Source organism: Gilliamella sp. M0320 (assembly GCF_016101635.1).
GTDB classification, from domain to species: Bacteria; Pseudomonadota; Gammaproteobacteria; order Enterobacterales; family Orbaceae; genus Gilliamella; species Gilliamella apis.
Window position 1 is genome coordinate 57,672 of sequence record NZ_JACFQD010000006.1, and the last position, 115,343, is coordinate 173,014.

The 115,343-nt window shown below is 34.8% G+C and carries 106 protein-coding genes, 4 tRNA genes and 1 other RNA gene (2 of these 111 cut by a window edge); 57 read left to right on the forward strand and 54 right to left on the reverse strand.

Annotation, left to right across the window (positions count from 1 at the left end; all coding sequences use genetic code 11):
• The 4 genes from flgM to flhA form a co-directional block, all read left to right on the forward strand.
• Positions 1–36: the end of a flagellar biosynthesis anti-sigma factor FlgM gene (flgM, locus tag H3T83_RS08530; RefSeq protein ID WP_065579058.1), read on the forward strand. The gene continues 264 nt to the left of window position 1, outside the view; the window shows 36 of its 300 coding nt (coding positions 265–300); its start codon lies beyond the left edge, outside the window; its stop codon occupies positions 34–36.
• A 23-nt stretch (positions 37–59) separates the two neighbouring features.
• Positions 60–494, forward strand: a complete 435-nt coding sequence (locus tag H3T83_RS08535; RefSeq protein ID WP_034901007.1) for a flagella synthesis protein FlgN — start codon at positions 60–62, stop codon at positions 492–494.
• 143 nt (positions 495–637) lie between these two features.
• On the forward strand, positions 638–1,768 hold the full coding sequence (gene flhB / locus H3T83_RS08540; protein WP_198215543.1) for a flagellar biosynthesis protein FlhB: 1,131 nt from the start codon (positions 638–640) through the stop codon (positions 1,766–1,768).
• 20 nt (positions 1,769–1,788) lie between these two features.
• Positions 1,789–3,873 (forward strand): flagellar biosynthesis protein FlhA, encoded by a 2,085-nt coding sequence (gene flhA, locus H3T83_RS08545; RefSeq protein WP_198215599.1) that lies wholly within the window; start codon positions 1,789–1,791, stop codon positions 3,871–3,873.
• Between the two features lie 59 nt (positions 3,874–3,932).
• Here the strand turns inward: flhA and H3T83_RS08550 are convergent, their stop codons facing one another.
• Entirely contained in the window at positions 3,933–4,562 is a 630-nt protein-coding gene (locus tag H3T83_RS08550; RefSeq protein ID WP_034901014.1) for an NAD(P)-dependent oxidoreductase, read from the reverse strand.
• A 134-nt stretch (positions 4,563–4,696) separates the two neighbouring features.
• On the opposite strand from H3T83_RS08550, the gene H3T83_RS08555 reads away from it, so the two are divergent.
• From H3T83_RS08555 to treC, 6 genes are all read left to right on the forward strand, one after another.
• Positions 4,697–5,035, forward strand: coding sequence for a helix-turn-helix domain-containing protein (locus H3T83_RS08555; RefSeq protein WP_086321098.1), 339 nt, complete (start codon positions 4,697–4,699; stop codon positions 5,033–5,035).
• A gap of 152 nt (positions 5,036–5,187) precedes the next feature.
• Positions 5,188–6,606, forward strand: coding sequence for an McrB family protein (locus tag H3T83_RS08560; protein ID WP_086321097.1), 1,419 nt, complete (start codon positions 5,188–5,190; stop codon positions 6,604–6,606).
• A gap of 5 nt (positions 6,607–6,611) precedes the next feature.
• Complete coding sequence (locus tag H3T83_RS08565) at positions 6,612–7,700, forward strand: 5-methylcytosine-specific restriction endonuclease system specificity protein McrC (RefSeq protein WP_198215544.1); 1,089 nt, start codon at positions 6,612–6,614, stop codon at positions 7,698–7,700.
• Between the two features lie 586 nt (positions 7,701–8,286).
• Positions 8,287–9,249: a trehalose operon repressor TreR gene (treR, locus tag H3T83_RS08570; protein WP_198215545.1), complete on the forward strand. Its 963-nt coding sequence runs from the start codon at positions 8,287–8,289 to the stop codon at positions 9,247–9,249.
• A gap of 182 nt (positions 9,250–9,431) precedes the next feature.
• Positions 9,432–10,859 (forward strand): PTS trehalose transporter subunit IIBC, encoded by a 1,428-nt coding sequence (gene treB, locus H3T83_RS08575; RefSeq protein ID WP_198215546.1) that lies wholly within the window; start codon positions 9,432–9,434, stop codon positions 10,857–10,859.
• A gap of 78 nt (positions 10,860–10,937) precedes the next feature.
• Positions 10,938–12,614 (forward strand): alpha,alpha-phosphotrehalase, encoded by a 1,677-nt coding sequence (gene treC / locus H3T83_RS08580; protein ID WP_198215547.1) that lies wholly within the window; start codon positions 10,938–10,940, stop codon positions 12,612–12,614.
• Positions 12,615–13,099: 485 nt separating this feature from the next.
• Here treC and H3T83_RS08585 read toward each other — a convergent pair whose 3' ends face one another.
• From H3T83_RS08585 to H3T83_RS08620, 8 genes are all read right to left on the reverse strand, one after another.
• A complete protein-coding gene (locus H3T83_RS08585) occupies positions 13,100–16,480 on the reverse strand; it encodes a lipopolysaccharide assembly protein LapB (RefSeq protein WP_198215548.1) in 3,381 nt (1,126 codons plus the stop codon).
• A complete protein-coding gene (locus tag H3T83_RS08590) occupies positions 16,480–16,809 on the reverse strand; it encodes a hypothetical protein (RefSeq protein WP_144190112.1) in 330 nt (109 codons plus the stop codon). The genes H3T83_RS08585 and H3T83_RS08590 overlap by 1 nt, the downstream gene beginning before the upstream one ends.
• A gap of 341 nt (positions 16,810–17,150) precedes the next feature.
• A complete protein-coding gene (locus H3T83_RS08595; RefSeq protein WP_198215549.1) occupies positions 17,151–17,873 on the reverse strand; it encodes an IS1 family transposase in 723 nt (240 codons plus the stop codon).
• 232 nt (positions 17,874–18,105) lie between these two features.
• The gene (locus tag H3T83_RS08600) at positions 18,106–18,702 is read right to left on the reverse strand and encodes a hypothetical protein (RefSeq protein ID WP_086356998.1); all 597 of its coding nucleotides are present in this window, start codon (positions 18,700–18,702) and stop codon (positions 18,106–18,108) included.
• A 12-nt stretch (positions 18,703–18,714) separates the two neighbouring features.
• A complete protein-coding gene (locus H3T83_RS08605) occupies positions 18,715–19,482 on the reverse strand; it encodes a PD-(D/E)XK nuclease family protein (protein ID WP_198215550.1) in 768 nt (255 codons plus the stop codon).
• 111 nt (positions 19,483–19,593) lie between these two features.
• Positions 19,594–20,061, reverse strand: coding sequence for an STY0301 family protein (locus H3T83_RS08610; RefSeq protein WP_198215551.1), 468 nt, complete (start codon positions 20,059–20,061; stop codon positions 19,594–19,596).
• A gap of 97 nt (positions 20,062–20,158) precedes the next feature.
• On the reverse strand, positions 20,159–21,022 hold the full coding sequence (pdxY, locus tag H3T83_RS08615; protein WP_086356995.1) for a pyridoxal kinase PdxY: 864 nt from the start codon (positions 21,020–21,022) through the stop codon (positions 20,159–20,161).
• Positions 21,023–21,036: 14 nt separating this feature from the next.
• On the reverse strand, positions 21,037–22,317 hold the full coding sequence (locus H3T83_RS08620) for an MFS transporter (RefSeq protein WP_198215552.1): 1,281 nt from the start codon (positions 22,315–22,317) through the stop codon (positions 21,037–21,039).
• Positions 22,318–22,815: 498 nt separating this feature from the next.
• Between H3T83_RS08620 and H3T83_RS08625 the strand changes: the two genes are divergently transcribed.
• From H3T83_RS08625 to H3T83_RS08635, 3 genes are read left to right on the forward strand one after another with little or no spacing between them, the layout of a single operon-like run.
• Positions 22,816–24,720, forward strand: coding sequence for a beta-glucoside-specific PTS transporter subunit IIABC (locus H3T83_RS08625; protein ID WP_198215553.1), 1,905 nt, complete (start codon positions 22,816–22,818; stop codon positions 24,718–24,720).
• Complete coding sequence (locus H3T83_RS08630; protein ID WP_198215554.1) at positions 24,710–26,131, forward strand: glycoside hydrolase family 1 protein; 1,422 nt, start codon at positions 24,710–24,712, stop codon at positions 26,129–26,131. The genes H3T83_RS08625 and H3T83_RS08630 overlap by 11 nt, the downstream gene beginning before the upstream one ends.
• A gap of 5 nt (positions 26,132–26,136) precedes the next feature.
• On the forward strand, positions 26,137–26,976 hold the full coding sequence (locus H3T83_RS08635) for a PRD domain-containing protein (protein ID WP_034901038.1): 840 nt from the start codon (positions 26,137–26,139) through the stop codon (positions 26,974–26,976).
• A 99-nt stretch (positions 26,977–27,075) separates the two neighbouring features.
• Here the strand turns inward: H3T83_RS08635 and H3T83_RS08640 are convergent, their stop codons facing one another.
• From H3T83_RS08640 to H3T83_RS08655, 4 genes are all read right to left on the reverse strand, one after another.
• Positions 27,076–27,501, reverse strand: a complete 426-nt coding sequence (locus H3T83_RS08640) for a (deoxy)nucleoside triphosphate pyrophosphohydrolase (protein ID WP_198215555.1) — start codon at positions 27,499–27,501, stop codon at positions 27,076–27,078.
• Positions 27,494–28,333 (reverse strand): HNH endonuclease signature motif containing protein, encoded by an 840-nt coding sequence (locus tag H3T83_RS08645; RefSeq protein WP_065613605.1) that lies wholly within the window; start codon positions 28,331–28,333, stop codon positions 27,494–27,496. The genes H3T83_RS08640 and H3T83_RS08645 overlap by 8 nt, the downstream gene beginning before the upstream one ends.
• 14 nt (positions 28,334–28,347) lie before the next feature.
• Positions 28,348–29,220: a phosphorothioated DNA-binding restriction endonuclease gene (locus H3T83_RS08650; RefSeq protein ID WP_198215556.1), complete on the reverse strand. Its 873-nt coding sequence runs from the start codon at positions 29,218–29,220 to the stop codon at positions 28,348–28,350.
• 341 nt (positions 29,221–29,561) lie between these two features.
• Positions 29,562–29,637: transfer RNA gene (locus H3T83_RS08655), tRNA-Phe, on the reverse strand.
• A gap of 159 nt (positions 29,638–29,796) precedes the next feature.
• Between H3T83_RS08655 and H3T83_RS08660 the strand changes: the two genes are divergently transcribed.
• The 3 genes from H3T83_RS08660 (at position 29,797) to groL (ending at position 32,371) form a co-directional block, all read left to right on the forward strand.
• Positions 29,797–30,237, forward strand: coding sequence for an FxsA family protein (locus H3T83_RS08660; protein WP_034901046.1), 441 nt, complete (start codon positions 29,797–29,799; stop codon positions 30,235–30,237).
• A gap of 146 nt (positions 30,238–30,383) precedes the next feature.
• Complete coding sequence (locus H3T83_RS08665; RefSeq protein ID WP_034901049.1) at positions 30,384–30,677, forward strand: co-chaperone GroES; 294 nt, start codon at positions 30,384–30,386, stop codon at positions 30,675–30,677.
• Positions 30,678–30,724: 47 nt separating this feature from the next.
• Positions 30,725–32,371, forward strand: a complete 1,647-nt coding sequence (gene groL, locus H3T83_RS08670) for a chaperonin GroEL (RefSeq protein ID WP_065613631.1) — start codon at positions 30,725–30,727, stop codon at positions 32,369–32,371.
• A gap of 87 nt (positions 32,372–32,458) precedes the next feature.
• On the opposite strand, the gene H3T83_RS08675 is transcribed toward groL, so the two are convergent.
• From H3T83_RS08675 to H3T83_RS08685, 3 genes are read right to left on the reverse strand one after another with little or no spacing between them, the layout of a single operon-like run.
• Positions 32,459–33,037, reverse strand: a complete 579-nt coding sequence (locus H3T83_RS08675) for a manganese efflux pump MntP family protein (RefSeq protein ID WP_198215557.1) — start codon at positions 33,035–33,037, stop codon at positions 32,459–32,461.
• A gap of 51 nt (positions 33,038–33,088) precedes the next feature.
• Positions 33,089–33,703: a hypothetical protein gene (locus H3T83_RS08680; protein WP_198215558.1), complete on the reverse strand. Its 615-nt coding sequence runs from the start codon at positions 33,701–33,703 to the stop codon at positions 33,089–33,091.
• A gap of 19 nt (positions 33,704–33,722) precedes the next feature.
• Positions 33,723–34,913, reverse strand: a complete 1,191-nt coding sequence (locus H3T83_RS08685) for a bifunctional tRNA (adenosine(37)-C2)-methyltransferase TrmG/ribosomal RNA large subunit methyltransferase RlmN (RefSeq protein ID WP_065652017.1) — start codon at positions 34,911–34,913, stop codon at positions 33,723–33,725.
• Positions 34,914–35,016: 103 nt separating this feature from the next.
• Here H3T83_RS08685 and H3T83_RS08690 point away from each other — a divergent pair, with 103 nt between their 5' ends.
• A complete protein-coding gene (locus H3T83_RS08690; RefSeq protein ID WP_065613636.1) occupies positions 35,017–35,766 on the forward strand; it encodes a M15 family metallopeptidase in 750 nt (249 codons plus the stop codon).
• Here H3T83_RS08690 and H3T83_RS08695 read toward each other — a convergent pair.
• Together H3T83_RS08695 and H3T83_RS08700 are read right to left on the reverse strand one after the other, a co-directional pair.
• Entirely contained in the window at positions 35,763–37,067 is a 1,305-nt protein-coding gene (locus H3T83_RS08695) for an ATP-binding protein (protein WP_198215559.1), read from the reverse strand. The two genes, H3T83_RS08690 and H3T83_RS08695, sit on opposite strands and share 4 nt — an antisense overlap.
• Positions 37,068–37,085: 18 nt before the next feature.
• A complete protein-coding gene (locus H3T83_RS08700) occupies positions 37,086–37,766 on the reverse strand; it encodes a response regulator transcription factor (protein ID WP_034901087.1) in 681 nt (226 codons plus the stop codon).
• Between the two features lie 381 nt (positions 37,767–38,147).
• On the opposite strand from H3T83_RS08700, the gene H3T83_RS08705 reads away from it, so the two are divergent.
• From H3T83_RS08705 to asd, 14 genes are all read left to right on the forward strand, one after another.
• The gene (locus H3T83_RS08705) at positions 38,148–39,443 is read left to right on the forward strand and encodes a serine dehydratase subunit alpha family protein (protein WP_198215560.1); all 1,296 of its coding nucleotides are present in this window, start codon (positions 38,148–38,150) and stop codon (positions 39,441–39,443) included.
• 124 nt (positions 39,444–39,567) lie between these two features.
• A tRNA-His gene (locus H3T83_RS08710) sits at positions 39,568–39,643 on the forward strand.
• 31 nt (positions 39,644–39,674) lie between these two features.
• A tRNA-Pro gene (locus H3T83_RS08715) sits at positions 39,675–39,751 on the forward strand.
• A gap of 34 nt (positions 39,752–39,785) precedes the next feature.
• Positions 39,786–39,916: non-coding RNA, RtT sRNA (locus H3T83_RS08720), on the forward strand.
• A gap of 474 nt (positions 39,917–40,390) precedes the next feature.
• Positions 40,391–41,113 (forward strand): GntR family transcriptional regulator, encoded by a 723-nt coding sequence (locus H3T83_RS08725; RefSeq protein WP_198215561.1) that lies wholly within the window; start codon positions 40,391–40,393, stop codon positions 41,111–41,113.
• Positions 41,110–41,793: a GntR family transcriptional regulator gene (locus tag H3T83_RS08730; RefSeq protein WP_065613640.1), complete on the forward strand. Its 684-nt coding sequence runs from the start codon at positions 41,110–41,112 to the stop codon at positions 41,791–41,793. Before H3T83_RS08725 ends, H3T83_RS08730 begins: the two co-directional genes overlap by 4 nt.
• A 14-nt stretch (positions 41,794–41,807) precedes the next feature.
• On the forward strand, positions 41,808–42,275 hold the full coding sequence (locus tag H3T83_RS08735; protein ID WP_065613642.1) for a PTS sugar transporter subunit IIB: 468 nt from the start codon (positions 41,808–41,810) through the stop codon (positions 42,273–42,275).
• A 17-nt stretch (positions 42,276–42,292) separates the two neighbouring features.
• A complete protein-coding gene (locus tag H3T83_RS08740) occupies positions 42,293–43,126 on the forward strand; it encodes a PTS sugar transporter subunit IIC (RefSeq protein ID WP_034903231.1) in 834 nt (277 codons plus the stop codon).
• Positions 43,107–43,928 carry a PTS system mannose/fructose/sorbose family transporter subunit IID gene (locus H3T83_RS08745; protein ID WP_034903235.1) on the forward strand — a complete coding sequence of 274 codons (822 nt, stop codon included), beginning with the start codon at positions 43,107–43,109 and terminating at the stop codon, positions 43,926–43,928. The genes H3T83_RS08740 and H3T83_RS08745 overlap by 20 nt, the downstream gene beginning before the upstream one ends.
• A gap of 16 nt (positions 43,929–43,944) precedes the next feature.
• Positions 43,945–45,024 (forward strand): SIS domain-containing protein, encoded by a 1,080-nt coding sequence (locus tag H3T83_RS08750; RefSeq protein WP_065579088.1) that lies wholly within the window; start codon positions 43,945–43,947, stop codon positions 45,022–45,024.
• Between the two features lie 2 nt (positions 45,025–45,026).
• A complete protein-coding gene (locus tag H3T83_RS08755) occupies positions 45,027–46,025 on the forward strand; it encodes an SIS domain-containing protein (RefSeq protein ID WP_065579089.1) in 999 nt (332 codons plus the stop codon).
• A 17-nt stretch (positions 46,026–46,042) separates the two neighbouring features.
• A complete protein-coding gene (locus H3T83_RS08760) occupies positions 46,043–46,474 on the forward strand; it encodes a PTS sugar transporter subunit IIA (RefSeq protein ID WP_065579090.1) in 432 nt (143 codons plus the stop codon).
• A 215-nt stretch (positions 46,475–46,689) separates the two neighbouring features.
• Positions 46,690–48,753: a prolyl oligopeptidase family serine peptidase gene (locus tag H3T83_RS08765; RefSeq protein ID WP_198215562.1), complete on the forward strand. Its 2,064-nt coding sequence runs from the start codon at positions 46,690–46,692 to the stop codon at positions 48,751–48,753.
• Between the two features lie 178 nt (positions 48,754–48,931).
• Positions 48,932–50,035, forward strand: a complete 1,104-nt coding sequence (gene asd / locus H3T83_RS08770; RefSeq protein WP_065652024.1) for an aspartate-semialdehyde dehydrogenase — start codon at positions 48,932–48,934, stop codon at positions 50,033–50,035.
• A gap of 56 nt (positions 50,036–50,091) precedes the next feature.
• Here the strand turns inward: asd and H3T83_RS08775 are convergent, their stop codons facing one another.
• Genes H3T83_RS08775 through nagB form a run of 3 tightly spaced genes read right to left on the reverse strand, consistent with a single transcriptional unit; the run spans position 50,092 to position 53,312 of the window.
• A complete protein-coding gene (locus tag H3T83_RS08775; protein ID WP_086353963.1) occupies positions 50,092–51,315 on the reverse strand; it encodes an ROK family protein in 1,224 nt (407 codons plus the stop codon).
• Between the two features lie 36 nt (positions 51,316–51,351).
• The gene (gene nagA / locus H3T83_RS08780) at positions 51,352–52,494 is read right to left on the reverse strand and encodes an N-acetylglucosamine-6-phosphate deacetylase (protein ID WP_110453896.1); all 1,143 of its coding nucleotides are present in this window, start codon (positions 52,492–52,494) and stop codon (positions 51,352–51,354) included.
• Between the two features lie 11 nt (positions 52,495–52,505).
• Positions 52,506–53,312, reverse strand: coding sequence for a glucosamine-6-phosphate deaminase (gene nagB, locus H3T83_RS08785; RefSeq protein WP_065579093.1), 807 nt, complete (start codon positions 53,310–53,312; stop codon positions 52,506–52,508).
• 246 nt (positions 53,313–53,558) lie between these two features.
• Here nagB and nagE point away from each other — a divergent pair, with 246 nt between their 5' ends.
• Positions 53,559–55,064, forward strand: coding sequence for an N-acetylglucosamine-specific PTS transporter subunit IIBC (gene nagE / locus H3T83_RS08790; protein WP_086321074.1), 1,506 nt, complete (start codon positions 53,559–53,561; stop codon positions 55,062–55,064).
• 172 nt (positions 55,065–55,236) lie between these two features.
• Here nagE and tusC read toward each other — a convergent pair whose 3' ends face one another.
• From tusC to fkpA, 3 genes are read right to left on the reverse strand one after another with little or no spacing between them, the layout of a single operon-like run.
• On the reverse strand, positions 55,237–55,590 hold the full coding sequence (tusC, locus tag H3T83_RS08795; protein WP_198215563.1) for a sulfurtransferase complex subunit TusC: 354 nt from the start codon (positions 55,588–55,590) through the stop codon (positions 55,237–55,239).
• Positions 55,591–55,605: 15 nt separating this feature from the next.
• Positions 55,606–55,971, reverse strand: a complete 366-nt coding sequence (gene tusD, locus H3T83_RS08800; protein ID WP_065579096.1) for a sulfurtransferase complex subunit TusD — start codon at positions 55,969–55,971, stop codon at positions 55,606–55,608.
• Positions 55,972–55,975: 4 nt separating this feature from the next.
• On the reverse strand, positions 55,976–56,902 hold the full coding sequence (gene fkpA, locus H3T83_RS08805; RefSeq protein ID WP_198215564.1) for an FKBP-type peptidyl-prolyl cis-trans isomerase: 927 nt from the start codon (positions 56,900–56,902) through the stop codon (positions 55,976–55,978).
• A 231-nt stretch (positions 56,903–57,133) separates the two neighbouring features.
• Here fkpA and fabZ point away from each other — a divergent pair, with 231 nt between their 5' ends.
• From fabZ to rnhB, 4 genes are read left to right on the forward strand one after another with little or no spacing between them, the layout of a single operon-like run.
• A complete protein-coding gene (gene fabZ / locus H3T83_RS08810; protein WP_034903732.1) occupies positions 57,134–57,580 on the forward strand; it encodes a 3-hydroxyacyl-ACP dehydratase FabZ in 447 nt (148 codons plus the stop codon).
• Between the two features lie 40 nt (positions 57,581–57,620).
• Positions 57,621–58,400, forward strand: a complete 780-nt coding sequence (gene lpxA, locus H3T83_RS08815; protein WP_198215565.1) for an acyl-ACP--UDP-N-acetylglucosamine O-acyltransferase — start codon at positions 57,621–57,623, stop codon at positions 58,398–58,400.
• Positions 58,400–59,554 (forward strand): lipid-A-disaccharide synthase, encoded by a 1,155-nt coding sequence (gene lpxB, locus H3T83_RS08820; RefSeq protein WP_198215566.1) that lies wholly within the window; start codon positions 58,400–58,402, stop codon positions 59,552–59,554. Before lpxA ends, lpxB begins: the two co-directional genes overlap by 1 nt.
• A complete protein-coding gene (gene rnhB, locus H3T83_RS08825) occupies positions 59,545–60,138 on the forward strand; it encodes a ribonuclease HII (protein WP_065613672.1) in 594 nt (197 codons plus the stop codon). The genes lpxB and rnhB overlap by 10 nt, the downstream gene beginning before the upstream one ends.
• Here the strand turns inward: rnhB and H3T83_RS08830 are convergent.
• Both H3T83_RS08830 and H3T83_RS08835 read right to left on the reverse strand, forming a co-directional pair.
• Positions 60,135–60,734 (reverse strand): YiiX family permuted papain-like enzyme, encoded by a 600-nt coding sequence (locus H3T83_RS08830; protein ID WP_370528028.1) that lies wholly within the window; start codon positions 60,732–60,734, stop codon positions 60,135–60,137. The genes rnhB and H3T83_RS08830 overlap by 4 nt on opposite strands.
• Before the next feature lie 95 nt (positions 60,735–60,829).
• Positions 60,830–62,119: an NAD(P)/FAD-dependent oxidoreductase gene (locus H3T83_RS08835; RefSeq protein WP_198215567.1), complete on the reverse strand. Its 1,290-nt coding sequence runs from the start codon at positions 62,117–62,119 to the stop codon at positions 60,830–60,832.
• Positions 62,120–62,454: 335 nt separating this feature from the next.
• Between H3T83_RS08835 and H3T83_RS08840 the strand changes: the two genes are divergently transcribed.
• The 5 genes from H3T83_RS08840 (at position 62,455) to rraA (ending at position 67,304) form a co-directional block, all read left to right on the forward strand.
• Positions 62,455–63,426 carry an HlyD family secretion protein gene (locus tag H3T83_RS08840; RefSeq protein WP_198215568.1) on the forward strand — a complete coding sequence of 324 codons (972 nt, stop codon included), beginning with the start codon at positions 62,455–62,457 and terminating at the stop codon, positions 63,424–63,426.
• A complete protein-coding gene (locus H3T83_RS08845) occupies positions 63,408–64,547 on the forward strand; it encodes an ABC transporter permease (protein ID WP_198215569.1) in 1,140 nt (379 codons plus the stop codon). Before H3T83_RS08840 ends, H3T83_RS08845 begins: the two co-directional genes overlap by 19 nt.
• Positions 64,548–64,561: 14 nt before the next feature.
• A complete protein-coding gene (locus H3T83_RS08850; protein ID WP_065579103.1) occupies positions 64,562–65,749 on the forward strand; it encodes an ABC transporter permease in 1,188 nt (395 codons plus the stop codon).
• A 71-nt stretch (positions 65,750–65,820) separates the two neighbouring features.
• Positions 65,821–66,723, forward strand: coding sequence for a 1,4-dihydroxy-2-naphthoate polyprenyltransferase (locus tag H3T83_RS08855; protein WP_086321070.1), 903 nt, complete (start codon positions 65,821–65,823; stop codon positions 66,721–66,723).
• An 89-nt stretch (positions 66,724–66,812) separates the two neighbouring features.
• Positions 66,813–67,304, forward strand: coding sequence for a ribonuclease E activity regulator RraA (gene rraA, locus H3T83_RS08860; protein ID WP_065652039.1), 492 nt, complete (start codon positions 66,813–66,815; stop codon positions 67,302–67,304).
• A gap of 100 nt (positions 67,305–67,404) precedes the next feature.
• On the opposite strand, the gene dprA is transcribed toward rraA, so the two are convergent.
• Positions 67,405–68,505 carry a DNA-processing protein DprA gene (dprA, locus tag H3T83_RS08865; protein ID WP_165601699.1) on the reverse strand — a complete coding sequence of 367 codons (1,101 nt, stop codon included), beginning with the start codon at positions 68,503–68,505 and terminating at the stop codon, positions 67,405–67,407.
• Between the two features lie 158 nt (positions 68,506–68,663).
• On the opposite strand from dprA, the gene def reads away from it, so the two are divergent.
• Positions 68,664–69,176, forward strand: a complete 513-nt coding sequence (def, locus tag H3T83_RS08870; RefSeq protein ID WP_065613687.1) for a peptide deformylase — start codon at positions 68,664–68,666, stop codon at positions 69,174–69,176.
• Positions 69,177–69,221: 45 nt separating this feature from the next.
• Here def and grpE read toward each other — a convergent pair whose 3' ends face one another.
• On the reverse strand, positions 69,222–69,806 hold the full coding sequence (grpE, locus tag H3T83_RS08875) for a nucleotide exchange factor GrpE (protein WP_198215570.1): 585 nt from the start codon (positions 69,804–69,806) through the stop codon (positions 69,222–69,224).
• Positions 69,807–69,961: 155 nt separating this feature from the next.
• Between grpE and nadK the strand changes: the two genes are divergently transcribed.
• Positions 69,962–70,840 (forward strand): NAD(+) kinase, encoded by an 879-nt coding sequence (gene nadK, locus H3T83_RS08880; protein ID WP_065579107.1) that lies wholly within the window; start codon positions 69,962–69,964, stop codon positions 70,838–70,840.
• Between the two features lie 64 nt (positions 70,841–70,904).
• Here the strand turns inward: nadK and H3T83_RS08885 are convergent, their stop codons facing one another.
• Both H3T83_RS08885 and argF read right to left on the reverse strand, forming a co-directional pair.
• A complete protein-coding gene (locus H3T83_RS08885) occupies positions 70,905–71,402 on the reverse strand; it encodes a phosphatidylglycerophosphatase A (RefSeq protein WP_086361481.1) in 498 nt (165 codons plus the stop codon).
• A gap of 93 nt (positions 71,403–71,495) precedes the next feature.
• Complete coding sequence (gene argF / locus H3T83_RS08890) at positions 71,496–72,503, reverse strand: ornithine carbamoyltransferase (protein ID WP_086361218.1); 1,008 nt, start codon at positions 72,501–72,503, stop codon at positions 71,496–71,498.
• A 269-nt stretch (positions 72,504–72,772) separates the two neighbouring features.
• Between argF and carA the strand changes: the two genes are divergently transcribed.
• Together carA and carB are read left to right on the forward strand one after the other, a co-directional pair.
• A complete protein-coding gene (carA, locus tag H3T83_RS08895) occupies positions 72,773–73,933 on the forward strand; it encodes a glutamine-hydrolyzing carbamoyl-phosphate synthase small subunit (RefSeq protein ID WP_198215571.1) in 1,161 nt (386 codons plus the stop codon).
• Position 73,934: 1 nt separating this feature from the next.
• Positions 73,935–77,150, forward strand: coding sequence for a carbamoyl-phosphate synthase large subunit (carB, locus tag H3T83_RS08900; protein ID WP_198215572.1), 3,216 nt, complete (start codon positions 73,935–73,937; stop codon positions 77,148–77,150).
• A gap of 60 nt (positions 77,151–77,210) precedes the next feature.
• Here the strand turns inward: carB and H3T83_RS08905 are convergent, their stop codons facing one another.
• Positions 77,211–77,630 (reverse strand): GFA family protein, encoded by a 420-nt coding sequence (locus H3T83_RS08905; protein ID WP_025316813.1) that lies wholly within the window; start codon positions 77,628–77,630, stop codon positions 77,211–77,213.
• Positions 77,631–77,849: 219 nt separating this feature from the next.
• On the opposite strand from H3T83_RS08905, the gene H3T83_RS08910 reads away from it, so the two are divergent.
• A tRNA-Met gene (locus tag H3T83_RS08910) sits at positions 77,850–77,926 on the forward strand.
• A gap of 43 nt (positions 77,927–77,969) precedes the next feature.
• Here the strand turns inward: H3T83_RS08910 and metF are convergent.
• The 3 genes from metF to H3T83_RS08925 form a co-directional block, all read right to left on the reverse strand.
• Entirely contained in the window at positions 77,970–78,845 is an 876-nt protein-coding gene (gene metF, locus H3T83_RS08915) for a methylenetetrahydrofolate reductase [NAD(P)H] (protein WP_198198708.1), read from the reverse strand.
• Between the two features lie 109 nt (positions 78,846–78,954).
• Positions 78,955–81,228, reverse strand: coding sequence for a 5-methyltetrahydropteroyltriglutamate--homocysteine S-methyltransferase (gene metE, locus H3T83_RS08920; protein ID WP_086357115.1), 2,274 nt, complete (start codon positions 81,226–81,228; stop codon positions 78,955–78,957).
• 646 nt (positions 81,229–81,874) lie between these two features.
• Complete coding sequence (locus tag H3T83_RS08925) at positions 81,875–82,426, reverse strand: DUF1440 domain-containing protein (RefSeq protein WP_086321061.1); 552 nt, start codon at positions 82,424–82,426, stop codon at positions 81,875–81,877.
• Positions 82,427–82,792: 366 nt separating this feature from the next.
• On the opposite strand from H3T83_RS08925, the gene H3T83_RS08930 reads away from it, so the two are divergent.
• The 6 genes from H3T83_RS08930 (at position 82,793) to H3T83_RS08955 (ending at position 89,298) form a co-directional block, all read left to right on the forward strand.
• A complete protein-coding gene (locus H3T83_RS08930; protein WP_065579116.1) occupies positions 82,793–84,145 on the forward strand; it encodes an Nramp family divalent metal transporter in 1,353 nt (450 codons plus the stop codon).
• A 282-nt stretch (positions 84,146–84,427) separates the two neighbouring features.
• Positions 84,428–86,089, forward strand: coding sequence for a DNA repair protein RecN (gene recN / locus H3T83_RS08935; RefSeq protein WP_198215573.1), 1,662 nt, complete (start codon positions 84,428–84,430; stop codon positions 86,087–86,089).
• A 50-nt stretch (positions 86,090–86,139) separates the two neighbouring features.
• Complete coding sequence (coaBC, locus tag H3T83_RS08940; protein WP_174565008.1) at positions 86,140–87,369, forward strand: bifunctional phosphopantothenoylcysteine decarboxylase/phosphopantothenate--cysteine ligase CoaBC; 1,230 nt, start codon at positions 86,140–86,142, stop codon at positions 87,367–87,369.
• Positions 87,353–87,811, forward strand: a complete 459-nt coding sequence (gene dut, locus H3T83_RS08945; RefSeq protein ID WP_065579119.1) for a dUTP diphosphatase — start codon at positions 87,353–87,355, stop codon at positions 87,809–87,811. The genes coaBC and dut overlap by 17 nt, the downstream gene beginning before the upstream one ends.
• A gap of 2 nt (positions 87,812–87,813) precedes the next feature.
• Positions 87,814–88,401 (forward strand): nucleoid occlusion factor SlmA, encoded by a 588-nt coding sequence (gene slmA / locus H3T83_RS08950; protein WP_242650638.1) that lies wholly within the window; start codon positions 87,814–87,816, stop codon positions 88,399–88,401.
• Positions 88,402–88,461: 60 nt separating this feature from the next.
• Positions 88,462–89,298, forward strand: coding sequence for a mechanosensitive ion channel domain-containing protein (locus H3T83_RS08955; protein WP_065652052.1), 837 nt, complete (start codon positions 88,462–88,464; stop codon positions 89,296–89,298).
• 59 nt (positions 89,299–89,357) lie between these two features.
• Here H3T83_RS08955 and cysE read toward each other — a convergent pair whose 3' ends face one another.
• Positions 89,358–90,119 (reverse strand): serine O-acetyltransferase, encoded by a 762-nt coding sequence (cysE, locus tag H3T83_RS08960; protein ID WP_065579143.1) that lies wholly within the window; start codon positions 90,117–90,119, stop codon positions 89,358–89,360.
• 181 nt (positions 90,120–90,300) lie between these two features.
• Positions 90,301–91,533 (reverse strand): oligosaccharide MFS transporter, encoded by a 1,233-nt coding sequence (locus tag H3T83_RS08965; RefSeq protein WP_165755218.1) that lies wholly within the window; start codon positions 91,531–91,533, stop codon positions 90,301–90,303.
• A 204-nt stretch (positions 91,534–91,737) separates the two neighbouring features.
• Between H3T83_RS08965 and H3T83_RS08970 the strand changes: the two genes are divergently transcribed.
• Positions 91,738–92,742 (forward strand): LacI family DNA-binding transcriptional regulator, encoded by a 1,005-nt coding sequence (locus tag H3T83_RS08970; protein WP_086360769.1) that lies wholly within the window; start codon positions 91,738–91,740, stop codon positions 92,740–92,742.
• A 40-nt stretch (positions 92,743–92,782) separates the two neighbouring features.
• On the opposite strand, the gene H3T83_RS08975 is transcribed toward H3T83_RS08970, so the two are convergent.
• The gene (locus tag H3T83_RS08975) at positions 92,783–94,252 is read right to left on the reverse strand and encodes a glycoside hydrolase family 32 protein (protein WP_065652055.1); all 1,470 of its coding nucleotides are present in this window, start codon (positions 94,250–94,252) and stop codon (positions 92,783–92,785) included.
• Between the two features lie 291 nt (positions 94,253–94,543).
• Here H3T83_RS08975 and H3T83_RS08980 point away from each other — a divergent pair, with 291 nt between their 5' ends.
• Both H3T83_RS08980 and H3T83_RS08985 read left to right on the forward strand, forming a co-directional pair.
• Positions 94,544–95,503 carry an aminoimidazole riboside kinase gene (locus tag H3T83_RS08980; protein WP_065613721.1) on the forward strand — a complete coding sequence of 320 codons (960 nt, stop codon included), beginning with the start codon at positions 94,544–94,546 and terminating at the stop codon, positions 95,501–95,503.
• Positions 95,504–96,073, forward strand: coding sequence for a sugar O-acetyltransferase (locus H3T83_RS08985; protein WP_370528029.1), 570 nt, complete (start codon positions 95,504–95,506; stop codon positions 96,071–96,073). It begins immediately after the preceding gene.
• A 15-nt stretch (positions 96,074–96,088) separates the two neighbouring features.
• Here H3T83_RS08985 and ispC read toward each other — a convergent pair whose 3' ends face one another.
• The 10 genes from ispC to H3T83_RS09035 all read right to left on the reverse strand — a co-directional run bounded on the left by ispC (position 96,089) and on the right by H3T83_RS09035 (position 104,038).
• On the reverse strand, positions 96,089–97,267 hold the full coding sequence (gene ispC, locus H3T83_RS08990; protein WP_198215575.1) for a 1-deoxy-D-xylulose-5-phosphate reductoisomerase: 1,179 nt from the start codon (positions 97,265–97,267) through the stop codon (positions 96,089–96,091).
• Between the two features lies 1 nt (position 97,268).
• Positions 97,269–98,030, reverse strand: a complete 762-nt coding sequence (gene deoR / locus H3T83_RS08995) for a DNA-binding transcriptional repressor DeoR (protein WP_198215576.1) — start codon at positions 98,028–98,030, stop codon at positions 97,269–97,271.
• A 59-nt stretch (positions 98,031–98,089) separates the two neighbouring features.
• On the reverse strand, positions 98,090–98,755 hold the full coding sequence (gene deoC / locus H3T83_RS09000; protein ID WP_198215577.1) for a deoxyribose-phosphate aldolase: 666 nt from the start codon (positions 98,753–98,755) through the stop codon (positions 98,090–98,092).
• Positions 98,756–98,993: 238 nt separating this feature from the next.
• Complete coding sequence (gene frr / locus H3T83_RS09005) at positions 98,994–99,551, reverse strand: ribosome recycling factor (RefSeq protein ID WP_198215578.1); 558 nt, start codon at positions 99,549–99,551, stop codon at positions 98,994–98,996.
• Between the two features lie 30 nt (positions 99,552–99,581).
• Complete coding sequence (gene pyrH, locus H3T83_RS09010) at positions 99,582–100,316, reverse strand: UMP kinase (protein ID WP_065579131.1); 735 nt, start codon at positions 100,314–100,316, stop codon at positions 99,582–99,584.
• Positions 100,317–100,435: 119 nt separating this feature from the next.
• Positions 100,436–101,296: a translation elongation factor Ts gene (tsf, locus tag H3T83_RS09015; RefSeq protein ID WP_065579132.1), complete on the reverse strand. Its 861-nt coding sequence runs from the start codon at positions 101,294–101,296 to the stop codon at positions 100,436–100,438.
• Between the two features lie 84 nt (positions 101,297–101,380).
• Positions 101,381–102,118, reverse strand: coding sequence for a 30S ribosomal protein S2 (gene rpsB, locus H3T83_RS09020; RefSeq protein ID WP_065579133.1), 738 nt, complete (start codon positions 102,116–102,118; stop codon positions 101,381–101,383).
• A gap of 356 nt (positions 102,119–102,474) precedes the next feature.
• Positions 102,475–102,810: a zinc ribbon domain-containing protein YjdM gene (locus H3T83_RS09025; protein WP_198215579.1), complete on the reverse strand. Its 336-nt coding sequence runs from the start codon at positions 102,808–102,810 to the stop codon at positions 102,475–102,477.
• Positions 102,811–102,905: 95 nt separating this feature from the next.
• A complete protein-coding gene (locus tag H3T83_RS09030) occupies positions 102,906–103,676 on the reverse strand; it encodes a class I SAM-dependent methyltransferase (protein WP_065613727.1) in 771 nt (256 codons plus the stop codon).
• A 14-nt stretch (positions 103,677–103,690) separates the two neighbouring features.
• The gene (locus H3T83_RS09035; RefSeq protein WP_065579136.1) at positions 103,691–104,038 is read right to left on the reverse strand and encodes a cupin domain-containing protein; all 348 of its coding nucleotides are present in this window, start codon (positions 104,036–104,038) and stop codon (positions 103,691–103,693) included.
• A gap of 215 nt (positions 104,039–104,253) precedes the next feature.
• Here H3T83_RS09035 and H3T83_RS09040 point away from each other — a divergent pair, with 215 nt between their 5' ends.
• On the forward strand, positions 104,254–104,967 hold the full coding sequence (locus H3T83_RS09040; protein ID WP_198215580.1) for a Crp/Fnr family transcriptional regulator: 714 nt from the start codon (positions 104,254–104,256) through the stop codon (positions 104,965–104,967).
• A gap of 39 nt (positions 104,968–105,006) precedes the next feature.
• On the opposite strand, the gene H3T83_RS09045 is transcribed toward H3T83_RS09040, so the two are convergent.
• From H3T83_RS09045 to rpsL, 5 genes are all read right to left on the reverse strand, one after another.
• The gene (locus H3T83_RS09045; protein ID WP_198215581.1) at positions 105,007–107,073 is read right to left on the reverse strand and encodes a TonB-dependent receptor domain-containing protein; all 2,067 of its coding nucleotides are present in this window, start codon (positions 107,071–107,073) and stop codon (positions 105,007–105,009) included.
• A 381-nt stretch (positions 107,074–107,454) separates the two neighbouring features.
• A complete protein-coding gene (tuf, locus tag H3T83_RS09050; protein WP_034900851.1) occupies positions 107,455–108,639 on the reverse strand; it encodes an elongation factor Tu in 1,185 nt (394 codons plus the stop codon).
• A gap of 65 nt (positions 108,640–108,704) precedes the next feature.
• Positions 108,705–110,807, reverse strand: a complete 2,103-nt coding sequence (gene fusA / locus H3T83_RS09055) for an elongation factor G (protein WP_065614139.1) — start codon at positions 110,805–110,807, stop codon at positions 108,705–108,707.
• A 106-nt stretch (positions 110,808–110,913) separates the two neighbouring features.
• Positions 110,914–111,384: a 30S ribosomal protein S7 gene (gene rpsG / locus H3T83_RS09060; protein ID WP_065578189.1), complete on the reverse strand. Its 471-nt coding sequence runs from the start codon at positions 111,382–111,384 to the stop codon at positions 110,914–110,916.
• A 100-nt stretch (positions 111,385–111,484) separates the two neighbouring features.
• Positions 111,485–111,859, reverse strand: a complete 375-nt coding sequence (rpsL, locus tag H3T83_RS09065) for a 30S ribosomal protein S12 (protein WP_034883792.1) — start codon at positions 111,857–111,859, stop codon at positions 111,485–111,487.
• 289 nt (positions 111,860–112,148) lie between these two features.
• Here rpsL and H3T83_RS09070 point away from each other — a divergent pair, with 289 nt between their 5' ends.
• Entirely contained in the window at positions 112,149–113,339 is a 1,191-nt protein-coding gene (locus H3T83_RS09070; protein ID WP_198215582.1) for a DNA-binding transcriptional regulator, read from the forward strand.
• 85 nt (positions 113,340–113,424) lie between these two features.
• On the opposite strand, the gene xylB is transcribed toward H3T83_RS09070, so the two are convergent.
• Together xylB and xylA are read right to left on the reverse strand one after the other, a co-directional pair.
• Positions 113,425–114,882 carry a xylulokinase gene (gene xylB / locus H3T83_RS09075; protein WP_198215583.1) on the reverse strand — a complete coding sequence of 486 codons (1,458 nt, stop codon included), beginning with the start codon at positions 114,880–114,882 and terminating at the stop codon, positions 113,425–113,427.
• 71 nt (positions 114,883–114,953) lie between these two features.
• Positions 114,954–115,343: the 3' portion of a xylose isomerase gene (gene xylA, locus H3T83_RS09080; protein WP_065578186.1), read on the reverse strand. The gene runs 930 nt beyond the window's last position; only the last 390 of its 1,320 coding nucleotides appear in the window; its start codon lies beyond the right edge, outside the window; its stop codon occupies positions 114,954–114,956.

Sequence of the window (115,343 nt, forward strand, 5' to 3'; positions counted from 1 at the left end):
ATTATTAAGCAAACTCTTGAAGAGATTGAAAGCTAATTAATTTTTGAAGGAATATCATAATGTTAGAGTTAGATAACATTTTTAATAATGTAACAGTCATGTTGCAATCACTTTCAGATATTCTAGAGTCTGAACAGCAAATCCTAATTGGAACTAATACAATTAGCCAATTAAATGACGTTATAAATCAAAAAAGCCAATTACTTATCGAGTTAAAGTTACTCGATGAAAAACGGCTAAAAGTAAGTGCACGCTATAATATCCAATCACCTTATAGTGAAAACCCAGAGCTAGCGTTGAAATGGCAAGCCATCACTAATACCACTCAACGATTAGCTCAAATCAATCGGGATAACGGTATACTTATTCAAAATCGTATGAATATGACACAACAATCGATTGATTATTTGAAAAGTATTAATAACCCCGCGGTTTATACTTATCACGGTTATCAACAGCCTGAAACTATTTCATCTAAACGTGCTAAAGTTTAATCATTTTAATACTATTTAAAGCTAAACGAGCTAAATAACCAGTAATTTAGGGTCTTATTAAGCCAATAACTTTAATAAGTTACGTTCATACTGTGCTATCAAAGTAAAGTGTAATTAGACAGTAAAATTGGTTTAACTGATATATGGCTGATGATAGTGATCTAGATAAAAGTGAACAACCCACCGATAGTAAATTAAAAAAAGCTAAGGAAAAGGGTCAAATTCCTCGATCTCGTGAGTTAACATCGCTAATTATATTATTAGTTGGCATTATGTTGTTTTGGATAATGGGAACACATTTTGTTAGCAAATTAAAAGCAATTATTCAACAAGCCATGTTAGTTGCCCACCGAACCGATGATGATAAACAGATTATTTTCAATTTAATTAATTTATTAACCGCTGGATTTTGGGCGATTTTACCTATTTTTGTGGGATTAGTTATTGTCGCTATCATTGCTCCGCTTAGTGTTGGTGGTTTGCTGTTTAGTCTACAATCGATTAAGCCTAATTTAGGCAAATTGAATCCTATTAGTGGATTTAAACGGTTATTTAGTCTGCGAATTTTTTCCGAATTGTTTAAAAGTATTCTTAAAGTGGTTTTAATCGCTTTTGCAGCTGCCCTATTTTTGATACATCAATTTCCCAATATGCTGGCACTACCCAGCATGTATTTAAATAATGCGTTATCTCAGGTAATGCAATTGCTGATTTATGCTAGTTTATTGATTGTATTAGCCTTAATACCAATGGTAGGTTTTGATATTTTTTACCAAATATGGAGCAATTTGAAAAAGTTAAAAATGTCGAAGCAAGAAGTGAAAGATGAGTTTAAAGAGCAAGAAGGTAATCCGCAAATTAAAGGGCGTATTCGACAAATGCAGCAGGCAATGGCAAGGCGTAGGATGATGAAAGATGTCCCTAAAGCTAATGTTATTGTTACTAACCCAACCCATTATGCGATTGCTCTGCAATATGATGAAAAAACCATGAGTGCGCCCAAGATATTGGCTAAAGGTACCGATAATATAGCGAGCAAAATTAAACAAATTGCTCAAGAGCATCAGATCCCACAATTAGAAGCGCCACCTTTAGCTCGAGCATTATATCGCCATGGTGAGATAGGTAAATCAATACCAGCAGAGCTCTATGCTGCGGTAGCACAAATTCTCGCCTGGGTTTATCAATTAAAAAGATGGCATAGATATGGTGGTGAAAAACCACTCAAACCAACCAATTTATCAATCCCAGAATCTTTATCTGTGAATAAATAAAGGTAATTGCAATTGTTATGATGAAATCAAAATTAACTAATCTATTATCAATAAATACCTTAAAAAATGGTCATTATCGAATTTTAACTGGACCAATGCTGATTTTATTGATTCTTTCGATGATGGTATTACCTTTACCAGCATTTATTTTAGATCTCTTTTTTACTTTTAATATTGCCTTATCTATTATCATTTTGATTGTGGCACTGTTTACTAAGCGAGTTCTCGATTTTGCCGCTTTTCCCACCGTTTTATTGTTTGCAACTTTATTGCGCTTATCCCTTAATGTTGCCTCAACTAGAGTGGTGTTACTAAAAGGCCATACTGGTAGTGATGCGGCTGGTCGAGTAATTGAAGCTTTTGGCCACTTTTTAGTTGGTGGTAATTTTGCCATTGGTATTGTTGTGTTTATCATTTTAGTTATTATTAACTTTATGGTAATCACTAAAGGTGCTGGTAGGATAGCTGAAGTAGGTGCTCGCTTCGCATTAGATGGTATGCCAGGTAAGCAAATGGCTATTGATGCCGATCTTAATGCTGGATTAATCGGTGAGGATGAAGCTAAAGCTCGGCGAGCAGAAGTTACTCAAGAAGCCGATTTTTATGGCTCTATGGACGGGGCAAGTAAATTTGTGCGTGGTGACGCTATTGCTGGTTTATTGATTATGGCGATTACCATTGTCGGTGGCTTATTAGTTGGCGTGATGCAGCATGGTATGACATTATCCGATGCCAGTACAACCTATGTGCTATTAACTATTGGTGATGGATTAGTTGCGCAAATTCCTTCCCTAATTATTTCCACTGCTGCTGGTGTTATTGTGACGCGGGTCACTTCACAAGAAAACATCAGTGACCAAATGTTAAAGCAGTTATTTAATAATCCACAAGTATTAATTTTAACTGCGGTTGTAATTGGGTTACTTGGTCTTATTCCGGGTATGCCAAATTTAGTATTTTTAATGTTTACGGCTATTTTATCGCTCATTTCGTGGTGGTTAAGCAAACAAAAGAAACTTGAAAAGTCAGTCTCTACTCCGCAACAAAATGTAGCAGCAACTAAACCGACAAATGTTGAAGCTTCATGGGCTGATGTCAATATTGAAGATATTTTAGCGATGGAAGTCGGATATGGCTTAATCCCTATGGTTGATCAAAATCAAAATGGTGAATTACTAGGCCGAATTCGCAGTTTACGCAAAAAGTTTGCCCAAACATTAGGTTTTTTACCACCGCAAGTACATATTCGCGATAACCTCTCATTATCTCCTTATCAATATAAAATTTTTATAAAAGGTGGCGAAATAGGTCAAGGTGAAATTATGAATAACAAGTGGTTAGCGATTAATCCTGGCACAGTGACCGAAAAAATTGATGGTATTGCAACAACTGAACCAGCATTTGGTTTACCTGCGGTTTGGATAGATGCCAATAATAAAGAAGCTGCCCAAATATTAGGTTATACCGTGGTTGATACCAGTACCATGATTGCTACTCACTTTAATCACTTATTGCATCAATTTGCCAGTGATCTATTAGGGCGTTTAGAAACGCAAGAATTACTGGATCGCATCAAACAAGATATTCCTAAATTAGTCGAGGATTTTATTCCTGGTGTCGTACCATTAACCACGTTTCATAAAATTTTACAAAACTTGTTGGCCGAAAAAGTCTCTATTCGAGATATGCGCACGATTATTGAGACAATTTGTGAACAAGCAGCTAACCAAAATGATGCTTACCAGTTACTTAGTATTGTTAGAATAGCATTGGGTAGAGTGATTACTCAGCAGTGGTTTCCGGGAACAGAGCCGGTAAAAGTGATTGGATTAAGTATCAGTTTAGAGCGAATATTACTGCAAGCGTTACAAAATACCAGTAATGTTGAGCCAGGTTTGGCGGAACATATACTCCAACAGCTTCAGCAAGCCCTTAATCAACAAGATGCAATTGGTGCACCGCCAGTTTTATTAGTTAATCATACCTTGCGGGCTATGTTGGCGCAGTTTTTAAGACCTAACTTTCCACAATTAGCGGTATTATCAAATTTAGAAATTAGTGATAATCGTGAAATCAAAGTGACCTGTCAAATTGGTAGTGAATAGATAAGAGATAAACCAAAAAGTCTTACCTATTAAATTGGCAAGACTTTTGGATAATTTGATTATTCAGCGACAACAGTGAAACGTTGTTTGATATGTTGGGCTTTTTCTGCTTCATCAATCATAGCCACCGCATAGTCAGCGTAGCTGATTTGACTTTTACCTTGGCTGTTAACTAAGAATTGCTCACCACCAACAATATAATTACCAGTTCTTGCACCATCAGCAATAAACTCAATTGCTGGGCTTAAATAGGTCCATTGCACATCATCACAGGTTCTTAGTTGATCTAAAGCTTTCGCCATATTGTTGGCTAAAGGTTTAAATTCATCAGGGAAATCTGGTGAATCGACTAGACGAACAGTATGCTCTGGGTTGACATATAAACTGCCGGCACCACCAACAACTAATAAACGGTTAGGTTTACCGCTTAAAATATCGGTTAAATGTTTTAGGCTAGTTTGATGTAATGGTAGTGATTCAGGTGTCCAAGTACCAAATGCATCAATAATCACATCAAATGGTTTTAAATCGTCATAAGTTAATTGAAATAGATCTTTAACTAATACTTTTGCGTCGCTATTTGAACTTGGTTTACGTACGATAGCTGTGACATCATGTCCTCGTGATAATGCTTCTTTAACCAATAGCTGTCCTGATTTACCATTTGCACCAATTACTGCAATTTTCATCTTGTTCTCCTTATTACAACTTAGATAAATTAATTTTTTTAGCTTAATAGCCAAAGTTTCTATTGTAAAGTAGGTACCAAGTAGTAATATAGTTACCGTTTAGATACTATTGTTGAAATTAAAGGAATTTTATTATGCAGGCAATTGAAAATTTACCGCCATGTCCTGTTGAAACCACCCTATTATTAATGGGTGACAAATGGAAAGTGCTAATTGTTCGAGACTTACTTTCTGGCACCAAACGTTTTGGTGAACTAAAAAAATCACTCAACGGCATCTCACAAAAAGTTCTCACTTCGCATTTAAGAACGATGGAAAAAAATGGCTTAATTACCCGCAAAGTGTATGCCCAAGTGCCACCTAAAGTGGAATATACCTTAACTGAAGTCGGAGAAAGTTTAAAGCAAGTACACGATGCTATGTTAGATTGGGGGAAAAATTACCAACATCAATGTAATACTACAATAAATTAAGTGATAAAAAGTTCATTAGAGATATTCTAAATTTAGAGTTTAGTCACAAATAAAAAAATAACTTAATTTATTATTTAAAGATAGGATAAAATTTTCCAAAAGAATAATTTTTCACTATTAAAGTATCAAATAATTGGATATAAGGACTCAAATTGGAAGGAATAAAAACTTATTGGTTTTTAAGCGCTAAATTTAGTGGTGGTTTGGATCAAACAGAACGTTTTATAAAAGATGGAATTTGGGAAAACGGCTATGAAAACAAATTTCTTAATATAGTTCGTTCTATTGCTGTTGGTGAAAAAGTTGCTATTAAATCTACTTATAATTTAAAAAATAATTTGCCTTTTAATAATAAAGGTCAACCAGTCTCTGTCATGGAAATTAAAGCTATTGGCACAGTAACTAAAAATCATCAAGATGGTAAATTATTAGAAATTGATTGGCAAAAAACTAATTTAAATAAGAAATGGTATTTTTATACTAATTTATCCTCTATTTGGAGTGTTAAAGATGATTTTCCGTTGTCGAAACAGTTAATTGACTTTACTTTTTATGATAAACCACAAGACCTAGATTATTTTCGTAATGCCCCCTATTGGAAATCACGTTATGGTGATGAAGACGATTATTTCCAATATGATGACAATATAGATAATGATGATGTTAATCAACAATTAATAGATAAACAAAGTTATAACTTAGTTGACTTAATTAAAGAAGGTTGTTTTGTTGACGAACAGCTAATATCTAAGATGATTTCAAGTCTAAATCGTAGAAAAAATATTATTTTACAAGGTCCACCAGGGACCGGTAAAACATGGCTTGCTAAACGTTTAGCTAATATTATCGTTGGTTATAAAAATTCAAATAATATCAAATCAATACAATTTCATCCAGGTATGTCTTATGAAGATTTTATTCGCGGTTATCGACCTTCGAGTGAGGGTAAATTAGTTCTTATTGATGGGCCATTTTTGGAAATGGTTAATAAGGCAAGAAATGATTCGCAATCTAATTATGTAATAGTAATTGAAGAAATTAACCGTGGTAATCCAGCTCAAATCTTAGGGGAAATGTTGACACTGCTTGAAGCTGATAAACGAACACCATCAGAAGCTTTAGAACTGACTTATCGACGAGAACATGAAAATGGTATTTTTATACCTAATAATTTATATGTCATAGGAACTATGAATCTTGCAGATAGATCGTTAGCTATGGTTGATTTTGCCTTACGTCGTCGTTTTGCCTTTTTTAATTTATCACCGAACTTTGATGAAGGTTGGTTAAATTATATGATTGAAAAAACAAAACTTTCTCGACAAACATTAGAGAAAATTAAAAATGCTTTGAATGATTTAAATCAATATGTTACCGACGAAAGAATGTTAGGTAGTGCTTTTACAATAGGTCATAGTTATTTAACGCATGATAATGTTATACCTGATGCTTTGTCATGGTATACCGATATTATTGATTCAGAAATTAAGCCTTTATTAGAAGAATATTGGTTTGATGATAAAAATAAACTTGAAACTGCTTTGAATAAGTTAGTACTTAATGATTTATAAATGATATGACCCTTAATCATTTACCTTCATCAAATAATACTCTCAATAAGATACCAATAAGAAATATATGGTTACTTTTGTTATATGCTTCAGATTTATATAGAGACATCAATGAACAACAGAGAGTTAAATTTGAGAAAAACCCTGAAAAAATTATTGATCTTATTGCAGAACTTTATTTTAAAGTAGTTAATGATCGATTACGCAAATCGTTATCAAACGGTTACCAATCTAGGATACAAACTTTAACAAGAGTTAGGGGAAAAATAGATTATTTTGGTACAGCAAGGAAATTTTTGTTAGAGAAAGGTAAGGTTCAGTGTTCATATGATGAATTGACCTGTAACACTCCTAAAAATCAATATATTCATGGTGCCGCACATGTTTTATTAAATCAATTAACTAATCATGATTTACGTGATGAATGTAAAAAAATAATAAATAGATTTAATATGTTAAATGTTGGGCAATTAAAAAGTTATAATTATAAAGCTGATTATTTTGATAAATATAATCGACAAGACATCCTATTGCTGTCTATAGCAAAGCTTATTTTTGAATTATCAATTCCAACTGAATTTGTAGGAAATCACTCGGTTAATATATTGAATAAAACTGATGAATGGCTAAGATTTCTATTTGAAAAAGCAATTATAGGATTTTGTCATATTCACCTTGATCGTAATAAATATTCAATATCATCAGGCAAAAAGTTTAAATGGCAATATACTCAATCTACAAATAATATTGAAAAATTTATGCCTAATATGAAAACTGATTTAATTATTGAAAATATTACGGCAAATAATCGATTAATTATTGATACTAAATGTACTTCAATTTTTTCTCAGAACAGCTACTCTTTTAAGACTCCTCATCTTTATCAGCTTTATGCTTATGTAAGAAGCCAAGAACACGATAATGATCCATTATCTTTATCATCATCGGGAATGTTATTATATCCAACGGTAAATAAATCAATATATGAACATGTGATAATTCAAGGGCATAAATTAATTTTCTGTACTATTGATTTAACTCAAGATGCACAATCAATTAAAACTAGTTTATTAACTTTATTCTCTGATATATAGGTGAAACTTCAAATCAAAATATAGCACTAAAACTAGTAGAGTTTAAGCTTATTCAGAAAAGGGGCTATTCTGCCCTTTTTTAATAAGTATGCTTGGCGCTTAGCCATCAAATTCTTCCCAATCAAAATAAAATTCATCTCGGTTTAGATTTTTATTACGAGCAATAATTATCGTCTTTGGATAAGAGTTTTGTTCAGTTTTCGATGTAGCATATTTACAGTGATCGCCAATACCATCTCAGCGTAGGATTTGTTAAACACAATAAAGAGCTAATGCTGTGGTTGATAAATTCAATGCAATCAACGTAATGATTAAAAATCATTTATTGAGTCAATTTAAATGCTTAAATGATGGCAGTCATGAGAATAATTGACTTTGCTATCAAGATTTCGCAGTCGATAACAATAAATCGATTACTAGCAATATAAGCTGATTATTATAATAAAAACAAATTAAAACAATACACTAATATTATTTTTCAATAACAGATTAAGTTGTTTTGCCACCGTATAATAAGCGTCAATATCGCTATTTTCTTTAATCTGTATTACTATGATTTAATTGATATTCATTCAACAAATCGATTATGAGTAAATCATCAACTAATTTAACCATTAAAGATATAGCTAAATTAAGTGGCGTCAGTAAATCGACGGTTTCACGAGTGATTAATCACGATCCTATGGTGAAGGAATCAACTCGCAATAAAGTGATGGCAATTGTTGAACAATATCAATTCACGCCTTCAAAATCAGCAAGAGCAATGCGTGGTTATGGTAATAAAGTGATTGGTATTATTGTCACACGCCTTGATTCAATATCTGAAAATCATGCAGTGCAAAGTATGTTGCCGATTTTTTATGCTAATGGCTATGATCCTATAATTATCGAGAGTCAATTTAGTGCCGCAAAAGTCGCCGAACATCTAACGATGTTAAGAGAAAAACAAGCTGATGGTATTATTGTGTTTGCTTTTACGGGATTAGACAGTTCATTGTTAACGGTTTGGCAACATAAATGTGTGGTGATTGCTAGGCCATTTCCGGCTTACTCTTGTATTTGTTATGATGATATTGGTGCAGTAAACAAAGCACTAACTTACTTATATCAATCAGAAAAACATAAAAAAATAGGTTTTATTGGTGTTGATAAACAAGATCAAACTACCGGTGGTTTACGTTATCAGGCCTATATTGATTTTTGTACTACCTATAAAATTCAAGCCAATGTCGTACTTGGTAATTTAAGTTATTATTCTGGTTATGAACTTGCCGAATCGGTGTTAGTTCATTCACCAACAGCGATAGTTTGTGCTACTGATTCGATTGCTTTAGGCTTAAATAAATTTTTATCGGAAAAAAATATTAATAATATTGTTGTTATTAGTATCGGTAGTAGTGAGTTACTAAATTTCTTATTTTCTCAAACGATAACTGTTGATCTTGGTTTTGATAAAGCGGGCATCTATGCTGCAAACGAGCTATTACTGATGTTAGAAAAACAAGTAAACGCTAAAATTATTACTGTTCCATCCCAATTACTGAAATAACTCACTGTGTATCGCATTTAGCTGTGATTATCTGAAATTTGTGAGGTTTATCACAAAAAGGGAACGTTCCCATTTATTTAAATAGTAATTCCATTTATGCTTAATCTCTATCAAATTAGGATCGAAATGATTTAACTAAAAACTAAAATATTGGCTTAAATTGAAAATAAGGAGATTTAACAATGGCGAAAGCACCTAAAGTTTCAACCGCATCAATTATGCAACTAATTGAGCTGGTTGGCGGAAAAGAAAATATTGCCAGTGTCACCCATTGTTTAACCAGATTAAGATTTGCGCTTGCTGATCCGAAAATAGCCAATGTTGACGCTATTGAAGAATTACCTTTTGTCAAAGGTTGCTTTAATAACGCCGGGCAATTCCAAGTTATTATTGGCACAGATGTTGACCGTTATTACAAATTACTCACTGAACAGTTAAATATTGATGAAGCAACCAAAGAACAAACCAAAGCCGCAGCTAAACAAAATATGTCCTGGTTTGAACGGTTAATCTCGAATTTAGCGGAAATCTTCGTGCCATTATTACCCGCACTCATTGCGGGTGGTTTACTACTTGGCTTACGTAATGTGATTGGTGAAATGCCAACCATTGACAATAAACCGCTAATACACACTTTTAGTTGGCTGATACCAATTAACGATTTCCTATGGTTACCGTGTGAAGCTATCTTTCACTTCTTACCAGTAGCTATTTGCTGGTCTACAGTGAAAAAAATGGGCGGATCACCGGTTTTAGGTATTGTTTTAGGCATTACATTAGTTTCACCGCAACTGATGAATGCTTATGATTTGGGTAAGGCCATTCCCAAGGTATGGGATTTTGGTTGGTTTACCATTGCTAAAGTTGGCTATCAAGCACAAGTTATCCCGTCAATTTTTGCCGGTTTAGCGTTAGGATGGATTGAAACACGGCTTCGTAAAATTATTCCTGATTACTTAAATTTAGTTATCGTGCCAATTGTTGCCTTAATGGTATCAGTCGTCTTAGCTCACTTCGTTTTAGGACCAATTGGGCGCATGCTTGGCGATGGTATTGCTTATGTGGTTAAGTATTTAATGACCGGTGATTATGCCTTTATTGGCTCTGCTATTTTTGGCTTCTTCTATGCACCTTTGGTTATTACTGGTATTCATCACACCACATTAGCTATCGATATGCAGATGACCGAAAGTATGGGCGGCACACCTATTTGGCCAATTATCGCCTTATCCAATATCGCCCAAGCATCAGCGGTGGTTGGTATCATCTTAATAAGTAAAAAACATAATGAACGTGAAGTATCCATTCCTGCAGCAATATCTGGCTATCTCGGTGTGACAGAGCCAGCGATGTATGGTATCAATTTACGCTATAAATTCCCGATGTTTTGCGCCATGATTGGTGCTGCTTGTGCCGGATTAATTTGTGGCTTATATGGGGTGTTATCCAATGGTATCGGCGTCGGTGGATTACCCGGTATCCTATCGATAAAACCTGTCTTCTGGGCGATTTATGCCTTGGCTATGTTGGTGGCGATTGTGGTGCCAATCGTATTAACCGCCATTGTTTACAAAATAAAACAGAAAAAAGGCACGCTCAATGTCCAATAAAGAATAGCGAGGGTGATTCACCCAACTTTACAGAAGGGTGAATATTACAATTTACTGATTAAAAATCAAGAGCAAGCGATGAATAAAATTGATATCCCTTGGTGGCAAAACGGCACCATTTACCAAATTTACCCAAAAAGCTTTCAAGCAAGTCAAGACAGTTCCACTGGTGATCTATTAGGTATCATCAGCCGATTAGATTACCTAAAAAAACTTGGTATTAGTGCAATTTGGTTAACGCCGATTTACCCATCACCACAAATTGATAACGGTTATGATGTTTCCGATTATTACGATATTGACCCCGCTTATGGTTCAATGGCTGATTTTGAGTTACTAGTGAAACAGGCGCATGAACGTGGGATCCGCATTATGATGGATATGGTGTTTAACCATACCTCAACCGAGCATCCATGGTTTAAATCAGCCTTAGATAAATCTAGCCCTTATCGCTCATTTTATATCTGGAAAGATGCTAAAACCGACGGCAGTGAACCCAATAACTGGCGATCCAAATTCGGCGGTAAAGCGTGGCAATGGCATGAACAGTCAGGGCAGTATTATTTACACTTATTTGCCAAAGAGCAGGCGGACCTTAATTGGGAAAATCCGCAAGTTCGCTTTGAAATTAAAAAAGTGTGTCAGTTTTGGTCAGACAAAGGCGTGTATGCCTTAAGGCTAGATGTGATTAATTTAGTCTCCAAACAACAAGATTTTGCCGATGATAAAAACGGGGATGGTCGCTGCTTTTACACGGATGGACCTAAAATCCACGAGTTTTTACAAGAAATGAGCCGAGATGCCTTTCAACCCAATGATCTAAAAACGGTGGGGGAAATGTCTTCGACCTCGTTAGCTAACTGCTTAAAATATGCCTCGTTAGACGGAAAAGAGCTAACTATGACATTTAATTTCCACCATTTAAAAGTCGATTATCCAAATGGCTATAAATGGGCATTAGCCAAACCGGATCTACTCCAGTTAAAAAATATCATCGGTGAGTGGCAAACCGGGATGCATAATAAAGCTTGGAATGCTATTTTCTGGTGTAATCACGATCAACCGCGAATTGTGTCACGCTTAGGCAATGAAAGCCAATATCACACAGAATCCGCCAAAATGCTTGCCATGTTGCTATATGGATTACAGGGTACGCCATACCTTTATCAAGGCGAAGAGATCGGCATGACCAATCCCCATTTTGATAATATTAATCAGTATCGTGATGTTGAAAGCCTAAATATCTACCACGAAAAAATAGCCGAAGGTATGGATAAAGCGGAAATCTTAGCCATATTAGCGAGTAAATCACGTGACAACAGTCGTACGCCTATGCAATGGGATGATAGCTTAAATGCTGGTTTCACAACGGGGCAACCATGGATTGAGGTAGCAAATAATTACTCACAAATTAATGTCAAAGCCGCATTGGCTGATCAGAATTCGATCTTTTACTGCTATCAAACATTAATTAAGTTACGTAAAGAGTATCCAATCTTTATTTTTGGTGATTATCAAGATTTAACCGCCAATATTGCTGATTATTGGTGTTACTTGCGCCGTTATAATAACCAACAACTATTAGTGATAACCAATCTTACTGAACAACCCGTTAACTGGCAGTTACCAAAAACCTTACAAGGTACTAATTGGCAAATATTATTGAGTAATTATCAGCAAGCAACAGCATTCGACGCTGAAATCCAATTAAGACCATACGAAGCATTATATTTATTGGCTGGTGATGATAAATAATAAGCTTTAGTAAAATTGAATGTAAAAAGCGCCGTTATTAAAATGAGCGCTCTTTTTATTAATCATCATGATTGATATAAGTGATTACGTCAGTCATTCAAGCACAAGAAAATGCCGGTTTAATTCAAACCTTATCTTGAGGATGGACTTTTTCATAACTATATGATTATAAAAAGTAACTAAAAATTCTCAACATGGAATTATTGTGTTTTATAGCATCTATTTTCTTATTAAGAAAAATTAAGACGGTATAGACTCTTCAATATTTTTTACAAAAGTTTGGGGAAAGGTAAAGGGTTGGTAGTTTTTTATTAAAATATATTTTGCTATTGGAACACTAAATAGAAAAGATGTATTAACTAAAATTGTTATTAAATTTTAATAATTATAGAGCTTTGAACAAGCAAGAAAAAGTATAATGACTTAATCATTAAACTAAAATTATAGCAATTTGATTATTCGGTAATAATTAATAATGTTTTAAATTATTTTTCTAAATTATCAAAGTTAGATATTAGCCTATTAATTTCATCAAAACTCATAAAATGGCCCAAAATAAAAGAACTTCCAGCTATTGATAACCATTCAAAAAGTGATTCAATGTTTTTATGAGCTTTAACAAGAAGCCATAAATAAAATGCTATTTTTTCTTCACTTTTTAAATCGCTTGGATATTTTAATATATTATTACAACATGCATAAAAAACATCATCAGCACCAAAGCTAAATGGACTATTAATTTTAAAATTTTGCTTAGAATTACCTAATACAAATTTGCCCTGTCTTATACCATTAGATATAAAGGTGGATAAAATTAATGCAAGGAATTTTGCATACCCTTTAAAATTATTACTTATTGCTTGAGGATATTTATTTATCATTTTTACAAGCCAGATATCCGCAAAATTATCTTGTGATTCTGCTAATAAATAAAAATCATCTAAAGTTGATACATAAGGAATATACTCTGAGACATGTAGATAAAGGCCTAACTTTTTAGATTGAAAATCTAATAAATTTCCTAATTTAGCGAATAAATTTATTGGGTTATAAATTTTTATATTAGAACTTTGTAGAGCTTCAATAAATGCTTGGTCAATACATAATAAGTGGATATCAAGGCTAATGGCTGACAGTATTGTTAAATATGTCCCTTTATCCATAAAATTTTTAAAGAATAATAATAAAGGATTAACATCAATAAGTTTAGGATAAACAATATCAGCTATCTTGATAATATGTTTCATTTCTATGAGCATATCACTAAAATTTTTTATTATATCTTCCGAAGTTGTTCTTGTAAGTTTTCCATTCTTATCAACCCCTGCAGTCAAATATTTTCCTGATTCAATTTTCGCAATCCAATTTTCTAAATATAATTTAGTTTCAATTGTTATTTTTAAATTTAGTCCAGCTTGTTCTATATTTTTTGATAACTGAGTTAAAGTTAAATAACAAATAGTATAAATATCTAAAACTATATCTTTTGCTAACTCATCTCCAACATTAATTAAATTGTGTTTTACATATTTATTATCTGTAAATTGTTCTAAAGCAGCTTGAAAAGGATCTTGAACTTTACCCATAAAATAGGATTTAATGATCATTGGATAGAATGGATTTTTAAAGATTTCAGTTTGTTGGTCATTCTTATCTAACGTTAATTTTTCTTTAAAAAATTCAATCATTTCATTTGGATCATCAGGTACAGTAAAATAATAAAAACAATCACTTCCATCGTTTAATTTATTTCTTAGTTCATGGGCTATCCTTATTGCAGTTTCATACGGAGTCATTCTTTCAAGGATTTCAATGACATTCATAGAATATTTACGACTTTCTCCAATTGATAATTTGTTTAAGAATTTTGCTATTGGCGATGAGGCATCTAGAATCATTTCGTGATTTAAAGCTGGATTTTCTACAATTAATCTAGTGATGGTTTCATTGTCTAATTTATAAGTTATTCCACATAAACAATTATTGATCTTGTTTGAAACTAATAGTTTATTATCGGGTTCTGAGCTAAGTTCATTATCATTAATACCTAAACTAAGATGAAAATTACTAAGATAAAAAGCTGCTTTATTGGGATCTTGGAGAAACCATGAAACAATAATTTTTTCAGCTTTATTGAAAAGGTTATTTTTAGCCATCAATATTAATAAATTATTGCCTACTTCACTTGGTTCATTAAATAGCTCTAGCGGGATATCGTTCAATATGTTTTCGATTTTTTCTGTTCTTAACCTTATGTTTAAATGGACTAAATATTCCCAAGATTTTAAACATGATTTATTATAACTTAATGCCTCTTTAATTATGTTTACTGCTTCAACAAGATTTCCTTCAAATGAGGTAATTGCTGCTTTAATGATAAAAATATCGTTATTCCATGTCTTTTTTTCAACTTTATTTAGGAACCGGGATAGTTGTGAATATTGTTGTCCTTCATATAAACTATTTATATAAATATAGATTAATTGAGAATTCCAAAAACTATCCTGAATTGGGATTAACAAGTTAAGTAAACGACTTGATTCATAAGCTAAACCTATATGAAATAATTCTTTAGCAATCTCTAAAATATATTCAGGGTTGAATTCTTTTATTATTTCCGAATATTTATTTATTAATAAATTAAAATCACATCGAATTTCATTAATGTATTGCAAGTCTTTATTATTTGTCACAGATAATGTTTTTAAATAAAAAGAATTGAAATGTGACTCTGTTATATCTTTGGTAGAAAACTCTCCATATTCTTCAAGCCAATTTCTTATTTGTTGTGAAGATGCAAATCGACTTATCAGGAAAACTTCTTTCGGCGAAATCTGATTTCTTCTTAATACTTTTTCTAATTGTTCATTTTTATAACTTTTGTCATCAAATACTTTTTTGAAGTCTATATCTGATATATCAACCTTTTTAATCACAATATTTTGATCAATACAATGAGCTACAAAATTATCTATTTTTTCAACTTTATTTATATGTTTGCTACATAATGAAAGTAAGTCCTTGTGATCACCTCTTAAATAATGAATCATTGGTGTTGCAATATTAAAAATACGATAATTTCTATTTTTGGATATCTCAAACAAGTGTATTAATTGATTACAAATATCCATTAGTTCACTTCGTACCTCTGCCGAACAGAGCCAATAATGAGTATTACTTATAATCGGATTTAATTTTACTGCTCTTGAGTATAATATTAAAAATTCGCTATTATAAGATTTAAAATTGTGATCTAAAAATTGCGCAACTTGATATGCAAATTCGCCTTCATTATGGCACAATGCTCCATCAATAATACCTTCTAATTCATTTTCTGTTAGAGAAAATTTTTTTGAATTAAAGACTTCTATTAATTCATCTACATCAGCTAAAAAGTGGTAATAGGATTTTTTAGCATATTCACCAGGATCCTCTTCATTCAGATAACGTTCTTTTGCTGCTGTATCATTATTTTGATGACAACTTAATTTAATGAAAGCTGACAAACAAAGATCTCTAATTAATAAGTTTTTATATTTTGACAGATATCTATTAATTACTGATAAGGCATTATCTATATTTTCTTTTGCAATGAGATCCGCATGTATAGAAAGTGTTTCAATTATTGCAGAACTTTCCTCATCTAGGCAACCAAGTGACTGTAAAGTGGTAAGCTTTATTTTTGCTTCATCAATTTTATAATCCCTTAAATCATTGAGAATTTGTGTGACATTTTTTTGGATACTTTTAGGAGCAATTTCTTGATAAATATTTAAATTTTCAATAGAAATATTTTTATTCCCGCTAATATTATCACCAGTACCTTTATGAATCTGAATTGAATGATTGAATTCATTTTTATCCATTATCTGTTACCATTGATAATCTTATTGCCAATGATATTGTCTCCTGTGCCAGAGTGAATTTGAATATCGATATCAACATTATGGGCTGAAATTTTGCTGAGTAATTCTTTTATTCCATTTGAAGAATTTATCTCTCTTTCTATTGCTTTTTCGCTCATTTCATCATTTAAATTTAATTCTTGCAGCTTGACTGTTAATTTTTCTAAAGTAGTATCATCCATTAACCATTTTTTTAAATTGTTTGCTAATACATCTTTTGTTATTAACATCCCTTTTTTAAATATATCGTAAATAACACCAGATAGTATTGTTGTTGTTATAAATTCCATCTTCAAACCTTTCAATAAATTAAGTTATATTTATATAAAATACTGTATAATTATACAATAAATTTGTCTTTAACAATATGTATAATTCTGTTCTATAGAATTATTAAAAATGATCCTATGAATTTTCTGATAAGAAGAAATAATTTATTTATATCTCCATTAGATATAATTAATTAACAATTTTGAGCTAATGGCTTTTTGTATCATAAAAAATACTAACATCTAAACTATCCCACTAAAATTGCAGATAAATCGATACTCTTCTAAAGAGCCTTAATAAACCACCAACGATATTATAAGACGGTATAGACTCCTCAATATTTTTTACAAATATAATAATATTATTTTGCTTTAATATGTGGACTATTCGCATTAATATCTAACCAGGTTTGACGATAACGCTGGCGTCGCTTTGTTCGGCAGTAGTTAACTAAAAGTGTAAATCCTTGTTCTTCCATCAATGTAAAAAAATAGCGCTGCCATTTAGCTGCGGTATTGGTATTAATGTCTAATTGTTGCTGAATGGTTTTATATGTTTCACCTTGCAGCAATAAATCAATAAACGGCAACCATCGTTCATGGTGAGATAACTTATTAAGTTGATATTTTTTCAGTGGATTAAAGGTTCGCCGACAGGTTTTACAACGGAAATTAAGCCGATGGCCAATGCGAATAGTATTCAAAGAGTGGCAATAATCGCAAGGCATGACAGACGTCTTAAGTAGCCCAGTAAGCCACGATTTAAAAGCCTTAGCTTGCTGAAAAACTTCTGTTGGTTTTGCTTGAGCAAGGTTAAGAATCGCTTGATAAAGATCTAGTTCATATTGTGCTAACAACTGACGAATAACATTATCCCACCGCCGCGCTGCTCGCGCTGAAAGGTTAAATTTATCTGCAATAAAGCTATGTGGTTGATTGCTTAATGTCATTGGCGCAATATTTATGAATAATGAAGCTGGTTTAAAACGTCGACATAAAGGCGTTGTCGCCACCAAATCCGGCAATGCTAGCAAAAAACGCTCAGCGGCAAGATGTTGCTTAATCGGTAATAGAGAATGATACATGATCGTTGACCTTATGATGGCATAGACTCCTTAATTATTTTTACAAATAATATGGTTGAAGGTAATGCAAAGTCTAAAAGATTTTATTTAAAAATAAGAATCATCACTGAAGCGATTATACCAATTGTACTTTATTCCTATTTAATCTACACACTAAACTAATACATATTATATAGCCTTGTATATTAATATATCGTTAGAGTTTTTAATTATATGGATAACTTGAATTAAATCAGTTTATTAGTTCTTTGTATATTTGATCTATAACTGGAAAAATATTATTTAAACAATTTAATGCCTCATTAACGGGATCTCCAAGTACAGTATCTATACCATTAGGATAATTTTCTATTAATTCGCTTATATCTTGCGTTATGGGTATAAATAAATTTCGACAATTATAAACAAGTTTCACATTATTTTTTTCAAATAAACTTCGATTATTGTCATAATATTTTTTAAGTTCTCTTTGCCATTCTTGCTGTTTATATTTATTGCCCCAAGAAAAATACCAGCAAAGTCCGAATTTTGTATGTTCAGTACCATTTAAATAAGATAACCAACTAATACTTTCATTCTTTATATCATCATCTAAATCAAACGAAAAATAGGAAAGAGCTTTATCCCAATGTGTTGGATAAAATATTTGAGATTTTGTACTCCAAAAGTTACCGCCGCACACCCAATGCTTTTCTTGTGTCCACAAATAAATATAACTATCTATATGGTTAAATATGTTTTTTTGGATTTCCTCTAATATATGGTTTGTCTGCTCAATCATTTTTAAATTTTCAATGATTAATTGATAAACTCCATTATTTTCTGACATTATTGCCTCCGTTTATTGAAACATTCTTTTTATATAAATATAGTATTGATTGAGAACTTTTTGTAAAAATGGGCGTGAGCTTTGGATGGTTGAAAATCGCCTTAGTAACACTGCAATTTCTTGCCAGGATAAACAAATCACTTTATTTAACATTGAGTTATAATCATCATCTTGTTGATCCTTAGGTTGTCTACCATCTTTGGTTAGAAAGATTAACTCCCAAGGTTTATTTTTATTCTGCGCAGATTCTTTTTTGCCTAATCTATAATATCTAATTAATTGGTTATTGGTTTCGGATGCTTGCACTTTTGCTTCTATAAAAATCAGAAAGCGTTCATTTGCTATCTTAATATCAACGCGACTACTTTTTTCATCTTCATCACTTTCATAATGTACTTCAGTAGAGGTGTAGTAAGGAATATTGATGTCGTCTTTCGTTATAGTGAATTGAAAGTTTGAGCGATTATATAAATAATCGATAAAGTAGTGGAAAAATTCATTACCAAAACCGTGTGATCCTTTATCATCTAATAACCATGATAGAACATTGCAGTGTTTTACTTCATCAAAGCCAATACAACAAATATCCCAAATATTAATTGCATGACCTTCATTTAAATAGGTTTTATAATGTGATTCAAATTGCTCGGTAAACGCAATAAACTCATTGCTATTAATAGTAGGTTTTATTGTTACATTAGGATGATATTTTAGTTTCTTCCATTCGTTAAAATAGTTAACTAAATGATTGTATAACTGTTTATTTGATGCAGTATTCAACTACTATTCCTTCCATTTCTATCCAATTTTCTTTTTTAGCTAAAATTAGTATTATTTTTTGCTACAATTGTATTTAAATAAGTTAAAGCGCTTAATATTAAACAGTGAAATTTATTCCACTGTTTGCAATTTGCTGGTACTACAGATAAGTTTGGCTTTTATGGCTTGGTTTTTATCATTTGAATAATCCGCCCAGCAACTTTTCATCGATGGATCGATTTTTTTTACTAATTGGACTTCATCGCCATTATAGCTACAACTAACGTAGTTTCCATTTTCATCATAGGCTGAATTGATTTGCCAAGTAAGGTCATGTTTTTTGCCATCAATAATGCCAGTTTCAGGTTTTAATTGAAATAATTTAACTGGCTCATCGGAATAAACACCAATACCACTGAGTAGTAAACTACGGTTTTTTTTCATTGAAACTTGCCAACCCTCAGGAGTTGCTTCAAGTTCGGGATGATCGGATTTAATATTGATTCGGGTTGGGCAATCAAGTTCATAAGCAGTAGCTACTCCAATAGTTGCCAACCACGCTATTACAATCAAACTAATATTTATTCGGTAACCTTTCATATCATACATCCTGTTTATATGGCATATTAATCTATTATTAGCGCTTTTAATTAATTATGCCAATAATCTAAATCAAATTATTTTTAAAATGCTGTTTTTATAATAATGGTGTTGCTCGATACTGTAAATCAGGTTTTTTTAGCCAATCTTGTGAATCAATAATCGCTAGTTCTCTAGCCTCTTTTTGTTTGGTAACAGCTAATACGTGATTCGCTGCATTGGCGGCTAGTTCAAATGCATTTAATTGTGATTTGCCATTAATTAAATGAGCAGTGAACAAACTACAGATTAAATCGCCAACGCCCAATGGACGATAAGGAAAATCATATAATGGACGGGCAAGGTGATAACTTTGCGATGGTGTGGCTAATATCATTTCAAACAATTCTGTGGTTTTACCGGCATGGACTAAATTTTTAACTAAAATTGCCTGGATAGGTTGATTTTGCAGTTTTTTAATTGCCGTTTGTACATCGCTAAAGGTTTTAATTTCGATATTCGATAATATCTGTAATTCTAATAAATTCGGCGTAATATAGTCTGCATGTTTAATCGCTTGTTTAGTGAAAAAATCAATAATATTTTGCGGTAGCGAACTGCCTTTATTAATATCTCCGCCCATAACCGGATCGCACACATAAATGGCATTAGGGTTATAATATTTTATCTTTTTTACTGCTTCGATAATTTCTTCACCTTGTTCGGCAAGGCCAATGTAACCTGATATGACGGCATCAATTGATTTTAAAACGCCAATTTTTTCGAGACTATTTACGATCCGTGTAATTTGCTGAGCTCCTAATACAATACCATCATAATCGGGGTAAACCGTATTACTCGATAGTTGTACTGTGTGGATCGGCATGACTTCAACGCCTTGTAATTGCATGGCTAATGTGGCAACTTTGTTGCCTGCATAGCCATAAACAACATTAGATTGAATTGATAAAACGGTTTTCATAAGTAGTTGCCTTTTTATTCATCATAATAGTGATAATGGCTTAAAAGATAGATGCTGATAATGGATAGCATTGCTAATCCGCAATAAAATAGTGCTAATGGTAACCAATAAGTTTGGTAGGTAAAGATAATATAACCCCCGATCAATGGAATGAGGCTACCAAAAATAGCTGCGCAACCTTGATAACTCATGGATAGTCCAGTATAACGAATTCTAGTAGGAAAAATTCGGCTTAAATAACCCGCTATCACGCCATAGAAACCACTGTAACAGATCACATTTAATGAAATACCAATAATAAAGCTAGTTTTTGTTCCTGCTTGAATAATTGGGAATAACAAAAATACAGATGCCATAGCCAATATTGCTGAAATAATTAAAAAGCGTGTTGCTGAAAACTTTTCTGAAAAATAAGAGATAAATGGTTGCGCAATAAAGTGTACCATTGCAATCCAAAATAGTGCATCAACGATGATCTTCTTCTCAACACCTAGTGCCATTGTGGTATAACCAATCATTAGCGTATTAGAAAAAATACCACTAAATGATAGTACATTGGCGCATATGGCTAATACCAGTATTGGCGTTGCCCGTTTAAACACTTCAATAATTGGCACAGACTCTTTTTGTTTCAGGCTAGCTTGCTTTTTAGCTGATTCGATAAATACGGGTGACTCAGTTAAGGTAATTCTGGCAATAATTCCAACAATTAATAAAACAAAACTGACTAAAAATGGGATGCGCCAATAACCGCTATCTATAAGTTTATCGGTAGGCAAGCTAATGATGTAAGAAAAAACCAATAATGCGAGGATATTACCAGCCGGACTACCCCACTGAGCAAACGATGAGAAGAAGTTTTTTAAGCCTTTGGGAGCATGTTCATTAGCCATTAATACTGCGCCACCCCATTCACCACCGACAGCAATACCTTGTAAAATACGTAATCCAACTAACAGTATCGGTGCGATGATTCCTGCTTGTTGATAAGAGGGTAACAAACCAACACACGTTGTAGCAATGCCCATTAATAGCAAGGTAATAATTAGTGATTTTTTCCGCCCTAATCGATCGCCAATATGACCAAAAATTATTGCACCTAATGGTCGAGATAAAAAACCAACTGCAAATGAGGCAAACGCCCCTAAAACTTGCACAAATTGATTATCAGAAGGAAAGAAAAGCTGACCAAAAATTAAGACTGATGCTAACGCATAGATATAAAAATCATACCATTCAATGGTAGTACCAATAAAAGCAGCAAAAGCGACTTTTTTAGCAGATGAATTGGGCATAGTTAGACCTTGGCAAAGCCAATAATGAATGTAGTTAGTTGAGACAAAGAAACTAACACAAAACCATTAATATCACAATTTGTTATCTGATAAGAGAAGAAAAATTATGTAAAAAGATGATTGTTCTAATTTTAATTATAATATTGTCATTTTAAGATAATTAGTGATTATTCACAGTGGATTGTTTGGGTTATTTTATTAAATAAAGAGTTCAATTGATTGCACAAAACTGAAATTGAAAGCACCTTAAAAATTAGTAAAAATATTAAAGTTCGCGCTTAATTAACGCATAGCAATATAATTATCTAAGTTATATAAAATAAGATATAGATCACATTTATTGAATTTTAATTTGAAATCAATATTAGTTATATATACTATCGGATCCATTAAGGCATGTTACTGATTTAATTCAGGCAGGACCAAAACAAAAACTTATCTAGAAGGTGAGTTTTTGTTTTGGTCTTTTTTTTTGGATCTTTTAGAGTGAGTGTATATATGGATTATCAACAGTTAGGAATACAAATTTTGCGGTTAGTTGGGGGAAAAGGTAATGTTAATTCCTTGACTCATTGTGCAACTCGTTTACGGTTTGATCTTTTTGATAAAAATATCGTTGATTGTGATGCAATCATGAAATTGGCTGGTGTTATTAGTATTGTAGATAGTGGAGGGCAGTTCCAAGTAGTGATCGGTAACGAAGTCCAACAAGTGTATCAAGCTATTAGTCAAAATTTATCTAACCAAGAACATGGCAAGGTAAGAAGCAAAAAGAAAGAAGGAATACTTTCATATATTATTGGTATTATATCCACTTCATTTACGCCTGTAATTCCTGCATTAACTGGTGCGGGGATGATTAAAGCGTTATTAGCTATATGTAAATTAATGGGGGTGTTATCGCCAGATAGCCATACCTATTATTTGTTGGATATGTTGGCCGATGCGGCATTTTTCTTTATGCCTATTTTGTTAGCCTATGGTGCTGCAAGTAAATTTTCGTGTAATCCTATTTTAGCTATGACTATTGCAGGTGCAATGTTACACCCCAATTTAGGAAAATTAATGGCGTTGGGTCAAGATGTTTCTTTTATTGGTATCCCAGTTAAATTAGCCGATTATGCAGGTTCTGTATTACCTATCATTATTACCGTATGGGCAATGTCTTATATTGAGCGCTTTGCTGAAAAAGTGACTCCATCAATGATAAAATTTTTTATCAAACCAATGATTATTCTATTGATAGCTGGGCCATTAGCATTAGTGATTATTGGTCCATTTGGCATCTTACTAAATGATTTAGTTGCACAAGGGGCGGGTTATATAAATAGTAAAGCTAGTTGGTTAATTCCAATGTTAATGGGCGGATTACAGCCATTTTTAATTATTACCGGTACAGCTTGGGCAATGACACCAATTGCAACAGGACAATTAAGCCGTAATGGTTCTGAAATGATTAATGGCCCTGGTATGCTAGCCTCAAATATAGCACAAGGTGCAGCTACATTATGTGTAGCAATCAAAACTAAAAATAAAAATCTAAAACAACTTGGGTATTCTGCTGGTTTCACCGCATTATTAGGTATTACTGAACCATCATTGTATGGCGTAACCTTAAAGTTAAAACGCCCATTAATTGCTTCAATGATAGGTGGTGGAGTTGCTGGCGTTTATGCAGGGGTATCTGGATTATTACGTTATGCTTTTGTATCACCAGGATTAGCTGGTTTACCTGCTTTTATAGGCGATAACCCGATGAATATTGTTCATGCTCTGGTGACATGTTGTATTGCGATAGTCGTAACATTTGTATTGACATGGTTTATGGGATTTGATGATCCAATTGATGAGGATGATTTGATTAAAACTATTGATACAGAATCAACATTATCTTCAACAAATAACTCTGTCGCTGCTGATTTGAGTAATGTTATCTTAAGCAGTCCTTTAACAGGAAAAGTAATACCACTATCAGAAGTAAAAGATGATGTTTTTTCAAAAAATTTGATAGGTGATGGTATAGCCATTGAGCCTAATCAAGGTAAAGTTGTTGCACCAATTAGTGGTAAGGTTGTCAGTTTACTTGAATCAAAACATGCGATCGGTATAAAAAGTGATCAGGGTATTGAAATTTTGATCCATATAGGACTAGATACCGTTAAGTTAGGTGGCCAATTTTTTACAGCTAAAGTTGAACAAGGTCAGCGGGTTAATATTGGTGATGAGTTAATTGAATTTGATTTAGCTGCTATCAATCAAGCTGGTTATATGACAACTACCCCAATAATTATTTTACATTCAGATCAGTATTTTGTTGAAAATTTTAAGAAAAATATGGTGGCAATAGGTGATGATCTGATATTAGTTAAAAAAGCAAATCAAGGTGATAATCATGCTCTATAAAACATTAAAACCGTTTCCTCAAAATTTTTTATGGGGAGGATCAACATCGGCTTATCAGTTTGAAGGGGCATGGGATGAAGATGGAAAATCTCCGTCAATTGTCGATATGTATTGCCATCCTGAAGATGTAGCCGATTTTAAAGTAGCAAGTGATCACTATCATCATTATAAAGAAGATGTGCGGCTTTTTGCTGAATTAGGCTTAAAAGCCTATCGTTTTTCTATTGCTTGGACGCGTATTATTCCTGATGGTATTGGTGACGTTAATCAACAAGGATTAGATTTTTATCATAACTTAATTGATGAACTTAAACGTTATGATATTGAACCAATAGTAACTCTATATCATTTTGATTTACCCTATAAATTGGACAAACAAGGTGGATGGAGTGAACGATCAACCATTGATGCTTTTGTCCGATATACTGAAGTTCTATTCCAAAATTTTGGTAAAAAAGTTAAATATTGGTTAACAATTAATGAACAAAACACCATGATTCTTCATCCTGGTGCAATTGGTGTTCCTGAAAATGGTAAATTACCAGATAAGAAAACACTTTATCAACAAAATCACCATATGTTTATCGCTCAGGCTAAAGCTATGCAGCTATGCCACACTCTTTGTCCCAATGCTAAAATTGGGCCAGCATTAAATATTACTTCAATGTATGCTGAAACTTGCCGACCTGAAGATGCTATAGCAGCTCATAATTGGGAAACTATTCGATGTTGGAGTTTCCTCGATACCGCTATTTTGGGGCGTTATAATGCGTTATTTTTAAGTTATTTACAGGATAGAGGACTTTGCCCAACAATTTTGGCAGAGGATCTCGTTGTATTAAAAAATGCTCAACCTGATTTTATTGCCATAAATTATTATTCAACAGCAACAATTGCCGCCAGTAAAGGAAATGATTCCGATATATCAGCCAGAGCTGGCGATCAACAAATCATGCTGGGTGAACAGGGCGTTTATCGAGCAGCGGAAAATCCTTTTGTCGACAAAACGGCTTATGGATGGGTAATTGATCCTATTGGGTTAAGATTAACCTTAAGAAAAGTTTATGAACGTTACAATTTACCAATTCTAATTACTGAAAATGGCATTGGAGCTCCAGATAAACTTAATGCAGATAATACTGTTAACGATGATTATCGCATCAACTTTATTAGCCAACATATAACCCAAATGCAATTGGCTATCACCGATGGTGTTGAACTTATTGGTTACTGCCCATGGTCTGTTATTGATGTGGTAAGTACTCATCAAGGTTATGGTAAGCGTTATGGTTTTATCTATGTTAATCGAGGCGAATTTGATTTAAAAGATATGAAACGTATCAAGAAAAAGAGTTATTTTTGGTATCAGAAATTAATTAAGGCTAATGGGCAGTTGGATAAATTGACGTAACCGTTATGATAACATTTAAAGTTGATAAAATTTTAAATAACAGCCTAGTATTATCCAAAAATAGTGATAATAACGAGGTGATCCTGATGGGAAAAGGGATCGGTTTTAATGCTAAAGTTGGTGATCTGCTTGATGCTGAGCAGATTGAGAAATGTTTTGTTTTACAACAAATAACAGATATTCAAGGTTATCTTAACTTAATTGAATCATTACCTGATGATTACATCGAGTTAACGAGATTTTTGTTAGATTATGCGAGCAAAACATTACAAACTACCTTTAGAGAAACGCTATTTTTTACCTTATTAGATCACCTCAATTATGCTATTGAAAGATATTATTCAGGAGTGGTTATTCAAAATCGCTTGTTATACGAAGTGAAAAGCTTTTATCCTAAAGAGTTTGAAGTTGCAAAGTACGGCATAACCTATATAAACCAACGTCTTAATATTAGTTTACCTGAGGAGGAAGCCGGTAACATAGCCTTTCATTTAGTTAACGGCCAATCACATCAACAAACTATGCAGCACACGTTATTGTCCGTTAAAATGTTGAAGGATATATTCAATATTATTCAATTTAATTTTGCAATTCGAATAGATAAACAATCGTTACATTATTCACGCTTTTTAACTCATATGCAGTTTTTTATTCAGCGTATTTTTGAGCAGAAGCAGCTACAATCTGATAATGATTTTGTTTTTCAACAGGTGATTAGGCAATATCCAGATGAGTTTAAATGTGCAAATGTCATTAAAAAATATTTAATCAATCAGCTTAATATCACGATTTCAAATGAAGAAATTCTCTATTTAATACTACATATCATTCGTATTGTACATTAAATCAAGCAAACAAAAGTCAGCTTTAATATGTATATCGATAATTAATACCAAAATGAAAGATTATTGCTAATAATCGTTGTGCAACTTTATCATTTGCTTTTAATATTCGATGGTTAATTGTTCATTTAGATCTGTTTCAATATTCTGCAAATATGAAACAATCGGTAAGTCAGCCTGCGCCCAATCTAGATCGTTTAATTCATTACTATCTAACCAACAAATCTTATTATGTTCTAAACATATTGGATCATTATCAATTAGCTGACAAAGAAAAGCGTTGATTTTAACTGTGCCAAAATCATAATGATGTTCTGTTGTTAATAAGTATTTTTTGATCGAGATACTACAACCTAATTCTTCTTTAATTTCCCGAATGAGTGCATCTTCTAATTGTTCGCCGGGCTCAACTTTTCCACCAGGAAATTCCCATTTATAGGCTAGATATTTCGTGTTAGCTCGTTGAGTACATAGAAATTTACCATTTTTAATAATTACAGCAGCAACAACATTAATAATTTTATTCATTCTTTAAAGCGATATCTCGCCCTCTTAAAGTTGCAATTTTTTTCAATTTATTTATATCATCTATATCTTTAACAATATGCATTTTTCGATGGCAATTAGGACATAGTGCAACAGTATTTTCAATTGCATCCTCACCACCTTCAGACAACCAAATAATATGATGGCATTCTAAGTAAGGAATTTTGTCTTTTGTTGTAAATGGTGCTGGATTTTCACAAAGGTCACATCTACCGTTAGCTTTACGTTTAATAAATTCAGCTAGTTCAGGACTTCTTATATATTGAGGAGTAAGAACTTCGCGTTTACCAGGTTTTTTATTTTGCTTAATAACTTTATCTAATAATTTATCAATTTTATATTTATGAACCTGATGTTCTTTGGCTTTTACATAATTAGATAATATTTTTATCGGTAATTTGTTTTCGATAAGCTTGAGTGGAAAAATCCATACTTTACGTAAATTTTGGTTGGCATCTAATTGCTGAGTTTGATAAGGATCAGCAGCCTTGGTAAGACGGCCTAAATAGGTATATTCTTTATCTTTAAATACTTCAAAATAATGTACACTAATACCATTAGATTCAATTTCATTTAGTGTTTTATTTTGCATAAAATCTAAGCTTTGATCTCCTTTTTGCCCCATCCCTGTGTAGTAGAGTATGTCTCCATTCCAAGTATCAGAGTAAACAGATTCAATATGATTAGTAATAAGAACTAATGTACTTGTTTTATTAGATTTTCTCATTCCCCCTTGAGGACTACACTTAAATATTTCACACAATTGTTTATTATTTAGGATAACTCCAGGCGTTAGATTTTTAATTTTGTCCATTATTATTTTTTTCCTTAATCCCTAAACACTTCTCTAACATGCCATTCAATAAATCTGTCATGTAAATAATCATTTTTCATTCGAGGTAATAAAATGTTTTTGCCGTCGAAATCCCAAAATAGTTTTTCAACTATGTGGTTTCCATTTACGCCACTTGATACTTTGATTTTTAAATTACAATCAAGACCTATAGCGCCCATATCGAAGGCGGAATGATGTAGTGAACATAGTGCTAAGCCATTATTTACAATGCATGGTCCGCCGTGTTGTTTCCATTTTACGTGAGCAGCTTCAAGGCCGATTGATACTGAGTCATGCCTTAAATCGTAACCGCAGATGGCACATTGATAGTTGTATGCTCGTAATACGATTTGTCTGAATTTAGGATCTCGGTATTTATTCGATTCCATAAGATTGAAACCCAATCGGTTAATTAAGTTTTCTTGCACACTTTCAGTAAAATGCTGACTTAAAATTTGTCCTGCTAATTGATCAATAATGGTAGGGTTTGTTTTTATCAGTCGATACGTTTGTTCATCAAAGCCACCGAGTACTTGGTGTGAAGCAAGGCTTTTACTAGTTGGATCTTTACTTGGTAAAATTGGATTAGTACAGTTTTCGAAATTAATGAGTTGCCAAAAACCGTCATTTTTCAAACGCCAAAAAGGCATATTGGGATAATAGTGTTTACGTTGAGGACCAAACCGAGCGAGTAAATCATGTAAAGGTTTTTCAATTTCTTTTTCATAATCAAACAAGCGATCATGACCTTGTTTATATTGTGCTAATACATAAAGTAATAATAAAGGTTTATGTGGAGCTCGTTGATCGCCTTTTTTCCAAATAGTGATTTCGGTAATTTTTTGTTGTAATTGTTTAATATCCATTAGCACTCAAAATAAAGGTAATAAGTTGGAAAATATTACAAATATCGTATTGTTTTTGTGATCTGCCTCACAAAAATTTGAGTTAGTGTGAAAAAATACTGATCATAAAAGGTAGCGCTCAAGAAATTTCTCTTAAGCATTACAAATAAAGGCTTTAAAGCTATTTTATGGATACACGCCATTATCGAACCAAATGTATCCGAGTTTGTATCCGATTTTGTACTTGATATGGGGTAATCTCAGTTGATGTCGGTTGACAAAGAAAATCCTTTGAAAGGTAGCTTGGAAAAGGCTTTAGGCATAAAAAAACCTGCTAGAAGCAGGTCTTAAAATTTGGTGATTGGTGCCCGGACGCGGAATCGAACCACGGACACGGGGATTTTCAATCCCCTGCTCTACCGACTGAGCTATCCGGGCAACAATGGAGCTGTATTAAACACGATTAGAGATTATTCGTCAATCCTTTTTGTAAGATATTTTTAAAAATATAAACTGTTTGGTTGAAATTTAACTAATCATCACCATCTTAATAGTCGATTGAAAATAATGTCGCTCTATATTTAGAGGAATTTTTGTATGCGAATTATTGGTTTTATTATATTTTTTATTTATGTTTATTGTGAGATTAGTTTTTTTATCGCAGTTGCTAATTCAGTGGGGGTATTGCTTGCATTAATCGGCATTATTGCTACCTCGATTATTGGTTTTTCATTAATTAAAAAGCAAGGGTTAAAAAATTTAAGCCTTATGCAACAAAAGATTGCTAATCAACAAAGCCCAAAAGAAGAAATTATTAATAGTGTTTCGCTATTATTTGCTGGTTTTTTCTTATTTATTCCAGGTTTTCTAACTGATATCTTAGGGGGAATTTTATTAATTCCATATGTTCAGGAATATATTGTGCGCTTTATTGTTAAAAAACTTCCTACTAAATTTTATTCATTTTCTTCTAGTCGCAATGTACAAGTAAATAATGATGTGATCGAAGGAGAATTTGAACGGAAAGATGACGAATAATTAATCAATTAGAAAATTTTTTTATTTTATTCTCTTGAAGAATATAAATTAATCCCCATCTATTATGCACTATATAATACATATCATAATTTTATGATTTATTGTCAATAATTACTTAAGTAAAAATTAGTGCTAGGAGATAACTAATGAAAATTCGTCCATTGCATGATCGTGTGATCATTAAACGCAAAGAAGTAGAATCAAAATCAGCTGGCGGTATTGTGTTAACTGGCTCAGCAGCAGGTAAATCAACACGTGGTGAAGTTTTAGCTGTTGGTAATGGTCGCATTTTAGAAAATGGTCAAGTTCAACCACTAGATGTTAAAGTTGGTGATATCGTAATTTTCAATGAAGGATATGGCGTTAAAACAGAAAAAATTGATAACGAAGAAGTGCTTATCTTATCAGAAAGCGATATTTTAGCCATTGTTCAAGAATAACTGGCAGATAATTTAACTTATATACAGAATTTAGGAGAAATACGAAGATGGCAGCTAAAGATGTAAAATTTGGAAATGACGCTCGTGCTAAAATGCTTAAAGGCGTTAATGTATTAGCTGATGCAGTTAAAGTAACTTTAGGTCCAAAAGGACGTAATGTAGTTTTAGATAAATCATTTGGTGCGCCAACTATCACTAAAGATGGTGTGTCAGTTGCTCGTGAGATCGAATTAGAAGATAAATTCGAAAACATGGGTGCGCAAATGGTTAAAGAAGTAGCTTCAAAAGCAAACGATGCAGCTGGTGACGGTACTACTACTGCAACTGTACTTGCTCAAGCTATTGTTAATGAAGGTTTAAAAGCCGTTGCTGCTGGTATGAATCCAATGGATTTAAAACGTGGTATTGATAAAGCAGTTGTTGCAGCAGTTGAAGAGCTTAAAAAATTATCTTCACCATGTGCTGATTCTAAAGCGATTGCCCAAGTTGGTACTATTTCAGCAAACTCTGATGAAACTGTTGGTACTTTAATTGCTCAAGCAATGGAAAAAGTTGGTAAAGAAGGTGTTATCACTGTTGAAGATGGTACTGGTTTACAAGACGAATTAGATGTTGTTGAAGGTATGCAGTTTGACCGTGGTTATTTATCACCATATTTCATCAACAAACCAGAAACAGCAACGGTTGAATTAGATAGCCCGTATATTTTATTAGCAGATAAAAAAATCTCTAATATCCGTGAATTATTACCAGTATTAGAAGCCGTTGCTAAAGCAGGTAAATCTTTATTAATTATCGCTGAAGATGTTGAAGGCGAAGCATTAGCAACATTAGTTGTGAATACTATGCGTGGTATTGTTAAAGTTGCCGCGGTTAAAGCACCTGGTTTTGGTGATCGTCGTAAAGCAATGTTACAAGATATTGCAATCTTAACTGCTGGTACTGTAATTTCTGAAGAAATTGGTTTAGAGCTTGAAAAAGCAACACTTGAAGATTTAGGTCAAGCTAAACGTGTGGTTATCAATAAAGATAATACAACTATCATCGACGGTGTTGGTGAGGAATCATTAATTAATGCACGTGTTGAACAAATTCGTAAACAAATCGAAGAATCAACTTCTGATTACGATAAAGAAAAACTTCAAGAACGTGTAGCTAAATTAGCTGGCGGTGTTGCAGTAATTAAAGTTGGTGCAGCAACTGAAGTTGAAATGAAAGAGAAAAAAGCTCGTGTTGAAGATGCATTACATGCGACTCGTGCAGCAGTTGAAGAAGGTGTTGTTGCTGGTGGTGGTGTTGCGTTAGTTCGTGCGGCTTCTGCAATTTTAGACCTTAAAGGTGCAAACGAAGATCAAAACGTTGGTATTAAAGTTGCTCTTCGTGCGATGGAAGCGCCATTACGTCAAATCGTTACTAACTGTGGTGAAGAAGCTTCAGTTGTGGTTAATGCGGTTAAAGGCGGTAAAGGTAACTATGGTTACAATGCCTCAACTGAAGAATATGGTGATATGATTGCCATGGGTATTTTAGATCCAACTAAAGTAACACGTAGTGCATTACAATATGCTGCATCAGTAGCAGGTCTTATGATCACAACTGAATGTATGGTTACTGATTTACCTAAAGATGATAAAGCTGACTTAGGTGCTGCTGGTGGTATGGGCGGCATGGGAGGAATGGGCGGAATGATGTAATTCCCCTATTTAGCCAGTCAAAATAAAAAACCACTCCAATATGTGAGTGGTTTTTTTATATCTAAATTTGTTTAATAAAGAATAAAATTATATAGCGAGATGTTGGTACAATGTGATTGAACCGATGACAATAAGAACGATGCCACCGATAAATGATGCTTGTTTACCAATTAAACAACCAATTTTTTTACCTAGCAATAAGCCCAACGTAACCATAATACAGGTTGCAAGCCCAATCATGGTGGCGGCAATATAAATATTAACGCTGGCAAGTGCTAATCCGACACCAACAGCAAATGCATCAATACTTGTTGAAATCGCAGTAAGAACTAATATTAGAAATGATTTTTTCGATGAAGGAAGTGGTTTTGCATCACAGTTGTCATCGTTATCTTGTTTAAAACTATGATAGATCATGTTTAAACCTAACAATAACATGACGGCAAAAACAATCCAATGATCCCATCTTTCAATATATTGTAGGGCAATATAACCAATTAACCAGCCTAGTAATGGAGTGATGGCTTCAACAAAACCAAATAAGATCCCCACTTTTAATGCACCTAAAAACGGCGTTGATTTTAATGATACTCCACGACAAATCGCTACCGCAAAGGCATCCGTAGACATGGCTAATGCTAGCAGTAAAATAGCCAAAAAACTCATGATATATACTCTTGCTTCAAATGATGTTAATTTTAATTTTGTATTTATAATTTATTTTTTTGATACTAAAAATAGATAGTTAGCTATCTTGTTGTCGCCTTTATTTTTATAAAGTTCGGCTGTTTTTGCTACATTACTGCGACGACTTGCATCATATGCAAAAAGTTGTTTAAACATTAGATCTGCAGTTTTTTTATCGCCGTTTTGGATAGCACAATAACCATATTGCTCGTAGGTATCTGCTTTCCAGCGGTGTCGATCTAGTTCTAGACTTTTGGCAAATTGTTGTTTCGCTTCTTGGTAACGATCTCTACCACATAAAAAGGATCCATAGTGCACACGATATAAACCATTACCTGGTTGCATTAATGTGATTCGTTTATAAATCATCTCAGCTTCATTATATTCACCAACATGTTGATCAAACATTGCCATTGCTAGCATGATTTGAGGATTATTGGGTGAATACTGAGCGGCCAATTTTAGATTATAATGTGCCGCTTTAACGTTATCTTCAGATTCATTGGCTTTGGCTAAATAACCTAAACCTAACCGCATTCTTGCTAACGCAGCGGTTTCTGGATCAAAATCCTCACGACCATTCATTTGGCAACCTGTTAGCATTAGCATTGCCAAACTGCTTAATGCTATTAATACGTTTTTCATGTACAACTCCTTGGTTATTTTAGGCGGTTTGTTGAACAAGATTTTGCTTTTTATAAAGCGTTCGTTTGGTACGATCTACAACTTCGCCTGCAAGTTGACCACAAGCTGCATCAATATCATCGCCACGTGTTTTCCGAACGATAACTGTAAATCCGTAACCCATTAATGTTTTCATAAACCGATCAATTCGGGTGTTTGAACAACGCGCATAAGGCGCACCTGGGAAAGGATTCCATGGAATTAAATTGATTTTACTTGGTACATTTTTCAGGAATTTAGCTAGTTCATGGGCATGTTCGACACTATCATTGATTTGGTTGAGTAATACATATTCGATGGTCACTTTACCATGATTAGCATTCGAGGTTGAAAGATAACGTAAAATTGAATCACGTAACATTGCCATATTATATTTTTGGTTAATTGGCATAATCTCACTACGAATTTCATCATTTGGTGCATGTAATGAAATAGCTAATGCTACATCAATCATGCCAGCTAATTTATCTAAAGCGGGTACAACACCAGAAGTAGAAAGCGTCACGCGTCTTTTTGATAAACCATAACCAAAATCATCTAGCATAATTTCCATTGCTGGTGCGACATTGGATAAATTAAGTAAAGGTTCACCCATTCCCATCATAACAACGTTAGTGATAGGTCGATCGGCTAATTTACCTGTTACGCCAATAGCATTTGATGCGCGCCAAACTTGGCCAATAATTTCAGATACGGTTAAATTACGGTTAAAACCTTGTTGCGCTGTTGAACAGAATTTACACTCCAGAGCACAGCCCACTTGTGATGAAACACACAAGGTCGCACGATCACGTTCAGGAATATAAACCGATTCAATCATTTGATTATTGCCTACATCTAATGCCCATTTTATGGTGCCATCAGATGAACGTTGCTCGATGGCAATTTTAGGCGCTTTAATTTCAGCTAATTTTTTTAATTGCTCGCGTAATTTTTTGTTAATGTCGGTCATAAGATCGAAATCATCTATCCCAAAATGATAGATCCATTTCATCACTTGATCCGCTCTAAATGGTTTTTCCCCTAACGAAATAAAAAATTCTCTTAACTGTTGTCTGGTAAAGTTAAGTAAGTTTATTTTTTCGTTAGTTAGATTGGTGGTGTTTTGATTAGTTGTATTTGTCACGTCCAAACAATTATCAGACGATTTGTGTGTAGCTGATGTTAACATATGGCCTCGTTTTTACACATTATGGCTATTTCAATTTTTAGGGAAAGGATTATACTGGTTTTCACCCTGTCTGGCTAATATAATATTAATTAGAATCTAAATGATGAAAAAAATAATAACATTGAAAACAGTTACTCATTTTAGCTCAACTTTAACTTTACTCTTATGTTCAACGTTTGCTATGGCACAATCTATTCCATTAAATAAACTTACTGGGCAATTTGATGAAAAAAAAGATAGTAATTATATTGCTCTCGATTCAACAATATTACCAGTAAACAAAAAAGGTATGTATTTACAGAAGGAACCAACTGAGCAGTTGATTAAGGCTTATAATGATTTTAAAAAATCTTATCCTAATATTCCTTTTATTGTAGTGAGTGCTACACGTAATTACACCTATCAAAATGGTATTTGGCAACGTAAGTGGGATGCATTATTACCTAAGTTGAATAATCCACAAAAAATTGCCGAACAAATTTTAAAATTATCTTCAATGCCTGGTACATCAAGACATCATTGGGGAACAGATATTGATATTACTAGTGTATCGTCTGAATATTTTAAAAATGATAAACAGGGAATTATTTTGTATAAATGGCTTCGTGAAAACTTACCGAAATATGGTTTTTGCCAACCATTCAATGAGGGGCGAAAAGGGGGCTATTTGCCAGAAGAGTGGCATTGGTCATATAAACCAATCGCCAAACAATATATTGCTGAATATAAAGCAATACTTGACAGCAATCCACAGATGATTATGCAAAATCTGAATTTTACTGGTTACGATAAAATTACCTTAGAAAGTCTGGTAAAAGAATATGTATTAACCGTTAATCCGGATTGTTATTAATTTTTTCGCCAATAAGGTAGTTTGATTGTTACCACTAAACCACCACCATCACGATTATTAGCTTGAATAGTACCGTTATGCATAATAACGGTCTTTCTGGCGATGGCTAGACCTAGTCCATAGCCTTTACCTAACTGTGCTGACTGAATACGGACAAAGGGTTCAAAAATACTCGATAATTTGCTGGTATCAACACCGGGCCCACGATCTTTAACTTCAATTTGTAAATATTTTCCTGCTTCTTTTAATGATACCTCAACCGTCTGGCCTGCATTAGAAAAGCGGATAGCATTACGAATAATATTTTCAATCGCGCGTCGTATCTGTTCAGAATTACCTTTAACAATAGAGTGATTAATGGATGATAAGTTAAACTCTACTTCAATAGATTGGTGATTGGCTTCATAGTTGGCATCATTAACTACAACACCAATTAACTCTTTTAAGTCAAAATATTCATCGGTTCGATTATTCATTTCAGCACGTGAATAATTGAGAATTTCACCAATTAATTGATCTAATCGTTCCGACTCTAGCTCAATTCTAGCTAAAGCTGTATCGATATTTTGTTTATTTTGTTGGGCAAGACCAATTGCCAATTGTAAGCGGGCCAGAGGAGTTCTAAGTTCATGAGAAACATCATGAAGTAGCGCTTGACGATCAGATATTAAGATGTTGAGTTGCTCAACCATCATATCAAAATCTTTACCTAATTCACTCAGTTCATCACGACGAGGTTTTAACTTCTTAAATAACCGAACCGACAGATCGCCTTGCGAGACGCGGAAAAATCCTTGTCTTAGTAATTTCATTGGCCTAGTTAAGTTCCATGCTAAAAATAGACTGAACACTAAACCAACACAGATCCCCATTAACAAAATAGGGGTCGGCATATTAAATAAAGTTTTATTTTTGCTATTGCTATGATCTGTTTTATCGTCTTTAAACGATACCGAATAGAGAGTGCCATCAGGTGCCACCGCCATCCTTTGATATACATAAGAGCTAGGTTCTAATTCATCTGTGATGATATTAACTTGATCATATTGCGGAGACACCAATTTTATTGACAATAAAACTCGCTCACGTTCGGGTAAATGGGCAATAAAATTGAGTGTTTCATCTTCACCAGCAACATGCAATAATTGAGCAATCATATCCACTTTAGTTGGCATATGATTTAAGAATCGTTGATTTTTATTTTCTATATAATAAGAGAAAGCAATCCAAGTTAATTGGAAGGTAAGATAAAAAATTACCCAGAATATAACCAATATTTTCCAAAATAATCGACGATTCATAGCAAACCTATGGTTTGATTAACGGATACGATAGCCAACCGCTCTTATTGTTTCAATGGTCACATCATTTTGTGCTACTTGATGTAGTTTTTGGCGAATATTGCTGATATGAACATCGACGCTACGATCATATAATTCTCGAGCACGACCCAGACCTATTTCAGACAATTCTTCTTTAGTTACCACTCGTTCACTATGTTTAACCAGTAAAACTAACAAGTTAAATTCAGTAGAGGTGAGATCTATTGGTTGACCATTCCAAGTACAAAGTCGTTGTGGAAGATCTAAAGTTAAGCCATTAAAATGATATTTTTTCTCATCGACTAATTCGACTGAACGTTCGTCAAATCGACGTAATACCGCTCTTAATCTCGCTAATAACTCACGAGGATAACATGGTTTTGGAATGTAATCATCAGCACCTAATTCTAGCCCTAATACGCGATCAATATTATCGCCTTTGGCAGTTAGCATAATAACTGGCATATTACATTGTTGACGAATGCTTTTTAGGACATCAATGCCATTAATATCAGGTAACATAACATCTAAAATTGCTGCACGATATTTACCTGATAGCGCTTCATCAATACCATCCTTACCTAAATAAACACTTTTAATATTAAAACCTTCATTGGTTAAATATTCGCTAAGCATTTGTGATAATTCTACATCATCATCAATTAATAAAATATTTATCATATCTCGCCATTATTATTTAATTTTTGATAGTTACATTATTGCAATAATAAAAAAAAAGTCAGGTGGTTTTACTAAAATATTACATATTTTGAACTATTCCTGATTAATTTATTTACTATGCAGTTAAGTATAGATGTTTCAGATTTAGTATATTTTTGTCGTATATATTTTAAACAAAAAATGGTTGAATAAAAATCTGTTTATAGTGGTATAACGTATTAATAAAATCAGTATAAAACTGATAAATTATGTTCACTTACTCTTTAATATGTGAGCTTAACATTTAGTTTTCAAGTTAAATAGAATAAAATAATCACTTAATTTTGTGGCTAAATGTTTCACTTGCTAACATTACGGTTAGTAATATGGAGATAAAAAATGGAACAACAAGTAATGTGGCAACAATTAATCAAATTGGTGAAACATGAAGTCTTGCCGGCACTTGGTTGCACTGAACCTATCTCACTTGCTTTAGCTGCTGCTACGGCAACTCAATATATTGATAAAAACGAAATTAGCCACATTGATGCTTATGTCTCGCCCAATTTAATGAAAAATGGCATGGGTGTTACTGTTCCGGGTACTGGTATGGTGGGATTAGCTATTGCAGCGGCCATTGGTGCCATTGGTGGTGATGCTGAGGCTGGTCTTGAAGTCCTTAAAAATATTACTCAACAACAGATCGAACAAGCAAAAACGATGCTCAATGAGCATAAAGTTAATGTGCAAATGGCCAATAATAATACTGCTATTTATTCTGAAGCTAATATTTATACTCGTCACGATCATGTCCGCGTCTGTATTGAAAACTCACATACTAATGTGATTTTGATTGAAAAAAATGGTGAAATAATTTTTAAAGCCGATAACCAAAGGCAAGATGATTCGAAAGATGTAGTTATCATCAAATCAATGTCGGTAAAACAGATATATGAGTTTGCCTCGCAGGCTGATTTTGCTGATATCGAATTTATTTTACACTCAGCAGAATTAAATGATGCCTTATCTCAGGAAGGATTAAGACGAGATTATGGCTTAAGTATTGCGGCCACATTACATGAACAAACTAAAAATGGCTTATTAGCCGATGATCTATTGTCTAAAGTAATTATTCGTACTACTGCTGCATCAGATGCTCGTATGGGAGGTGCAACGTTACCGGCTATGAGTAATTCAGGTTCAGGCAATCAAGGTATTACTGCAACTATGCCAGTCGTTGTTGTTGCCGATTATTTAGAGGCAATGCCAGAGCAATTAGCGAGAGCACTTATTTTATCACATACCATTGCCATTTATATTCATAGTAAATTTCCGCCATTATCTGCACTTTGTGCAGCCTCAACAGCAGCCATGGGATCGGCTGCCGGTATGGCGTGGTTACTGGGTAAAGGCCAATATGAGCCAGTTAATATGGCCATATGTAACATGATTGGTGATTTGTCTGGAATAATTTGTGATGGTGCATCAAATAGTTGTGCAATGAAAGTTTCAACTTCGGTTTCATCCGGATTTAAAGCTGTATTAATGGCACTAAACCGAATTCGTGTTACAGGTAATGAAGGTATTGTTTGTGATAGTGTTGAAACTTCAATTAATAATTTAGGGGCGATTGTTAGTAATAGTATGAAAGCAACTGACACTCAGATAATTGATATTATGTCGCATAAAGCCTAATTTTTTGGGGAAACGCTAAAAGAATAACCTTTTAACGCTTTTAATATAACCAATTGGTATTATTTTTAAAAAATATGCTGGACAATATTATTTTTTATGCGTAATATTTCGTCCTGCTTCTATGGTGGCTATAGCTCAGTTGGTAGAGCCCTGGATTGTGATTCCAGTTGTCGTGGGTTCGAGTCCCATTAGCCACCCCATTTTATATTTAGAATGTGAAGCAATTTCTGACGGCGAGTAGCGCAGCTTGGTAGCGCAACTGGTTTGGGACCAGTGGGTCGGAGGTTCGAATCCTCTCTCGCCGACCAATTTAATAAGAAAGCCTACTCATTTGAGTGGGCTTTTTTATTATTACACCGACGCATTTGATTCGAACCGATAAGAGGTTCGAGCCGAGTAGCACGAGACAGCGTTGCTTTAGCAACGACCCGTAGGGCGAGCATGAAATGCGAGTCAATCCTCTCTCGCCGACCAATTTAATAAGAAAGCCTACTCATTTGAGTGGGCTTTTTTATTATTACACCGACGCATTTGATTCGAACCGATAAGAGGTTCGAGCCGAGTAGCACGAGACAGCGTTGCTTTAGCAACGACTAGACATTTTTATCCTTCTAAATTAGCTAAGCTGTAACTATGCATGTTTACCATGCTCTTTATAATTAACTCAATAAAGGCTTTATACTCAGTTCCTTCTTATGACTTGATAAAATTGCGTTTTTACATTGAGTTTTCTTCAAGTCTTTCTTTATTGCAAATCAAATAAATACATACATTTTAAAATATATCATATTGATTTAATTATAAATAATGATAAAAACTGTGATCTATACAACAAATTTGGTACTTAAAATTGACAACATGTATTTTTTTGTTTATTTTTTAACAATGTTTACGTTATATTAACGTATATCTATTTTATAAAAAAGTCCATCAATGGAGTGTGTTTTTTGGAATATCGTGAAATAGCTTCAAAAATTTATGTTGAAGAACAGATTAAAGCTAATCCGACTATTGTTAGTAAGAAATTGACAGAACGAGCACTAGCAGAACATTTTGGTGTAAGTCGTACAACAATAAGAAACGCTTTAAGTGATTTAGCTATGGAAGGTTATGTATTCCAAAACGATACTGATATGGAACCGCATAAAATTTTTGAGATTAATATGTTAAAAATGTCTTCTTTCAGTGAAGAAGTTAAAAAAGAAGACGATATTGACCTTAATATTAAAGTTCTCACCAATCAAATTATTAATATGCCAGCTGAATTGAGATCTTTTTTTGGTTCGAATGAAAAATTGATTAGAATTGTTCGGCAAAGGATATTAAACAAAACTCCGCTTTCCTACGAAGTAACATATTTACCATCTAATAGATTTAAAGGTTTAGAACAAGTCGATTTGAATAATGTTTCTCTTTATCAATTTTTGAAAGAGAATTATCCATTCAAGCCAAGTCACGGTCGTGAAGAAATTACTTATGAGTCAGCAACCGAAGATAAAGCCAAATATTTAGAGGTTATTGAAGGGACACCCATTTATAAAGTATCGAGTAATAGCTTTGATATTAACTTTCAACCATTTGAACATACCGAGCAATATCTATCAGGAAAACGATTTAAATATCATCTATCGGCGAAAAATATCTTCAATTATGGAGAAAAACAATTATGAAATTGTTTGAAAAAATTGCCGATCATTTAATGGGGCAGATCAACTCGGGTCAATATGGTGTGGGTGCGGAGCTCTCCCCAGAAGTTCAATTACAAAAAGATTTTGATGTCAGTCGTACTACTGTTCGTAAAGCCATTGACCTATTAGTAGAAAAAAATTTGGTTGTACGAAAAAAAGGGGTTGGTTTATTTGTTGCACCAATGCTGTCTACCCAAAATATTCTTGAGATGACTGGTATTATTAAACCGGGCACTTATCAACATCATAAAAAAATTCTTAAAGAGAATTATTTAAGAAAAGCTGGCCCTTACTATAGCCAATTATTAAAGATAAAACCGTCAGCACTAATTTATTATATTAGTTTTTTAGAAGTTGCTAAAACTAGTGTAGTAAAAGAGATTTTTCTTTTACCCCTTCACTATTTTCCTGATTTTCAAGTTTCAATAATAAAAGTGCTATCAGCGCTTGAAATTACTAATTCGGGTAAGAAAAAAGTCGATAAATTAGAACAAGATTTACAGCTAATTGTTGCCAATGCTGAATTGGCTAAGCAATTACGCTGCCAAATTGATGAACCATTATTTAAAGTGTCTAATCACTATTTTGATATAAATAGCGAACCGATTGCTATTGAATACAAATTCGCTAGTAATACCAAATATGTGGTGGATTTCACCTAGGAGGAAGAAAACCAATGATTAAATTGTTACGTGTCGATCACCGCTTATTGCATGGTCAGGTTGTTGTTTCATGGTTCGATAATGTTGGAGCTAATACTATTTTAGTTGCCAACGATGCTGTTGCTAATGATGAATTTCGTAAATCAGCGATTCGATTAGCTAAACCTGAAAATGCCAAACTAGTCATGAAGTCAATTGATGACAGTATTGGTGCTATTAATTCTGGTGTAACAGATAAATATCAGATGTTAATTGTGGTGGAATCGGTAGAAGATGCAGAAAAACTAATCCGAGGAACTCAAGGACAAATAACTAGTCTTAATTTAGGAGGAACGAAACCTCGTGAAGGGACCAAAAATTATTCTAAAACAATTAATTTGACAGAGTTAGAAGCAGACTTATTAGCTGGATTACAACAAGATGGTGTTGAAGTGTATATACAACAGATCCCAAGTGAATCTAAGCAAAAATTTGAAAAATAGACAAAAAGGAATACAAAATGAGTATTGTTATTACAGCAATTATTTTGGCCTTGATTGCTATGTTAGCCAATGGTGAATACTTTTTAGGTTCATCTATGTTATCAAGACCTTTAGTTACTTGTACCTTAGCTGGGCTAGTAATGGGGGATGTTACACAAGGAATTATTATCGGTGCGACATTAGAGTTGGCGTTTGTTGGTTCTTTTTCTATTGGTGCATCTATCCCTCCAGAAATTATTTCAGGTAGTGTATTAGGAACCGCGTTTGCGATTGGTGCCGGTAAAAGTACGGCAGTTGCCTTAACTTTAGGGATTCCAATTGCTTCTTTGGTTTTAGTTGTTAAAAACTTATGTTTCTTGTTCATTTTACCTTACTTTGTGCATAAAGCAGATAAGTATGCTAGTGAAGGTAATGGTAAAGGCGTTGATCGCATGAATATTTTCGGCGGGTTCTTTTCTATCAACCTACCAATTGGCTTAGTCGTTGGTTTTTCTTACTTATTTGGAAGTGAAGCAATAAAAGGCTTACTTGATGTGATCCCTGAGTTTGTCATTAACGGTTTAGGAATTGCAACAGGCTTATTACCTGCATTTGGTTTTGCTATGTTAATGAAGATTATGATCAAAAAAACCAATGCAACATTTTTTATTCTTGGTTTTGCTGTAGCAGTATATATGAAAGTACCTGTCACTGGTGTTGCTGTTTTTGGCGCTTGTATGGCGTTAATTCTTACCGGTTACTCTTCATTTACCGGCAAAAAACTTACCACCTCAGACAATCAAGAAGTTAATAATCAATCAGGCAATGCTTTAGTAGGACAGGAGATCAATTATGAAGATGAAGAATTCTAATTTAATTACTAAAAAGGATTTAATGCGAACATTTTGGCGCTCTTTCACTGCTGAGTGGTCATGGAACTATGAACGACAAATGAATCTAGGTTATTCTTTTGCGATTCGTCCTGCTTTAGAAAAAATTTATAGCCAAAAACCAGAACAATTAACTACTGCTTATCAACGACATTTAGAGTTTTATAATGTTACGCCATGGTTAATTACTTTCCCATTAGGTATTTCTATTGCTATGGAAGAGCAAAATGCCGTAAATGAAAATTTTGATGAAAGTTCAATAAATGACGTCAAAATTGCATTAATGGGACCACTAAGTGGTTTGGGAGATTCATTCTTCTGGGGAACATTACGGGTTATTGCAACAGGTATTGGTACTTCACTGGCGATGCAAGGTAATATCTTAGGGCCACTACTATTTTTATTAATTTTCAATATTCCAGCCATTATTGCTCGTTATTTTGGTCTATTTATTGGTTATAACATTGGTGCATCTTTTATTGAAAAAGTACAAAAAACTGGCTTGATGGATAAATTGTCTTATGGCGCATCTATCTTGGGGCTCTCGGTTGTAGGGGCCATGGTGGCGACGATGGTGACATTAAATATGCCACTAACCATTGGCTCAGGCTCTGATGCTACGTCATTACAGGATATTTTCGATGGTATTGTTCCGCAAATATTGCCGTTATTATTTACTTTATTTATCTTTTTATTAGACAGAAAAGGACTAAAAGCACATTGGATCTTATTAATGATTGCAGGTATTGGTGTCTTTGGTGCTTGGAGTGGATTACTAGGTTAATAAAAAGGAAGATGTAATGAAAAGTATTGCTGATTATGTAGCATTAGAACCTGAATACTATCAAAGTATTTTAGACAATTATCAAACATTGTTTGTTGATACTATTGATTCAAGTAAAGTTAAACAATTTAACTCAATTGTTATCTTTGCTACAGGTTCAAGTTCTAACGCAGCTTATGGAGCGAGACCTTTAATGAGTAAAATCTTAAAGGTTCCCGTTTATATTGAAGATCCTTCAATCGCTGCTAATTATTTACATTACAGCGATCCTAATACCCTCTATTTTGCTATTTCACAAGGGGGTGAAAGCTATTCAACGATTCATTTAGTTGAAGAGTTTATCAAGAATAATCAAATTATCTATACGCTTACCAGCAATCCTGATAGTCCATTATATAAAATTAGTAATAATGTGTTATCTATGGGCATTCCTATTGAGGAAATGCCTTATGTCAGTGCTGGTTATAGCGTTACGATTCTTGATTTGATAATTATTGCTTTAGTCATTGCACAAAAAAATGGCAGCATGGATGATCAACAATTTGCTAGTTATTTCGATCAACTTAGAAAAGTTGCAGGTTTGCTACCTAAAGTTATTGAACAATCGCAAGCTTGGGTAAATCAATATCAACACAAATTTTATCATTCTCAACGAGTCATATTTATTGGCTACGGTGCAACCTATGGTATTGCTCGAGAAGGTGAAACAAAGTTTACCGAAACTATACGTAATAGTGCTTTTGGTAAAGAGCTCGAGGAGTATATGCATGGCCCATATTTAGGTTTACATGAGAATGATAATATCGTTTTTCTTGAACCACATGGCGTGTTATCTAGCCGTGCTGAATTGTTAAAAGTATTTTTAACTAAACATGTTAAAAATATTTCTACGATTTACGCCAATAACAGTAGCAACGTTAAACAAGACGATTTGTGTCTTAATATTGATATAGATGAATTGTACGCATCACTATTTATGACAATACCGATTCATCTATTAAGTTACCAAGTTTCACGATTAAAAGGTCATAACCTTGAAAAATCAACCTATCCAGAATTTGATGAAATAACTAGCTCGAAAATTAAGAGGATTTAAAAATGAGAAAATATGACGAAAAGAAAGAATTAGACAGCATGAATGGTGCATTAGCATTAAGACCACAAATCAATGAATTTATTGATAAAATCCACGCGCGTGGTTATAGTAACGTTTGTTGGTTAGGTATTGGTGGTACTTATGCATCATCAATGCAAGCAGTTGTACATATGAAAGAAAAAACAGCGATTGAGACCTTTGTGCAACACGCTGCTGAATATTTAGTAACTGGCAACAAACGTATCACTAAAGATACGCTTATCATTATTTCATCAGTAACTGGTACGACACAAGAAGTGGTTGCTGCTATTGAAAAAATTCAAAAAGAAGTTGGTTCAACTGTATTTGCTTTCATGGATAAAGCTGATACTCCATTAGGAAATATGGCTGATCATGTAGTTGTTTATCCAATGAATGAACAATTAAAATTCTTTATGACTGCTGATCGTTTAATGTTTTTAGCTGGAGAATTCCCTGATTATGACGAGTTCTACCAACAAATGGATCAACATTTTGCTAAAAATATTGTTGCTGTTGCGAAAAAAGCCGATAAATTTGGTCAAGAAGTTGCTGAAAAACATCATAATGATTCAATGCACTATTTTGTTGGCGCGGGTAATCAATGGGGGGCAACTTATTCTCATGCTATGTGTTATTGGGAAGAACAACACTGGTTACGTTCAAAATCAATTGAGTCAGCGGAATTTTTCCATGGTACATTAGAAGTTATTGATCGTGATACTGCGGTAACCGTTTATGTCGGTGAAGATACTCAACGCCCATTAAGTGAAAGAGTCGCTAAGTTCTTACCGCAAATTTGTGGTAATTATACTATTATTGATACCAAAGATTATGAATTACCAGGTATATCAGAAAAATATCGTGGAAATCTTTCACCATTTGTTTTCCGTGCTATCAATAATCGTATCGATGCTTATGTTGAACATTTAAATCGTCATCCAATGTCAATCCGTCGTTATTATCGTTGTTTAGATTACTAAAATAGGAACTTAAATCGATGATTTCTGTATTAGTCAGTACACATGGTTCAACAGCGAAAAGCTTAATTGAAACGACTGAAATGATTTGTGGTAAACAATCTCAGTGTGAAGCGGTTTCGTTTGCAATGGGGCAATCAACAGATGATTTTCAACAACAACTGCAACAAAAGCTAGAAGAGTTACAGCATTTTGGCTCCGAAATTGTCTGTTTTGTTGATTTAAAAGGTGGCACACCATTTAATACTTTAGTTAGGTTGATGGCTGATTTTCCTACTATAGAAATAGTCACTGGTGTAAATGTCCCTATGTTGTTAGAAACCTTTATGCAACGCACTGACGCAAATCTAGTAACATTATTACCAGATATTATACAAGCCGGAACTCAAGGGATTGAGCGGTATAATATGGCCGCAATGGCTGTAGATGAACCAAGTGATGAAGATTTCTAAAATTGCCAACGCACAAAACTACAATAAGCCCGATAATTCGGGCTTTGTTTTATCAAAAACTAATTATCTAAATTGCAATAATAATCTATATCTTAGACGAAGAGTAAGCCAAAACGAATGAATAATAATCATTTGATACATTAAGATATAAATGATAGAACTAGATAATTATTCTAGTTTTATTTTTTATAGAGCATGATAAAAGGAAATCAATAATGTTCTGGTTAAAAAAAATTTTTTTTATCATTATCGTCTTTTTATCATTAGTAAACTGCATTAGTTGTGTATCGAATAACTCTTATTCAGCAGTTGACAGTTATGGTTGGATGGAAACAGAAAAGGATCTAACTAATAATTGGTTATTATCTGAATCAAATCGTTCAATGAAAATTCTTGAAAAACTCGATTTGTTCTCATTGATTGAAAAACGATTCAGTGAATTAACAGATTATGGAACTGAACCAATAATTCATAATATTAGACTAAAGGGTGATAATACTTTTTACTTGAAACGAACAAATAAGCATCCTTATAACCGTTTGTTTGTTAAAGATCGATTCGGCAAAGAAAGATTATTAGTCGACCCACCAGTTGGTTATATATATAATTTGTACCCTTCAAATGATGGTAAGTATGTTGCTTATGCTATTTCTGAAAATGATTCTGAAATTTCATCAATCAAAGTGATTAATGTAAAAACTAGAGCACATCTAGCCGATAGCTTATCCGGCATAACTGTCTCAAATTTAGTATGGGCGAATGATAATTTATCTTTTTTCTATCATCGTAATAATTTTGCTGATTCCGGTAATCGAAAGTCAGGAACGGAAGAACTTTATCTTCATCGTTTAGGCTCCAATAGTGACAAGGATTTGGCTATTTTTGGTAAAGCTAATATTGAGAATTATCAAGCTAATATTGACCAATATACCTACTTATCGCTATCAGCCAATTGGGCAGTTGTCTCAGTAGAATCTTCGATATCCGGTGATACCATAGATTTGTATTTAACCGACTCTAACTCTCTTAATCTGGAAAACAAACATTGGAAAAAAATCATCGATAGAAAACAAAAAGTAACCAATTTTTTGCTGCGAGATAATTGGCTTTATTTGGCTAAATATAACAACTTTTCAGGTTATACCATTTCTCGACTAAACCTTAATCATATCCATTCTCCAGAAGAAAAAATAATTGAATGGAAAAAAGGCGAATTGGATCTGTTTACAGTCAGTAAAGATGCTATTTATCTTGCTTATTATAACTCTGGAAAGTATAAATTTGTGACTATTCCTTTTTCCGATCTGCATAATATCAAAATGATTCCTATTAGTGATGGTAACGAGGTAACGGCTATTTTTTCTAGTTCAGATCATAAAGAGATTTTATTTACCCAACAAAATTGGAACATGTCACCAAAAATATGGCAATATGACCCTGATAGTCAGTTAATTGAAGATTCTAAAATAATAAAGACTGATGCATCACTATTTGCAGATTATGAATCAGAGCAAAAATGGGTTAAATCCAATGATGGCGAACTTATTCCTCTTACACTTATTCATCGAAAAGGAATTAAACTTGATGGCAATAATCCAACTTGGTTAACGGCTTATGGCGCTTATGGCGAAAATAGTTATCCTAATTATTATGATACCACTCGTTTAATTTGGCTTGAGAAAGGTGGTATTATTGCCATTGCCCATATTCGTGGTGGTGGTGAGTTAGGGCCTAAATGGCATTATGATGGAAAGGGAAAAAATAAGATAAATTCAGTCAATGATTTTATTAAATGCGCAAAATATCTTATTGATCATCGTTACACCAATTCATCCAAGCTAGTCATAAGTGGCGCCAGTGCAGGTGGTATTGTAATTGGCTCTGCATTAGCCAGACATCCAGAACTTTTTGCCGCCGCATCAATTACCTCAGGTATGTTGAATATGAGCCGCTTAGATCAAATACCAATTGGTAGTGTGAATTTTGCGGAATTTGGTTCGCCTTTCAATAAACAGGAATTTAAAAATCTGCAAACTATCGATGCTTATCTTAATCTACGTGAAGGTGTTAACTACCCACCTGTGATGCTTTCAGTTGGCTTACAAGATGCACGTGTATCTCCTTGGCAGAGTGCTAAATTTGCAGCCCGACTCGGTGAGATAAATCGTTCTCAAAATGAAAACGTCTTTATTATAGCTAACCAAGAAGATGGCCATTTTATTAATTATTTTATCGATATGATGGTGTTTTTTATGTGGAAAACAAATATTAGTGACTAGTTTATGATGTACTAGTTTTTGTGTCACCTTCAGTTTTGTCGATAAAATTATATATAACACCACGTTATCATATCCGCGACTACAAAAATAATTCTTATCTGACTTGTTTTATGGTGATTTTTTGCTTTAATAGTAAATGAATATTTCTTTATATAACATCTACTTTTGGAAATAAAATATGAAAAATGTTGGTTTTGTCGGTTGGCGAGGAATGGTGGGCTCTGTTCTTATGCAACGTATGGTTGAAGAACATGATTTTGATTATATCAATCCTGTTTTCTTTTCTACTTCTCAAGCTGGTCAAGCAGCTCCTTCGTTTGGTGGAAAAACAGGAATATTACAAAGCGCCAATGATATTGATGCTTTAAAAGCATTAGATATTATTGTTACCTGCCAAGGAGGTGATTATACCTCTGAAATTTATGCAAAATTGCGAGCAACCGGTTGGCAAGGCTATTGGATTGATGCTGCGTCAACTTTACGTATGGAAGATGATGCAATTATTGTTCTTGATCCAGTGAACAAAGCTAACATTCAATCAGCTTTAGATAGAGGCATTAAAACTTTTGTTGGTGGTAACTGTACAGTAAGTTTAATGTTGATGTCACTTGGTGGATTATTTGCTGAAAACTTAATCGATTGGGTTTCTGTGTCAACTTATCAAGCTGCTTCTGGTGGTGGTGCACGTCATATGCGTGAATTACTTACTCAAATGGGAATGTTAAACGCAGAAGTTGCTAAACAACTACAAGATCCTAACTCTTCTATTTTAGATATTGAACGCAAAGTGACGCAAAAAATGCGTGATGGTAGTTTACCAACTGATAATTTTGGCGTGCCTTTAGCGGGCAGTTTAATCCCTTGGATTGATAAAGCTCTTGATAACGGTCAAAGTCGTGAAGAGTGGAAAGGCCAAGCGGAAACCAATAAAATTCTAGGAACAAGTCAAATTATCCCCGTTGATGGACTTTGTGTACGAGTTGGGGCATTACGTTGCCATAGTCAATCGTTCACGATTAAATTGAAGAAAGATATCAGCATTCCTGAGATTGAAAAACTACTTGCTGCTCATAATGATTGGGTTAAAGTTGTACCAAATGATCGTGAACTTTCTATGCGAGAACTGACTCCAGCTGCGGTTACAGGTACTTTAAGTACGCCTGTTGGACGGTTACGTAAATTGAATATGGGTAAAGAGTATCTATCAGCCTTTACAGTTGGCGATCAGTTATTATGGGGTGCTGCTGAACCATTACGAAGAATGCTACGCATCTTAGCTTAATGATGAATAACAAAAGCCCTATTTATGGGCTTTTATTTTTATTGTAAAGCAATTTATTAGATCGTTTCTAACAAGGTCATTAACAGCGAACCGTTAAATAATGCTTGTTGTACTAAGGCAAATGCACCAATTGCTGAACGGTCATTAAGTGTTGAACAATTGATAGTTAGATTGTTTCTTAACTCTTCTAAACTTTGAGCATTTAACGCACTAGTTACTGCATTTAATAATACATCGGGTGATTTTGTTAATTCGCCAGCTAATACAATCCGTTGTGGGTTAAAAATATTCACCATTATCGCGACAGCTCTACCCAGATTTTCACCGGCATCTTTAACTAACTTAAGTGCTAACTCATCTCCTTGATTGGCATATTTGCAAATATTGCTGATATTCATGTTATCTAAACTTAATTTAGTCGGATAACCTTGCTCTATCATCTGTTTTGCTCGTGCTTCAATGGCCTTGTGAACTACACGATTTTCTAAACAGCCAAAATTTCCACAATGGCAACGTTCACCTAATGCATCAATTTGGATGTGTCCAACTTCACAAGCTGTTTGGTTATGGTTAGTAAGTAATTGTTGATTAATAATTACTCCTGAACCAACACCACGATGTACACGAATTAAAATTGAATCATCAACATCTTGAGTTGAGCCGAAATAGCTCTCAGCTAATGCCAAACTTTGAATATCATTACCAATAAAAATCGAAACATTAAACTGATCACGTAATACATCCGCTAAAGGCCATGCCTTAACTTGAATATGTGGGGTATAACGAATGATTCCGCGAACTGAGTCAATTAAGCCCGGTAGTACTACTGAGATGGCAACAAGGTGTTTAACTTTTTTATTATTTTTTTCGATGAACTGTTTAATTAGTGCAATTAAATATTCTTGTGCTAACTGTTCCGTAAAAGTAGTCAATGGATAAACTTCAGATATTAAGCAATTGGCTCCTAGATCATAAAGTTCAATTGTGACATGTGAACGACTCAACTGAATAGCAATTGTCTGGTAATAGCTAAATTTTGCTTGTATTGAAACCGCAGGTCTTCCCCCTGTTGATTGTTGGGCATCAACTTCTTTGATCATATTTTTTTTAAGAAGTTGGCGAGTTATTTTGGTAATACTAGCGGGTGCTAATTGACTAATTTCGGCGAGTTGAATACGTGAAATGGGCGCTTGCTGAACAATCAAACGATAAATCATTGCATAATTTAATTGTTTGATTAGTTCAGCATTGCCGACTAGGTGTAGATAATTAAAGGTCATATTTTATCTCAATATTTTCATTAACTATCCGACATTCTAACGGCTCATCTCTCCATTAACAATAGTTTTCACATTTGAAAAATCACGATTAAAAATAACTAAGTTGGCAATTTTGCTTTCACTAATTGTACCAAGTTGTTTATCTACACCAATCGCTTTGGCTGGATAAAGTGTTGCCATTCTTAATGCTTCATCTAAAGCAATACCAACATACTCTACTGCATTTTTTACTGCTTCAATCATGGTTAATGCTGATCCACCTAGCGTGCCATTTTCATCAACACAACGGCCATCTTTATAATAGATAGTTTTGTCAGCAAATACTCCTGAAGTTAAATTAGAACCAGCTAATAACATCGCATCAGTAATCAAAATTAAATGATCTTGTTTAATTTTGTGGCTATTACGGATATTCGCCCAACTTACATGCTGACCATCAGCAATGATACCAACATACACTTCAGGTTCATCATAAATTGCGCCAACAACACCTGGTTCGCGACCAGTAATATAAGGCATAGCATTAAATAGATGTGTACCTAGGCGGATACCAGCATTGAAACCACGACGGCAATCTTCATAGTGGCCGTTAGAATGTCCAACTGAAACGTGAATTCCGGCATCGCATAATTGTTTAATATGTTTAGCATCAACTTTTTCTGGGGCTAGAGTAATAATTTTAATTACATCGGCGTTTGCACAAAGAAAGTCGATCATCTCCTGTGAAGGTTGACGAATATAATTTATATTATGAATACCTTTCTTCTCAGGATTAATATAAGGCCCTTCAAGATGTAAACCTAATGCTTGGTTAGGGTGCTTAGCTAAATATTCACGCATCACGTTTACTGCTTTGATCATAAATTCGTCAGTTGAGGTGATTAAGGTTGGTAAATAGCTAGTACAACCATACACAAGGTTAGTTGCTTGCATAGCTTCTAAGGTTTCAATACTTAGTGCATCAAGTGTTTCATTAAATTGCACACCACCACAGCCATTGACTTGGATATCAATCAAGCCTGGTGCAACATTAGCACCTTGTAAATCTTTAATGGTGATGTCGGCTGGTAATTGTTCTTGTTTACAAATTTTTGCAATTTTATCACCGTCAATAATAACAGCGTGATTATCAAGAATTTCATAACCAGTGTAAATACGGCAATTGGTTAATGCGTACATTGAGTTATCCTTTATAAAATGGTTACTTGAAGATTATCTGCTTCCATTTGTTTAAAATATTTTAGTGTTTTTACTTTAAGATCATCAGTGCTTGTCTCATCACAAACAATAATTGATTTTGGATGCATTTGTAATGCGGAAACAGTCCATAAATGGTTAACACTTCCTTCTACCGCTGCTTGCAATGCTAAACTTTTGTTGTGTCCACAAACTAATAAAATTACCTCTTCGGCATCCATTAATGTTGCAACACCAATGGTTAATGCATGTTTTGGCACTTGTTTGATATCATTATCAAAAAAGCGTGAATTAGCAATAATGGTATCTTCAGTTAAGGTTTTGATACGAGTTCGTGAACAAAGTGAAGAACCTGGCTCATTAAATGCAATATGTCCATCTTGGCCTACGCCACCAAGGAAAATATTGATTTTGCCATAGGATTTGATTTTTTCTTCATATTCTTGGCATTCTTGTTCTATATCAGCTGCATTGCCATTTAATATATGGATGTTGTTTTTATCAATATCAATATGGTTGAAGAAATTTTCATACATAAAAGTGTGATAACTTTGTGGATGATCTTCAGGAATACCGACATACTCGTCCATATTAAATGTCACGACATGTTTAAAACTTACTTTACCTGCTTGGTACTGTTTAATTAGTTGTTGATACATTACTAATGGTGAACTTCCCGTTGGTAAACCTAGTAAAAAAGGACGATCTGCAGTTGGATTAAATTGATTAATTTTGTTTACGATGCGCTGAGCAACCCACGCGCCAACTTCTTGCGCATTTTTTAAAGGAATAAGTCTCATAAAATATAATCTCTTCTGATATAATTGAATAAATCTTTTTTTTTAAAGTAAAAAATGTTGTAGTTATTTTACTATATTAAACTAATTAAGCAAAAAAAAAGCGTGATATAAATCACAAAAAGCAAACATTTAATTTGCGAAGTAAAATAATATAATGTCAAATATATTTGACTTACTTCTTTTACTTAACGATGTGAGATTTTATTATTTTTAAGTAACTCCCTAATGATAATATGAGGCAAAACTATGGGAATTTTAGCTTATTTACAACGAATTGGGCGCTCTTTAATGGTGCCCGTGGCAGTATTACCTGCTGCAGCAATACTTTTAGGTATTGGTTATTGGATTGATTCAGATGGTTGGGGTGCCAACAATATTGCTGCGGCATTTTTGATTAAATCCGGCAGTGCTATTATCGATAATATGCCAATTCTTTTCGCAATCGGTGTTGCGTATGGTATGTCTAAAGATAAAGATGGCGCAGCAGCATTATCTGGATTGGTAGGCTTTTTAATCATTACTACACTATTATCACCAAATACTATTGCCCTATTTGAAGGTGTTGATACCAGTGTAAAAGGTTGGGAGGCACAGATATCTCCCTCTTTTTTCAAGATAAATAACCAATTTATCGGTATTTTAGTTGGGATTATGTCTGCTGAACTATATAACCGCTTTAGTTCTGTTGAACTACATAAAACATTAGCTTTTTTCAGTGGTAAGCGTTTGGTCCCAATCATTGTATCTATTGTGATGTTACTTGTTTCTGTAGTGCTATATTTTATTTGGCCTATGGTCTTTAGCGCATTAGTATCTTTTGGTGAATGGATTAAGAATTTAGGTTCAGTAGGTGCAGGTATTTATGGCTTCTTTAACCGTTTATTAATTCCTGTTGGCCTACACCATGCTTTAAACTCAGTATTTTGGTTTGACGTTGCTGGTGTTAATGATATTCCTAACTTCTTAGGCGGACAAGGTTCTATTGAATCTGGTAAAGCGATTGCAGGTATAACTGGTCGTTATCAAGCAGGTTTCTTCCCTATTATGATGTTTGGTTTACCTGGCGCTGCACTGGCAATTTATCATACTGCTAAAAAAGGTAATAAAGATAAAACAGCTTCAATCATGTTAGCGGCATCTTTTGCGGCCTTCTTTACTGGTATTACTGAACCATTAGAGTTTGCGTTTATGTTTGTTGCGCCTGTGTTATATGTAATCCATGCTGTTTTAACGGGGATCTCTCTATTTATTGCTGCAACAATGCAATGGATATCTGGATTTGCATTCAGTGCAGGTCTAATCGATATGTTGTTACAATCTCGTAACCCATTAGCTGTACATTGGTATATGTTAATTCTACAAGGTATAGTATTCTTCTTTGTTTACTATATCGTATTCCGCTTTGTAATTGTGAAATTCAATCTTAAAACACCAGGTCGTGAAGATGATGTTGCTAATGCAACTGAAATTACTGAAGAAACATCAGCACAAGAAAATGCACCAGTTGGTGGTGATTTATCTAAACTTGCTGAACAATATTTAGTAGTTATTGGTGGTAAAGAAAACTTAACTAATATTGATTCATGTATTACTCGTTTACGTTTGAATGTTCATGATACCGATCTAATTGATGAACAAGCAGCTAAAGCACTAGGTGCAATGGCAGTTATAAAATTAGGTAAAACAGGCGTACAAATCGTAGTTGGTCAACAAGCTGAAAAGATTGCAGATCAAATGAAAAAACTTGTTTAATCGAAATTTTATCTAACAAATTTTAGTAAAATTATCCCTGTGACTTAATCAGTAATGATAAAAGTCATGGGGATTTTTATATTGTTTTAAAAACGATTGATCTATTTTTTGGTAACTAAAATATTGATAAGATTATATAAAAATTTTGAGGAAACGGTTTTTTTAGCAGGCTTTAGAAGCGTAAAATCACATCTTGATTGGCTAATAGTTGAGTTAACTGATTCTTATCAATTAGTTGGTTTGCAATATTGAGGGGAGTCTGGCTTAATTTACGTTCATCTAATGATGCTTTACAGACATAAACATCTTCAATGTCATAAAGTTCCAACATATTAAAAGTGGCAATGTAATCACGCATTAATATCAACTCTGGATGTTGATTAGCTAATAGATGAAATACACCATCGCCGATAAAAAAGACCGATATATGATTGAATGTTGAAAGGGCTAAAGCGGTATCTAATGCTTCTCGACCTTTGGCAGTGCCATGTGGTGCTGAGCTAATAATGATTGCTACTTTTTTCATGTTATCTGCCTATATTTAAAATTGTAGAACTCGATCTGAACTTGCTACTGCTTCACTCAACTCGCCAAGACCGGTTAATTCAAAATGTTCGGCAAGATTATTTACACCGATACCACGTCTTTGCGCGGCAGCTACGCAAACAGTCAGTTTTAACGAATACTGTTTTGCTAAGCGTTGCCAAGCTTTGACTAGATCAAATTCATCATTGGCTGGATCACTATAACAATTAGCATTATAAACGCCGTCAGCATAGAAAAATATGTTAGCAATTGAATGGTTACTATTTGCAAGCAGTGTTTGAGCAAATTGATAGGCACAATAAGCAGATTGGGTCCCATAAGCGGGACCCATAATAACCAATGTATAACTTAATGGTTTCATCAAATTAGTTAGCTGCTGGTTGATTTTGCTCTTGCGTTTGTTCTGGCTCAGTTGATGATGCTGGATTATTTTCCTTATCATCATCAATACCAAGTAGTTCAACTTCAAAAACTAGCGTTGATGCTGGTGTAATACTTGCTTTGTCACCTTGACTCGGGAAGCTTTGGTCACCATATCCTAATTCAGGTGGCACAACTAATTTAATTTTACCACCAACACCAACTAATTGGATGCCTTCTGTCCAACCTTTAATTACTCCATTAAGTGGGAAAGTTGCAGGTTCGTTACGATCATAAGAACTGTCAAATGTACGACCATCTGTTAATGTACCAACATAATGAACAATAACGGTATCTTCTGCTGACGGATGACGACCGGTTCCTTCATTAAGAATTTTATACATTAAACCAGATTTAGTTTTAATTACACCTTCTTGCTTAGCAAAATCCTCGCGATATTTTTCACCAGCAGCAGTATTTTCAGTTTTTTGTTTTTCAAAACGAGCTTGGCTTTCTTCTTGAATTCGTTTACCAAAAGCATCTAATATATTTTTAACTTCATCTTGGCTAAGTTGTGAGGCACCACGCATGGTTTCATTAAAGCCACTGATTAGGTATTCTTGATCGGCAGTTACTTCATTTTGTTCTAAATTTGATTTCATATAGTTAGCAAATGAAGAACCTAATGCGTAAGCTTCTTTTTGCGCATCAGTTGAAATTGTCACTTTATCCGCTGAGTTTTGCGCAGTCGTTGCTGCAGTTTTACTTTCTGTCGTATTGGTATTAGCATTTTCAGTGCTATTTGCCGGTGCAGTGGTTGTTGCTGCTGGTGCTGGTGCTTTGTTTTCTTCAGTGGTTTTTTTGTCATCACAGCCAGCCAATGCTAATACGATAGCACTACTTACTAATGTCATTTTTATAAATGATTTCATTCTACTCTCCAAGTTAAATATCTTTTTAGCTAAATATTGAACATATTATATATGATCTAATATAGTATAAAATAGTATTTACATATCATTTAGATAATTTATTGCATTTATTTGATTTTTTAGTCATTACGAATTTTAAAATTTGTGGCTTAAATCACTCCTTGAGTGAAAGTGGTATCCTCAGTTATAATACAAATAATTTATAGCAAATAATGTATAAGGATAGCTATTTTGACTACCGAACTTAATACCCTTGATATTGAAGAAATTATTAGTTTACTTCCACACCGTTATCCGTTTTTGATGGTTGATCGTGTACTTAGTTATGAGAAAGGTAAAACATTAAAAGCCATTAAAAATGTAACTGTAAATGAACCATTCTTCCAAGGTCACTTCCCGAATAAACCTATTTTCCCAGGCGTTTTAATTTTAGAAGCGATGGCGCAAGCAACTGGAATTTTAGCCTTTAAAAGTATTGAAGAATTGTCACCAGGTCAACTTTATTATTTTGCTTCAATTGATAAAGCTCGCTTTAAGCGACCAGTGGTGCCAGGTGATCAAATTATGCTTGATGTTGAATATATTAAAGAGCGTCGAGGCATTGCATTGTTCCATGGTGTTGCAACAGTCGATGGCAAATTAGTTTGCGAAGCAGAGATGATGTGTGCTCGTAAATAATTTTGATTTTGAAATATCCCAAATGTATTAAGGAATTGCTATGGCAACGGAAATACACCCAAGTTCAGTAATAGAAAAGGGGGCAAAGATTGGTGATAATGTCAAAATCGGGCCTTTTTGTTATATTGGTGAACATGTTGAAATAGGTGATGGTACCTGTTTAAAATCACATGTTGTCGTTAATGGACACACCAAAATTGGTCAAAATAATCAAATCTATCAATTTGCTTCAATTGGTGAAGTTAACCAAGATCTGAAATATCGTGGCGAGCCAACTCGCACTGAAATTGGTGATCGCAATCTGATCCGTGAAAGTGTGACGATTCATCGTGGCACTGTTCAAGGTGGTGAGTTAACTCGTATTGGTAGTGATAATTTATTGATGATTAATGCCCATGTTGCGCATGATTGTATTATTGGTGATCGTTGTATTTTGGCTAATAATGCCACGCTTGGTGGTCATGTTCAGTTAGATGATCATGTGATTATTGGCGGTATGACCGCAGTACACCAATTTTGTGTAATCGGTTCTCATGTTATGGTTGGCGGTTGTTCTGGCGTTGCTCAAGATGTACCTCCTTATGTTATTGCTCAAGGAAATCACGCAACACCACATGGCGTCAATTATGAAGGATTAAAACGTCGTGGCTTTAGTAAAGAAGCACTACAAGCCATCCGTAACACGTACAAAATTCTATATCGAAATGGATTAACGCTTGACGATGCAAAAGTTGAAATTGCAATGCTAGCTAAACAGTATCCAGAAGTACAGCTGTTTAACGACTTTTTTGCTCGTTCAACCCGAGGCATTATCCGTTAATGACAGATAAGCAGTTAACTATTGCTCTGGTCGCTGGTGAAACATCTGGCGATATTCTTGGTGCCGGTTTAATTCGCACTCTTAAAAAACACCATCCTAATATTAAATTTGTCGGTATTGCTGGTCCACTAATGCAAACTGAAGGTTGCCAAGCTTGGTATGAAATGGACGAGCTATCAGTGATGGGGATTGTTGAGGTATTAGGTCGGCTACGGCGTATTTTAGCTATTCGTCGTGATATTACTAAACGTTTGATTGATCTCAAACCCGATGTTTTTATTGGTATTGATGCGCCGGATTTTAATCTCTCGTTAGAAGGTAAACTTAAGCAAGCTGGGATTAAAACGATTCATTATGTCAGTCCTTCTGTTTGGGCTTGGAAGCAAAAGCGGGTATTTAAAATTAAACGCAATACCAATCTTATTTTAGCTTTTTTGCCTTTTGAAAAAGCCTTTTATGATAAATTTGATGTACCTTGTCGATTTATTGGTCATAAAATGGCTGATGATATTCCCCTCGAACCCAATCAAACAGCTATGCGTCAACAGTTAGGTATTCCTGTTGATTGCCAATGTTTAGCCTTATTACCCGGCAGTCGCCATGCCGAAGTGACATTATTATCTGAGCCTTTTTTAAAAGCAGCGCAATTGTTACGTGATAAATTCCCTGATTTACATATTGTAGTTCCATTAGTGAATAGCAAAAGAAGAGCGGAATTTGAACAAATAAAGGCAGAGATTGCACCAGAGCTTAAGCTGCAATTATTAGATGGTTATGCTCGGGAAGCTATGATTGCCAGTAATGCTGCAATTTTAGCTTCAGGGACGGTGGCACTTGAGTGTATGCTGGCTAAATGCCCAATGGTTGTTGGCTATAAAATGAAAGCTTTCACCTTTTGGCTGGCAAAAAAACTTATCAAAACCCCTTATGTTTCTCTACCTAATATTCTAGCGGGTAAAGAAATCGTCCCTGAATTATTACAGCACGACTGTACACCAGAAAATATCGCTAATCATGTTTTACCTTTTTTAGAAAGTGACAACACCGAACTAAAAGCAACATTTTTAGCTTTACATAAACAAATTCGCTGTAATGCTGATGAACAAGCTGCCCAGGCGGTATTAGATGTATTAGAGGATTCCCCTTGTTATTAGAGTTTACTTACCCTGATGCGACATTAATTGCCGGTGTTGATGAAGTTGGTCGCGGACCACTTTGTGGCGATGTCGTAACTGCTGCGGTGATTTTAGATCCGAATAAACCGATTGAGGGATTAACTGATTCTAAAAAATTATCAGAAAAAAAACGTGAAGCACTCTTTGATATTATTAAACAAAATGCATTAGCATGGTGTGTCGCTAGAGCATCGGTTGATGAAATTGATGAACTCAATATCCTACATGCTACCATGCTGGCAATGCAACGAGCCGTGTCTGGCTTAAACATTAAACCAAATTATGTGTTAGTTGACGGTAATCGGTGCCCTAATTTTGGTATTCGAACCCAAGCAGTGGTTAAAGGTGATCTGTTAGTGGCTGAAATTAGTGCTGCATCGATCTTAGCCAAAGTGACCCGTGATCGTGAAATGGTTGAGCTTGATAAGTTATACCCTCAATATGGTTTAGCTAAACATAAAGGCTATCCAACCAAAGATCATTTAAACGCCATTGAACAACATGGCGTGAATCATCTATATCGTAAAAGCTTTGCACCAATAAAAAGATTATTACTAATTTAATCCCGCTTATCAACAGTGATAAGTAGTGGTGAATTAAATATCGCAACCGGTGATATCACCGTTTCTTGATATGGAATGTTATTACCATAACGTTCTTTTAGTTTTTGTTTAACCGCTGGCGATGATAAATTAAAATCTTTAATTGTTTGTAATTGACCAATTTTTAATTTAAGCGCTCGATTATAAATTTTCCACACTAATTCTGAACAATAAATATATTTGTCATCCCAACCAAACCAAATATCGTAAGGTTTGTTTTCAAATTTATGGGCAACTTGTTTTAAACTGGTAATTTCTTGCTGAGATAAAGAATGATTTTTTAACCGTTTAATCACATATGTTTTATTTTTACCACGATTTATCCATTTATCTAACGGGGTATAAATAACTTTACTTGCTGCTTCAAAAACATAAGGTTTGCCATTTTTAATAAAAATGATTCCTACATGACTATAAGGTGAATTTGTTGCTTGCTCAATGGCTTTACTTTGATTTGATTGAGAAGATTGGAAAATGACATCGCCATCATGTGGCTGATAATTTGCTATAGCTGTGTAACTAGCGAAAAGTAAACTAAAAATGAAAATAAAACGCATCATCTATTATCTAAAAATTGTAATTATGATAATAGTATAAGCGAAAACAGCTACTTAACAAAATTTTTCAGTAGCTGTTAAATATTTTTTAGCAATTAATCACGATTACTAAAAATCGAAGTTGATTTGGTTTTATACATAAATTTGCTAGCACTGGCGAAACGAATAGTTTTAAAAATACCAAGTAAGCTTGCTTGATGCATACGATAGAGTAGTTTGTGGATCATTAAAGCGAAAAATCCTTTCACTCCCATTTCACTATTACCAATTAATTTGACTACACCTTCAGCAGTATCATGTAATGAAATCACAGTACCTTTATCAGTGTATTTAAATGTTTTTAATGATTGGTTGTTTAATAATCTAACAATATTTTCATAGCAAATTTTTGCCATTTGATGAGCTGCTTGAGCGGTAGGTGGTGAAGCATGACCATTGTCTTGCATTGCGTATGCACAATCACCAATAACAAAAATACTGTCATCACGAGATGTTTGTAATGTTGGTTTTACCACTAATTGATTTGATCGGCTTGATTCTAGACCAGCGATCTCTTTTAAATAATCAGGAGCTTTAACACCGGCAGTCCAGATCATCATATCGGCTTTAATGGTTTCGCCTTCTTTCGGATAAAATCCATCACTTTCCGCTTTAGTGATCATGGTATTAGTTAATACATGAATTCCTTGTTTTTTTAGTGTGTTAGTAATACTAGCTGCGGTTTTTTCTGGTAAAGCCGGTAAAATACGATCGGTTGCTTCAATAACTGAAACATCTAACAGATCGGAACACATTTTATTTCGACCGCAAGCACCAAACGTTTCCACCATATGAGGTAGTTCAGAAGCTAATTCAACACCAGTCGCGCCACCGCCAACGATAGCAATATGAATTTTATCTTCTTTTTTGGATTGATCGTCATCAATGATCGAACAAAAACCAGTAAATTTATTAATTAAGGTTTCACGTAGGCGAATAGCGGCATTTTGGTCATCTAAAAAGATACAATGTTCTTTCACACCAGGGGTACCAAAGTCATTAGAAGTGCTACCAATAGCAATAACTAAAATATCATAATCAACAAGAACAGTTTCATCATTATGATTGATAATGCTAATTTGCTTTTGTTTGCGATCAAGGTTGGTGAAGGTACCTTGGGTAAATTCGAAATTATGCTGTTGTCCTTGCGATGCATAATAAATATTATCAACTTGCTCATCAAGTACACCAGTTGCTACTTCATGTAATAGTGGTTTCCATAAATGATAACTGTTTTTATCAATTAAGGTAATTTGAGCTTTATCAGTTTTGCCTAATTTATCGCCTAGGTCGGTAGCAAGCTCTAAACCGCCAGCACCACCGCCAATAATAATTATTTTTTGCATATTTTAAGCCTTATTATTTCAATTAAAAAATATCATACTAAATAAGTAGGTTTTTATCTATTTCTTTTGACTGATAACATTTATAAATGAAATCTATTAAAATGATGGTTTACAATTATTGAAATTTATTTAAGGCTAAAATAGAATAATCTGTAATATAGTTGTAAATAATTCTTTCTAATTCTTATTTGAGCATAAAATATAGCTTAGATTGTTTAAATTTAGCACGATATCCCATGATATAATATTTGTAATTGAAGTATGCTAATTCTTTATTACATACAATTATCCTAGTTGTTTAGGTCTTATCTGATACTTATTAATCTAAAAAATATATGAATAAAAAAATTTTTATTGTAATTGCATTGATTGTTATTTTAATTTCAATGACGATTTTAATTCGTGCTCATAGTAGCCAGCTAATTTTGCAAGGTGAAGTGGATGCACCTAATGTTAGCATTTCCTCAAAAGCAAAGGGGCGAGTGCAGACTATTCATGTCAATCGAGGTGATGATGTTAAGCAAAATGATATCTTAATTACACTCGATAGTCCTGAATTATTAGCGCAAGTTAAAGCCGCTGAAGCAGCCAGAGAGCAAGCACAAGCACAAGTGCAACTTTCTCAAAATGGTACTCGTGAAGAGAGTATTCGTTATTATGAAGCATTACTTGAACAAGCTAAAGTTGCTTACGATAACGCCTCTAAAGAATACAATCGTAACAAAGCGATTTCGGCCAAAGGCTTCGTCTCTCAATCAATATTAGATAGTGCGCTAAAAACTCGCGATGCGGCTTATCAACAAGTGTTGTCAGCTCAAGCTAATTTAGATCAAGCTAAAAATGGCGATCGGGTTGAACAACGTGAAATCTATAATGCTAAATTAAAAGAAGCCGAAGAACAGCTTAAACAACTACAGATCCAATACGATGATTTGCAAGTTAAAGCCCCAGTAGACGGGGAAGTAGGTTCAATTCCTGCTGAAGTTGGCGAGCTATTTAATCCTAATAGTCCACTATTAACGGTTATTCGCTTACCGCAAGCTTATTTTGTGTTTAATCTGCGTGAAAATATTATGCCTAATATTCACAAAGGTGATCATGTTAAGCTGGAAATTCCTGCGCTTGGTAATAAAGAAATTGAAGCTGAAATTCGTTTTATTGCGCCAATGGGAGATTATGCTACTAAGCGGGCAACCCGAGCGACTGGTGATTTTGATTTAAAAACGTTTGAAATTAGACTTTATCCAACTAAACCTGTAGAAGGCTTACGTGCAGGTATGAGTACATTATGGAAAATCGACAACTAATTTTAGACTTCTGGCATCGCTTTAAAGACGCATTTAACGATGAAATCCCAGATATATTTAAGCGCTTTACTTTCCACTGGTTAATGTGGATTTTACCGCTGATTATCTTTGTAATCATCAGTAGTATCTTTTATCGAGGTGTGTTATTTGATCTACCAGTAGGCTATGTCGATCAAGATAAAAGTACTTTATCTCGTGAAATTGTTCGCGATCTTAATGCTGGTGCGCATGCAAATTTATTCAATTATGATAATCAGCTTAAGGCCGCAGAACGCGATTTAGAAAAAGCAAAAATCTACGCTATTTTATATATTCCACCTAATTTTGAAGCTGATGTATTAGCTGGTCGTCAACCAACGCCGATGCTCTATTATAATGCTTTATACTATAGTGCTGGCCTCTATTCTATAATGGATTATTCAGGTTTGATTGCCTCATTAAATACTCAATATCGTACCACTATGGCGACGAGTATTGGTTTGCCAGTACCAAAACTTGCACAAGTTAATTTCAATTATGATGGGCTATTTAATGCCAGTGGTAACTCAATGTACTTTCAGCAGTTTTCTGCAGTGGTACATCTATTACAATTATTTGTTGTAACGACAACTATTTATATTTTATCAAAATTACCTAAACGAACTCGACCTAATTATCCGTTTGTTTTGGGTAAATTAGCACCTTATACCATTTGGTATACTATGTTATTAATGTTTGAAATTGCAATGCTGGTGTTATTTTCTGATGCTCGAGTATCCGGTTCGCCATTCGCTATGATGCTAGTAGTGTTTTTTTATGTGATTGCAGCACAAAGTATCGGTATTTTACTTTATTCGTTTACCAAAAATGTATTAGATGCCTATACCTATATTGGGGTATTAGTTGGATTGGCATTAACTTATTCGGGGGTAGTTGTGCCAGAACTGTCAATGCCGTGGATAGCGAGATTTATTTCGTCACTTGAACCTTTAACCTATGCGCTTAATAAATTATTCGATCTATTTTTACGGCATTCTAGTTATATGTCGGTATTGAAAACCTGCGCTATTTTAATGATCTATCCAATAATTATTACAGTATTAGTAAGAAAACGTTTAGTCAAACGTTTACATTCACAGTAAGAGGCAATATTGGCATGCTTAAGCTCTTTTTATCTTCAGCAGTAAAGATGTTTTTTTATATGCTAATGCGACCAATGTGGCTGTTGCTGTTAGTGTCTGTCTCGTTAATGAGTTTAGTATATGTAAATGGTACCATCACCAATTTACCGGTTGCGATTGTTGATCAAGATCATACTACCACCAGTCGAAGTCTGATTCGTTCTTTAAATACCAGTTCCAAAATTGATGTGCTTACTTATGAAAATTCATTGCAAGCCTACGATGATATTAACAGCCGTAAATTATTTGCGGTGTTCACCATTCCACGGGATTTTGAAAAGCGACTATTGAATGGTGAGGATGTGACAATCCCTGCTTATGGCGATGCATCTAGCCGTTTAGCAAATGGTTTGATACAGGTGGATATTAGAGGAATATATCAACAAATATTGACCGAATATAATACCCGGGTGATGCGGAATAGTGGTTTTTCTGATCCACAGATTAATATCATCTTATCACCAATTAAAGGGCAAACAATGCCGCTTTATAATGCTGGTATCAGTTTTGCGGCGATAACTTTCCCTGGTTTGTTAGTTATGTTATTGCAACATACCTTTTTAATAGCTTCAACACGAACTAATCTAACTTTGCATTCACTGCCACAAGGCAAACCGCCAAAAATTGTCATATTTGGTAGCTTATGTGGTCTTATTCCGATATGGTTATTTTTGTCTTTAGTCCTGTTTGGATTATGGCCATGGGTGCTTGGTTATCGGCAATTAGCTAGTATACCAGCGATTTTGGTGATGACATTTCCGCTATTGTTAGGCGTATTAGGTTTAAGTAAATTACTGACTGAATGTTTACATCGAACCGAGATGATTTATTTAACTTTAGCTTTTTTGACAACACCGGTATTTTATCTATCCGGTACCATATGGCCACTTGATGCTATGCCGTTATGGGTACAAACGGTATCACGGATGTTACCATCGACCTGGGCAACCAATATGATTGCTGGAGTAAATCAGATGGGATTAGGTTTATCAGATAATTTATTTAATATCTTTATGATTCTATTTCTTGGTGCAATTTATGGTTCGTTAGGCTTTTTTATTGCTGCATTACGAGAGGGTAAAGTCAGAGGATACATCAGAAAAATAAAGAAATTTATGCATTCCAATAATAAAAAAATTGATAATAAACCATCAATTAGTTAGTGCTAATGGATGAATATACTATCAATTACTGATATGATGAATGATTGATTTTTTCGCAAAAAAACAGTTATATGGCCAATAAATGTTATCCATGGATTATTAGTTTACGTCCGAAAACATTAGCTTTATCGTTTTCTGCTATTTTGTTGGGCAATGCGCTTGCCTATTGGCAACACTCTTTTGATCTAATAATTATGTTATTAGCAATGATTACTGCAGCGTTGTTACAAATTTTATCAAATTTAGCCAACGATTATGGTGATGCGGTTAAAGGTGGCGATAAACACAATTTAATCGGCCATCAACGTGGTTTACAGCTAGGTCTAATCACTCTTAATCAGTTAAAAATAGCTATCTGGATCACCATTATATTGTGTGTTTGCTCAGGATTGACTCTACTTTGGTTAGCCTGTAATAACGGTTATCAATTATTAATTTTTATCTTATTAGGTTTATCTTCAATCATCGCAGCAATTACTTATACTGTCGGTAAAAAACCTTATGGCTATATTGGCTTAGGTGATCTATCGGTGTTAATCTTCTTTGGCTTAGTTGGTGTGATGGGCAGTTATTATTTACAGACTAAAACTTTATCAGCATCAATCGTTTTTCCTGCAATAGCTAGTGGTTTGTTGGCTGTGGGAGTGCTAAATATTAATAATTTGCGTGATTATGAAAGTGATAAACAACATCATAAACGGACTTTGATTGTGCTGATTGGCAAAACTTATGGTTGTTGTTATCAGTTAGTTTTGTTAATTGTATCATTATCTTTTTTTGGTTTATTTGCTTATCAACAGTTACACACTTATTGCAGTGGTATCTTCCTATTAGCACTGCCGTTGTATCTCAAACATATGTACATGGTGTTTAAATTTAATACGAATAAAGACGCTGTGCCACTATTAGTACAAATGGTCAAACTTGCTTTATTGACTAATTTACTTTATTGTTTAGGTATTATTTTGAGCTAGCTCACGTTTATTCCAAATTTATATCGTTTTACTTCATATTAGCGTTATACTAGAACCGAATAGATATTACAGTATAAGGAGACTCGACCATGGAATTTGATACATCAATTCTTTGCGATTACTACCCAGAAGATGTGAACGTTGTCGAACCGATATTTAGTAACTTTGGTGGTGTGGCTTCATTTTCTGGCCAAGCTGTCACCGTGAAATGTTTTGAAGATAACGGCATTTTGTACGAAGTGTTACAATCCAATGGTGCTGGGAAAGTATTGGTTATTGATGGCGGTGGTTCGGTGCGTCGAGCATTGATAGATGCCGAATTAATTGATATTGCCCTACAAAACCAATGGGAAGGCATTATTGTTTATGGTGCTGTGCGCCAAGTAGATTATCTTGCTGATGCTGAAATTGGAGTGCAAGCACTAGCGGCAATTCCTGTCGGCTCTGATGATCAAGGTGTTGGTGAAATAGATATTCGCGTTAACTTTGGTGGCGTGACGTTCTTCTCTGGCGACTTTATCTATGCTGATAATACTGGCATTATCTTATCTGAAATTGCACTTGAAGTAGACGATAAATAACTTGGTTATTCTTTTTAGTTATTCTTTTTAAGGAACCGCAGTATCTTTACAGCGGTTTTTTATGTTGAAAAACCCCGTTCCTCAATTTTTTCTGATAATTTTATATCGTGCGGTTACGAATATAGCCTCCGGTGACGGTGATAATTAAGCCAGCTATTTCCATATCTAATAATTTAATGGTTAACTCAGGAATGGGTAAATCAACTAGCGTAGCGATTGTATCAACAGCAATAGGCTGATGATGAATAACAGCAAAAATTTCTGGATATAAAACGGTATTACACTCTTTGTTTTCATGATTATTCTGTCGATTAAGTGATGATAAAAAGCCACTATAATGTTCTAAAATATCGGTTGGTTTGGTAACCAGATAAGCGCCTTGTTGGATTAAATAATGGCTTCCATGGCTATTTGGATTATCAATATCACCCGGCAAAGCAAAAACATCACGATTTTGTTCAAGCGCATAACGAGCAGTAATAAGTGATCCACTTTTTTCCGATGCCTCAACCACAAATGTCCCTAAACTTAATCCACTAATAATACGATTGCGGCGCGGAAAGTATTCGGATCTTGCTTTTTCAAATGGATAAAATTCTGAAATGATAGCCCCATTTTGTGACAAAATATCATTGGCTAATCTAACATTTGAACGTGGCGAAATTTGCGCTAAACCGCTACCCAAAACAGCAATAGTATTTCCTGATACCTCAAGTGCACCGCGATGGCAAATAGCGTCCAACCCGAGGGCCAGTCCGCTAGTCACTGTTAAACCATTAATGGCTAATTCGCCAGCAAAATATCGTCCCCATTGTGCACCATACTCACTAAATTCACGACTACCTACCATCGCAATTTGTGGTGAATGTAATAGTTGTTTATTTCCCATTACAAATAGCAATAACGGTGGTGAACTAATTTGTTTAAGTAATGTTGGATAATCTGAATCACAATAAGCAATCAAATGTTTAGGCGGGTTAGTGGTAGCTAACCAATCAAGGATGGGTTCAAAATGAAGATAGGAAATCGCAAAAAAATGACTTTGAAGTGTTTTACAAATGCCTATCTTTTCCAATAATAATGGAACATTATTTATTTTATTAGGTAGACCGGAGCTAAAATATAGCCCTATTTTCTCAAAATATCCCATTCTTTTATGGCCAAGCATTGAAATTCGCAATAAAAATTCATATTTACTCATTACAGCCCTTTTATATACATCTTTCGCTTGAACCATATCTAGAATTGATTAGATATATTTTACCAATAGCCAACTAAGGCTATTCATGGGCATAATAAATGTTTACAATGTATACGAAATTGAGAAAACACCAAATTGAGGAGTAGATCGAAGAATTTATGGCTATTTTACCGGTATTACGTTTCCCAGACGAACGACTTCGCAAAGTTGCTAAGCCTGTCTCTAATTTTACACCTGAGCTACAAGAAATTATCGATAATATGGTTGAAACCATGTACGCTGAACATGGCATTGGGCTTGCTGCAACGCAAGTTGATGTGCATGAGCAAATTATTGTGATTGACGTGTCAGAAGATAAAAGCCAACTTTATGTGATTATTAATCCTGAAGTGATTAGTCAAGAGGGTGAAACAGGCATTGAAGAAGGATGCTTATCGATACCTGACTGCCGTGGATTTGTGCCAAGATCAGAAAAAATCAAGATTAAAGCGTTAGATCGTAATGGTAATCCTTACGAAATCGATGCTGATGAACTGTTAGCCATCTGTATTCAGCATGAAATGGATCATTTAAAAGGTAAACTGTTTGTTGATTATCTCTCGCCATTAAAGCGGCAACGTATTGAACAAAAGATGAAAAAACTGACTCGTGAAGAGCAAAAGAATCGATAGTAAAAACCGCCACTAATTTGGCGGTTTTTACTATATAGCCTAACGTTATTTAGCTACAATCACCATTGCTGGTCGAATTAATCGGCCATTAAGTGTATAGCCTTTTTGAATAGTATTAACAATTTGTCCTGATTGATGTTCAGGCGATTCAACCATACTAATTGCTTGATGCAGATCAGGATTTAGCTGTGAATCAGCTGTATTGATAACTTCAATACCAAATTTTTTGACCGTATCTAAAAATGATTTAAGAGTTAACTCTAATCCTTCTACCGTTGCTTTATGTTCAGGATTATTTTTATCGGTAGATTCTAATGCCCGCTCAAGATTATCAATCACCGGTAAAAGTTCATTTGAGAATTTTTCAAGAGCAAATTTACGTGCTTTATCAACATCTTGTTCAACACGTTTGCGTACATTATCAATTTCAGCACGAGCACGAATCATTGCTTCACTCTCGTTTTTCTTAGCAAGTTGCAGTGCTTGTTCAAGTTCGCTAATGCGAGCATCTTTAGCCTTTAACTGATCTTCAACACTTGGTTGTGATGAGGTTTGCTCTTCAGTACTTTGCTCAGCTGGGGTTTCAATGTTTGTTTCATTTTCTGACATATTGTTCTCTTGTTCTGTCATACGGTACTCCAAATTTAGTCGAAAACTTAGTGAATAACAGTTATTATGGGGACAAATTTTATTATTACAAGTTTAACGATAAGATGATATCGTGTTTTTTAATTGATAACTAAAAAAATAATGATACTTAAGTCAAAAATGAACAAGGATATATTATGGGTAGACCATTTAAATGTATTGGTTTGGTTGGGATTCCACGTAAATTAGAGGCGATAGAAACTCATCAGGTACTTTATGACTGGCTAGTTAACTTAGGTATTGCAGTATTAGTAGAAGATCGATTAGCGCAATATATTAAATTACCTAGCAATGTCTATGCGTCTCTCGATACTATTGGTGAACAAGCAGATTTAGCCATTGTGGTGGGTGGTGACGGCAATATGTTACGTTCCGCTCGTCACTTATCACACTATAAAATCAAAGTAATTGGGGTGAATCGAGGTAATTTAGGTTTTTTAACCGATATTTCTCATGATCATGTCATCGAACAATTAACCCCAGTTATCAAAGGTGAATATGATGATGATCCTCGATTTTTGCTGGAAGTATCAATCTATAGTGATGGTCAGTTAATTAATTCTGGTTTTGCGGTAAATGAAATAGTGGTTACCCCCAATACGGTTGCTCATATGATCGATTATGATGTCTATATCAATGAACGTAATGCATTTTCGCAGCGTGCTGATGGTTTAATTATTGCCACACCGACCGGTTCTACCGCGTACTCACTATCGGCCGGTGGTCCAATTCTTGCACCACATTTAGATGCGTTAATTATTACACCAATGTTTCCACACTCTTTGGCAGTTAGACCTTTAGTGATTAAGAGTGATGATCCGATTCATCTTAAATTTCCAACTACCGCTTTGGATCTTAATATTGCTTGTGATAGCCAAATTATTTTACCGGTTAGGCCAACCCAAGATGTGATAATCCGTCGCTCCAATTATGAATTTAATCTAATCCATACTAAAGACTATGATTATTTTAATAATTTATCGAGTAAGTTAGGTTGGTCACAAAAAATGTTTTAAGGGTTGCTATGCTAAGTAACTCTTATTTTCATATTGAAATTATCATTTAAAGATAGATTTATCTTTAAATGATAAAGGTTAACAGATAAACCGATAATGATGAGAAGATTGCCGCGATCACATCATCAACCATAATGCCAAATCCCCCTGGTACGCGTTTATCAAACCAACGGATTGGCCAAGGTTTGGCCATATCAAAGATTCTAAATGCGACAAACGCAATCGTTACCCATAAAATCGAAATCTGTGGAATAAAAAATAAAGTTATCCACATACCGACAAATTCATCCCATACTATATGCCCTGAATCATGGGTGTGGGTATCATCCGAGGTTTTTTGACATAAAAAACAACCAAAAATAAAGGCGACAACTATTAACACCCAATATAAATACGGTTGCAAACCATCAAATAGTAACCAAAGTGGAATAGCCATTGCTGATCCCATTGTGCCGGGCATAATAGGTGACATTCCCGATCCTAAACCCACCGCAAGTAAATGGATAGGATTTGTTAATTGCACATATTTTTTAAAGTCTCTATTTCGCTCTTGTTTTGTCATTATGATAAAAATCTTTTGATAAAATTATGCCGACATTAGGTCGGCAAAAAGTTGCTTAGCCAAGCCAAGCAATGATGATAATCAAATATATTATTAATCTTTAGCTAACGTTGCAACCATTACCGCTTTAATTGTATGCAAACGGTTTTCAGCTTCATCAAAAACGATGCTATGTTTAGATTCAAAGACTTCATCTGTCACTTCTAAACCATTTTTTAAACCATACTGAGCAGCCATTTGTTTGCCAACAGTGGTATTCATATCATGAAAAGCCGGTAAACAGTGCATAAATTTGACTTCTGGATTACCAGTTAAATTGATGACTTCCTGATTTACTTGATATGGAGTTAATAATTTGACTCGTTCGTCCCAAACTTCTTTTGGTTCGCCCATCGATACCCATACATCGGTATATAGAAAATCCACATCTTTAACACCATTAGCAACATCTTCCGTTAAAATGATTTTTGCGCCAGTGGTTTTGGCTATTTCTTGGCATTTTTGTACCAATTCTGCTTCTGGCTGACAAGCTTTAGGAGCCACTAAACGAATTTCCATGCCCATAAGTGCTGCACCTTCCATTAATGAGTTACCCATGTTATTACGAGCATCACCTAAATAAGCAAATTTAACACTGCTTAATGCTCGCTCACCAATATGTTCTTGCATGGTCATAAAATCAGCTAAAATTTGGGTTGGATGTGCTTCAGTGGTTAAACCATTCCAAACCGGAACACCAGAATATTTAGCTAAGGTTTCAACAATTTCTTGCCCATAGCCACGGTATTCAATGCCATCATACATTCTGCCTAATACTCGAGCTGTATCCGCAATTGATTCTTTATGGCCGATTTGGCTGCCACTTGGCCCTAAATAGGTAACTTGTGCACCTTGATCAAATGCGCCAACTTCAAATGCACAGCGAGTGCGAGTTGAGTCTTTTTCAAAAATAAGCGCAATATTTTTACCAACTAAATGTTGTTTTTCAGTACTTTGTTTTTTGGCTTTTTTTAATTCAATAGCTAGATTAATTAATTGATTAATTTCTGCTGGAGTAAAGTCAAGTAAACGTAAAAAATGACGTTGATAAAAACCGTGCATACAGAGCTCCTAATAGCCATAAAAAATTATTAAGATTCTATTTGAATAATTATGCAATTTCAAGTTAAACATTTCATATTGATGTAATATTGGTGTTAAATTATGGAATAGTCTAAAAAATTAGACTTTATTGTTTAATTATTTTTTATAATACTGCTTTTTTTGTTTAAAAAATTGTAATAAAATGGCCAAATATTGTCTGTTTAGAAAACAATTAATTGAATTTTTATTCATAATTATTGATTATTTAATCAAAAGGTCGTTTAATCATGCAAACTTATGCCCTCCTTATTTTACAAGATGGTTCGCAATTTATTGGTAAATCAATTGGTGCTGATGGCCAAACTGTTGGTGAAGTTGTGTTTAATACTTCTATGACAGGCTATCAAGAAATTCTTACCGATCCTTCATACTGTGAACAAATAGTGACATTAACTTATCCGCATATTGGTAATGTTGGTACCAATAGTGCTGATGATGAATCAACACAAGTTTATGCAAAAGGATTGATTATTCGAGATTTACCATTAATCGCAAGTAATTATCGTAGCGAAATGGATCTTTCAAGTTATTTAAAAAAACATAATGTGATTGCGATTGCTGATATTGATACACGTCGTTTAACACGTATTTTACGTGAAAAAGGGGCACAACATGGCGTGATTATTACCGCAAATGATAAACAGACCTTACTTGATAAAGCAGAAAATGCCAAACAGCAGGCAGTAGATTATAAGGGGTTAAGTGGTTTAGATCTGGCTCAAGATGTGACGTGCAGTAAAAGTTATACATGGACCAGCAGTGTATGGACCATTCAACAAGAGCATCCAACTCCAAAAGCAGAAAGTGAACTACCTTATCATGTTGTTGCTTATGACTTTGGTGTTAAACAAAATATTTTACGGATGTTAGTTGCGCGTGGATGTAAGTTAACTGTTGTTCCCGCTAAAACGCCAGCAAATGAAGTGCTGGCACTGAATCCGGATGGTATCTTTTTATCAAATGGTCCAGGAGATCCGGCGCCTTGTACTTATGCCATTGAAGCGATTAAGCAGTTTCTGACTACCGATATTCCTGTTTTTGGTATCTGTTTGGGGCACCAACTGTTAGCACTAGCCTGTGGTGCTAAAACTATCAAAATGAAATTTGGTCACCATGGTGGTAACCATCCAGTTAAAGATCTGGAAAATAATAGGGTAATGATTACAGCGCAAAATCATGGCTTTGCTGTCGATGAGAACACCTTGCCAGCACATTTACGCGCTACACACAAATCCTTATTTGATGGTTCATTACAAGGAATTCATCATAATCAAAAACCTGCATTTAGTTTTCAAGGACACCCTGAAGCCAGTCCAGGTCCACACGATGCTGCGCCACTTTTTGATCACTTTATCGAATTAATTAAAATTTATAAGCAGGAGCAATAACATGGCTAAGCGAACAGATATTAAAAGTATTCTAATTATTGGCGCAGGGCCAATCGTTATCGGTCAAGCTTGTGAATTTGATTATTCCGGTGCTCAGGCATGTAAAGCATTACGTGAAGAGGGCTATCGAGTCATTTTAGTTAACTCGAATCCGGCAACCATTATGACCGATTCAGAAATGGCTGATGCTACCTATATTGAGCCTATCCACTGGACATGTGTGCGTAAAATTATTGAGAAAGAGCGACCTGATGCCATTTTACCGACAATGGGGGGGCAAACGGCATTAAATTGTGCATTAGAGCTTGAAAAACAGGGTGTATTAAAAGAGTTTAATGTTGAAATGATCGGTGCTACTGCCGATGCGATTGATAAAGCGGAAGATCGCAAACGCTTTGATCAGGCGATGAAAAAAATTGGTCTTGATACAGCTCGTTCTGGTATTGCTCACTCATTAACAGAAGCTTATGCGGTACTAGAACAAGTCGGATTTCCTTGTATTATTCGTCCTTCTTTTACAATGGGGGGAACCGGCGGTGGCATCGCTTATAATCAAGAAGAGTTTGAAGAAATCTGTACTCGTGGACTTGATTTATCCCCAACCAATGAACTACTGATCGACGAGTCATTGATTGGCTGGAAAGAGTATGAAATGGAGGTCGTGCGGGATAAAAACGATAATTGTATTATTGTTTGTTCGATTGAAAATTTCGATCCTATGGGGATCCATACTGGCGATTCAATCACGGTTGCACCGGCACAAACCTTAACAGATAAAGAGTATCAAATTATGCGTAATGCTTCAATTGCGGTATTACGTGAGATTGGCGTTGAAACTGGTGGTTCAAATGTTCAATTTTCGGTTGATCCAAAAACAGGTCGATTAATTGTGATTGAAATGAATCCTCGGGTATCTCGTTCTTCAGCGTTAGCATCTAAAGCAACGGGTTTTCCTATTGCTAAAATCGCGGCTAAATTAGCGGTTGGCTATACACTTGATGAACTCTGCAATGATATTACTGGTGGAAAAACACCTGCTTCTTTCGAACCTTCTATCGATTATGTCGTTACTAAGATTCCACGGTTTAATTTTGAAAAATTTGCTGGCTGTAATGATCGCTTAACCACGCAAATGAAATCAGTGGGTGAAGTGATGGCCATTGGCCGAACATTCCAAGAATCGATGCAAAAAGCACTACGAGGTTTAGAAGTTGGCGCCAGTGGATTGGACGAAAAAATCGATAATTATAGTGATGAAAAGAATCTAACTAAAATTCGTTATGAATTGCAGGAAGCTGGTAGTGAGCGTATTTGGTATCTAGCTGATGCGTTTCGTGCTGGTTTCACGCTGGATGAAATCTTTTTATTAACCCATATTGATCGTTGGTTCTTAGTGCAAATAGAAGAATTAGTGCAAATAGAAAACCGCTTAAAGCAACAAACCATTAATGATCTTGATCAAGAGTCATTATGGCAACTTAAACGTAAAGGCTTTTCGGATCTTCGTATTGCTAAACTGCTTAATACTCAAGAACAAGCCGTGCGAGATCTGCGCGTACAATATGATATTCACCCAGTTTATAAACGTGTGGATACCTGTGCAGCCGAGTTTTCAACCGATACAGCCTATCTTTACTCAACATATGAACAAGAGTGTGAGGCCAACCCACAATTTAATCGTAAAAAGATTATGATTTTGGGCGGTGGGCCTAATCGAATTGGTCAAGGCATTGAATTTGATTACTGCTGTGTGCATGCAGCATTGGCTTTACGTGAAGATGGTTTTGAAACCATTATGGTAAATTGTAATCCCGAAACGGTTTCAACCGATTACGATACTTCCGATAGACTCTATTTTGAGCCGGTTACCCTTGAAGATGTGCTTGAAATTGCCCACGTTGAAAAACCTAATGGCGTGATAGTACAGTATGGTGGACAAACTCCGCTGAAATTGGCGCGAGCTCTTGAAGCTGCAGGAATTCCAATTATTGGTACTTCACCTGATGCCATAGACAGAGCCGAAGATCGCAAACGTTTTCAAGAAGTAGTCGATAAATTAAAGTTAAAACAGCCAGTTAATGCCACCGTAACCGATATTGATGAAGCGGTAATCAAGGCAGAGCAAATCGGTTATCCACTTGTGGTGCGTCCATCTTATGTATTAGGCGGTCGAGCAATGGAAATTGTTTACAATGAACAAGATTTACGCCGTTATTTTAAAACTGCGGTGAGTGAGTCAAATAATGCGCCTGTACTACTTGATCACTTTTTAGATGATGCAATCGAGGTGGATATTGATGTGATTGCTGATGGTGAACAAATTATTATTGGTGGCATTATGGAACATATTGAACAAGCTGGTATTCACTCTGGCGATTCCGCTTGTTCGCTACCAACGTATACATTAAGTCCTGAAATTCTAGCTGAACTGCGTAAACAAGCTAAACAGTTAGCATTCGAGCTAAACGTAAAAGGTTTAATGAATGGACAGTTTGCCGTAAAAGATAATCAAGTTTATCTGATTGAAATTAATCCTCGAGCTGCACGAACGGTACCTTTTGTCTCGAAAGCCACAGGGTTACCATTGGCCAAAATTGCAGCTCGGGTGATGACAGGAAAATCGCTGGCACAACAGAATGTGATTAAAGAAGTGCTGCCTCCTTATTACTCAGTTAAAGAAGTGGTATTACCATTTAATAAGTTTAGTGGTGTCGATCCTATTTTAGGCCCTGAAATGCGCTCAACCGGTGAAGTCATGGGAATTGGTAAAACATTTGCCGAAGCTTTTGCTAAAGCACAACTTGGTAGTTTATCTAACATGAAAAAATCTGGCAAAGCATTACTTTCTATTCGTGAACAAGATAAACCACGTCTATTAGAAGTTGCTAAACGATTAATCGCTCATGGATTTAGCATTGATGCCACACTTGGCACGGCAAAAGCATTGCAACAAGCAGGAATTGCCTGCCAAATTGTCAAAAAAGAGAATGAAGGTCGGCCAAATATTCATGATCATATTAAAAATGGCGAGTACAGTTATATTCTTAACACAACCTCAGGTCGAGCAGCTATTGAAGCATCTAAAATCCTACGCCGTAGTGCAATCCAATATAAAGTCCATTACGATACGACTATGAATGCAGCTTATGCTACGACAGCAGCTCTGGATTACGATCCTGCTAATAGTGTGATACCGTTACAGGCACTTTATCAATAAACAAAAAGACGAGCTATAGCTCGTCTTTTTTTATAAATAGATTAAATTATAATTTATTTTTTAAGCCTTTCCTTCAGCCATTGCTAAAATATCTGCTTCGGTTAATTTGTGAGTCTGATTAGCAAACGCATAGCAAGTTGGTTTTTTATCGATAAAAACTTCAGCCGTGAATTTTAAATCCTTAATATCATCAAAGATCCAAGCAGCAATATAATAATTTTGCGTACCTTTTAAATGATAATAAAGATGAGAGCCACACTCTTTACAAAATGCTCTTTCCGCCCATTGTGATGAGTTAAAATGGGTAACGTTCTCTTGCCCTTCTATCGTTAAATCACCACTGTGCGCTAAAGTCATTAAAGGCCCTGCACTCCATTTACGACAAGTTTGGCAATGGCATGCACTAAAATCCGTATTAGCAAACGGCACAGATAATTTAACTTTACCGCATAAACAAGATCCATGATATTGAGTTGACATATTTTTTCCTTTTTCCAATTAATGATTTTGCTAATTGGTTAAATATTAGCATAATGGATAATCAACTAGAATAAGTTTAGTTGTAAAAAATATTGAGGAGTGTATACCGTTTAGTATATAAATTGTCTTTATTTGTTAAGGAATGTGTAAAAAAAGGACAGTTAGACTAGTAGGGTATTGCTTTATTATTTTATTGATATAATATAGCCACCTCTTTGACGCGGGGTGGAGCAGCTTGGTAGCTCGTCGGGCTCATAACCCGAAGGTCGTTGGTTCAAATCCAGCCCCCGCAACCAATTCTACCAAACCTTTCTCATATTCTTACAAACAACTAAATAATTACGCTGATTTTGGCACAGCAAGTAATGTTGATACCGCTTCGCTAATGCGTCTAGCAATGTAACTATTGTTCATTGTATATAAATGGATACCATCAACATTTTGTGAGACTAAATCAACAATCTGATCGATAGCATAAGCAATACCAGCATCACGAAATGCATCCGGATGATGTTCATATTTTTCCATTATTTGCTTAAATTTCTTAGGTAGATTAACACCACACATTGAAACCATTCGTTCAATCTGATTTTTATTGGTAACGGGCATAATGCCTGCTTCAATTGGTACATTAATATCCATGTCATGTGCTTTATCTAAAAAAGCATAAAAATAGTCATTATCAAAAAATAGTTGTGAAATTAGCTGATCGGTACCGGCATTTACTTTTTCTTTTAGATGGATTAAATCTTGTTTAAGCGTCGTTGCTTCAAGATGCCCTTCTGGATAGCATGCGCCAATAACATTAAAATCGCCGTTTTCTTTAATAAAGGTGACTAATTCGCTAGCAAAACGAAAATCATCTTTTGGTGGTACATTGGGGCTGATATCACCACGTAATGCTAATACATTATCAATTCCGGCACATTTGAGGTCGTGAAGAATTTTTAGCATTTCGGCTTTGTCGAAGTTGATCCCCGGTAAATGGGCGACACTTTCAATACCATAAGTATGTTTAACCGAATGTGCAATATCAATTGTAGTTTGGCCATTTAAGCTACCACCAGCACCATAAGTGACACTAATAAAGTCAGGTTTAAAATAACCGAGTTCGCGTAATGTGCTATAAATTGTCTCTAATGGTGACGTTTTTTTAGGTGGAAAAACCTCAAAGGAAAATACTGTTTTTTGGTTAAATAATAAATTTGTTTTCATTGGAACCATCCATTCTTGCTATCTTTTTTACTCTACTGACATTACCGCCGCCTATAAAGGCGGCGGTAATTAAGACAGACAAAGCTAATTAACTTTATAAAAAACAGTGTTAATTAAGAGTCTTTCTCACTTCTAAGGTTGCTTGAACTAGGTGTTCTAAGCTTTCAACTACTTCTTTTTCACCGCGAGTTTTTAAACCACAATCTGGATTAATCCACAATTTTTGCTTATCAATTTTAGCCACTAATTTTTCAATAGTTGCTTTGATTTCCGCAACTGGTGGTACACGTGGTGAGTGGATGTCATATACGCCAGGTCCAACTTCTGTTTTAAAGTTATTTGCTTTAAGAACATCAATTAATTGTAGATTTGAGCGTGATGCTTCAAATGAAATAACATCAGCATCCATCGCATCGATATCTTTGATGATGTCAGCAAATTCGCTATAACACATATGAGTATGAATTTGGGTATCAGCTTGTACTTTGCTGTGAACCAATCTAAATGCTGGAATTGCCCAATCTAGATATTCACTATTCCAATCAGCTTTACGTAATGGTAATTTTTCTTTTAATGCCGCTTCGTCAATTTGGATGACTTTAATGCCAGCCGCTTCAAGATCTAATACTTCATCACTGATCGCTAAACCAATTTGGAATACCGATTCTTTTTGTGAGATATCTTCACGTGGGAATGACCAGTTTAAGATAGTCACAGGGCCGGTTAACATGCCTTTAACTGGTTTATCAGTTAAACTTTGCGCATATTTTGAATATTCAACCGTAATTGGTTTAGAACGGGAAATATCACCCCAAACAATTGGTGGCTTAACGCAACGCGTACCATAAGATTGTACCCATGCTTTTTCAGTAAAGACAAAACCATTTAAGCTTTCACCGAAGTATTCCACCATGTCATTACGTTCAAATTCACCGTGAACTAATACATCAATACCGATCTCTTCTTGCAGTTTGATACATTCAGCTATTTTTTTCTTATTAAATTCAGTGTATTCATTTAGGCAAATTTCGCCTTTTTTGAATTTTGCACGATTTAAACGTACATCTGGTGTTTGTGGGAATGAACCAATAGTTGTAGTAGGTAATAATGGCAGATTAAAGGCTTTTTTCTGAGCAGCTTCACGCACCGAAAATTCAGGTAAACGAGTAAAATCAGACTCTTTCAGTGCCGCCACTTTTTGACGAACTGTTTGGTTAGCCCCTTCACGTTCACGGGTAAACAGAGTTTGGTTAGCTTTGTAAGCGGCATTATTATCTGGATTTGCTTCATTAAGTAATTGGCCTAATTCAGCAAGCTCTTGTAGTTTTTCTTGAGCGAAAGCAAAATAAGCACGTTGTTGAATAGTTAATTTAGTCTCATTTTGTAATGTATAAGGTACATGCAATAATGAGCATGAAGTATTCACCACAACGTTTGCCGCTTTTTGTTTAATTTTAGCTAATAATGTTAAGGTTTTTTTGTAATCATTTTTCCAAATATTTTTACCATTAACGACACCTGCAAATAATACTTTTTCAGCAGGGAAGCCATTATTTTCAAGTAAGGCTAAAGTTTGTTTACCTTCAACAAAATCAAGACCAACACCATCAAAAGGTAATGCAACAAGTTCTTTATAACAGTCACGTACATCACCAAAATAAGTTTGTAATACGACTTTCGTTTTACCTTTAACAGATAAAATAGCTTGATAAATTTCGTTAAATAACTCGATATCTTGTTGAGTAAGATCAGTCACTAAAATTGGCTCGTCAATTTGAATCCAATCAGCGCCAAGAGCAGTGAATTTTTGAATGATTTCTTGATAAGCTTTAATAATATCAGCTTTAAAATCAACTAATTGCTTTCTACCTAAGTATTGAGCTAATTTGAAAAAGGTTAAAGCACCAATGATAACCGGTTTCGTTTGAATGCCGAGTTCTTTGGCTTCTTGGTATTCATCAAATGGTTTGCTACTGGCAATTTTTATTTCTAGTGAATCTTCGATTTCAGGAACAAGATAGTGATAATTGGTATTGAACCATTTTTTCATAGCTAATGCACGAACATCACCTTTATCGCCTTGATAACCACGAGCCATAGCAAAATAACGATCGAGTTCAGGTAAACCTAAATCTTGATAACGTTTTGGTACAACATTTAGTAAACATGCTGTGTCTAGAACTGCATCATAAAATGAGAAGTCATTTGATGATATAAATGCTATTTTTTGAGCAGCTTGTTGATTTAAATGTTCTGCACGTAGCGCTTTTGCTTCACTTAATAGCTCCGCTTGAGTTTTATTTCCTTTAAAATAAGCTTCGGTAGCAAATTTTAATTCACGAAGCTTACCAACACGTGGATATCCAATAACAGCAGTATTCATTTTATTTTCCTTTCATTTCATCGCAGTTCTTTAGTAGCTAAAAAGATAACAAAAAAAATTGCTATTGAATAATTCCAGTTTTTTATGGATTGATATAGCTTTTAACTATATCAAAATAATCTAGCATTTTCAGTAAACCCAAAATTAAGTATATTTATTTACTAAATGGATATAGGATAAGAAGAAATTCTAGATCATGATCAGTAATAGTTACTATGTGTATTATTCTTTATTTAATTTACTTTCTTGAACTTACATTGATCTGTCCATCATTAGGTAATGACCATAGCGGTGTTATGACGGTTCAGTCGATTTTGAACTTTTTTATTATGGTTTTTTTCTTGTTTAACTGCATTGTCAATATTCTGTATTGCCTATTTAAGTCACGTAAACATTGGTTTGATTATACTGCGGTTGGACTATTGTTTGCGGTTATTATTTTTATTCCGGTAAATAATTTTATGGTGGAAAAGACAAAGGAAGCTCGTCGATCGCACCGGGTTGAGCGACAACTTAATGATATAAATGCGGAGAGAGTAGAGAAGATTAATCTAAATATTTTACAAAAATGATTAATAATTAATTTTTATAGTTAAGATTCAAAACCCTCCTACCTTGATTGGGATAGAAGGGGAGTAAACAATATTTATTTTCGCCATTCACCATGAATCGGTCTAGAAAAGTGAGCGAGTACGGCAATCATACAGATCTCGATAGAAACACCCCAATAAATATGGCCTAAAATTTCACTCCATAATTCATAGCCATTTAAATTCCACAACCAACCAATTGTTCCTTCTGGTGCGTAAGCAGGATGGCGGAAACCTAATAAAGGAATAAAAAATCCGTGCATGACAACGGTAATAATTAATCCATAAAATGCCCCATACCAAAGTCGGATTTTATTCCAAAAATAAGCAATAAATACATAAACAAAAGCAAAAGCGAAACTAAATAACCAGTGATAAAGAGTGACTGCACCCAAAACATTGGTTCCTTGATAAATATAATCAAGCGAGTGGGAATTGATGCCTAACCAACCAAGCCAAGCATCAATATGTGCCGCTGGTGGCGAAATTTCACCGGGAACTCGAGGAGGCATATTAACTTCAGATCCCCATTTGACTAATGAACTGATAAAACCACCAATAATTGTTGTCCAGATGATAATTTGACGATTTGTTTTATTTCCAAACATTGAAGTTATTCCTTACTATATTTAATAGAATTGAAATTAAATAGCCAATAATATAAATAAATTGTGTTCTATCTAAGTTCTACCTAAATTGGGTAGGACGTTTTATTGTATATTCGTTTAAAACAAAATTTGTTTGCTCAGCATTACTTTTGGGGTGGACTAATATAGCTTTAATCAGTCATAATGGATAGATGCCGACATACCGATTTATAGACTAATTACGGTTAAATAATATACGCTTTTAAATCTAAATAATACACATTATCCCGATCATAATTTTTAAAAACACCTAAAATGATTATTTTAATTGATAATGATTCTCATTATCATGTATAATGGCAATATATCAATTTTGAGGTTTTGATTATGTTGAAAATATCCACAGTAAGTTTAGAAGAGATCAATAATACTGTTCATATTCCCGATCCGAATGCGAGTTTTTTTCGAAAACTGTGGGCTTTTTCTGGTCCGGGGGCTTTAGTAGCGGTTGGTTATATGGATCCCGGTAATTGGATCACCTCAATTCAAGGCGGTGCGCTTTATAGTTATTTGTTGCTATCAGTGATATTAATTTCTAGCTTGATAGCCATGTTATTACAGGCCATGTGTGTCAAGATTGGCGTAGTCACCGGCATGGATCTTGCACAAGCAACTAAATCAATGGTGGGTAGAAAGGTAGCATTTTGCTTATGGATATCAACTGAATTAGCGATTATTGCCACAGAAATTGCCGAGGTGATTGGTAGTGCCGTTGCCTTGAATCTTTTGTTTGATATTCCATTATTAATTGGGGTTTTATTAACGGTATTTGATGTAGTTATTTTGTTAATTCTAATGCGTTTTGGTTTTAGAAAAATAGAAGCTATCGTTTTTTGTTTAATTGCGACAATATTTATTATCTTCACTTATGAAGTGTTAAGAGCTTCACCGGCATTGAGTGACATTATTAATGGCTTTATTCCTCGAACAGATATTTTTACTGCCTCAATTAAAGGGCATGATTCAGCATTAGTTATAGCATTAGGTATTGTTGGTGCGACTGTTATGCCACATAATTTATATCTACACTCTTCAATCGTTCAAACCAGAAAATATGACAGAAAGAATCGAACCAGCCTAAAAGATGCAATTAAATATGCCACCATTGATTCCAATATACAGTTATCCTTTTCGTTCATCATCAATTGTCTATTATTGATTCTTGGTGCCGCCCTTTTTTACGGCAATAATCCCGATGATCTTGGTCGATTTACACAGCTATATGATGCTTTGAAAGATCCACATATGGTTGGCCCGGTAGCCAGTTCGATTATGGCAACATTATTTGCTGTGGCATTACTGGCATCCGGTCAAAATGCAACAATTACTGGTACATTGACGGGGCAAATCGTTATGGAGGGATTTATCAATTTATCAATTCCTCTTTGGGCAAGACGAATAATTAGTCGTGGATTGGCGGTGACTCCGGTTATTTTATGTATTTATATTTGGGGAGATAAAGAAAATATTGTCGAAAATTTATTAATTTATACTCAAGTATTTTTGAGCATTGCTTTACCGATATCCATGGTGCCTTTAATTTGGGTCACTTCAAATAAAAAAATTATGCAGGAGTTTGTTAACAGTAAGTTAACCATTATTTTAGGCTGGATAGCAACTATTTCGTTAGTGATATTAAATTTACAACTAATTTATGAAGTGATTAGTTCATTATATTAACTAATTATATATCAACTGATGATTGATCAAAACCATTGATTCAGTTGTTATCAATGGTTCAGATTTTTCTTTTCAATTAATGACACACCTTTATTGATTTGCTCAGTTATTAAGCAAAAGGATCCGTTTTAAAAGCTAGGTAAAATCTAGATAGCAACGTAATTCTAGTTAAAATAATAAAATTAAATCGTAATTTTATTTAAAAAGCTGTATTTATTTACAGTGTTTTTGTTGATATACTCGTACTAATTTTAATCAGCTACATGTGTTTATTTAATTATTATGATAACTCAACTTACTATTAATAATTTTGCTATTGTCGATCAGTTGTTAGTTGATTTTACAACAGGGATGACCGCAATTACAGGGGAAACTGGGGCCGGTAAATCGATTGCGATTGATGCCTTAGGACTATGTTTAGGTAATCGTTCTGATGCCTCTGCCATTCGTAATGGTGCGGAACGAGTAGATATTTCAGCTAGTTTTGTCCTTGATGACACACCAGCGGCATATGCATGGTTAACTGAAAATCAACTTGATGAAGGTAATGACTGTATTTTACGACGAGTCATCAATCAAGATGGGCGTTCTAAAGCATTTATTAATGGGCGAGCTGTACCAATTTCACAATTAAAAGATTTAGGACAAATGCTAATTCAAATTCATGGCCAACATGAACATCAGCGTTTGTTAAAAAGTGATTATCAACAAATATTACTTAATCACTATATGCATGAACCAAATTTATTATCGCAAATGCAACAGGCCTATAAGCAATGGAAAACGGCTAGCCAAGCTTATCAACAATATCAATCCTCAAAACAAGAGCGCGATGCACATGTTCAGTTATTGCAATATCAGTTAAAAGAGTTAAATGAATTTTCGCCGATTGAAGGGGAATATCAACAAATTGATGAAGAATATAAAAAGTTAGCCAATAGTGAACAGCTAATTAGTCTTAGCCAACAATCGATAATGTTACTCGACGAAGCTGATGAGTACAATGTGAGTAATATGCTTAATAGTGTTAAACATATTATTAATGATTTAGCCGGATTAGATCCATCTTTAAATAATGTTTCAGCAATGCTAGAAGAAGCTACTATTCAAATTAAAGAAGCTTGCTATGAATTACGTCATTATAGTGAAAGTTTAGAGTTGGATCCGGCAAGAGTGATGCAACTTGAACAACGCATATCAAAACAGATCGCTTTAGCTCGTAAGCACCATGTGTCACCAGAAGCATTACCTGAATTACATCAGAGTTTACTTAATGAATTTAAACAGATTAATCAGCAAGATGAACAGGGTGAACAGTTAAAAGAGCAGATCAAAAAATATCAACAAATTGCCGTAGAATTAGCAACTAAATTACACCAAAAACGCTTAGCAGCTAGCAAAACATTAGCTAAAAAAGTATCGGCTACTATGCATGAATTATCTATGCCAAATGGTGATTTCAGTATTGATATAACATTCGATGAAAACCGCTTGAGTGAAGATGGTGCAGATCAGGTATCTTTTTTAGTTAGTACCAATGCTGGGCAAATTGCACAACCTTTAGCTAAAGTCGCATCTGGTGGTGAATTATCTCGTATAGCGTTAGCTATACAAGTTTTAACTGCACAAAAAATGGACACGCCGGCACTGATTTTTGATGAAATTGATGTTGGTATTAGCGGGCCTACTGCCGCTAAGGTGGGACAGTTATTAAGACAACTTGGTGAATCAACTCAAGTTATTACTGTGACACATTTGCCACAAGTTGCTGGTCAAGCTAATCAACACTATTTTGTAAGTAAACAAACCAATGGCAAACAGACCGCTACTGATATGCAAAGATTAGATAAAAATGGTCGTTTAAATGAACTAGCTAGGTTATTGGGCGGTGATAAAATCACAGATGCAACATTAGCCAATGCGAAAGAGTTACTTATTATCTAATTTAATTATGGTAAAATAACGACTTTAATTTTGGACTGAGGATAGCTAGAATCATGAGCTTATCTGGTAAAAATATTTTATTAGGCATAACGGGTGGCATTGCTGCTTATAAATGTCCAGATCTTGTCCGCCATTTAAAAAAGGCTGGTGCGCAAGTACGAGTTGTATTGACCGAGTCCGCTAGTCATTTTGTCGCACCGATGACGTTACAAGCGGTATCTGGTAATGCAGTATCAAAAGAGTTATTCGATCCTACAGCTGAACTCTCAATGAGCCATATTGAATTAGCTAAATGGGCTGATTTAGTATTAATTGCCCCGGCTACAGCGAATATTATTGCTAAGATGGCAAATGGTATTGCCGATGATCTGTTATCGACGATGTGCCTTGCGACGCCAGCCAAAATTGTTATCGCACCAGCAATGAATCAACAGATGTATAAAGCTGCCGCAACGCAGCAAAATTTAGCGACATTAGAATCACGCAATACGTTAATTTTAGGTCCAGATGAGGGTTTTCAAGCGTGTGGTGATATTGGTCCTGGTCGCATGGTTGAACCGACAACTATCGTTGAAAGTATTAATAACTATTTTCAAGCTAATTCCGAACTTGCTGGAACCACCATTACTATCACTGCAGGCCCTACCATTGAAGAGCTTGATCCAGTCCGTTATATCAGTAATTATAGTTCTGGTAAAATGGGCTTTGCCATTGCAAAAGCGGCGGCCGAAATGGGAGCAACAGTGAACTTAATTAGCGGTCCAGTTAATTTAACAACACCTGATAATGTTAATCGCATTAATGTAAAAAGTGCTAAACAGATGTATGATGAGGCATTGGTTTTGGCGAAGAAATCTACGATTTTTATCTCTTGTGCCGCTGTTGCTGATTATCGGGCTGAGACTATTGCTAAGAATAAAATTAAAAAAACTGATGATAGCAATGAGCTTGTGATTAAATTAGTTAAAAATCCGGATATTGTTGCCAGTATTGCTGGATTAAAAGAATACCGTCCATTTGTCGTTGGTTTTGCCGCTGAAACGAATGATGTAAAGGCCTATGCCCTTAAAAAATTGACCACAAAAAATTTAGATTTAATTTGTGCTAACGATGTGTCAGACCAGAATATAGGTTTTAACTCTGATCAAAATGCATTAACCCTTTATTGGCAAAATGGCGAACAAACGTTACCATTAAGCAGTAAACAACAATTAGCAAAACAGTTACTTCAAGCAGTTATAACACGATATAAAGCGAGTCATGATGAAAAGAAAAATTGATATTAAAGTATTAGATAAACGTTTAGGTAATGAGTTTCCACTACCAACTTATGCAACCGAAGGTTCAGCTGGTATCGATTTAAGAGCAATGTTTGATAAAACTACCGAAATTAAACCTGGTGAAACGATTTTAACTCCAACTGGTTTATCTATGCATATTGCTGATCCTAGCTTAGCTGCATTAGTGTTACCTCGTTCAGGACTTGGTTCAAAAAATGGTATTGTTCTTGGTAATTTAGTTGGTTTAATCGATTCTGATTATCAAGGTCAATTATTTGTGCCAGTTTGGAATCGAAGTCAAACTCCATTTGTTATTGAACCGGGCGATAGAATTGCGCAATTAATTATTGTGCCAGTAGTGCAAGCTGAATTTAATATTGTTGATGATTTTGTTGAATCAACACGCGGTGAAGGTGGATTTGGGCATTCAGGTAAGAAATAATCGTGAGTAGCAAAAATAAAAATCGTAAAGAAGATATACTCCAAGCATTGGCAACTATGCTTGAATCTAATGAAGGTACGCAACGAATCACAACGGCTAAATTAGCTGCAACAGTTGGTGTTTCTGAAGCTGCATTGTATCGACATTTTCCCAGCAAGACAAAAATGTTTGAGAGCTTAATTGTTTATATTGAAGATATTTTGCTTTCTCGTATTAATGTTATTATGCAAGATGAACCGAATACCTTTGTTCGACTGCAACTTATTTTAGCCTTAATACTTGGTTTTTCTGAAAAGAACCCAGGTCTGACTCGTATCATGACTGGGCATGCCTTAATGTTTGAGCAAGAGCAATTGCAAGATCGAATTAGTCAATTATTTGAACGAATCGAAACCCAGATAAAGCAAGTCATACGAGAAAGAAAAATTCGTGAAGGTATCGCTTTTACCACTGATGAACGTATTTTGGCTGGTCAGTTACTTGCATTTTGTGAAGGAATGATGGCACGTTATTCTCGTTCAGGTTTTAAGTATTTACCCACAACAAACTTTGAAACCCGTTGGGCTTTATTAGCAAAACAGTTAGTTTAATTCGACTCACTAACAATTATCGTTCTAACTATTTCTGTTATTGTTACAGAGGATAATTTCATGAATTTTGAAAATATAACCAATCAAATTCTATTCTTTATAGAAAAATATGATGGGGTAGTATTAAGTTATGTAGCTCATTTTTGTTTTGCCATTGTTATTTTTCTTATTGGCCGAACCATTGCTAAATTTGTTGCTCGCCAATTAAGAAGAATATTAACCAATCGTCATGTTGATCCAACCGTAGTTAAATTTGTCAGCTCTTTATCCTATTACGCCATTATAGTGATGACTTTCGTTGCCGTATTGGGACAACTTGGTGTCCAAACAGCATCAATTGTTGCGGTAATCGGTGCGGCAGGCTTGGCGGTAGGTTTAGCTTTGCAAGGGTCGTTGTCGAATTTTGCTGCTGGTGTAATCTTAATTATTTTTCGTCCTTTTAAAGTTGGGGAAACCGTGGTTATTAATAACCAAAAAGGGGATATTGATTCTATTCAAATCTTTTCAACGACTATCGTTACACCAACTAATGAAGTTGTTGTTATTCCAAATGGACAAGTAGTTAGTGCCAATATTATTAACTATACCCGTTTGCCGGAAAGACGTTTAGATTTAGTCGTTAATGTTGGCTATGATTCAGATATTCAAAAGGTTTATCAAGTTTTAAATCAAGCAGTGAATAAAACAAATAATATCTTAACCAGTAAAGATACAATTATCCGTTTGGATTTATTGGATGCTTCATCGATGAATTTTAATGTTTTAGTTTGGACTCTCAATGCCAATTATGGACCAGTTAAAGCTGAATTGCTTGAAAATATTAAAAATGGCTTAACTGAAAATGGTATTAACATTCCATATCCAACTATGGATGTAAATGTAAACTCTCAATCATAATTTTCAACTATGGTATTCCGTTGTTGGTTAGCAACGGAATACAACACTTCTTTTTGCAGTTAGATATCTTGATCCATATTTAATGCTGGTTTATCACAGTCAGGACAACCAACGATTTTAGCTGGAACACCTGCCACAGTAGTATGTTCTGGTACAGGCTCTAGAACGACTGAACCGGCACCAATTTTAGCACCTTTACCAATTTCAATATTCCCTAATATTGTCGAATGGGCACCAATCATAACGCCTTCACGAATTTTCGGATGACGATCGCCATTTTCTTTACCTGTGCCCCCTAAGGTGACTGATTGTAGGATAGAGACATCATTTTCAATCACTACCGTTTCACCAATGACAATACCTGTTGCATGGTCAAACATAACACCACAACCAATTTGGGCTGCTGGATGAATATCAACGCCAAAAACAATGGCAATTTGGCTCTGTAAGAAGGTTGCTAATGATTTACGATCTTGTTTCCAAAGCCAGTGTGCAATTCGATAAGCTTGTAATGAAAGGAATCCTTTATAATAGAGCAATGGCGTTGAATAGTAATTAGTGGCTGGGTCACGAACGTACACAGCAAGAATATCGGTAATGGCGGCATGGATAATATTATCATCAGCCTGATAAGCTTGTCTGGCTATCTCGCGGATTTCAATTGCAGGTACAACTTGGGTGGCAAGTTTATTGGCTAAAATGTAACTTAAGGCACTACCTAGATTTTCATGATTAAGTAACGTTGCATGGAAATAACTCGCTAACATTGGTTCACTTTCAACTAGCTTCGATGCTTCTTGTCGAATTGTTTGCCACAACATAGCTGGTTTAACAAATTTTTTGCTTGTATTCATGCCAAATACCTATATAGATTTAAACATTAGTCATAATATTTAGTATTGTTTCGCAAACAATGGATAGACGCAAGCTTTAATAGACAAACAGATGATAATTTGTGAAATGGGAACCGACTGTTCCCATTTTTATTCAATTATTGAGTTATTATTGATTATTTGCTTGTTTATTATCACTTAAAGTAAATATCGCGATGCATGAAATGATTAGCACGATACTAGCAAGTATATAAAAAGTCGTTGAATAACCATGATTATCAAATAATTTACCCACAGGTTTTGACAACACAATAACCCCTAAATTTGATGAAATATTAAAACCAACCAAATAAAGTGTTGCTGAAAGTCTGGCATCGAAATTAGCTACAATATATTTGAACATTGCCAAAATAAATAGTGGAATTTCAATTGCATGAAATAGTTTGACCAAAGAGATTAGATAGACATTATCTAAGCTTGCTGATAAACCTATTCGACAAATCATAACTAATGCCGCCACTAATAGTGATTTTTTAGCTCCCAATTTATTAATAAAATAAGGTGCAATAATCATACAACTTGCTTCAAGAAAAACTTGGAATGAATTTAAATAACCATAAATTTTATAACCGGTTTCCTCTTTTTCGAAAAAACTGGTGTAAAAATTCGGAAATAGCTGTTGATCATAAATGGTATAAAAACTGAAAGTACCAATAATAAAGACAACAAATAGCCAAAATTTACGAAGAGCAAAAAGTGATAATATTTCACTGATTGTAGGAATATTTGGCTTCGGTACTATTATTTGCGGTGTGTTATTGCTTACCGATAATTTTTGTGTAGGTTTAAAAAATAAATTGATGATGAAATAGATAGCTGCGACGCCAGAAGCGAGCCAAAAGTTAATATGTGGATCAATGCCAAATGAAAGACCAGCAACAAGAGTCGCAGCAGCATAGCCAAATGAGCCCCAAAATCTTGCTGGGCCAAATTCAAAGTTACATAAACGACTTATCCGCTCGATAAATGAGTCAATTAAGGCACTGCCAGATATAAAGCCTGCACTTAATACCGGTGCTCCGATACAAACACCTAATATAAAATCCTGCCTTAATAGAGGTTCATAAACATAAATCAAAAAAGGGCCAATCAGTATCATCATGATACTTTGAAAAGTAACAACCGCTTTTCCTATCTGTAATTTATCTTGAATGAAACCGTAAAAGATCATAAAAAACATGGCTGCAGCAGAATTAGCTGCATACACAACCCCTAGTTGTTCTCCGGATAATCCAATTTTGCTTTTAAGCCAAATCGCATAAAAAGACCACCAAAGCGACCATGCAGCATAAAAGGTAATAAGATAGCCTGATGAGAACCAATAATTTTTATTTTTTATCATATCTATATTCATTTTTTAGTCTCTTCTATTGGGTAGTTTAACGTTAACATGTTAATGTTAACATTATGGTCATAATTGAAATAAAATAGATACAATCAGATCTCATAAATGTTACTTTCCTCACACTTTTTATCATTTTTATTTGTGGTATCATCACACTAACTAAATATTAATTATTTTTATGCTGAGTAAAAGGATCCAACTATGGCTTCACTAAAGGATGTGGCTAAACTGGCATCTGTTTCATTGATGACAGTGTCTAGAGCGATTAATAATCCTGAAAAATTAAATAAACAAACTTATAAAAAAGTGAAGAAAGCTATTGAAGAATTGAATTATGTGCCCGATTTATCGGCACGTAAAATTCGAGGTGATAATTCAGGACCACATGCTATTGGTGTGCTGGCATTAGAAACGGCAACGACACCATTTTCAGTTGAATTACTTCAGGCAATAGAAAAAACGGCACAGCAACATGGTTGGAATACATTTATTGTCAATTTATTTGATGATAAAGATGCTGATCATGCGATTAATACGCTTTTATCTTATCGGCCTAATGGTATTATTTATACCACAATGGGATTAAGAAAAGTTGAACTACCTGAAAAACTATTAGGTAAGAATCTAGTATTAGCCAATTGTATTAGTGATTCAGAACAACTTGCTTGTTACATTCCTGATGATTATTCTGGTCAGTATCAAGCCATGCAAAACGTGATCAACAAAGGCTATAAAAAACCACTCTGCATCTATTTATCAGAAAATACCTTAGCTGGTAAAATTAGACGTAAAGCGGTTGAACAAGCATGGCTAGATGCAGGTAATGATTTAGCGGATATCACAAGCTATCATACGTCTATATCCCCTGATAATCTTGCGTTAGAGTATATGATGACGGTAGAGATCTTAGCAAAACATTGTATTAAAAAACCTGATTTTGACGTATTGATCTGCGGTAATGATCGCATAGCTTTTGTTGCATATCAATTTTTACTTAGCAAAGGGTTTCATATACCGAAGGATATCGCCGTTCTTGGCTATGATAATATGGTTGGCACTGGTGAGCTTTTTTATCCTGCACTGACTACCGTGCAATTACCTCATTACGAAATAGGACAAGCTGCTGCCTTACATATCATTAATGGCCTAAGCGAAAAAAATGTCACGCATATCCCATCGCCTTATTTAGCACGAGAATCTGTCTAGAGTAAAAAAACCACCATAATATGGTGGTTTTTATTGTCAATTATTGATAAATAGATTTTAATTGCCAGCTTTCTAATTTGCTAATTCTTGCTTGTCCATTTTCAGCAAATAAATTAATTAAACGTGTAGCTGGTAATTTTGGATAAATACGGCTTGAAAGACTATATAAATCTTTGTTGACGAAAACCTCGACTGATGATGCATCCACAAAAATATGCAATGTTACTTTTTTGTTTTTTGGTAATGGCACGCTGCGATAACCTTTTAAATCGAGTCCAGAAAGGCTTCGATCAAGAACCAGTCGATTAGATTGCAAGTCAATATACAATAATGTAGCTTGTTTACCATCTGAGGTGGCAGCGAGTTGTAAGCCAAAACGTTCGGCATTACTATTGGCTAAATCAATTTCAACATTAACTTCACAACTAATTGACTCGATATCGGTATTTTTTAATTCATTATTTAATGTGATATTGGTTAATAATTGCGGTTTTTCTCGCAAAGCTTCAAGTTCTTTTACTGGTCGGTTACGAACTTTGTTTTGGCGGTCTAGTATTAATTCACGTGGTAAAGTAAAAACCCCCATCCATTTATCGTGTTTACTTGGCATTTTTGACTCCCACATATCCATCCATGCAAATACAATTCGGCGACCATCAGCGGCAAGAAATGATTGTGGTGCATAAAAATCATGACCAAAATCCATCTCTTGGAATGATTTAATGACGGTAAATGGTTTACCAGGTTGCCAATCACCAACAATATAACCTGACTGGAATCGATTACGATATTGATAACCTTTAGCGTGCATGCCTTGTGGTGAAAACATCAAGATCCATTTATCACCCAATGGGAAAAAGTCAGGACATTCAAGCATATAAACATTAGGATCAATATCACTGATAAGTACTTGATCAAATATCCAATCTTTTAAGTCAGTTGAGCGATAAAGCAATACTTGCCCGATGTCATTGGCTTCTCGTTGCCCAACCACCATCCACCATTTTCCTTGTTGTTGCCAAACTTTAGGATCACGAAAATGCATAATCCCTTCTTTTGGTGTCAGCACAGTACCATGTTTTTCGAAATGAATACCATCTTTACTGGTAGCAAGACATTGGGTTTCACGAATATGTTCATCATTGCCTTGACCATTTAGCCAGATATGACCAGTGTAAATTAAGCACAGTTCACCATTATTATCTACCGCTGAACCAGAGAAACAACCGCTTTGGTCATAATCATGATCGGGTGCAATAGCAATAGGTAATCTTCGCCATGTAATCAGATCATCACTTACTGCATGACCCCAATGCATAGGCCCCCAATTTTCATCATAAGGATGATGTTGGTAAAAGGCATGATATTGCCCTTTATAATAAACTAATCCATTGGGATCGTTCATCCAGCCAGCTGGTGGTGCTAAATGAAAATGAGGGTAATACTGTTTATTTATTTGTTGTTCTAGTTTTTCTACAGCTTGGTTTGCTTTATCAATTGCAGTATTCATAACATTACCTTCGTTCAAATTGAGTTAAGTTAATATAATTACATACTACCTCAAAATATTTGTTAACGTTAACCTATAATAAAATAAACGTTAATTTATGTGATACTAGTCACATATTTTTAACGTTAACAATGATTTTTTTTATAAATGTTTTAGTTTATTATTAATATTGATTATCAGCATATCAATTAATTAGTCATTAATTAACTAATTTAATCGAAAAGTATAGTGCAATAACATTAATCGTGTTACATACATTCAATCCCTTTTAACAATAATATGAGTGACAAAATGAAAAATACAAAAGTATGGTCTCTTGGTGATGCCGTTATTGACTTATTGCCATTTGGTGAAATGAACTATCGAGCTTGTGCTGGCGGGGCTCCCGCGAATGTTGCCATTGCGATAGCTAAGTTAGGGCTACCATCGGCTTTTATTGGTCGAGTTGGTAATGATCCATTTGGCCACTTTATGGAAAAAACTTTTTGTGAACATCATGTTGATTGTCAAAGTCTTGAAAAGGACGATGAGCATAGAACGAGTACAGTGGTAGTTGATTTAGGAGACAATGGTGAACGCAGTTTCACTTTTCTTGTTTCGCCTTCAGCTGATCAATTTTTATCTGAACAAGCATTGCCGGATTTTAATCAGGACATTTTACATTTTTGTTCTTTGGCGTTAGTTGGCACAACCTGTCGACAAACATTAAAAACAGCTATTGAAAAACTGACTGCCAAAAATGGCTTAATTAGCTTTGATATTAATTTGCGCGAACAAATGTGGCAGGATAAAAATGAAATGCGCACTATTATTACCCAATTTTGTCACGATGCAGATATTCTTAAACTTTCAGATGAAGAGCTATTCTGGTTAACGGAAAGTCAAGATTGGCATGTAGCACTTAATAAATTGCAACAACATTATAATGCACCACTTAAATTAATCACTAAAGGTAAAGACGGTAGTATTGTGTTATGGCAAGGTAAAACGTTTAGTTTTGACTCTTTCCACGTTAATAGTATTGATACAACAGGAGCAGGCGATGCATTTGTTGCTGGATTACTTAGTAGTATTGCTTCATCGGGAATGCCGGAAGATAAATTAATGTTAGAAAGTATGATGACGATAGCTAGCGCTTGTGGGGCATTGGCTACTACTAAAAAAGGCGCATTAACAGCATTACCGGATAGTGCATTTTTACAATCCTTTATTAGTGATAACCCAGCGCTAATTGCTAAACAAATGGTGTAAATAATGACAGAAAAACAAAAAATGCTAACAGGACTACTTTATGACCCTAGTATCGATGAACTTGAAAAAGAACGGCTTTATGCCCAAGATATCTGTTTTCAGTTAAATCAATTATCGCCAAGTGCTATTGATAAACGGCAACAATTATTCAAGACATTATTAGGAAAAACGAAACGGAAATTTACCATAATGCCAGGTTTTCAGTGTGATTACGGCTATAATATTGAAATCGGTGAGGATTTTTTTGCTAATTTTAATTGTATTATATTAGACGCAGCTAAAGTAACATTTGGTGATAATGTGCTTGTCGCGCCTAATTGCGGTTTTTATACTTCAGGTCATCCACTTGATAGCCAAACAAGGAGTAGTGGATTGGAGTTTGCTAAACCGATTACGGTTGGTAATAATGTTTGGATTGGCGGTAATGTTATTGTATTACCTGGTGTAACAATTGGTGATAATAGTGTTGTTGCTGCCGGAAGCATTGTTGATCGTGATATACCTAGCAATGTTATTGCTATGGGGTGTCCCTGCCGAGTTCATAAAAAGTTAGCAGGGGAATGCTCTTAACTTTTTGGCCGATTGCTATAAGTTTGCGCAGGTTTGTCTTGCCCACAGATCGATAGCAAATACGTCTTCAATCGTGGTTGGTTCAGGAAAATCAAGTGTTTCTAAAACTGTTGCTACCTGTTTAGCAATATCCATAAAGCCGATTTTATTTTGTAAAAATGCCGCTACCGCCATTTCATTAGCCGCATTGAGTGCCGTTGTTGCTGCTTGTCCTTGATTGAATGCCTCAATAGCTAACTTTAAACAAGGATAACGGTTAAAATCGGGTTGAGAAAAAGTCAGTGATGAAATTTGCGTAAAATCTAATGCCGGCACGCTTGATGCAATTCTATCAGGATAAGACATTGCATAAGCAATTGGTGTACACATATCAGGCATTCCGAGCTCGGCAATTACGCTACCATCTTGGTAACGAACCATTGAATGTATTATTGATTGTGGATGAATGATAATTTCCATCTCTTCTTCACTGGCATTAAACAGCCAACGAGCTTCAATATATTCTAGTCCTTTATTCATCATGGTAGCAGAATCGACAGAGATTTTCTTACCCATTGACCAATTAGGATGAGCAACCGCTTGTTCAGGCGTAACTGTGGTTAATTGATTTAACGGTAAATCTCGAAATGGTCCTCCTGAACCGGTTAGGACAATTTTGGTGATACCATAATCGGCTAAATTAGCAAATCCTAAATTTTGTTGAACTTCTGATGGGAGGCTCTGAAAGATTGCATTGTGCTCACTATCAACTGGTAATAACTGTGCTCCATATTGTTTAACTGCCTGCATAAATAAATGGCCACAAGTTACCAAAGATTCTTTATTCGCTAACAAAATCCGTTTGCCTTTTTTAATGGCGGCAAGAGTAGGTTTTAATCCTGCAGCCCCGACTATAGCTGCCATTACCATATCTACTTCAGTAAGCTCTGCTAAATCGCATATAGCTTGTTGACCATGAAATACTTCAATATTTAATTTTAGGTCTACGAGATTTTTTCTAAGTTGCTGTGCTGCTTCTTCATCAGCCATTGCGACATAATTTGGCCTAAATTCCAAACATTGTTCAGTCATTTTGCCAACATTCTGCCCACCAGTTAAAGCAAATGCTTTAAATAAATCTGGATTTTGTCGAATAACGGCCAAAGTGCTGCAACCTATTGAACCAGTTGAGCCTAAAATTGTGATATTTTTCATATTAGTAAATTAAACTTATGTTGTTTTCATTAAAAAAAGAGACAAATCTCTCATCGGGCAGTTTATCAGTAATTATCTGATCGAACAAAGTCAATTCACTAATAAATGCCGGCTTTATTTGATTAAATTTAGTATGATCGGCAATCAATATTTTTTGCGCTGATTTTTTCATTGCTTGTTGCTTCATATCTAATTCTTCAAAATGATAACAAGTTACCCCTTGTTGCAAATCAATACCTGCTGCTGAAATAAAGGCTTTATTCGGACAGATAGAATCTAACTGGTTGGATTGATGTAAACTTGTAAAGATAGAATTATTTGGTTGGAATTGACCACCGCATAAAATGATCTTACATTTAGGTTTATGTTGTAGTGCCAATAAACTATTTAATGAATAACAGATAGCAGTAAATGCAATATCATTATCTATTGCATTAATGATAAAAGGCATGGTGGTGCCACAATCAAAAAATATTGTATCGTTTTCATTGATAAATTGACTAACAAGTTTTGCAATATAAGCTTTTTCTTCAACTTGCTTATCCTGCTGATCTGAAACGAAATATTTTGCGATTGAATGACGGTCTTCATTGACAATATAGCCACCTAAGACAATTAATGAGGAGGGGCAATTGTTAAGATCACGCCTGATAGTCATTTCTGACACTGCTAATTTTTTTGCCGCTGCTTTTAGGTGGATCTTGTCAGTGTTTTTTAGGATTTCAAGGAGTTCATTTATTCTTTTTTGTGGTTGAGTTTCCATTGTTTTTCCTAAATAACAAAAAGCTACATAATATATATGTAACTTATTGTTATGATTGATTAGTAATTGCTAGATGATGTACTGTTACCTGAAACGATTGCAATACCAGCACTTGCGCCTAAACGATTTGCACCAGCTTGAACCATTTTTTCGGCAGTCATACGATCACGAATACCACCAGACGCTTTTACGCCCATATTTTCACCGACTGTTTCACGCATTAATTTAACATCTTCAACTGTTGCGCCAGAAGTACTAAAGCCAGTAGATGTTTTGACAAAAGCAACGCCAATATCTTTACAAATTGTACAAACTTTAACAATTTCTTCTTTGGTTAATAAGCAAGTTTCTAAGATAACTTTTAATGGTACTGAACCGCAGGCTTTGAATACCGCTTCGATATCATTTTTAACTGCATTCCAATTATTGCTTTTTAGCCAACCGACATTGATTACCATGTCAATTTCTTCTGCACCAGCTTTAACAGCCATTTCTGTTTCATAAGCTTTAGCTGACGTAAGCATAGCACCAAGTGGAAAACCGACTACTGAACATACTTTTACATCACTACCTTTTAATAACTCTGCCACTAAAGGTACATAGCCAGAATTAACGCACACAGAATAAAAATGATATTCTTTTGCTTCATCACAGAGTTTTCGAATCTGATCTTCAGTCGCATTCATCGCTAATAAAGTATGATCAATATACTTTGCATAATCCATAAGGGTTTCCTTAAATTTTTTATTAATGTTAAATCTAGTTAATTTTGTTAATCTGTAAATAGTAATGTTATAAAAATAACAAATATAACCAAATAATGTTACTTTAATAACATTATATCGCTAATTTGTGAGAATTTGAAATATAACAACTGCTATTAATATGTTAAAGAAATAAATAAAAACGCCCAATTTTATTAAATTGGGCGTCAAAATGGTATTTATGAATTTTTGAAATAGATTAGAAGTCCATTAATTCTTTCTCTTTCTCAGCAAGTACTGCATCTAATTTTTTAATAGCAGCATCGGTTGCTTTTTGAATTAAATCTTGTGATTTACGTTCATCATCTTCAGAAATTTCTTTATCTTTCAATAATGCTTTGATTTGATCATTGGCATCACGACGGATATTACGGATCGATACACGGCCTTGCTCTGCCTCACCACGAACAATTTTAGTTAAATCACGACGGCGCTCTTCAGTAAGCGGTGGCAGAGGAACTCGAATAACGGTACCCGCTGATGCCGGATTTAATCCTAAATCTGAAGTTAAAATTGCTTTTTCAATTAATGGTGTTAATGATTTATCAAACACGGTAATTGCAAGGGTTCTTGCATCTTCAGCAACGATATTGGCTAATTGACGAAGTGGTGTTGGGCTACCATAATACTCAACCATAATGCCATCTAATAAACTTGGCGATGCACGACCAGTTCTAATTTTAGAAATATGATTCTGAAACGCATCAATACTTTTTTCCATGCGCTCTTGCGCTTCTTTTTGAATCTCATTTAGCATAATAATAAAAACCTTTTTAAATAAATAAGACTAGCAGCTAACTGTAGCCTGATTATTGATTAATGTTCCTTCTGATTCGCCTAGAATGACGCGACGTAATGCCCCCGGTTTATTCATATTAAACACACAAATTGGTAGATTATGATCACGAGCCAATGTAAATGCGGCTAAATCCATCACTTTTAATTCATCATCTAACACTTTCTCGTAATTAAGTGTTTTATAAAGTGTTGCATTAGGATCTTTTACCGGATCGGCTGAATAAACACCATCAACTTTGGTTGCTTTTAAAACCACATCAGCTTCAATTTCAATACCTCTTAAACAGGCTGCTGAGTCAGTTGTGAAAAATGGGTTACCGGTTCCAGCCGAAAGGATAACGACTTTACCATGTTTAAGCAAGCTGATTGCTTCAGTCCAGCGATAATCATCACAAACGCCGTTTAATGGAATTGCCGACATCAAACGGGCATTAACTTCAATTCGGTGCAATGCATCACGCATAGCAAGACCGTTCATTACTGTGGCAAGCATACCCATATGGTCACCAACAACACGGTTCATGCCTGCTTTAGCAAGTCCTGCACCACGAAATAGATTACCACCCCCAATAACAACAGCAACCTGAACTCCCATGTCGATAAGTTCTTTAATTTCTTGAGCCATACGATCAAGAACGGTTGGATCAATACCAAAACCTTCATCACCTTGCAGCGCTTCACCACTAAGTTTGAGAAGGATACGTTTATAGAAAGGGGTTACCATATGAAGTCTCACTATTTCGTTATTTAATTACTTAAAAAGCTAGCATAACTAGCCGGCAATCATTTTAAAATATTTTGTGGATAAACAAAACCGCCATGAAGGCGGTTTTGATAAAACAATTAAGATTGTTTCGACATCGCAGCCACTTCTGCTGCAAAATCAACTTCGACTTTTTCGATACCTTCACCCACTTCAAAGCGGATAAATGATGCAACAGTCGCTTTTTTCTCAGTAAGTAAATCACCAACTGTTTTGCTTGGATCCATTACAAATGGTTGACCAGTAAGTGATACTTCACCAGTGAATTTACGCATACGGCCTTCAACCATTTTTTCTGCGATTTCACGAGGTTTACCAGATTGCATTGCAATATCAATTTGAATATTACGTTCATGCTCAACCACATCTGCAGGTACATCGCTAGGGTCAACATATTCTGGTTTGCTTGCTGCAATGTGCATTGCAATGTGTTTAACTAATTCTTCATCACAACCACTGTTAGCTGCAACTAAAACACCAATACGTGCACCGTGTTGATAACTACCAACTACATCGCCAGTAATTTGTTGAACACGACGGATGCCGATGTTTTCACCAATTTTAGCAACTAATGCAGTACGTTCTTCTTCAAATTTTGCTTGTAAAGCTGCAATATCAGTGATTTTATCATTTAAAGCAGCTGTTGCTACTTTATCACTGAATTCTAAGAAACCAGCATCTTTAGCAACAAAGTCAGTTTCACAGTTAATTTCTAAAATAACACCAACTTTTTTATCTGCTGAAATTTTAGAAATAATTACACCTTCAGCTGCTACACGACCTGCTTTTTTAGCTGCTTTGGCTTGACCTGATTTACGCATGTTGTCGATAGCAAGATCGATATCACCATTTGCTTCAACTAATGCTTTTTTACATTCCATCATACCTGCGCCAGTTCTTTCGCGCAGTTCTTTTACCATAGAAGCGGTAACTTCAGCCATTTTAAAATCCTCTATTTAACCATTATGATGATTTTCATTAGAATGGGTCGACGATATTATCGACCCTGAAAATATTTGAGTTTATTATTCTGCTGCTGGAGCTTCTTCAACAAAGCTTTCTTCAGATACTGGAGATTGGTTTTGTTCACGACCTGAACGTACTGCTTCAGCAACTGCGTTTGCATATAATTGAATTGCACGGATTGCGTCATCATTACCAGGAACAATGTAATCAATACCATCTGGATCTGAGTTAGTATCAACAACAGCAATGACTGGAATACCTAAATTGTTAGCTTCTTTGATTGCGATATGTTCATGGTCTGCACCAATAACAAAAATCACATCGGGTAAGCCACCCATATTTTTAATTCCACCCAAGCTATTTTCTAATTTAGCCATTTCACGAGCACGCATAAGTGCTTCTTTCTTGGTTAATTTATCAAATGTACCATCATTAGCTTGTGTTTCTAAATCTTTTAAACGTTTGATTGATTGACGTACTGTTTTCCAGTTAGTCAACATACCACCTAACCAACGGTGATTAACGTAGTATTGTCCACAGCTTTCTGCTGCTTGTTTAATTGCTTCACTTGCAGCACGTTTTGTACCAACAAATAGAATTTTACCTTTACGCGCAGCAACTTTGTTTAATTCAGCTAATGCTTCATTGAACATTGGTACTGTTTTTTCAAGATTGATGATGTGAACTTTGTTACGAGCACCAAAAATAAATGGTTTCATTTTTGGGTTCCAATAACGAGTTTGGTGTCCAAAGTGTACACCTGCTTGTAACATATCGCGCATTGATACTGTAGTCATGATTTCCTCATTTTTACGTTGGGGTTATGCCTCCACATATCCGCTTTATCCGACCTTATTACTTTAAGTAAAAGGCACCCCGGCAAAGAGTAATGATATGTGTGTGTTATAACGTTAATTAATTATTAAATTTTATGCTGATGTTTCATTATTATTTTCAATAAAAATAATCTGAAATATAGCGCGCGTTTTATACCACATTTAAATTAAGATTACCAGAAGTATTTATTTTTATAGGTGATGAAATATTAGTTTTTTATTAAAGGTTGTGGATTTGGTCTGGAAAAATAACGATATAAGCTAACAAAGTCAATTTATTAGCTTATATTAAAAAAGTTGCATGTTGCTTTAAATCATTAAGCCTTTTTAACAAAACAAGCTTTAAGCATTACTTTCATGCCATCGATTTTACAATCAATTTCGTGGTCACCGTCTACTAGACGAATGCCTTTAGCTTTAGCCCCTTTTTTGAGGACGGTTGATGAGCCTTTTAATTTTAAATCTTTAATCAAAATAATATCATCGCCATCAACTAACAAATTACCATTGCTATCTTTAACTTGTAATTCATCGGTTGTCGAAGTTTCTTGATTTGGATCCCATTCGAGTGCACATTCCGGACAAACATAAAAAGTACCATCGTGGTAAGTGTGTTCAGATTGGCAAGCCGGGCAATTAGGTATAGATTCCATAGTTTTTCATTAATCCAAATTAAATAAAATGATGTCCACTATAGCAAAAAAAGACTATTTAGTCATGATATTCAGCTATACCTAATAGTTTTTTATTATTTCGGTTTGACACTACAGATAGCAATGTAATTAAGGTATTTTTTATTTTTTCTAAATGTTTTAAACATTTTGATAAATTGTGGTCGATTTTGTTTATGTAATGCATTACCAACAATTTTGATTGCACCAAAAAATCCTTCATCGGTAATCATACCTCGTGGTGACATTAACGTCATAGCGGCATGTTCTGATTTTATATTGATAAATCCTATAGTTGAAAAAAGATTAATCCATTCATCATGACTCATAGGCTGTGCATTAACATTGATCGCATTATGAATTTGTGCCGTGACGTCTTGAGAGTTTTCTGGATTTACTAACATAATGTCATGCGTTAATAATTTTCCACCTGGTTTTAATACTCGAAAATACTCGCTGAGTAAGCGAGCTTTCGCTTTGTCTGCATACATGGTTAACATCGCTTCATTAATTACAATATCAAAGCTGTTATCAGGGAAAGGTAATTTGGAAGCGTCGGCTTGTTGTATATCGACTAACTGACTAACATTATTTTTTATAACATTTTGTTTGGCTTTCTCTAATGCCATTTTATCCATGTCGATACCAATAATATGGCATTTAAATCGCTTAGCTATTTCGATAGAGGTCGTACCCATATTGCATGCGATCTCTAACACTTGGCTTTGTGGCGTAAATTCTGCTTGTTTAAATAACCATTCCGTAGCTTTCTTTCCCCCTGGGCGTAACCTTGTTTTCCCTAAACGAGCAAGAAATTTATGGCCAGCTTCTTTTTTAATTTGTTCCATTGTCTATCCTTAGTTTAATTAGTCTTTAATGTGATTTCTCTCAACATAATTAATAGCATTTTTGCTGGTATTGGTGCTTCAACAGCATGAGGGATATTAGCTGGCATTTTTACTATCGTTCCTGGTTCAGCTTTAACTGGTTTGCCATCAATAATTAAATTTAATTGCCCTTCTATGACCATAACGATCGCATCAAATGGTGCACTATGTTCAGAGAGCCCTTGTCCTTTATCAAAAGCAAATAAGGTTAAGTTACCACCAGATGTTTTAGCTAATACTCGACTAGCAATACCTTGCTCCGTTTGTTTAATTAATGAAGCTAAATTTAGTTCTTGTGCTGGAGGAATAGTATTATTTGGCATAAGATGCTCCTGTTTTTCAGTAAGTGCAAAACAAAATATAATTGTTATTTTGGTCAATGCTTATGATATAGGTTATAAGTGGTTAAATTATTATTGTTAAAAAGCATTATATTTCATATGGTTATTGATAATTAATAATAAGGCTTTATTTATTGTAATAAGAATTATTATCAATTATATTGAAGTCATTCTAAAGTTATTATTAGGCAATCCCTATGACATTTGTCAAAAATATACCAACTCAAGATGAGATTTTAACTTGGTTAAATAATGTAAAAATGTTTGATGGGTTAACCACTGATGCATTAATACCAATCCTTGAAAATGCTAGTTATATGGAATTTAGTACCGGTGAGCTAATTAGTTATGAAGGTATGCCTTTTTCTGGTTGTTCTTTGGTTCTTGCTGGTAAAGTTGAGGTATTTAGAAATACTTATTTAGGTGAAGAAAAAGTTTTTGGGATTTTTTCGCCTTATGAATTAGTTGCCATTGCTGCAGTGTTTATGCCTCATAATCGCTTTCCCATGACAATTCGAGCAAAAACTAATTGCTCATTATTATTACTTGAAAAAAATAGCGTATTACAAGTTTGTATGAATAATCCTATTGTTATGCAACGTTTGTTAGTTCAATTTAGCATAAAACTATACGAACAAATCAATAATATCGATTGGTTAACCTCAAGCTCGGCAGAACAGCGTTTAGCTGCTTATATTTTATCGTTATCTTCGAAACAAGATACAAGTTTTGTGTTACCAATATCACGCAGTCAATTGGCAACTAAGCTCGGTATCCGTTATGAAACGTTAAGCCGACTAATTTCTAGTTGGCGTAAACAAAAAATAATTGAAATTAAATTGAATCAGGTAACAATTTTAAAGAGAACCTATCTTCACCAGCTTACGCTTCCTTCACAACGTTCATTTTAAGTAGCTGTATCTGACAGCATTACTGTCAGATACACTTTTTTAGAAGTGATAAACAAGCCCACTATTGAGATTGAATCCCATAGCTGGGAATAAAGTATTTTCTTGTTTTGATTTTACTACATCATTAGCAACCGAGGCGGTAGCATAATGTTTGTTGGTTAGGTTATCTGTAGTTAAATAAGCCGACCAACCATTAGGATTTTGATAATTAATTTTAAAGCCTAAAGCTACATATTTATCTCGGTATTGAACATTCATATTATTGGCATGATCAACCGGCGTATTAGTTGGGGACCAGTGAATATTTGGGCCAAGTGTCCAGTTATCATATTTATATAAAATTTCTGCAGTAATCGTATTTCTTGGGATGCCGGCAATATAATTACGATTATATTCGCCACCCATAAAACGAAAATCGTTATACGTCCAAGCTAGACGATATTCAATATCGCCAGAAATAAAAACTGAAGGTATTAGTCCTTTTAGGCCTGCTTCTATCCCTTGATGACGTGTTTTGGCGCCATAATTAAATACTCCTATTGCCGTTCCACTTGAGTCGTAAGTGGTAATATATTCATCTTTAATGATGCTTCGATATAAAGCAATATCCCAGTTTAGTTCTTGGGTTATCTTTCCATTACCACCAATTTCGGCAGTAATGCCTTTTTGACGATTTAATTTGTTAATTTTGGCTTTCATGCCATCGCTAGTAATAATTTCACGAAAGGATGCGGGTTCGTTACTGGTGCTTAAATTGGCATAAAATCGCGTATCATTTGTTTGATTCCAAATTACCCCTAATTTAGGTGACCAAAATGTCCATGCTTGATCAAGGGCGTTTTTATTGTGCCGCGCATCAACCTCTCGTTTGGCATGCGTAATTTTAGTATCTAAATTGAGTTGCCATTCATTGTTGATTTGCCATGAGGAACCAATGGATCCATATACGTTTTCTGCGGTAGCATCATATTTTCCCAGTGAACGTTTATTCATTTTGGTATGACGTCGATTCATCAATAATTGACGATCAAGATTGGTTTTATCCCATGCTAGAGCTGATCGATAGCTAAAATTATCAAAGGTCATATTATAAGTTAATTGACTACCAATAGTGTTACTATCACTTAAAACATAATCGGTTGGCGTAACAAAATTATCATGGGTACGCTGATACCATAATCCTAGCTCAATGGCTTGGTTATCTAGGGTCCAATTTGCGCGGTTAGCAATACGCCCCTGTTGAACATTACGATGCGGATCTCGCATTTGCACAACTTTAAAAATACTCGTTGGATCACTTTTGCTTTTACGTTGCGATAAAGGTCCTGGAATATCAAAACGTAAATCTGTCCAACTTAACCATGTTCTATTTTCAAAGTTTTCATTACTATAACCAAAGTTAGATCGAACTGTTTTCCGTTGCGAGGTTGAATGATCTCGATAACCATCAAAATGGTCATAAGATAGGCTAATGCGACCATCCATATCATAACCGCTATGACCTAATGCGATTTGCGCGGCTTCTCGACCAAATGCTCCATATTCATAACGAGCACTACCAAGTTCATCTTTTCCTGTGTATGAGATGAAATTCAATTCTCCCCCTAAACTATTAGCTTGAGGATGGGTATTATTGGCTCCACGGTAAACTGAAATTAACCGAGCTTCACGCATATCTAAGGTACTAATATGGAAATCACCATCAGCATCCGTGATAGGTAGCCCATCTTGTAATAGTAAGACACCTCGTGATAGCGGGGCACTTTGCACTCCGGAACCACGAATGTTTAATCTTGGTTGATCTGTACCGCCAAAAAAGTTTTGAATAATAATTCCAGGTTGATAATCAAGCGCATCTTGTAGTGTGGATAATCTATTTTCCTGTTCTGGAATGATTAAGTTAGTTGCCCCAGCAGTTTGTTTCTGTTTAACTTGTTCCTGCTGAAAAGTCGGAGACAATGAATTTTTTTTGTCATCGTTATTATCATTAGGGGTAACTATAATTGTATCATGACTGGTCTCGGCGAATGTATAACCGCTAAACATCATGGGCGAATAGAATAGGGTTAATATACTTATTTGAATAACTTTATTTTTTCTGCACATAACATCTTACTTCTCATTCGATTTAATGATAATGATTATTATTTACACAAAAAACAAGAAACACTATGACATTTGTCAAATATAACAAAAAATAAACAATAAAAGTTTAAGGAATAGATTATCTCAGGCTTTTGTCAATCAAGAATAATAGTATAAATTATTTTTCTTAGTTGCTTTTTCTTAGTTTTGGTAATGCCTTTAGCAGCTATATATAGCTGCATCTTCACTGATATCGCCTTTAGCTTGATACCTAGGTCTAAATAGGTTAATTAACCTGTTTAATTCGTTTAGTTAAATATTGAGGACAATAAAAAAGGTGCACAGAGTGCACCTTTTTGGAACTGATAAGAGCATTTAACATGCTCTTTAGTTACGCTTAAATTATTTGATAACTTTAGCAACAACACCAGCACCAACAGTACGACCACCTTCACGGATAGCGAAACGTAAACCGTCTGCCATTGCGATTGGGTGAATTAATGATACTGTCATTTTGATGTTATCACCTGGCATTACCATTTCTACGCCTTCTGGTAATTCGATAGTACCAGTTACGTCAGTTGTACGGAAGTAGAACTGTGGACGATAACCTTTGAAGAATGGAGTATGACGACCACCTTCATCTTTACTTAGAATATACACTTCTGATTCAAAATCAGTATGTGGAGTAATTGAACCTGGTTTTGCTAATACTTGACCACGTTCGATTTCTTCACGTTTTGTACCACGTAATAATACACCTACGTTCTCACCAGCACGACCTTCGTCTAGTAATTTACGGAACATTTCTACACCAGTACAAGTTGTTTTAGTTGTTGGTTTGATACCAACGATTTCAACTTCTTCACCAACTTTGATTACACCGCGCTCTACACGACCTGTTACTACTGTACCACGGCCTGAGATTGAGAATACGTCTTCGATTGGTAATAAGAATGGCTTATCAATGTCACGCTCTGGTTCTGGAATGTAGCTGTCTAATGCTTCTGCTAATTCTACAATTTTGTCTTCCCATGCTGCATCGCCTTCTAACGCTTTAAGCGCTGAACCACGAATTACTGGTGTATCGTCACCTGGGAAATCGTATTGAGATAGAAGTTCACGTACTTCCATTTCAACTAATTCTAATAACTCTTCATCATCAACCATATCACATTTGTTTAAGAATACGATGATGTAAGGTACACCTACTTGACGACCTAAAAGAATGTGCTCACGAGTTTGTGGCATTGGACCATCAGTTGCTGCTACTACTAAGATAGCACCGTCCATTTGTGCCGCACCAGTGATCATGTTTTTAACATAGTCAGCATGGCCTGGGCAGTCTACGTGTGCGTAGTGACGAGTTGGTGTATCGTATTCAACGTGTGAAGTATTGATGGTGATACCACGAGCTTTTTCTTCTGGTGCGTTATCGATTTGATCGAATGCACGAGCTTGACCACCGTATTTTTTAGATAATACTGATGTGATCGCTGCAGTTAAAGTTGTTTTACCATGGTCAACGTGGCCGATTGTACCAACGTTAACGTGGGGTTTTGTACGTTCAAATTTTTCTTTAGACATCTTAATGTTCCTTTATTAAATCACTTCCCTAACAATAGGGAAGTGTTACTTATTTATATAAATAATTATTTCGCTTTACGAGCTTCAATAATTGCAGTTGCAATATTGGTTGGCGCTTCATTGTACTTCAAGAACTCCATTGAGTAAGAAGCACGACCTTGGGTTTGTGAACGAAGGTCTGTAGCATAACCAAACATTTCTGAAAGTGGAACTTGTGCTTTAACTGTTTTACCAGTTGCAGTATCTTCCATTCCTTCGATCATACCACGACGACGGTTTAAGTCACCGATAACGTCACCCATATAATCTTCAGGGGTTTCAACTTCTACTTTCATGATAGGTTCTAAAAGCACAGGTTTAGCTTTCATGAAGCCATCTTTAAATGCCATTGAACCGGCAATTTTAAATGCCATTTCTGATGAGTCGACATCATGGTAAGAACCATCATAGATAGTGACTTCAACATCAACAATTGGGTAGCCAGCAAGAACACCGTTTTTCATTTGTTCCTGACAACCTTTATCAACTGCTGGGATGTATTCTTTAGGAACCACACCACCAACAATTTCATTGTTGAATTTGTAGCCTTCGCCACCTGCTTCTAATGGTTTAATTCTTAACCATACATGACCATATTGACCACGACCACCAGACTGACGAACAAATTTACCTTCTTGTTCAACTTCATTACGAATGGTTTCACGGTAAGCAACTTGTGGTTTACCAACATTTGCTTCCACTTTAAATTCACGTTTCATACGGTCAACGATGATTTCTAAGTGAAGTTCACCCATACCAGAAATAATTGTTTGACCTGATTCTTCATCGGTGTGAACACGGAATGAAGGATCTTCTTGTGCTAGTCGACCTAAAGCAAGCCCCATTTTTTCTTGGTCAGCTTTAGTTTTTGGTTCAACAGCAACAGAAATTACCGGCTCAGGGAACTCCATTCTTTCTAGAATGATTGGTGCGCTCTCAGCACATAATGTATCACCAGTTGTTACCTCTTTAAGACCGATAGCTGCTGCAATGTCACCTGCGCGAACTTCTTTAATTTCTTCACGTTTGTTAGCGTGCATCTGAACGATACGACCAAAACGTTCTTTTTTATCTTTAACAGAGTTAAGAACGGTATCACCAGAATTTACTACACCAGAGTAAACACGGAAGAATGTTAAGTTACCAACAAATGGGTCAGTTGCGATTTTAAATGCTAATGATGAGAATGGTTCATCATCACTTGAATGACGCTCTGCTGCTTCACCATTTGGTAATTCACCTTTGATTGCTGGAACATCTGTAGGTGCTGGTAAATATTCAATTACCGCATCAAGCATGAATTGAACACCTTTGTTTTTAAAGGCACTACCACAAGTTACTAAGATGATTTCGTTAGCAAGTACACGTTCACGTAATGCTAATTTAACTTCTTCTTCAGTTAACTCTTCACCACCAAGGTATTTTTCCATTAACTCTTCATTTGCTTCAGCTGCTGCTTCCATTAAGTTTGCACGCCATTCTTCGACTTGCTCAACCATATCTGCAGGAACATCTTCATAAGTGAAGCTTACACCTTGATCAGCATCATTCCAGTTAATTGCTTTACGTTTTAGTAAATCAACTACACCAGTAAAGCCTTCTTCAGCGCCGATAGGTAATACTAATGGAACTGGTACAGCTGCTAAACGAGTTTTGATTTGATCAACAACACGTAAGAAGTTAGCACCCATACGGTCCATTTTGTTTACGAAAGCGATACGTGGAACTTTATATTTGTTTGCTTGACGCCATACTGTTTCTGATTGAGGTTGAACACCACCAACCGCACAGTAAACCATTACCGCACCATCTAAAACACGCATAGAACGTTCAACTTCGATTGTGAAGTCAACGTGTCCCGGGGTGTCGATGATATTGATTCGGTGTGGTTCAAATTGCTGACCCATACCAGACCAGAATGCAGTAGTTGCCGCAGAAGTGATAGTGATACCACGTTCTTGTTCTTGTTCCATCCAGTCCATGGTAGCTGCGCCATCATGAACCTCACCAATTTTGTGACTTACGCCAGTGTAAAACAAAATACGTTCAGTTGTCGTAGTTTTACCTGCGTCAATGTGTGCACTGATACCGATATTACGGTAGCGTGCTATAGGGGTTGTACGAGCCATATTAATCCTCTATTTAGAATCGTTTGCTTATAAAATATCTTTTTGGGGACTGATAATAAATATTAATTATCAGTCTAATTTCAAGCGTCTTATATAAGCGCTTAAATTACCAACGATAGTGTGCAAACGCTCTATTAGCTTCAGCCATACGATGAACATCTTCGCGTTTTTTCACAGCGGTACCTTTGTTTTCAAAAGCATCCATAAGTTCATTCGCTAGGCGTAATGCCATTGATTTATCGCCACGTTTACGTGCAGCATCTACAATCCAACGCATTGCAAGTGCGTTACGACGAACAGGACGCACTTCAACAGGAACTTGGTATGTAGAACCACCAACGCGACGAGACTTAACTTCTACAGTTGGTCTTACGTTATCTAATGCAACTTCGAAAGCTGCTAAGTGGTCTTTTCCACTACGCTCAGCTAATTTATCAAGAGCTGAATATACGATTGATTCTGCGACAGATTTTTTACCATCTATCATTAAAATATTTACAAATTTCGCCAGCAAATCTGAACCGAATTTCGGATCAGGTAAAATTTTTCTTTGACCGACAACATGACGACGTGGCATTGGAATACTCCGTTTATATGTTACAAATTTTCAGGTTTACCCAAAACTCAAATGAGTTATATGGAATTTATATAGTTTGGCCTTACTTAACGGAGTTCCATTAAGCTTTAGGTCGTTTCACACCGTATTTAGAACGGCTTTGTTTGCGATCTTTAACACCTGCGCAGTCTAATGCACCACGAACAGTGTGATAACGAACACCAGGTAAATCTTTAACACGACCACCGCGGATTAAAATCACGCTATGTTCTTGTAAGTTATGACCTTCACCACCGATGTAAGAAGTTACTTCAAAACCGTTGGTTAAACGTACACGGCATACTTTACGTAATGCTGAGTTTGGTTTTTTAGGTGTAGTGGTGTAAACACGTGTACATACACCTCGTTTTTGCGGGCATGCTTCAAGTGCAGGAACGTTACTTTTCGCTTCCTTTAGTGCTCTTGGTTTGCGTACCAGCTGATTAATTGTTGCCATTAATAAGCTCCTGATTAATTAAAATAAATTTAAAAATTGCTTTTTAGATACGTAATTAATAACTGTAGCCCAAAGCCTATTTATATAAGTTTTGGGTCGCAAGATTCTAGACCTCAATAGCTATAATGTCAAGTATTAGCACAGGTTCTTTATGTTATTTATCAATAATTTTTATGCATGAATAAATGCGAAATAAAAATACATTTTTTTTATTTTATTGGTGCTTTTTATCGCACTAGTTTATCCTAATAGATGGGATATAAATTAATACCAATATATAAATGTGACAATGAAAGATACACAGGTTGAAAGTTACAAAGTTGTTTTGCTATTTAATGCAAACAATATTTATGATCGACAAATCCTTAAAGGAATAGGTGATTTTCTAAAAGCGAATAATATTCACTGGAATATCTACATTTCCGAAACCATGCGTTATGACACCAATACTGCTTTCCATTTTGATTGCGATGGTATTATTGCTAATTTTGATGATCCAGATATTCAAGATCTACTAACTAATGTTGATATTCCAATAATTGGCGTAGGTAGTTCACATCATGATAATTCAAGTTATCCAAAAGTTCCTTATGTTGCTGCGGATAATTTTGCGATTATTGAGAGTGCTTTTAATCACTTATGTTCTAAAGGCATTAATCAATTTGCCTTTTATGGTCTACCACCACATCGGTCTTGTCGTTGGGCGGCAGTAAGAGAACAGTTTTTTGCGCAAATTGTAAGTCAAAAGGGTTATGAAGGGTTTATTTATCAAGGAACAACTACATCTCTTGATAATTGGCAAGATAGTTTAGATAAACTCTCTAAATGGTTATTATCTCTGCCAGTTAATACCGGCATTATTGCCGTAAATGATGCTAGAGCCCATCATATTTTACAAGCTTGTGATAGAGTTGAAATAAAAATACCTGAAGAGCTATGCTTAATTGGTATAGATAATGAAGAAGTAATCAATGATCTATCGATGGTTTCCTTATCTACTGTAAAACAAGGAACCGAGGAGATGGGTTTTGAAGCAGCTAAATTATTGCAAAAAATATTTAATAAAGGAAAGGTCTCTACCTCGCCACGGTTAATTTCACCGAAAAAAGTTATTGAACGTCGTTCGACCGATTACCGTTCAATACAAGATCCTTATGTTATACAAGCTATTCATTATATCCGTGATTATGCTTGTAAAGGTATTAAAGTAGATCAAGTAACTTCGGAATTGCAAATATCTCGTTCTAATTTAGAACTTCGCTTTAAAACATCATTAGGCAAAACCATTCACACGGTCATTCATGAAGAGAAGTTTAATCGAGCCAAATATCTATTAATTGAATCCTCATTATCGATTCAAGCAATATCTGAGCAATGTGGCTATCCATCAGTGCAATATTTTTATTTTTTATTTAAAAAGTTATATGGCATGACTCCGAAGGATTTCAGAAGTAAATTTACCAATCTTAATTTACTATAATCAACTTAACATAAAGTTGAAAAATAGATTTATTAACTCGCTAAAAAGCAGAAGAGTGTTATAAAAGATCTTCTGCTTTTTAATATCAAGACATTAGCGGTTTTAATTGTTGATAAATGTTTCTAAACATAGCACGCTGTTGTTGGTAATATTCATGTTTTTCCCTATCTGGCTGGTGAGTTTGAATGGTTGATAATGGTGTTAACCATTGTCCTAAATCACTATCTGGGTTACAGGCTATTTGTGCCAGTTTAGCGGCGCCTAAAGCGGGACCAACTTCGCCACCCTCACAATAAACTATAGTATAACCAGAGATATCGCTAATTAATTGGCGCCAATATTTACTTCTAGCTCCGCCACCAATAACAATAATTTTATCAGGTGAAATGCCGGTTTGTTTTACCACATCTATACCATCTGCTAGGCCATAACTCACACCTAACAAGATTGCTTTAGCTAAATCGACTTTATTATGTTGATAGGTTAAGCCAAAAAATACACCTTTAGCTTCAGGGTTATTATGTGGTGTTCTTTCACCTGATAGATAAGGTAAAAAATAGACTGGTGGTTTATCGTCAGATGGTTGTTCTGCTATCAAGCTAAATAATGTAGCAACATCTTTAATGTCTAACAATTGGCATCCCCAATCAAGACATGAAGCACAACTTAACATAACCGACATAAGATGCCAGCGATTAGGTAATGCATGGCAAAAGCTATGAATTGCCTGTTCAGGCTGGCTGATAAACCGATCAGTAACGGCGAAATAAACCCCTGAAGTACCAAGTGAAAGCATTGCTTGTCCTGGTTGATAAAGACCAACACCGATAGCACCGGCAGCATTATCGCCACCACCGGCAATAACCGGAATTGAATTTATATTCCAACGTTTAGCAATATCATCAGTAATATAACCAGTTATTTGATTGCCTTCAAATAAGGTTGGCATATGTCGTCGATTTAAACCGCAAGCATTTAATAATTGATCGTTCCAATCTCGTTTTTCAACATCTAACCACATGGTGCCAGCAGAATCAGACATATCTGATGCATATTCGCCTGTAATTTTAAAGCGTAAATAATCCTTTGGTAAAAGTACTTTATCTATTTTGGCAAATATTTCTGGCTCGTGTTTTTGCACCCATTTTATTTTGGGTGCAGTAAAACCTGCCATCATCAAATTGCCAGTAATTTTTCTAGAATTTGGCACTAATTGTTCTAATTCATGACATTCAATATCACAACGACCATCATTCCATAAAATTGCTGGCCTTAATACTTGAGATGAACTATCTAATAGTACTGCTCCATGCATTTGTCCACTTAAGCCAATTGCTTTGACTAGTGTTAAGTCATGTTGATGGCTAAGTTCTTGTAGTGCTGAATCTGTTGCTTGCCACCACTGCTGGGGATCTTGTTCTGACCATAATGGGTGGGGACGGGATACGGTGAGTGACTTTGTATTTGACGCCACAATGCGTTGTTTTTCATCCATTAAAATTACTTTGACACCAGAGGTGCCTAAATCAATACCAATATACATATCTGCCTCCATTATGCAGCTATCAGAACTATAAATATAATAGTTCTGATAGGTAAATACACAATGATTTTTTAGCCAAAAATAGATTTATTAACAATATTTTCTAATTGTTCTTGTGCTCCGCTACGTGCTTTAGGTTGCAGATTATTTGCAAGACTATATTGTGCAATTTCTTGTAGCGACATATTCCCTTGTAAGATATCTTTACCTAAATTTTTGTCCCAATCGGCATAACGCTCAGCCACTTTTTGATTTAATAGTTTATCTTCAATCATTTTCGCTGCACATTTTAATGATAATGCCATCGTATCGATAGCACCAATATGGCCATGAAATACATCATATTTATCAATGCTTTGTCGTCTTATTTTGGCATCAAAGTTAAGTCCACCAGTGGTAAATCCGCCACTTTTTAATATTTCATACATAACTAGGGTGTTTTCCTCGACACTATTCGGAAA

Bases quoted from the DNA above. Each gene is read 5' to 3' on its own strand.
- H3T83_RS08535 (WP_034901007.1), top strand. From the start codon at position 60: ATGTTAGAGTTAGATAACATTTTTAATAATGTAACAGTCATGTTGCAA.
- flhB (WP_198215543.1), top strand. From the start codon at position 638: ATGGCTGATGATAGTGATCTAGATAAAAGTGAACAACCCACCGATAGT.
- flhA (WP_198215599.1), top strand. From the start codon at position 1,789: ATGAAATCAAAATTAACTAATCTATTATCAATAAATACCTTAAAAAAT.
- H3T83_RS08550 (WP_034901014.1), bottom strand. From the start codon at position 4,562: ATGAAAATTGCAGTAATTGGTGCAAATGGTAAATCAGGACAGCTATTG.
- H3T83_RS08555 (WP_086321098.1), top strand. From the start codon at position 4,697: ATGCAGGCAATTGAAAATTTACCGCCATGTCCTGTTGAAACCACCCTA.
- H3T83_RS08565 (WP_198215544.1), top strand. From the start codon at position 6,612: ATGACCCTTAATCATTTACCTTCATCAAATAATACTCTCAATAAGATA.
- treR (WP_198215545.1), top strand. From the start codon at position 8,287: ATGAGTAAATCATCAACTAATTTAACCATTAAAGATATAGCTAAATTA.
- treB (WP_198215546.1), top strand. From the start codon at position 9,432: ATGGCGAAAGCACCTAAAGTTTCAACCGCATCAATTATGCAACTAATT.
- treC (WP_198215547.1), top strand. From the start codon at position 10,938: ATGAATAAAATTGATATCCCTTGGTGGCAAAACGGCACCATTTACCAA.
- H3T83_RS08585 (WP_198215548.1), bottom strand. From the start codon at position 16,480: ATGGATAAAAATGAATTCAATCATTCAATTCAGATTCATAAAGGTACT.
- H3T83_RS08590 (WP_144190112.1), bottom strand. From the start codon at position 16,809: ATGGAATTTATAACAACAACAATACTATCTGGTGTTATTTACGATATA.
- H3T83_RS08595 (WP_198215549.1), bottom strand. From the start codon at position 17,873: ATGTATCATTCTCTATTACCGATTAAGCAACATCTTGCCGCTGAGCGT.
- H3T83_RS08600 (WP_086356998.1), bottom strand. From the start codon at position 18,702: ATGTCAGAAAATAATGGAGTTTATCAATTAATCATTGAAAATTTAAAA.
- H3T83_RS08610 (WP_198215551.1), bottom strand. From the start codon at position 20,061: ATGAAAGGTTACCGAATAAATATTAGTTTGATTGTAATAGCGTGGTTG.
- pdxY (WP_086356995.1), bottom strand. From the start codon at position 21,022: ATGAAAACCGTTTTATCAATTCAATCTAATGTTGTTTATGGCTATGCA.
- H3T83_RS08620 (WP_198215552.1), bottom strand. From the start codon at position 22,317: ATGCCCAATTCATCTGCTAAAAAAGTCGCTTTTGCTGCTTTTATTGGT.
- H3T83_RS08625 (WP_198215553.1), top strand. From the start codon at position 22,816: ATGGATTATCAACAGTTAGGAATACAAATTTTGCGGTTAGTTGGGGGA.
- H3T83_RS08630 (WP_198215554.1), top strand. From the start codon at position 24,710: ATGCTCTATAAAACATTAAAACCGTTTCCTCAAAATTTTTTATGGGGA.
- H3T83_RS08635 (WP_034901038.1), top strand. From the start codon at position 26,137: ATGATAACATTTAAAGTTGATAAAATTTTAAATAACAGCCTAGTATTA.
- H3T83_RS08640 (WP_198215555.1), bottom strand. From the start codon at position 27,501: ATGAATAAAATTATTAATGTTGTTGCTGCTGTAATTATTAAAAATGGT.
- H3T83_RS08645 (WP_065613605.1), bottom strand. From the start codon at position 28,333: ATGGACAAAATTAAAAATCTAACGCCTGGAGTTATCCTAAATAATAAA.
- H3T83_RS08650 (WP_198215556.1), bottom strand. From the start codon at position 29,220: ATGGATATTAAACAATTACAACAAAAAATTACCGAAATCACTATTTGG.
- H3T83_RS08660 (WP_034901046.1), top strand. From the start codon at position 29,797: ATGCGAATTATTGGTTTTATTATATTTTTTATTTATGTTTATTGTGAG.
- H3T83_RS08665 (WP_034901049.1), top strand. From the start codon at position 30,384: ATGAAAATTCGTCCATTGCATGATCGTGTGATCATTAAACGCAAAGAA.
- groL (WP_065613631.1), top strand. From the start codon at position 30,725: ATGGCAGCTAAAGATGTAAAATTTGGAAATGACGCTCGTGCTAAAATG.
- H3T83_RS08675 (WP_198215557.1), bottom strand. From the start codon at position 33,037: ATGAGTTTTTTGGCTATTTTACTGCTAGCATTAGCCATGTCTACGGAT.
- H3T83_RS08680 (WP_198215558.1), bottom strand. From the start codon at position 33,703: ATGAAAAACGTATTAATAGCATTAAGCAGTTTGGCAATGCTAATGCTA.
- H3T83_RS08685 (WP_065652017.1), bottom strand. From the start codon at position 34,913: ATGTTAACATCAGCTACACACAAATCGTCTGATAATTGTTTGGACGTG.
- H3T83_RS08690 (WP_065613636.1), top strand. From the start codon at position 35,017: ATGAAAAAAATAATAACATTGAAAACAGTTACTCATTTTAGCTCAACT.
- H3T83_RS08695 (WP_198215559.1), bottom strand. From the start codon at position 37,067: ATGAATCGTCGATTATTTTGGAAAATATTGGTTATATTCTGGGTAATT.
- H3T83_RS08705 (WP_198215560.1), top strand. From the start codon at position 38,148: ATGGAACAACAAGTAATGTGGCAACAATTAATCAAATTGGTGAAACAT.
- H3T83_RS08730 (WP_065613640.1), top strand. From the start codon at position 41,110: ATGAAATTGTTTGAAAAAATTGCCGATCATTTAATGGGGCAGATCAAC.
- H3T83_RS08735 (WP_065613642.1), top strand. From the start codon at position 41,808: ATGATTAAATTGTTACGTGTCGATCACCGCTTATTGCATGGTCAGGTT.
- H3T83_RS08740 (WP_034903231.1), top strand. From the start codon at position 42,293: ATGAGTATTGTTATTACAGCAATTATTTTGGCCTTGATTGCTATGTTA.
- H3T83_RS08745 (WP_034903235.1), top strand. From the start codon at position 43,107: ATGAAGATGAAGAATTCTAATTTAATTACTAAAAAGGATTTAATGCGA.
- H3T83_RS08750 (WP_065579088.1), top strand. From the start codon at position 43,945: ATGAAAAGTATTGCTGATTATGTAGCATTAGAACCTGAATACTATCAA.
- H3T83_RS08755 (WP_065579089.1), top strand. From the start codon at position 45,027: ATGAGAAAATATGACGAAAAGAAAGAATTAGACAGCATGAATGGTGCA.
- H3T83_RS08760 (WP_065579090.1), top strand. From the start codon at position 46,043: ATGATTTCTGTATTAGTCAGTACACATGGTTCAACAGCGAAAAGCTTA.
- H3T83_RS08765 (WP_198215562.1), top strand. From the start codon at position 46,690: ATGTTCTGGTTAAAAAAAATTTTTTTTATCATTATCGTCTTTTTATCA.
- asd (WP_065652024.1), top strand. From the start codon at position 48,932: ATGAAAAATGTTGGTTTTGTCGGTTGGCGAGGAATGGTGGGCTCTGTT.
- H3T83_RS08775 (WP_086353963.1), bottom strand. From the start codon at position 51,315: ATGACCTTTAATTATCTACACCTAGTCGGCAATGCTGAACTAATCAAA.
- nagA (WP_110453896.1), bottom strand. From the start codon at position 52,494: ATGTACGCATTAACCAATTGCCGTATTTACACTGGTTATGAAATTCTT.
- nagB (WP_065579093.1), bottom strand. From the start codon at position 53,312: ATGAGACTTATTCCTTTAAAAAATGCGCAAGAAGTTGGCGCGTGGGTT.
- nagE (WP_086321074.1), top strand. From the start codon at position 53,559: ATGGGAATTTTAGCTTATTTACAACGAATTGGGCGCTCTTTAATGGTG.
- tusC (WP_198215563.1), bottom strand. From the start codon at position 55,590: ATGAAAAAAGTAGCAATCATTATTAGCTCAGCACCACATGGCACTGCC.
- tusD (WP_065579096.1), bottom strand. From the start codon at position 55,971: ATGAAACCATTAAGTTATACATTGGTTATTATGGGTCCCGCTTATGGG.
- fkpA (WP_198215564.1), bottom strand. From the start codon at position 56,902: ATGAAATCATTTATAAAAATGACATTAGTAAGTAGTGCTATCGTATTA.
- lpxA (WP_198215565.1), top strand. From the start codon at position 57,621: ATGGCAACGGAAATACACCCAAGTTCAGTAATAGAAAAGGGGGCAAAG.
- lpxB (WP_198215566.1), top strand. From the start codon at position 58,400: ATGACAGATAAGCAGTTAACTATTGCTCTGGTCGCTGGTGAAACATCT.
- H3T83_RS08830 (WP_370528028.1), bottom strand. From the start codon at position 60,734: ATGCGTTTTATTTTCATTTTTAGTTTACTTTTCGCTAGTTACACAGCT.
- H3T83_RS08835 (WP_198215567.1), bottom strand. From the start codon at position 62,119: ATGCAAAAAATAATTATTATTGGCGGTGGTGCTGGCGGTTTAGAGCTT.
- H3T83_RS08840 (WP_198215568.1), top strand. From the start codon at position 62,455: ATGAATAAAAAAATTTTTATTGTAATTGCATTGATTGTTATTTTAATT.
- H3T83_RS08845 (WP_198215569.1), top strand. From the start codon at position 63,408: ATGGAAAATCGACAACTAATTTTAGACTTCTGGCATCGCTTTAAAGAC.
- H3T83_RS08850 (WP_065579103.1), top strand. From the start codon at position 64,562: ATGCTTAAGCTCTTTTTATCTTCAGCAGTAAAGATGTTTTTTTATATG.
- H3T83_RS08855 (WP_086321070.1), top strand. From the start codon at position 65,821: ATGGCCAATAAATGTTATCCATGGATTATTAGTTTACGTCCGAAAACA.
- rraA (WP_065652039.1), top strand. From the start codon at position 66,813: ATGGAATTTGATACATCAATTCTTTGCGATTACTACCCAGAAGATGTG.
- dprA (WP_165601699.1), bottom strand. From the start codon at position 68,505: ATGAGTAAATATGAATTTTTATTGCGAATTTCAATGCTTGGCCATAAA.
- def (WP_065613687.1), top strand. From the start codon at position 68,664: ATGGCTATTTTACCGGTATTACGTTTCCCAGACGAACGACTTCGCAAA.
- grpE (WP_198215570.1), bottom strand. From the start codon at position 69,806: ATGACAGAACAAGAGAACAATATGTCAGAAAATGAAACAAACATTGAA.
- nadK (WP_065579107.1), top strand. From the start codon at position 69,962: ATGGGTAGACCATTTAAATGTATTGGTTTGGTTGGGATTCCACGTAAA.
- H3T83_RS08885 (WP_086361481.1), bottom strand. From the start codon at position 71,402: ATGACAAAACAAGAGCGAAATAGAGACTTTAAAAAATATGTGCAATTA.
- argF (WP_086361218.1), bottom strand. From the start codon at position 72,503: ATGCACGGTTTTTATCAACGTCATTTTTTACGTTTACTTGACTTTACT.
- carA (WP_198215571.1), top strand. From the start codon at position 72,773: ATGCAAACTTATGCCCTCCTTATTTTACAAGATGGTTCGCAATTTATT.
- carB (WP_198215572.1), top strand. From the start codon at position 73,935: ATGGCTAAGCGAACAGATATTAAAAGTATTCTAATTATTGGCGCAGGG.
- H3T83_RS08905 (WP_025316813.1), bottom strand. From the start codon at position 77,630: ATGTCAACTCAATATCATGGATCTTGTTTATGCGGTAAAGTTAAATTA.
- metF (WP_198198708.1), bottom strand. From the start codon at position 78,845: ATGAAAACAAATTTATTATTTAACCAAAAAACAGTATTTTCCTTTGAG.
- metE (WP_086357115.1), bottom strand. From the start codon at position 81,228: ATGAATACTGCTGTTATTGGATATCCACGTGTTGGTAAGCTTCGTGAA.
- H3T83_RS08925 (WP_086321061.1), bottom strand. From the start codon at position 82,426: ATGTTTGGAAATAAAACAAATCGTCAAATTATCATCTGGACAACAATT.
- H3T83_RS08930 (WP_065579116.1), top strand. From the start codon at position 82,793: ATGTTGAAAATATCCACAGTAAGTTTAGAAGAGATCAATAATACTGTT.
- recN (WP_198215573.1), top strand. From the start codon at position 84,428: ATGATAACTCAACTTACTATTAATAATTTTGCTATTGTCGATCAGTTG.
- dut (WP_065579119.1), top strand. From the start codon at position 87,353: ATGAAAAGAAAAATTGATATTAAAGTATTAGATAAACGTTTAGGTAAT.
- H3T83_RS08955 (WP_065652052.1), top strand. From the start codon at position 88,462: ATGAATTTTGAAAATATAACCAATCAAATTCTATTCTTTATAGAAAAA.
- cysE (WP_065579143.1), bottom strand. From the start codon at position 90,119: ATGTTGTGGCAAACAATTCGACAAGAAGCATCGAAGCTAGTTGAAAGT.
- H3T83_RS08965 (WP_165755218.1), bottom strand. From the start codon at position 91,533: ATGATAAAAAATAAAAATTATTGGTTCTCATCAGGCTATCTTATTACC.
- H3T83_RS08970 (WP_086360769.1), top strand. From the start codon at position 91,738: ATGGCTTCACTAAAGGATGTGGCTAAACTGGCATCTGTTTCATTGATG.
- H3T83_RS08975 (WP_065652055.1), bottom strand. From the start codon at position 94,252: ATGAATACTGCAATTGATAAAGCAAACCAAGCTGTAGAAAAACTAGAA.
- H3T83_RS08980 (WP_065613721.1), top strand. From the start codon at position 94,544: ATGAAAAATACAAAAGTATGGTCTCTTGGTGATGCCGTTATTGACTTA.
- ispC (WP_198215575.1), bottom strand. From the start codon at position 97,267: ATGAAAAATATCACAATTTTAGGCTCAACTGGTTCAATAGGTTGCAGC.
- deoR (WP_198215576.1), bottom strand. From the start codon at position 98,030: ATGGAAACTCAACCACAAAAAAGAATAAATGAACTCCTTGAAATCCTA.
- deoC (WP_198215577.1), bottom strand. From the start codon at position 98,755: ATGGATTATGCAAAGTATATTGATCATACTTTATTAGCGATGAATGCG.
- frr (WP_198215578.1), bottom strand. From the start codon at position 99,551: ATGCTAAATGAGATTCAAAAAGAAGCGCAAGAGCGCATGGAAAAAAGT.
- pyrH (WP_065579131.1), bottom strand. From the start codon at position 100,316: ATGGTAACCCCTTTCTATAAACGTATCCTTCTCAAACTTAGTGGTGAA.
- tsf (WP_065579132.1), bottom strand. From the start codon at position 101,296: ATGGCTGAAGTTACCGCTTCTATGGTAAAAGAACTGCGCGAAAGAACT.
- rpsB (WP_065579133.1), bottom strand. From the start codon at position 102,118: ATGACTACAGTATCAATGCGCGATATGTTACAAGCAGGTGTACACTTT.
- H3T83_RS09025 (WP_198215579.1), bottom strand. From the start codon at position 102,810: ATGGAATCTATACCTAATTGCCCGGCTTGCCAATCTGAACACACTTAC.
- H3T83_RS09030 (WP_065613727.1), bottom strand. From the start codon at position 103,676: ATGGAACAAATTAAAAAAGAAGCTGGCCATAAATTTCTTGCTCGTTTA.
- H3T83_RS09035 (WP_065579136.1), bottom strand. From the start codon at position 104,038: ATGCCAAATAATACTATTCCTCCAGCACAAGAACTAAATTTAGCTTCA.
- H3T83_RS09040 (WP_198215580.1), top strand. From the start codon at position 104,254: ATGACATTTGTCAAAAATATACCAACTCAAGATGAGATTTTAACTTGG.
- H3T83_RS09045 (WP_198215581.1), bottom strand. From the start codon at position 107,073: ATGTGCAGAAAAAATAAAGTTATTCAAATAAGTATATTAACCCTATTC.
- tuf (WP_034900851.1), bottom strand. From the start codon at position 108,639: ATGTCTAAAGAAAAATTTGAACGTACAAAACCCCACGTTAACGTTGGT.
- fusA (WP_065614139.1), bottom strand. From the start codon at position 110,807: ATGGCTCGTACAACCCCTATAGCACGCTACCGTAATATCGGTATCAGT.
- rpsG (WP_065578189.1), bottom strand. From the start codon at position 111,384: ATGCCACGTCGTCATGTTGTCGGTCAAAGAAAAATTTTACCTGATCCG.
- rpsL (WP_034883792.1), bottom strand. From the start codon at position 111,859: ATGGCAACAATTAATCAGCTGGTACGCAAACCAAGAGCACTAAAGGAA.
- H3T83_RS09070 (WP_198215582.1), top strand. From the start codon at position 112,149: ATGAAAGATACACAGGTTGAAAGTTACAAAGTTGTTTTGCTATTTAAT.
- xylB (WP_198215583.1), bottom strand. From the start codon at position 114,882: ATGTATATTGGTATTGATTTAGGCACCTCTGGTGTCAAAGTAATTTTA.